The organism is Flavobacterium sp. CG_9.1 (assembly GCF_015751645.1).
In the GTDB taxonomy this organism is placed as follows: Bacteria; Bacteroidota; Bacteroidia; order Flavobacteriales; family Flavobacteriaceae; genus Flavobacterium; species Flavobacterium xanthum.
Map to the genome: position 1 here is coordinate 1 of NZ_JADOVC010000007.1, position 115343 is coordinate 115343.

Consider the following 115343-nt stretch of genomic DNA (forward strand, 5'->3'; position numbering starts at 1 on the left):
CCCATCTCTTTGCGAACCGCCGAATACGTGACCCGTACGTTCGGTGGTGTGAGAGGCGCACTCCGTCAGTTACTGGCGGAGCCGTCTACTCGATTGTAGGAAGCCCCTTTACGTAAATATTTGTTTTGAATTTATCAACTATTCCGCTACAATTAAAATTTCGGAAGATTTTTTATTACTTAATACATATTTCATTTCATTACTTTCGTGAATAGTTATTTTTTTACCATTAAGTATTAAAATATCCTTTATCCTTTCAATTGAAGGAATTCCATCGGAACGATATGATATAACAATTATACTTTCTTTGAATTGTTCGATTAAAGACTCAAATGCAAATTCAATTTTATCTTTCTTATTCCAATCAGATTTTTTTAATTGTAATCTTTTATGTTTTGATTTTGGGTCTATCATTTCTTCCCAATCGTCATAATTCATTATTCCTTCTAGAAAATGATAAAAATCTAAATAGTCTAAGCCAATACCATTTTCTGAAATATATGGACTGTCAATGTAAACAAGGTCGAAATTATTTTTTATTGATGAAATATCTTTATTAATGGAAATGTTCTCTTTAAAATTTGAAAAAACAGCATTATTAGCTTCTTGTATGAAGTTTTTGAAATGTGCATCAAAAGGCGTATCCCACGTTACTTTATTCCCAAAGCTTCTTTTGACTTCTTGAAAACGTATGTATAGATTTTTTCTATGGAATAAGTTATAAGGTCTTTTTATGATACAAGATTGGAATAATGCAAAAAAAGCTATAGCTTTTTTATATTCATTTGGAAGCAGTCTTATATTAGTTATAACCATATCTAACCATTTGTTTTCATCGTCGGTGTAATAAACATCATTAAATGTTATTTCGATGAAATTTGGATAATCTATATCTTCGTGTTTTGTTAAAATAAAATCCAAATCTTCATTATCGATTTTTTCATTATCGTTTTCAATCAGTGCTTTACCTATGATATGATTAAAAAATAAAATATCATTATAAGTAACAATTTTTTCATTTTTTTTCATTTTATATGCTACTACGGAAGTACCGCCAAAAGCATCCAATACTGTATCGAATTTTAAATCTTTAATGCAATTCCATATCCAGTCAACATATTTCAATTTACTTCCTTGGTATCTAGTTGTAGGAAATTTTGAAACTGTTGGCACAGAAAATAGTTCTGTTTGTAATATATTTATACTATTATTCAATGTCTTCATCCTCTTCTTCTACATTAGGTTCTTCCTCATTGAGCTCATTTATTTCATCTTGATGTTCTTTAAGAACATCAATTCCTCTTTGTTTATATTCTAAATAAGTTTTTAAGTTAATATAAGGTCTTTCAATTTCTAATGCTTTAGCCATATCTTTAGTTAGATAATACATCCAGAAATCATTGTAAATTTCCTCTCCAAGTTCTGAAAATATTCCTTTTCCATTTATTAAATAGTCTAAATTTATTGTTGCACCAATATTTTTTGTGTTACCACTTCCCGGACTTGCAGATGCTATTTTATATTTTGGTTGAACAAAAAATTGAAAATCTTTTATAACAGATTCAATGTTTTCAATTTCATCTAATTTATAAATAATTTTTTCATTTTGACTTACTTTGTTTTGTTTGTAAACAACACCTAAAACTAGATGTGCTTCATAAGAACTATAAGGATAAGAAATGTTTTTTGTACTAGTTCTGTTTCTAAAATAACCAGTGAAAGCACCAAGTGTCATACTTTTGATTTTATTCGCAGAATCAATAAAAGTGCTTTTTATATCCACGGCGAATTTAGCTCCAGTTTCTTTACAAATAAATGTTAAATCTGGATAAAAGTTTTGTTGTGCAGGAAGTTCTAATTCTAAGTTATGCTTGACTGCAAAGTTTTCGAAGGCTGGTATTAATAATAGTTCAATGACTTTTGAAACGACTTTGGTATCTATTGAAATGGTATAGATGTTTTTGTAAATATCAATAAATCCTTTGACAATCCAATCTCCTTTATCTGTTGCAATTATTTCATTGAATCCTTTGACTTCTTCTTGAAGTTCTTGTAAAATTTGTTCTTTGTTCATACACAAAAGTAATAATTCAGTTGGTTTTTAGATGTAGATTTTAAAAAACTTTAAGTTCAGCTTTGTAGTTGTTGTTTACCGTAATGTTGACGTGGGGTTTCCTACAACTTGTATATAGGCGATACAAACCTTCGCCAATCTACCCAAAACTGGGTGTATATGCGAAGGTTTGTATCGCATTATTCATTTCTCAAATGTATTAAAATATTCTTACAAATCTGTATCTATTTTAAAACGAAGTTATAAAAAAAAAACACGCTACCGTAGCCCCGATAGCAGCAAAAATCCTTTGCTGTGGCGCCAGGCAAAAACAAAGATTGCAGCGCATAGCGGGACAAAACGCCTTATGAAAACCAATCGTACTGCTCCATAAAAAAAGCCCGCCAGTTTTCACTAGCAGGCTTGATATGTTTGCGGGTAAACGGTTAAACAAGGAACCGATTAACCATATAAACTGAACTATTTAATCAACTCAAAACTTCTTTTGACAAAAGCAGTCAACGCTTCGCCTTTTAATAGGTTTTGAGATAATTTAGCCAAGTCAAGTGCTTGTTTTACTAAACTTTCCTGAGCGTCTTTGTCTTTGTTGTTCAAGATGCTGGTTGCCAATTCAGAGTTCGTATTTACCACTAAATTGTACATTTCCGGCATATTGCCCATTCCGAACATTCCGCCGCCGCCGGACTGACTCATTTCTTTCATTCTACGCATAAATTCTGGTTGCGTGATGATAAATGGAGACGCATTACTGTCTAAAGCTTCCAGTTGAACTGAATACGTTTGTTTAGGAACGATCGCTTCTAGAACAGTTTTCAGGTTGGTTTGTTCTTCTTCGGATAATTTAGAAATTGTCGTTTCCTCTTTCTTGATTAAATTATCAATATGATCAGAATCGACACGTACAAAAGTCATGTTGCTGTTATCGCCTTCAATTTTTTGAATCAAGTGCGAGATAATAGGTGAGTCTAGCAATAAAACTTCGTATCCTTTGTCTTTTGCAATTTCGATATACGAGTGTTGCGCTTCTTTGTTTCCTGCGTAAAGCACCACTAATTTTCCGTCTTTGTCGGTTTGATTTGCAGCCAGTTTTTCTTTTAATTCTTCCAGTGTGTGGAATTTTCCATCAACCGTTGGATATAAAACAAAAGCGCCTGCTTTTTCATAGAACTTATCTTCGGATAACATTCCGTATTCTAAAACGATTTTGATATCGTTCCATTTTTGCTCAAAATCTTCACGGTTCTCCGTGAACAATGATTTTAATTTGTCAGCTACTTTACGGGTGATGTAGTTCGAGATTTTCTTCACTGCAGCATCCGCTTGCAATCCAGAACGAGAAACGTTCAATGGAATGTCAGGAGAATCCACCACACCTTTTAACATCATCAAGAATTCAGGAACAATTCCTTCTACATTATCCGTTACGTACACTTGATTTTGGTACAATTGGATTTTGTCTTTCTGAATTTGTAAGTCGGAACCTAGTTTTGGGAAATACAAAATACCAGTTAAGTTGAACGGGTAATCAACATTTAAATGAATGTGGAATAACGGTTCTTCAAACTGCATTGGGTACAATTCATGGTAGAATGTTTTGTAATCCTCCGCTGATAATTCTGTTGGTTGTTTCGTCCAAGCCGGATTTGGGTTGTTGATGATGTTGTCAACTTCAACTTCTGTAAACGTTTTGTCTACATCTTCGGCAGCTACTTCCTCGCCCTTTTTTTGTTCTATTTTCTCTGTTTTGGTTCCAAATTTAATTGGAATCGGCATAAACTTATTGTACTTGTTTAATAGCCCGGTGATTTTAGATTCTTCTAAAAATTCCAACGAATCTTCGGCAATATGCAAGATAATTTCAGTTCCACGTGTAGTTTTGTCAGCTGGTTCTAAGGTAAATTCTGGGCTTCCATCACAAGTCCAGTGTGCTGCTGGTTCATCTTTGAAAGATTTAGTGATGATTTCCACTTTTTCGGCAACCATAAAAGCAGAATAAAATCCAAGACCAAAATGTCCAATAATTCCGGAATCTTTAGCCGAATCTTTGTATTTGTCTAGAAATTCTTCGGCGCCAGAAAAGGCCACTTGGTTGATGTATTTTTCTACCTCGTCAGCCGTCATTCCAAGACCTTGGTCAATGATGTGCAATTTCTTTCCTTCTTTATCAATTTTAATTTCGATAATAGGATTGCCATATTCTACTTTGGCTTCGCCAATGCTGGTTAAATGCTTTAATTTAAGTGTTGCATCTGTTCCGTTGGAAATCAATTCACGCAAGAAAATTTCGTGATCGCTGTATAAGAATTTCTTGATTAAGGGAAAGATGTTCTCTACCGAAACATTAATTTTACCTGTTGTCATATTATGAATTTTTTAGTTTATTTTGATGGTTACAATTCTTTCAAATGTAATACCAATTATAATGGAAGTGACAAATTGTCGCAAGCGTTAATTATGATATAAAATAATTTAATTCTGAAACAAACGTGATTGATTGCTTTGTATATTTGTGTAAGTATTAATTCATTAAATTTAAGAAAATGAAAAAAGTTATTTTATTATGCACATTAGCCGTTTTGATGTTTGCATGTAAGTCAACATCAGCTACAAGTACAAACACCGATAGAAAATCTCAGGTAGCAATGAAAGGAAATTGGGTAATTAGTTCTGTAACTTATCCAGGTTCACAATATGTAAAAGTGAATACTTTTCAAATTGCGGATTCAGAATGTTTCGTAGGAAGTAATTGGAAATTTGTTTCGAATAATAATAAAGGAACTATGGCTTTGACAAAAGCGAATTGTATGGCATTCAGCTCACCAATTACATGGTTTGTCAATAATGATGGGCAGTTTGTCCTTAAAGTTCTTAATGCTGGAGAAAAAGCTAGAAAAGTAAAAGAAGGGTATATTTTATACGTAGCCAATCAAACAGAATCCTCTTTTCAATTGGTTGATAAAATTGATGTAGCAGGAAAAATGACTGATGTAGTGTATCAGTTTCAAAAAGTTAATTAATTAAAAGAAAATAGATATGAAAAAGATTTCGATAGTTGCAATAGCAACAATAATGGTTATGGGTTCAATGTTTACCAGTTGTGAAGCTATAAAAAACACTAACAAAACACAAAGAGGTGCCGGAATTGGTGCTGTTGCAGGAGCTGTATTAGGTGGTGTTCTAGGAAATAACCTTGGTAAAGGCGGTAATGGTGCAATGGGAGCTGTTTTAGGTGGGGTTGTAGGTGGCGTTGCCGGAGGTGTAATTGGTAACAAAATGGATAAACAAGCAAGAGAAATTGATGCTGTTCTTCCAGGTGCTGAAGTAGTGCGTATTGGAGAAGGAATTAAATTAGTTTTGAATGAAAATGCAGTGCGTTTTGATACAAACAAATCTTCTTTGACTGCTGGTGCAAAAGCAAATTTAGATAAATTAGTTCCCGTTTTCGCAGAATATCCAGATACTGATATTACAATTTATGGTTACACAGATAGTACTGGTCCAGCAGATTATAACTTAAAACTTTCAGGAGAAAGAGCAGCAGCGGTTAAAAATTATTTAGCAAGCAAAGGTGTTTCTTCTAGTAGATTTCAAGTTACTGGTTTAGGAATTGCTGATCCAATTGCTTCAAATGAAACAGTGGATGGTAGAAGCCAAAACCGTCGTGTTGAATTTGCTATTACTGCAAATGAAAAAATGATTAAAGATGCAGAAGCTGAAGTGAAAAACTAAGCCAAAAACACTTTAAAAACAAGGGCTGTTTCGTCAAGAAGCAGCCCTTTTTTGTGCCTAAATTTGAATTAAACATCGTAAATTTGCAACTTTAAATAAAGAGGATGCTAGAGATAAAAGACATATCGTTTACTTACAGCGACAAGCCAGTCATTGAAAATATTAGTTTCACCATTGCCAAAGGGGAAAATACCGCTATTATTGGTGAAAGCGGCTGCGGTAAAAGCACGTTGCTAAAACTGATTTATGGGTTGTATGATTTAGACAGCGGTGCAATAACCTATAATGAAAAACCCATTTTAGGTCCCAAATACAATCTGGTTCCGGGAGAAGATTACATTAAATATTTAGCGCAGGATTTCGATTTGATGCCGTACATAACTGTCGAAGAAAATGTGGGGAAGTTCTTGTCGAATATGTATCCTGAGGAAAAAAAAGCCCGTGTTCAAGAATTATTGGATATGGTCGAAATGACCGCTTTCGCAAAAGTAAAAGCGAAGTTCCTAAGTGGCGGACAGCAACAACGAGTGGCTTTGGCCAGAGTTTTGGCTTTGGAACCCGAAATTATTTTGCTCGATGAGCCTTTCAGTCAAATTGATTCTTTTAGAAAGAATTCCTTACGTCGCAATCTATTTAAATACTTAAAGGACAAAGGCGTTACTTGTATTATTGCCACGCATGATAGTACCGATGCGTTGTCTTTCTCTGATGAAACCATTGTGATTCAAAACGGTAAAATAGTGGCAAAAGGAGATTCTAGATCCTTGTATGAAAACCCAGCCAACAAATACATTGCATCTCTTTTTGGAGAAGTCAATGAGTTGCAATTGTCTCAAATAATAGACATTGAAGACGATGAGGATGTAGCGCTTTTATTGTATCCGCATCAATTGAAAGTAGTAGATAATGCCATTATGAGCGCCGTTGTGAAGCAATGTTATTTCAAAGGAAGTCATTATTTAGTCAAAGCCGCTTTTGAAAGAAGAGTGATTTTCTTCGACCATGATTCGGAATTAGAACACAATCAAGAAGTATTTTTGATGTTATCCTGAGAATAAGTGTTCAGTGTTCAGTGAATAGTATTCAGTGGTTTTTAGTTCAAATTGCGACATAAACCTGAAGTTGTTTTTTAACTTTGATACGAGTTTTTTTAGTAAAAAAACAAAACCCCAAAATCAATATGATTTTGGGGTTTTGTTTTATGTTCATTTTTCATGTTTTACTTTCTGATCACTTAGAAACTGATCACTGAACACTCTTAAGCGTTAATTCTTCAAATATTTTTCTAAGAATTGATCTTGTTCCCAAAGCAAGTGCAAAATATTCTCTTTGGTTACATATCCGTGTGCTTCTTTTGGAAGGATTACCATTCTTGCTGGAGCTCCTAAACCTTTCAAAGCCTGAAAATAACGTTCCGTTTGCAACGTGAAGGTTCCCGGATTGTTATCGGCTTCACCATGTACTAAAAGCATTGGCGTTTTCATTTTATCCGCATTCATAAATGGCGACATTGTATTGTACACTTCAGGAGTTTCCCAATAATTGCGTTGTTCACTTTGGAAACCAAACGGAGTCAATGTTCTATTGTAAGCTCCACTTCTAGCAATTCCGCACGCAAAAAGATTGGAATGTGTCAATAAATTTGCTGTCATAAAAGCACCATACGAGTGACCACCAACGGCTACTTTTTTTCGGTTAATGTATCCTAAAGCATCTACGGCATTAATTGCAGCTTCTGCATTGTCGACTAATTGTGTGATGAAATTATCATTTGGTTCTGTTGTTCCTTCGCCAATAATTGGGAAAGCAGCGTCATCAAGAACGACATAGCCTTTGGTTACCCAATATACGAACGAACCATAACTTGGAAACGTGAATTCATTTTGGTTTTGTGTACTTTGTCCTGCTGAATTTTTGTCTTTGTATTCAGCTGGATAGGCCCAAATCAATAATGGCATTTTCTCTTTTTTGACTTTGTCATAACCAACAGGTAGATATAACGTTCCTGATAATTCAACGCCATCTTTACGTTTGTATTTAATCACTTCTTTGCTCACATTTTTGATACTTTCAAAAGGATTTTTGAAGGTTGTAATTGGAGTCAGTTTATTTTTTTGAAAAATGTTTCTCAAGTAATAATTCGGATATTCATTTTTAGATTGAATTTGGACTAAAACCGTTCCTTTTTTGAAGTCTTCAATTTCCAAAATATCTTCTTTTTTATCGGTGTAATTTGAAGTGTACAAACGTTTTGCTTGTGCTGTTTTCAAATTAAATTCACTAATAAATGGAAATTGCCCGTTTTTAGTAAATCCGTCCCCAATAAGATACGCATTGTCATTTTCGATGGCCAAAACATATCTGTTGTATTGGTTTTTTCTAGTTTCAAAATTTCCCGGATCAGAATACACATCCTGAGAATTTCTGTCGAAAATCACTTTTGGAGCCTGACTTGGATTCGATGGATTGATAATATAGGTTTTGGTATTACGCGTATCATACCATTCGTCTGAAACTATGGCAACGTTATCATTACCCCAAATCATTCGGTCGTAGCGCTGTGGAGTTTTTACTAATGAAGTTGCTGCGGCATTAAATGGTGCGTTCCAAAGAAAAACTTCATCTCTAAAATCTACTTTATTGGCAGGATTTCCGCCGTCTAAAGCTTCTGCATACACTAATGTTGCTGGTTTGTCCGCTCTCCAGCTCATGTTTCTTTTTCCTTTTCGAACGGCCATAAAACCTTTAGGGATAATTTCGGTTAGTGGCACTTCATTTACTACTTTGACTTCGTTTCCGGCTTTGTCGTAAACCACAGATTTTGATGGAAAACGACTTAATGGGACGATGTAGGAAAAGGGTTTCTGGATGGTAGTCAGCATTAAATAATTTCCATCTGGCGAAAAACTTTCTCCCGCATACATCGCTGCATTTTTGAATAAAGTTGCTGTTCCATTCAGGTTTACTTTGTATAATTCAGAAGTCATGATGTTCTCAAAATTGATTTCATCATTCTTGTTTTTCAACATGTCTGGATAGGTTCTGTTTTGCGATTTTACTCCGTCAGCGTTCGAAATTATCGGACCAGTTGGCAAATCTTTTTTTGCATCCAAAAGTGCCGCTCTGTTTTTCGGTAACATTTTTACCAAAATAGTTTCGTTGTCATTCATCCAGCTGAACGGACTTCCAATATTCGCATTCACGGTCGCCTCCGTTAATCTGGTGGCTTTCGCCGAAGCCACATCAATAAACCAAAGTTCTACTCCGGTAGCTGTAGTGTGTGAAAATGATATTTTTGTATCATTTGGAGACCAAGCGATGTTACTGATGCGAGGATTTGTTGGTAATCCTATTACCTGTACTTCATTCTTGTCTTTTATTTTACGTAATTTCAGGTTGTTCACGTAAGTTACAGAACTGGAAATATTTGTAATTGGATTAATTCGCAATCCGCCCAGACGCAATTCTTCCTGATTTAAATCGTCTAATGATTTATAAGTATTTCGATAGGTCAAAAGCATGTATTCTTTTTTGGTATCCATGGATACCGAAGGGGCTCTTTCGTAATCCGCTAATTCTAAAATGGATTGGGAGGGTTTCTGGTAATTTAGGTTTTCTTGTGCAAAGGTGGTTAAGCTTAGCCCAAGAAAGAAAAATAATGGAATTTTTAATTTCATAATTTGAATGATTTTAAATTAGAGTTCGTAGTACATAATATGAGTCTAAAATAATCCAATGTTGTTACATTTGAAAACAAATATCACTTTTTAACTTTTGCATTGACTCTTGCTTGATGAGTACTAATTTTATTTCACATCTATTTAGTATAATGGAAGCTATACAATATGGATGAATGTATAAAACTTGTAAATTGCTAAAAAAGTGGTAATTTGGTCCTCTTATTTTGAGGAAGTTTTAAATTTGCAGTCTGATTTTAATAAAATAATAATACTATGTATCATTCAAAAATAGCAGGATTGGGTTATTATGTACCCGAAAACGTGGTCACTAATGACGATTTATCAAAAATTATTGATACCAATGACGAATGGATTCAGGAGCGAACAGGAATTCAAGAGCGAAGACACATTATAAAAGGAGAAGATACCACGACTTCTATGGGCGTGAAAGCGGCCAAAATAGCAATTGAGCGTTCTGGTGTTGCAAAGGAAGATATTGATTTTGTGGTTTTTGCCACGTTAAGTCCAGATTTTTATTTCCCTGGCCCAGGAGTTTTAGTACAACGTGATTTGGGACTAAGAACCGTAGGCGCATTAGATGTAAGAAATCAATGTTCTGGTTTTATTTATGCTTTATCTGTGGCAGACCAGTATATTAAGACTGGAATGTACAAGAATATATTAGTGATTGGATCTGAGGTCCATTCCACCGGATTGGATATGACCTCACGCGGTCGTGGCGTTTCGGTAATTTTTGGAGATGGAGCAGGAGCTGCTGTTTTGAGTAGAGAAGAAGATTTGACCAAAGGAATTCTATCTACACATTTGCATTCTGAAGGACAACATGCAGAGGAATTAATTGTGAAAGCTCCAGGAATGGGAGGCCGTTGGATTACGGATATTTTGGCTGACAACGATCCGGATGATGAAAGTTATTTTCCATATATGAACGGGCAGTTTGTATTTAAAAATGCAGTAGTTCGTTTCAGTGAAGTAATTAATGAAGGATTGCAAGCGAATAATTTACAGGTTTCCGATATTGATATGTTGATTCCGCATCAGGCAAATTTGAGAATTTCTCAGTTTATCCAAAAGAAATTCAATTTAACAGACGATCAGGTATATAATAATATTCAAAAATACGGAAATACTACCGCAGCTTCTATTCCAATTGCTTTAACTGAAGCTTGGGAACAAGGCAGAATAAAATCTGGAGATACGGTTGTTTTGGCCGCATTTGGAAGTGGTTTTACTTGGGGAAGTGCTATTATTAAATGGTAAAAGTAGTTTAAGGAATCGGATGCCGATTCCAGTTGTTACTCGATAAAAGGCTAAGCCTGCGCAAATTATTGCGTAGGTTTTTTTATTTAAAGTGGAACCTATATATTTATAGTTCAAAAATGATGCGTCCAATACTAATCCAATCAACATGACAAACCGTAGAAATTTTATAAGAACAGCAGCAATTGCCTCTGCAGCTGTGGCGCTAAACGCATTCAAAGGGAAACCGGAAGAAGAAAATGATTTCAACTCTAAAAAAGGAACTAAGCCCATTGTACTTTCTACATGGAATTTTGGATTACAAGCGAATGCCGCTGCTTGGGAAATTTTAAAAAATAATGGAAGAGCCTTAGATGCCGTTGAAGCCGGAGTAAAAGTTCCTGAGGGAGATCCAAACGAACGTAGTGTAGGCTATGGCGGAAGACCGGATCGAGATGGGCGCGTTACACTTGATGCTTGTATTATGGATGAAAACGCAAATATTGGATCTGTAGCCTGTTTAGAATTTATAAAACATCCAATTACTGTGGCTCGTGCTGTGATGGAAAAAACGCCGCATGTCATGTTGGTTGGTGATGGCGCTTTACAGTTTGCCTTATCTCAAGGTTTTGTAAAAGAAAATTTGTTATTGGAAGAATCTGAAAAAGAATGGAAAGAATGGTTGAAAACGAGTCAATACAAGCCTATTGCTAATATAGAGAATCACGACACTATTGGAATGATTGCTTTGGATGCTGATGGAAATCTTTCCGGTGCGTGTACGACAAGCGGTATGGCTTTCAAAATGCACGGGCGTTTGGGCGATTCGCCTATAATTGGCGCCGGTTTGTATGTTGATAACGAAATTGGCGCCGCCACAGCCACAGGTCATGGGGAAGAAGTGATTCGGATTTCAGGTTGTCATTTGGTTGTCGAATTAATGCGCCAAGGCAAATCGCCGCAAAAAGCTTGTGAGGAAGCAGTAGCCCGAATCGTCAATTTGACTCGAAAAAGAAATAAAAATCTAAAAGATATCCAAGTTGGTTTCATCGCACTGAATAAAAAAGGGGAATTCGGATCCTATTGCATTCAAGGAGGGTTTAATTATGCGGTTCATGATGCAACGGGAAACCGATTAATTGATGCTGAATATTTTTTGCACTAGATGAAAAAATCGAAGTTAGAAATAGCGTGCTTTAATTTGGAGTCTGCTATCGTGGCACAAGCCAATGGTGCTGACCGAATTGAATTTTGTGCCAATATAAACGAAGGCGGAACAACGCCGGATTTTGAACTTGCTAAAACTGTTCGTGATACAGTCACCGTCGATTTGAATGTTATGATTCGGCCTCGTAGTGGGAATTTTGTTTACTCAGATGTAGAGTTCGAGCAAATGAAATCGGAAATAGTAGCATTCAAAAAACTAAAAGTAGATGGATTTGTTTTTGGAATTTTGAAAGAGGACTCTAACATCAATGAACTACAGAATGCTGCATTAGTAGCTTTGGCAAATCCATTGCCTTGTACTTTTCATCGAGCTTTTGATGGAATAAAAAATAAATTGGAAGCGCTTGAATCTCTAATTGAATGTGGTTTTAAAACTATTTTGACGTCTGGAACAGTAACAAATGTAGTTCACGGTATCAATGTATTGTCTGACTTGATTGAAAAAGCAAATGATCGAATTGTAATCATGCCGGGCGGCGGTTTGCGTTCAACGAATATTGGATGGTTAAAAGATAAAACAAAAGCTATTTTTTATCATTCTTCTGCCATTATTGATTCTGGTGAAATAGCTAATCCAGAGGAAATTAAAGCTCTAAAAGCCCATTTATAACATATATAAAAGTTTCTAAATCAAAAAACTCGGAGTTGGCATACTCCGAGTTTTTCTTTTGGTAACTAACTATTAAAACTAATTTTTATTAAAAACTTTTGAATTCAGAACTTTTTTCGCATCTACGATTGAAACCTAAATAAATAATACTCTTCATCTATTAAATTAACCTTTTACTTGCGCCGATTTTCTATGGCAAAATCAAATTTTCCCTAAAAGATCTGTAGCGATATTTCTTTCTCTATAAAGAGGAGATTGGATTACATTTAAATCACCCACTTGGATTGATGTAAAAGTAAATACCTAACGCAATCCAAACTATTTTAATTAACTATAAATGGTATTTATTTGAATCTACTTAGTAGACTGCTAAAGCCTTATTTTGTTACAGCTATTTTATTTTTAATTTTTTTATTTAACAAAAAAAGGCTTTCGATTAGGAAAGCCTTCTTGTTTTTTGTCTTCCGATTTATCGTTTCAGAGAAAAATGTGATTTGTATTCTTTAGCAATGTTGTCTTCAGTATAGGTAATGGTAAACCAATAATCATCTGCTGGAAGTGGATATCCGTTAAAGGTTCCATCCCATCCCGAGCCGTTAGGAAACAATTGCTTTAATAGTTTTCCATAGCGATCAAAGACATATAATTTTAAATTTTCACTATTTGGAATTCCTGTTATGTTCCAAGTATCGTTAAAACCATCTCCATTGGGAGTGAAGAATTTGGGACTGCTTATAAGTTTGATTGTAACAGGAATAGTAAACGTCCCACAATTAGCATCGCTTACTGTAATTTCGTGGAGTCCAGGGCTGACATTACTAAACACGTTACTTATTTGAAATGAACCTCCGTCTATTGAATAAAGGAAATTGCTTCCATCACCTATAAACGGTACGGCGTTTACAGTTATAGTTTGGTTATCCGTAAACCATCCGCGGGTAGTATACGTTACCGAAGCTGGTTTTGAAGACTCAATAATTGTAAAAGGTACAATGTCAGAGGTACATCCAAATATTGCTAAATTGGTGACCGTAAGCGTATAATTTCCGGGCTCGTTTGTTGAGAAATTCTCGGCTGTACTTACTAAAGGTCCGTCCTCACTTTTCCATTCAAAGGCATATTGTGGTGCTGTAAACCCACTTTCAATAAAAGCATTTGTTGTGATTCCGGTATCAATATCAATACAAATGGTAGGAACTGTAAGGTCTGGTTTTGGTTTCTGAGTAATAGTAATAACCATTGGTTTTTCTGAAGGACAAATAACCGTTGATGTAGTACCAGCCTCAGCATAAGCGTAGATAGTACTTGATACAGTGATTTGATCTCCTGGGAATTTTTCGATGTTGCTGCTTCCTGGGCCACCTGGGTTTGTAAAGTATCGGGTTACAGGAGCTGTAAAAGTGGGTAATTCGTATGACTCACATCGCGTTACGGGAGCAATTGGTGTAATCGTTGGAGTAGTATAAATGGTGATGACAAAAGGATCTTCATCGATACAAACAACTCTATTGTTGTTATCCACATAAACATAAAGCGTAGTTGTCGTAGTTATAGGAGCATAGGGAGGCAGTACTAGTACACCCGTTCCATTTGGACCATTTGGAGCAGTATAGTAACTTCCCATTCCTATAATAGCAGATAAGTTAAAACTGTCGCATGCATTTTGATCCTCGATGTCATTTACAAACGTAACTAGTACCTCTATACTATATTCAGAAACGCAGGTGTTAGGTGCAGGAGCTGCGGCATACACATATATTGTTTTTGAGGTTGTTAAAACGGTTCCCGGCCGTAAAACAGGATTTGTAGGTGAGGGTCCTCCCGCAAATTCGTAATATTCCCCGTTTCTTAAATCATCTAATATATAACTTTGACCACATCGAATAACTTCTACCGGTTTTGCATCAATCACAGGAGATCTATTAATGGTAATCACAAATTCTTTTTCTACATAACATGTTCCAGTTGGAGCTTTATCATAGAAGTACATTAGTTGTGTGGTAGTTACTGGATATCCAACAGGACGAAGATTTCCAGTTCCTAAGGGTCCTGTGAAATAATTTCCTGCATGTGCAACAGGAGGTAAATAATATACGTCACATTGTGGCTCAGTATCTAGAATCTCTGGTAAAGGAGCAATGTTGACAGTAATAGTAAAGTCTAAATTGTCAGTACAACTTTCTCCTGTTACATAAAACCAAAGCGTTGTAGTTGCATTGATAAATGTCCCAGCTGCAACAACACTTCCTCCTCCTGCTGCTGCGGTTCTATATTCTCCAACCGTCAAGGTAGGTAGGCGATAAGCGGAGCAGGAATTAACATCTGTAGGAGGGGTAATGCTTGCAAGGCCAATAAAAACTTTAAATGTTTTTTCTGACGAACAGTTCAGTGGAGCCGTATTGGTTTCTTTAAAAACATATATTTGAGTAGTCGTGGTTAGCACTGTTCCAGGGAGTAAAAGAGAACCGCTTTTATTTGTGCCGGTGTAATAAACGCCACCGTTAAGCTCGACAGGAAGTGTGTAAGAAACACACCCAAATTGATTTGGATAGTTCGGTAATGCAGTAAACGGAATTATTGTAATGTCAAATGGCTTTTCTTTTGTGCATGAGGGTGTAACGGTGGTATCTTCAAACCAAACATAAATTCTGTTTATTCCGGGAGTGCTTATTACAGATCCAGCTGCTAGCTGAACGTTTCCAGTAGTGGTAGCACCTCCGCTTTGTGTAAAATATTTAGCATAAGGTAAGGCGGGAAGGATGTATCGTGTGCAGTAAGTCTCAGAAGCAGGCGAAATGCTGTCCAAATCGGCTATAGTTACATCAAAAGAATCTTGATTGGTGCAAATTCCAGATTGATTGAAAACATATAAACCGATTGTTGTGGTAGTGATAACGTCTCCTGCAAAAAGTTGTGTACCCGTTCCATTGTTTCCAGTCCAATACTGAGCGCCGGCTTTTGTTAAAACAGGTAGGGTATACGAGGTACAAACAAATACATCTTGTAAAATATCTACTGCGGGTAGTGGGTTAACAATTAATTGAAAGCTAGTGACCACATAACAGTTACTATTTGAGGTGTTTTGTAATCTGACCCATAAGGTTGTAGATGGCGATAGTATTTGGTTGCTCGAATTTAGGGAGACCGTATTGGTGTTGTTATTTGCTCCAGCGGAAGACGTATGAAAGGATAAAATATTGTAAGAAGCGTCTTGAGTCCCTAGTATAGAAGCGATTTGCGGACTTAAGTCGAAATTTGCTTTTAAAGGATTTTCTGATAGATTTCTAGAGCATAATGTGACGTCAGCAGGTGTATTTACTATTTGTGGTGGTGGAACAACGAATAATTGGAAAGATCTTATTTCATAGCATAATGTAGTAGGGTTTTGAATTCTAACAAATATTTGTTTTCCACTTTCAGCGGTTGAAATGGTTTGGAGAATTGATATTGCGCCCGTATTTCCCATAGCATCTGCATTCGTTACATGATAGGAGATGATAGTGTCCGCAGGTAGATCGTCTAAAATACCAGCTGCATTTGTAGATTGATTGACTCCAGCTCGAATGATGGTACTATTTTTACTTAAGTCAAAATCGTAGTTCGAAGCGCCAGTTTCACAGGCGTAAATATTTGGAATGGTCGCTAGTACTGCAATCTTAGGGTAAATTTCGATGGTGATTTCATCCGTGACAGCAATGCATCCTGGTTCTGTGTAGGTGACGCTATAGGTGTGAATCCCGGAGCCTACTAGTGGAATGATGTTGTTTAGGTTTAATGTTTCTCCCGTTTGTGCTGGCAAAAATGCTATTCCGTTTTTCTTCCATACAAATGCAGTCCCAGCACTTAAACCTGCGGCAGATAATACTGGCAATGTAGTCCCAGGGCAAATTGCGGCATTATTTGCTGAGGTATAATCTAGACCCAATACATCCTGTCCGATGTTAAAACTATTTGCTTCTAAAAAAATAGCAGAATCATACCCTGTATTATTTCCTCCGTCAGCAATAACTAATTTGATGCGGTACACATGAGTGATATCTAAACCGGTTGCCGAAGCTAGCATTGAAACTGTTTGTCCGTTGAAATTTATGGCAGGACCAAATCCATTTCCGTTAAAAGCGCCAAAATAGCTCGGATTAGCAGACGGACAATCTGAATTATAAGCTCCATCTCTAATAGTTTCAACAGAAACCGGGATGGTAGTACTTGGAATGACCGCTAAATTCACATTTGGACCTCCAGCGGTTACATCTTTTAAAAGAAAAGCAAAAGCATCGGAAAAGTTACATTGGGAAGTTCCGTACTCTTCAGAAGCAAAAAGAAAAGAAAAGTCAAAATTGGGTGTTTTTGGTTGGAAGTCAAATTCTATGAAACTTGCATTGATGGAATTAATTGTTATCCCAGATTGCGAAAGTAAATTAGCTTCTAGATCTGAATCTCCTAGCCATGCAGGAGATCCATCACTAAGAATGTTAGTGTTGGGTCCAGGTGTTTTCAATACATCTCCCGTGCTTAAGACTACACCATTTAAATACGGAAAACTAGAATTTGTATTTTCGAAATAGCCAATTCCGTTTGAAGATCCAAATGCTGTTCCTGTCCTTGAAGTAACATTGGTACCTTGAACACATGGCGAATTTACCAATACTTGATTTACCAATTCGTCAACCGTATATTTTGTTGTGCTTATTGTAACTGACTGGGAGTGACCAGTATATATAACTATCAACAATATAAAAATAAGTGTCTTTTTCATTTTTTAGGTTGTTAATTCACTTATCAAAAATAGTAAAAATTGAAATACGATTTTTAAAAAATGCTAAATTTATGTTAACTCAATCTTAAAGATAGTTGTAGAACGGTTATTTTCCTTTATTAGTGTTTTTAAGACGTAATAGAAAAACTTTTATAAGCATATTAAGGAATTAGAATTATCTTTGCATTTTTAAATTTACACCATGACATTACAACAGATTCTTACGCCCGCTATTGAACAAGCTGTAAAAGCTTTATTTGACGTTACAAGTGATAAAGTTGAATTTCAAACTACACGGAAGGAATTTGAAGGAGATATTACCATGGTGATTTTTCCCTTATTGAAAGTAGTTAAAAGTAATCCAGTCGAATTGGGGAATAAGATAGGAAACTATTTAGTTGAAAATTTGGCTGAAGTGAGCCGTTTTAATGTGGTTTCCGGATTTTTAAATATTGTTATTTCTGATGCATATTATTTGGATTTCTTTGGAGCAATAAAAGATGATGTTAAATTTGGTTTCGTTACTCCAAATACAGAAGACAAAGCGGTAATGGTTGAGTATTCCTCACCAAATACCAACAAACCCTTGCACTTAGGTCACGTACGTAACAATCTTTTGGGATATTCAGTAGCTGAAATTATCAAGGCTTCCGGCAAAAAAGTATATAAAACTCAAATCATTAATGATAGAGGAATCCATATTTGCAAATCAATGTTGGCTTGGCAAAAATTTGGAAACGGACAAACACCAGAATCAACCGGTTTAAAAGGAGATAAATTAGTTGGTAATTACTATGTTGCTTTTGATAAAGCGTACAAAGAAGAAATAGCCCAATTAGTAAGCGCAGGCAAAACGGAAGAGGAAGCCAAAAAACAAGCGCCAATCATTCTGGAAGCGCAAGAAATGTTGCTGAAATGGGAAGCTGGAGATGATGCCGTAATCACACTTTGGAAAACCATGAATCAATGGGTGTATGATGGTTTTGCTACCACATATAAAAATTTAGGTGTCGATTTTGATGCGTTTTATTATGAAAGCAACACCTATTTGTTAGGAAAAGATGTGGTTCAAATTGGTTTAGACAGAGGAGTTTTCGAAAAAGATCCTGACGGTTCCGTTTGGATTGATTTGACAGATGAAGGTTTAGACCGTAAAATTGTATTGCGTTCCGACGGTACTGCAGTATACATGACACAAGATATTGGTACCGCCATACAACGTGTGAAAGATTATCCAGATGTTGGTGGAATGGTTTATACCGTTGGTAACGAGCAGGATTATCACTTTAAAGTACTGTTTCTGATCTTGAAAAAACTAGGTTTTGATTGGTCTAAAAATTTATATCACTTGTCCTATGGAATGGTAGATTTGCCTACGGGAAAAATGAAAAGCCGCGAAGGAACGGTTGTTGACGCCGATGATTTGATGCAAGAAATGACGGATACAGCGCAAAAAATTGCGGAAGACTTAGGGAAACTAGAGGCCTATTCTGCTGAAGAAAAAGAAAAGTTATACCGTACAATTGGTTTAGGTGCTTTGAAATATTACATTTTAAAAGTAGATCCAAAAAAACGAATCCTTTTTAATCCAGAGGAATCCGTTGATTTTGCTGGAAATACAGGGCCGTTTATTCAATACACTTACGCGAGAATTCAATCGATTATTCGTAAAGCTAATTTTGATTTTTCAAATAAATCAAAAATAGAAACACTTCATGAAAAAGAAAAAGAATTGGTAAAACAACTAGAATTGTTTCCAGAAGTGATTCAAAATGCAGCACAGCATCACAGTCCAGCCCTTTTGGCTAACTATACCTATGATTTAGTTCGTGAGTATAATTCATTCTATCAGGCTGTTCCTATTTTAGGAGAGCAGGATGTAGAGAATAAAATTTTCAGAGTGCAATTATCAAAGAAAGTAGCTGATGTGATTGCAACCTCTTTTAAATTATTAGGAATCAATGTTCCCGAAAGAATGTAAAATTTTGTTCATTTTTTTGTGAAATCAATACAATATTTAGTAATTTTAAAACTAATTACTGATATATTATGAAAAAAATATTGTTTTTCCCAGTCCTGTTTTTTATATTTTTATTGAATATTGCCGGAACTTGTTGTGCAGATGAGGTCGTTGTTACAAGTACAGTTGATAAAATTCCCGACGCAATACGCAGTACTTTGAATCAAGGAACTTGGAAAATCACTTATTTTTTCGATAGCAAAACCAATAAATTAAATTCTTTTTCTGGATATAATTTTACTTTTGGGCTAAATGATGTCTTAACCGCTCAATCTACAAGTTTAGATTACAGTGGAAAATGGTCTGTTATCAAATCTAATAAAATGGATGATAATCCGCATAACGATATTGAATTTACAATTGCTTTTTTGAATCCAAATGGAGCTGGGATATCAGAGGATTGGAGTGTTTTTGAAATAACTCCCACGCAGCTCCGATTGAGAACCACAGAGAGTAGCGCTGGAGAAACTAAATATTTAACTTTTGAAAAAAGTTAGAATAATTTGTGCTTTATCGCCAAATACAACTACAAAACAGTCTGAAAAAAGACTGTTTTTTTTATAATATTATGAATACAACTTCAAAATCAAATGCTTAAATTTGCATTTCAAAATAAATCATTACTATGTTCGATAATTTAAGCGATAAACTAGACAAAGCCTTTCACATACTTAAAGGTCACGGAAAAATCACCGAAGTAAATGTAGCCGAAACGCTGAAAGAAGTCCGTAGAGCCTTACTTGACGCCGATGTCAACTTCAAAATTGCGAAAGATTTTACTACCAAAGTAAAAGAAAAAGCAATTGGGCAGGATGTATTGACAACCCTACAACCGGGACAATTGTTAGTGAAGTTAGTCAAAGACGAGCTTACGGAATTAATGGGGGGTGATGTTGCTGGAATCAATCTTTCTGGAAATCCAACGGTTATTTTGATGGCAGGTTTGCAAGGATCAGGTAAAACTACTTTCTCTGGAAAATTGGCAAATTATCTTCTTACAAAAAAGAATAAAAAACCATTATTGGTGGCTTGTGATATCTACAGACCAGCAGCAATTCAACAATTGTATGTAGTTGGGGATTCGATAGGAGTTGAGGTATATTCTGAACCAGAAAATAAAAATCCTGTTGAAATTGCTCAAAATGCGATCAAACATGCGAAAGCAAATGGGTTTAATGTTGTAATTGTCGATACAGCCGGTCGTTTAGCAGTTGATGCGGAAATGATGGATGAAATTGAACGCGTTCACAAAGCCATACAGCCGCAAGAAACATTATTTGTTGTGGATGCAATGACAGGTCAAGATGCTGTAAATACAGCAAAAACCTTTAACGAAAGATTAAATTTTGACGGGGTTATCTTAACCAAATTAGATGGTGATACACGTGGTGGAGCTGCGATTTCGATTAAATCTGTTGTTAATAAACCAATTAAATTTGTAGGTACAGGAGAAAAGATGGACGCGATTGATGTGTTCTATCCCATTCGTATGGCCGAAAGAATTTTGGGAATGGGAGACGTTGTGTCTTTGGTTGAAAGAGCGCAAGAGCAATTTGACGAAGAAGAAGCTAGAAAAATCCAAAAGAAAATTGCCAAGAACGAATTCGGCTTTGATGATTTTCTTTCTCAAATCCAGCAAGTAAAAAAGATGGGAAATATGAAAGACTTGGTTGGAATGATACCAGGTGCTTCCAAAGCCATGAAAGATGTGGAGATCGAAGACGATGCATTCAAACATATTGAAGCAATCATTCATTCGATGACGCCAATTGAAAGAAGCAAGCCGGCTTTAATTGATGTCAAAAGAAAAGCCAGAATAGCTAAAGGTTCGGGGACCAAAATCGAGCAGGTCAACCAATTGATGAAGCAGTTTGACCAAATGAGCAAGATGATGAAAATGATGCAAGGGCCAGGAGGAAAAAACCTAATGAAAATGATGGGCGGCATGAAAGGCGGAATGCCAGGAATGAGATAAAATGAGTCAAAAGTAGAAAGTCTTAAAGTCGTAATGATTTTGAGACTTTTTGCTTTAATATATTAAACCAAATAACAATGCAACTACTAGACGGAAAAAAAACAGCGGAAGATATTAAAAGTGAAATTGCTGTAGAAGTACAAAAAATGAAAGACAATGGGGAGAAAGTACCTCATTTAGCAGCTCTGATTGTTGGAAATGATGGAGCAAGTTTAACCTATGTAGGAAGTAAAGTAAAAGCCTGTGAAAGAGTGGGTTTTGAATCTACTTTAGTAAAAATGCCAAGTACCACTACTGAAGTTGAATTACTAAAGAAGATTAAGGAACTAAATGAGAATGATGAAATTGATGGATTTATCGTTCAATTGCCGCTTCCAGAACAAATTGATGAGCAGAAAGTGTTGATGGCGGTTGATCCAAGTAAAGATGTCGATGGATTTCATCCTGAGAATTTTGGAAAAATGGCATTAGACATGACTACTTTTATTCCAGCGACACCTTTTGGAATTTTAGAATTGTTAGAAAGATACGGTGTAGAAACCAAAGGGAAACATACCGTTGTGATTGGTCGTAGCCATATCGTGGGAAGACCAATGAGTATTTTGATGGGTAGAAAGGGTTTTCCTGGAAATTCAACAGTTACTTTAACACACAGTTACACTAAAAATATTGAAGAAATTACCATTCAAGCGGATATCATTATTACGGCTTTGGGTGTTCCAAATTACCTGAAAGCAAATATGGTGAAGGAGGGTGTTGTCGTGATTGATGTAGGTATTACTCGTGTTCCAGATGAAACAAACGAAAAAGGATATGTTATTACTGGTGATGTTGATTTTGAGAATGTAAGTAAAAAATCATCGTTTATTACTCCGGTTCCGGGTGGAGTAGGACCTATGACTATTGCAATGTTATTGAAAAATACGCTTTTAGCTAGAGAAATGAAAAGAAATAAATAAAGAGAAACATAGTGTTAATTAAAAGCCTTAAATGTACGTTTAAGGCTTTTTTTATCTTAAAATACGCATAAAATTCTGATAATTGATGCTGAAACGGAATTTAAAGAATACTTTTGAACCACTTAAAAAAAAGACCTTTAAAATGGACGATTATTATTCGGAAATGTTGAACTAATGTAGCACTTGAACTATTTTCAAGAGGCTATAAATAAACCTATGGAATTTTGAAATGAGAGCTTTTTACAAAAACAATAACGGATTAACTGCCATTACGGAATGGACGCCAAACTGCTGGATCAATATAGAATGTCCTACCGCAGCAGAAAAGAAATATTTACTCGACGAATTACAAATTCCAGAAGCATTTTATAATGACATCGAAGATATTGATGAAAGACCACGGATAGAAATTGAAAATGGTTGGACTTTGATCATCATGCGAATTCCTGTAAAAAGTAATATTATTAAACTACCTTTTCATACTATACCCGTTGGAATTGTATTTAAAGGAGCGATTTGCATCACTATCACTTTTCATCAAACGAAAATGCTTACTGACTTTGTAACCTATACGAAACGCAAAAATATCAACATTAAAGACAATTTTGATTTAGTGTTGAAACTGCTATTATCCTCCAGCGTTTGGTTTTTGAAATACTTAAAACAAGTCAACCAAAAAATAAAATTAGCCGAGGATAATCTCGAAAAGTCAATTAAAAATGAAGAGTTACAAGCGTTGCTTCAAATAGAAAAATGTTTGGTATTCTTCATGACTTCTTTGAAGGGGAATGATATTTTATTACACCGAATCAAGAATATAAAGTCACAAAAAGAGCATTTTGATCTGGATTTATTAGAAGATGTTGAAATTGAATTGCGTCAGGCACAAGAAACTACTAATATTTATAGTGACATCTTAACGGGAACTATGGATGCGTATGCTTCAGTGATTTCTAATAATATGAATACGATCATGAAACAGATGACTTCGATTTCGATTATTCTGATGATTCCAACCTTGATTGCCAGTTTGTACGGAATGAATGTGCCTAATGATTTACAAGATAATCGCTATGGAATATGGATTGTCATTTCTGTATCTGTTTTATTATCTGCTTTTGGTGTGTTTTTATTCAAAAGAAAGAGATGGTTTTGATTTATAATTATAATCTTACTTTTTTGGATTTTTGATTTAATTAATTTATGTATTTAAACAAAAAATTAAATATTATAAAAATGAAAATTTCAAACAGAGACATATAAATATTTTTCTTAGGATTTGCTACACTTTTTATCATACAAACAATTTACGACTGGGATTCTACGATTGGTGAGATTCAAAGAGGTTGGGAAGCAGGTTCTAAATAGAATCTAAGAAAACGAATCTTTTACACTATTCTTTTCCTTTAAATAGAAGAGATTTTCATTTTATAAAATTTATCAAAATTAAATCCGTTTCTATTTTGAAATCTAAAAATAATAAGTAACTTTGTAATTCAAAGTACTTTATTTATGAGTCAAAAACTTCAAGAAGATTTATCGCATATTCGTTCCATGATGGAACGCTCTTCCAGATTTATTTCATTAAGTGGTCTTTCTGGAGTATTTGCAGGATTATTTGCATTAGCTGGGTCCATTTATGCGTATCAATTATTTAAAAATAATGGTTTTGAATATTTTGATGGTAACCAAAAGATGTATAGCTATGATTTGATAATTGAATTAGTTTTCGTTGCTTGCGGAATCTTGATTTTAGCTTTCGGATCCGGTATATTTTTTACGCTGAGAAAAAGTAAAAAGTTTGATTTACCGGTTTGGACTAATACTACTAAAAAAATGTTACTGAATCTAGCAATTCCTTTACTGGTTGGAGGCGTATTTTGTTTGGCACTTTTATACCATCAGCTATTTGCTTTGATTGCTCCTGTTACTTTATTGTTTTATGGTTTAGCACTTATTAATGCTGGGAAATATACTTTTTCGGATATTAGATATTTGGGTGCATGTGAGATTATTTTAGGTTGTATTTCCCTTTTTTATCTTGGGTTCGGACTTGTTTTTTGGGCAATTGGATTTGGAATTTTGCACATCCTGTACGGAATAATTGTGTTTAAAAAATACAAATAGAAATGGGAATCATTGACAAATTAAATAAAGATTTTGAAAGTCGGGTCAGATTAGGCATTATGTCTGTTCTGATGGTTAACGATTGGATTGATTTTACGGAAATGAAATCTTTATTGAATATAACTGATGGTAACTTAGCAAGTCATTCTTCGGCATTAGATAAATCTGGATACATTGAAGTTAAAAAGGAGTTTGTCGGTAAAAAACCAAAAACTTCGTATCGCGTTACCAATATGGGTAGAGCTGCTTTTGTTTCCCACTTAAATAGTCTTGAAAAATTAATAAAATCTAAATAAAACCTTTTTTTTAACTTTTTACTTTGAAATGCAAAGTACTTTTAAATTTTTAATTATGAAAAAACTACATTTTATTTTAGCCAGCAGTTTGGTTTTTATGCTGCTTTTTTACAACGAAGATTTGGGTCTCAATTGGGCCATTTTCGGTATGATGCAAACCGCCTTAATAAGTTATTTCTTCCAAGAGAAATTTACCAGTAGGTTGCATTTGATTTTAGTGGTTACATCGGTTCTGTCTTGCTTTGCGTTTGCTTGGTACGGAGATTTTCCATCTTTTTTTGCCATGGCTTTGTCGATTATCTTTTTACAATTCAAAATCCAGGAACCAAAACTTAAAGTGTTACAAGCTCTTCCTTTGGTCTTTATCAACGGAATCGCTTCGTTAGGTCGCATATTGATGTTCAGTCAATATCTTCCTAAGCGAAAAGTCAATAACGGTTTTGCAAAAAAACTGATTGCTTATTTTCTTATTCCAGTCCTATTTCTGGGGTTATTTTTAATCGTATATTCTTTTGGGAGCGATCATTTTTCGTCTTTGTTTACCGATTATTATTTAGATATTGATGTGTGGCAAGCATTTGTACTTACCGCTTTAGGATTTTTCATATCGTTCACTTTTTGGAATTATTGGATTCCTGAGGTTTGTTACGAAAAGAATGATGTATTGGACAGTGATTTTAAGGAAGAAGCCAAAACTCAAAATCAAAATTCATTTTCGTTTTTGGATATTGATTTTGAAAGAAGAAGCGGCGAGATTACGTTGTTTCTTTTAAATATTCTTCTTTTGGTTTTCATTGCGACTTATAATTACGAACAGTTTTTTGAAGTGGTCAAAAAATCTAACTTAAGTTCCGATACACACGAAAGAGTAACTGCCGTTATTTTTTCAATCATAATGGCAGTTGGTGTTATTTTATTCTATTTTAAAGGAGGGTTTAATTTTGATGAAAAAGCTAAAAAGCTTAAAAAATTAGCTAAGATTTGGATTCTTTTAAATGGAGTTTTAATCCTTAGTACAATTATTAAAAACGCAGAATACGTTTCTTATTTTGGATTGACTTATAAAAGATTAGGTGTATTTGCTTTCTTGATATTAGCCATTATTGGATTGGTTATTTCTTTTACAAAAATCACTAAACAAAAAACAAATGCTTTTCTTTTCAATCAAATGATTTGGTATTTTTATGGAACGATTCTTTTGTGCAGTTTTGTGAATTGGGGAAACCTAATTACGAATTACAACATATCGGTAAACAAAGGAGTAGAGCCTATATTTTTATCCAGACTAAACTTTAATGATGAATTGCGCCGAGACTATTTTTCAAAAAATAAATTAGAGGGTCAATACAGTGAAATTTCAAGAGAGAAGGAGATTAGTCGAATGCAATCAAGGTCTTTTTTATCAAAAGCTTTGTATTATGAATTTTTAACTAGTAAATAAAAACACAAATCCCATTCGTTTCTGAATGGGATTTGTGTTTTTTAATAATCTCCTTTTCTCTTAAACCTTGGATCATCTCTTTTGATGAATTCAGTTCTTTTTTTGGGAGCTTCTGTTCTTTCTGGTTTAGGTAAACTCGCTTCTTCGGTTTTGCTGGAAGGTTCTATCAATTCGTTTAATTCTTTGATTTCTGCATCAGTCAAATCTCGGAATCTTCCAACAGGAATATCAAGTGATATATTGATAATTCGGATGCGTTTCAAGGCAATAACATCATAACCCAAATACTCACACATTCTACGAATTTGACGGTTTAAACCTTGTGTCAAGATGATTTTAAATGTCGTAGAACTTATTTTTTCTACCTTACATTTTCGGGTAACCGTGTCTAAAATTGGAACACCATTACTCATTTTTTCGATAAAACGATCGGTGATTAATTTGTTGACCGTTACCGTATATTCTTTTTCGTGGTTGTTTCTCGCACGAAGAATTTTGTTGACAATATCGCCGTCATTAGTCATAAAAATCAACCCCTCAGATGCTTTGTCTAAACGGCCAATAGGGAAAATGCGTGTTGGATAATTAATATAATCTACAATATTGCCGCGAACTTCTAAATTGGTTGTACATTCAATTCCAACAGGTTTATTAAAAGCTAAATAAATAGATTTCTCTCTTTTCTCTCGAATTAATTTTCCATCAATACGCACTTCGTCATTCGGTGAAACTTTTGTGCCTAATTCCGGAATAACTCCATTGATGGTCACGCGACCTTCTTCAATGATTTTATCAGCTTCACGGCGGGAGCAATACCCAGTTTCTCCTATGAATTTATTGAGGCGTTTTAGATTTTCTTCCATACTGCAAAAGTAATGAATTTGATAATTAGATACTATTTAAAATTGATTTGAAAAGTATTGTTACACAAAGATGATCAAAGTTTTTTTTTTGAAAAAATTATAAAATTCTTCGTGAAGCTTCGTGTTTCCTTTGTGAATCTTTGCGAAATAGTTTTTTTAAAATTAGTCAAATAAGAAACGGGAGACTTTTTTGTATAATTCCGCCCCATGCATGCTGTGTCCTAAACCTTTGGTCTCTATAAAAACAGCATTTTTCCAAGTACTCGCTATTTTTTTTCCTTCCTCAAATAAAACGACCGTGTCATCAATATCGTGCGCAATTAATCCTCTGATGTTTAGTTTTGACGCAAATATTTTACCAGAAAATTGTTCTAAATTAAGTTGAAAAGTAGTCAGGTAATGCGCTTCTAAAGATTTTAAAATTTTAGAATTCAAACTTAACAAGCGGATGTAATTGTTTAAGATGATATTGAAATCGCTTGGAGATCCCAAAATCACCATTTTTTGTAACGTGTCATTTTGATACACGGATTGGTAATACAGACAAGTCTTTCCACCAATAGAGTGACCGATGAGATATTTTGGTTTGAATTTTTCAACAGCGATATGGATAAAAGCCGCGTATTGGGGTATATTAAATTCTTTTCCACTAGATAATCCATGAGCTGGACCGTCTATTGCAATAATGGTACTGCCTGATTTTTTTAGATACGGGAGTAGTTTTTTCCATCGAGAAGCATTGCTTTCCCATCCATGAACCAAAAGAATAACAGTGTCATTTCCTTTCCAAGTATAGGTATGAAAAGAATCTTTTTCCACTTGGAACGTTTCAGATTGTGCTTCTAAAAGGATTTTAGGAAGTTTCTTTTTAGATAATTTACCTTCTCTAGGTTGGCTAAAAAAGGAATACGCCAGTTTTGATGCTTTCTTTGGAAGAATAAAGCTCAAGACGTTTATGTACAATCCAATGGACTTAGTGAATATAAAAAATACTATTTTTTTCATAAAAAAAAGTCCCGATGTGTATCGGGACTTAAATGTAATTAGAATTTAGAAAACAATTGTTCCATTTTCTCTTTTTCTTCATCAGCTAAGGTGCTGTCAACTAATATTCTTCCGGAATGTTCATCAGTAATGATTTTCTTTCTAGAAGCTATTTCTACTTGTGTTTGTGGTGGAATAGTGAAAAATGATCCTGCTGACGCTCCTCTTTCAATAGAAACTACTGCTAAACCATTGCGAACACTTGTTCTAATTCTAGTGTAAGCTTTCAACAATCTTTCTTCAATTAAAGCTTGGAATTCAGCTGATTTCTCAGACAAGAATGCTTCTTCTTTGGCAGTTTCAGCCATGATAGCGTCCAACTCAGATTTTTTGTGCTTTAAGTGATTTGATTTTGCTTCTAATCTTTCTTTAGAGCTCGAAATTACTTCTTTCTTGTGTTCGATAGAAGCTTTCATTTCTTTAATTTGCTTTTCAGACAACTGAATTTCTAATTCTTGAAATTCAATCTCCTTTGTCAACGAATTAAATTCTCTGTTGTTACGAACAGTTTCTTGTTGCTTAGTATATTTTTTGATAGCTTCTTTGTGCTCATCAATTGCATTCTTTTTAGATTTGATAAGATCCTCGATAACTTCAAGTTCCCCTTTCAATTTTTCTGAACGTGTGCTTAAACCAGCCACTTCATCTTCTAAATCCTCTACTTCTAAAGGAAGTTCACCTCTTACGTTTCTGATTTCGTCAATTCTAGAGTCAATTAGTTGTAAATCGTAAATTGCTCTTAACTTGTCCTCAACACTTAATTCTTTCGTATTCGCCATATTCTATAAGTACTTAACTGGATTTGAATTTTCTTCTGATAAAATAACTGCAAAATTAAGGATTTTTTTTCGAAGATACTCTACAATATAATTTTTTGTATAGCGTTCGCTCTCAAAATGTCCAATATCGGCCAATAAAAGTTTATTTTCGGCTTCATAAAACTGATGGTATTTCAAATCGGCAGTCAAATAAGCATCAGCTCCAGCCTGAATCGCATTTTTTATAGCAAAACTTCCAGCTCCACCAAGAACGGCTACTTTTTTAATTTCCTTTCCAATAAAGTTGGAATGTCGAATTCCGCCACATTGCATTTTTTCTTTAGCAAAAAGAAGGAACTCTTTTTCACTCATGGGATTTTTCAATTCGCCAATCATGCCCAAACCAATATTCTGATGCTGATTTTGCAACTCATAAATCTCATACGCTACTTCCTCATACGCGTGGCTTTTGAATAATGCTTTCAGGATTTTGTTTTCCAAATGTTTTTCGAAAGTGACTTCGATTTTTATTTCGTCTCCTTGCACAAACTCAAATCGCTCGCCAATTTGCGGATTGCTGTGTTCATTTCCCATGTAGGTTCCAATTCCTTTTGAATTAAAACTGCAGTTTTCATAGTTGCCAATATTTCCTGCACCAGCATCAAATAGTGCATTTCGCACTTCTTCGGCATTTTCAGGAATGGTAAAAGTTACTAATTTCCGAATAAAGTTTTGCTTCGGAATAAGGATTTTAGTATTTATCAATCCCAATGCATCGCTGAATATTTTATTGACGCCTTCTTGATGATTGTCTAAAGCGGTGTGAACGGCGTAAATGGCAACATCGTTTTTTATAGCTTTGATTATGGCACGTTCCACGTAGTTTTTCCCCGTAATTTTTTTCAAACCAGAAAATAATATCGGATGAAAACAAACCACCAGATTGCAGTTTTTTGTAATCGCTTCGTCAATTATATTTTCTAATGCATCATGACAAACCAATATTCCGGTAGCTTCCACATCTTGATCTCCAACCAGTAAACCCACATTGTCAAAATCTTCGGCATAGGCGAGTGGTGCCATTTCTTCGAGCACGGAAATAATTTCTTTTATTTTCATAAACATCAGATTTTTGTTGCTTAATTTTGGTTTTTTGAATAAACAAATTAACGAATAAACAAATCAACTTTAAAATAAAACATCATCCTTTCTTAAAAATGAATTTACCTTCAAAAATACAGTTTCTAACGAGCTAGTTTTTAAGTAAATTAAAATAGAACGATTTTTGTATATTTGTAATTCAATATCAATAGCTATGACTACTATAACTTTAAAAATCAACGAGCGTACCAAAGCAGGAAAAGCATTTCTGGAAATGACAAATGTTTTGGTTAAGGATTCAAAAGGAATTGAAATAATAGCAACTGGACCAAACAAGACTTCTGAAAAAAAATCGGAAATTTACAATCCTGAATTTGTTGCAATGATAAAAAAGGCACAAAAAAGTAAAAAAAGAACAGTGGTAGATCCAAATGATATATGGGGAAGTTTAGGGTTGAAATAACCGAGCTTGCAAAAACGCAAATCGCGAAACATTTTAAGTCTGGAAATCAGGCCAGTATTAAAAAAATTGGAATAATATTACAAGAACTTTCAGAAACGCCATATACGGGCGTTGGCAAACCAGAAGCATTAAAGGAAAATTTAACCGGTTTTTGGTCAAGACAAATTAACCCAAAGGATCGGTTAATTTATACAGTAAATGATGATTTGGTTGTTGTTGATGTCATCTCAGCAATGGGTCATTATTCTGATAAATAATTATGAATTTACTCCGAAAAATACTCTTTCCGTTTGCCATTTTATATGGTCTCATAACGAGTATTCGAAATTTTCTTTTCGATAAAGGTATTTTAAAATCATACTCTTTTAATTTGCCAATAATTGCTGTTGGCAATCTCAGCGTTGGTGGAACTGGAAAAACACCCCAAATCGAATATTTGATTCGGTTGCTTTCGGATACATATAAAATTGCCACTTTAAGCAGAGGTTATAAAAGACAATCTGAAGGTTTTATTTTGGCGCAAGCCGGTACAAATGCAAAAATTCTTGGTGACGAACCTTTTCAATTTTTTCAAAAATTCCCATCGATACAAGTTGCAGTTGATGCCCACAGAAAAAACGGAATTGAACAATTACTAACACTCCCTGAAAAACCAGAAATTATTTTGCTTGATGATGCTTTTCAACACAGAAAAGTAAAAGCGGGATTTTACATTTTACTCACTTCGTACGGTGATTTGTATTCGGATGATTTTATGTTACCAACGGGAAATTTACGCGAAAGTAGGGATGGAGCTAAAAGAGCAAATATTATTATTGTCACCAAATGTCCTTTCAATCTTTCGCTTGACGAACAGCATAAAATTAAAAAGAGGTTAAAAGTTGGTGTAAATCAGGAATTGTACTTTACTTTTATAGCTTACGATGATTATATTTATGGAGAAAACCGAAAAATAAATGTAAATGAAATTCATTCAGCTGCTAAGGTATTGGTAGCAGGAATTGCAAAACCAGAACCGTTTTTTTCCTATTTACAAAACTCAAATGATGTCTGTTTGTCTTTTCCAGATCATCATCATTTTACCGATAAAGACCTATTAGAAATTAAAAATTTAGCGCAAAACAACATTATTATCACTACCGAAAAAGATTATGTACGTTTAAAAGGAAGTTTGCCAAGCGAACAACTTTTTTATTTACCAATACAAAGTTCTTTCCTTTCGGGAAGTGAAAATTTTAATAAAACAATTTTAGATTATGTGGGAACAAGTACAAGAAACAGTTAGTTATATTAACGAAAAAATCAATTTTACGCCAGAATATGGCGTGATTTTAGGTTCAGGATTAGGAAGTTTTACGGATGAAATGAAAGTAGAATATACGTTACCGTATAATGAAATCCCAAATTTTCCAGTGTCAACAGTGCAAGGTCATAAAGGCGCATTGGTTTTTGGAACAATAGGAGACAAGAAAGTGGTTGCCATGCAAGGCCGTTTTCATTTCTACGAAGGCTATTCGATGACCGAAGTTACATTTCCAGTGCGAGTAATGAAGTTTTTAGGGGTTACTAAATTAGTAGTGTCAAATGCTTCAGGGGGAGTGAATCCAAGTTATAAAGTGGGTTCTATTGTTATGATTACGGATCATATCAATATGACGCCAGAACATCCTTTACGAGGGAAAAATGACGAACGTTTTGGACCTCGATTTGTAAATATGAGCGAACCATATTCGAGAAAAATGATTGCGAAAGCCACTGAATTGGCAAAGGAATTAGAAATAGAAGTTCATGAGGGAATTTATTTAGGCTTACAAGGACCCACTTTTGAAACTTTGGCGGAGTATAAAATGGTGAAAATTTTGGGTGCAGATTGCGTTGGAATGTCAACAGTTCCAGAAGTTATTGTGGCGCGTCACATGGATTTGGAAACTTTTGGTATTTCAGTAATTACTGATATGGGTAACGAAGAAAGTATTGGGACGATTTCCCATGAAGAGGTATTAGAAGCCGCAAAAGCAGCAGAGCCAAAAGTGAGAAGTCTTATTAAAGAATTAATCTTACAGTATTAATCTCTAAATGTATTCCGCAATTGTTGTGTAAAATTCTTCTGGTATGAACGGTTTAGTGATAACATCGTTCATACCAAATGATAATAGCATGTCGCGGTTTTCATGAAGCGAGATCGCGGTAAGCGCGATAATAGGTGTAGCAGCATCAAAAGCCCTGATTAATTCTGTAGCGATTGTTCCGTTAATCCCGGGTAAGTGAACGTCCATCAGTACCAAATCAAATTTATTTTTACGTACTAAGTCTATTGCATCTTCACCATTATCAATTACTTCACAAATGATTTGCTTATTATGAAGCATTTTTTTTGTGATCATTTGATTGATTTTATTATCCTCAACCAATAATATTTTTTTGTTTACTAATTTAGAATCGTAATCAATTTTTTTGGTTGTTGTAAATTCTACAGGAAGTTCACTTATTTTAAAGGCTAATTTAAAAGAAAAGGAGGAACCTTGCCCAACGATGCTTTTTAATTCAATTCGTCCACCTAGGATTTTAATTAATTTCTTTACAATGGTCAGTCCTAAGCCTGTTCCGCCGTATTTTCGATTGACTTCAATCGAACCTTGTGAGAAACTATCAAACACGCTGGTCAGTTTGTCTTCAGGAATCCCAATTCCAGTATCTGTTATTTCAAAATATAATGTTGCCGCTGTGTCCTCTAAAACATGGAGATTTGCGGTTACTGTAACGTCACCATTTTTAGTAAATTTCAGGGCGTTATTAATTAAATTTAATATAATTTGTGACAATTTTGTTGGATCACCTATCAAATAGTCAGGAATCGCAGCATCGACATTTAAAGTGAAATTGTTGTTATTTACTAAAGCTAATTCTTTTAAGGAGTTTTGAATTCCAACTAAAAGTTGTTTTAGGTTGAAGTTAGTGTGTTCAATTTCAATACTGTGGGATTCAATTTTATTGATTTCTAAAATCTCATTTATAAATTTGGTCAAGTAATCGCCTGAAAATTTTAGCGAAAACAAATAGTCCATTTGTGTTTTCTTGGGATTTTCTTCTAATAGTAAATGCGTAATTCCATTGATAGCATTCAAGGGGGTACGAAGTTCGTGACTTACGGTCGATAGAAATTCAGATCTTGCTTTTGACGCCTTTTCGGCTTTGTCTTTTGCAATTTCTAATTCTTTATTTTTCTCCTTTAACAGCAAATTGGACTGATTTCGGATGATGTTATTTTTGTACAATGACAAACTTAATAAGGATAAAATAGAGATCAACGCAATAGCAAGAATACTAATGAGTTTAGAGAACTTACTAGCTCTTTCCTGTTCTTTAGTTTCATTATTGGTTTGAACAATTTCTTTTAACCGTTCTGATTCCTTGAATTTTGTATAATCGTCTATTCCCAGTCTTTTGTTATTGATGATGGCAAGGCGCTCTTTTAGATTGAGATGTTGTTTTAAATAAGAGTAGGCATTGTTTTTATCTAATATTTTTTCGTGAACATTACTTAAGGCAAGCAATATGTTAGATTTCTGTTCAAGATTCTCCGATTTAGCATTTAATTCAAGCGCTTTATCAAGATAGTTTAAAGCTAAATTATTTCTGTTTTTTAGTGCTTCAATACTACCGGTTTGGTACAAGGCTTCTGTTTTGGTATCTGATAAAGCAGGAGTAGTAGGGATTGCAATTATCGTCTTGAAAACCGTTAAAGCGAGATCTAATTTGTTTTTACCTTTGTAAATTAATCCTTTTTGAAGTTGAAACAATTCAGCAACATCGGGGATATTTAGTGCCGTATATATAGATTTAGATTTCTGAAAGTACATGGCAGCTCTGTCGAAATTTTCTTTTGCCATGTAGCAAAAGCCAAGATTGTAATAGAGGTCCGCTTGGATAACTGCAGGTTCTTGCATCGCGATAAGCGAACTACTTTTTAGAAAATATTCAATTGCATCGTTATATTTTCTTAAGTCGTAATACAATTTTCCTAGGTTGTAGTTCTCAACTGCCTGATCTTTAATGTTGTTGTTTTTTTTAGCATATTGTATTGCTTTTTGGGTATTTGACAATGCCTCTTTGTAGTTGTTGTTTTGAACATGAGAATGACTCAAACTATTATAATAAGAGGTACTATCTGCATCCTCACTAGGTTGAGAATACAGCAGTGCATTTAAAAAGAGTACATAAACGAAAAGCAATTTCATTTGTTACCGATTTTTTTATTGGTTATTTTTCATGCTTGTCAATAGTATTAAATCAATTATTCGAGAGGAATACCCAATCTCATTATCATACCATCCAACTACTTTAACCATTTTGTCGATAACTGAAGTTAGCTGAGCATCAAATATACATGAATTTTTATTGCCAATTACATCTACAGACACAATAGGATCTTCGGTGTAATCTAAAATGCCTTTTAAAGTAGTTTTGGCGGCTATTTTAAAGGCCGCATTTATTTCTTCAATAGTCACAGCGCGTTTCACGTTAAACGTGATGTCGGTTAAAGAACCATCTGGAACCGGTACTCTAATACCGCAGCCACCAATCTTACCTTCAAACTCAGGAAATATTTTTGTCAATGCTTTCGCTGCTCCAGTTGTGGTAGGAACAATAGATTGACTGGCACCTCTAGCGCGACGTAAATCTTTATGAGGCTGGTCATGCAAGCTTTGGTCTGTTGTGTAGGAGTGTATTGTGGTAATATACGCTTGTTCTATGCCACAAAGTTCATTGATAACCTTAATCATGGGTGCTGCATTATTGGTCGTGCAACTGGCATTGGAGATAATTGTTTCAGAACCGTCAAGAATGGAATCATTTACACCTAAAACTACTGTTTTTATAGTATCCACTTCTGAAGGTGCGGAGAGTATTACTTTTTTAGCGCCAGCTATAATATGGGAATTCAGTTCTTCAAAAGTTTTGTATTTCCCCGTAGATTCAATTACATAATCAATGTTTAAGCTTTTCCAATCGAGGTTAGAAATCCTTTTTTCGTGAAAAAACAAATAATGTTGTCCGTCTAGCAAAATCCCTTTTTCATCAGCACTAACAGCAAATGGTAAAACACCGTGTATGCTGTCGTATTTTACTAGATGTGCCATTGTTTTTTTATCAGCAATATCATTGATGGCAACTACTTCTATGAATGGATGGTTTAAAAGCAAGCGGAATAAATTTCTTCCAATTCTTCCAAAACCATTTATGGCAATTCTTATTTTCAAGTTCTTTATTTTGTAGGCAAAGCTTATTTGATTAACCGATTAAACAAATAAACCAAGAGGTTATTTATAAAATATGTTTTTGAGCTTTGTAAGAAGAACGAACTAAAGGTCCGCTTTCGACATGTCGGAAACCTAATTCCAAACCAAATTGTTCGTATTTTGCAAATTGCTCTGGAGTTATGAATTCTTTTACCGGCAAGTGTTTTTTACTGGGTTGCAAATATTGTCCTATTGTAACGATATCAACGTGTACTGCACGTAAATCTCTCATGGTTTGATACACTTCCTCTTCTTGTTCTCCAAGTCCCAGCATAATACCAGATTTGGTTCTTTTGATCCCTTTTTCTTTCAAGTAGCGCAGTACTTCCAGACTTCGGTCATATTTTGCTTGAATACGGACTTCGCGAGTCAGTCTGCGAACCGTTTCTACATTGTGTGAAACTACCTCTGGATTTGCTTCTACAATGCGGTCAATGTTTCTTTCGATACCCTGAAAATCCGGAATTAAGGTTTCTAAAGTTGTGTTTGGGTTCATTCTGCGGATGGCTTTCACGGTTTCAATCCAAATAATAGAACCACCATCTTTCAAATCATCTCTGTCAACGCTCGTAACCACAGCGTGTTTAATATTCATAATTTTTATAGAACGCGCCACTTTTTCTGGTTCATCCCAGTCTACGGTTTCGGGTCTTCCGGTTTTTACTCCGCAAAAGCCACAAGAGCGGGTACACACATTTCCTAAAATCATAAATGTAGCCGTTCCTTCACCCCAGCATTCACCCATATTTGGGCAACTTCCTGAAGTGCAAATCGTGTTCAAACTATATTTATCAACCAAGCTGCGAAGCTCGGTGTATTTTTGGCCTATTGGGAGTTTTACCTTTAACCACTTTGGTTTGCCTATAGGTAAAGTATTTTCTAAAACAGTTTCCATATATCATATTTTGAAGCTGCAAAGATAAGGAATGTAGTTTATTTTAGTATTGGTTTAGCCGTTTATTTGAAGGAATCACAGCAGAAGTCTTAGGAGCAGAATATTTAGGAATCTTAAGAAATAAGTTGTCCTGCTTTCGCCTTTATCTCTGCGCGCTGCTTCGAGGATACCAGCTCAATCAGGGCTATGTGAGAACTTTTTGTAGGTGTAAGGAAATGTTTTTAAAGATAAAAAAAATAGGTGAAAAAAGCTCCAATTTAAATTGGAGCTTTTTCTGTTTTTAATTCATCTGCACTGTAATGGGAAGGTTGTAGGCGGTTCGCACGGCTTTACCGTCAATCATACCAGGCGACCACTTTGTTCGCAATGATTTCAATACACGAACTGCTTCTTTCCCTAGTCCATAACCAGGATCTCTTTTGACTTGAATGTCACTCATGCTGCCATCTCTTTCGATTACAAAAGAAACATAAACCCGAATCGATCCACTGCCTTCTATTTCTTTTTTTTCAAAATTATTACCTACATACGTATAAAACTTATTAATTCCGCCAGGGAATTCAGGAAGTTTATCTAGAGAAACGCTGTTGATGATCGCATTCCCTGTATCTATCGTGGTTGTTGTTTCGACTCCAGAAGGAGAAGCGGGATTGATGCCAATAGTACCTGTTCCTTCTGAAGTTGTATTTGTTATGGTAGTATTGTCGGTGTTTTTTGCAATGTCTTGATTGGCTTGTGAAGCTTGAACGATTACCGGATTAACCAGTTGGGCGCTTTTAATTGGCACCGCAACATTTTTAGTTTTTATCTCTAGCAAGGGCTTTTTTGGTTCAAGCTGGTTTGGAATTATGTCAGTAAGTTGCACTATAGTGTTGGTAAAATCAGGAATGTCAATTGGGGGTGTTCGATTGGGATTAAAATAAGTAATAATTATGGGAATGCTTAAAGCACTAAATAAAAATAGAACACCCATAAAAAGGGAGGTCAATGCCGTTTTTGTACTTTCTTGACGCAACTGATACGCTCCGTATTCTTTGTTTCTGTCTTGGAAAACAAGATTAATCCAGCCGGTTTCGTAAATGCTTAATTTTGACATAATGTTTGGATTTAGTGGTTAGGTACAATTAAATCATAAGCAAAAAGTTTTTTTAATGATAACGTGCAAAATAGGAATTGTAGGATATAAACTTAGTGTTTATTTTTTATTAAATTGAATTTATGTTTATTTATTTAACATAAAGAGTAAATAATTAATATACATGTTGTTTTTAGATAGTATTATTCATAAAAAAAGCGCATCCATACTAATGAATGCGCTTTGCAATTGTGTAAGTGGTTTATAATTTCAGTTTAAAAAGCATATTTGAATCCAATTTGTATTTGAAATGGATTTCCAGAGAGCGAAGGAAGTCCTGCATTGTTTACTCTGTAATTAAATTGTTGTCTGGTGCTGTCAAATCCCGGAACCGCAGCTGTTGATCCTGATGCAGGCGTGCCTAAAGCATATAGTGATTGACTTCCCAACGATTTATTTACACCCCATTCTTTATTTAGTAAATTGGCAACATTAAAGATATCTGCTGTAAATTCTAAAAATTGTTTTTTGTATAAAGTGACTTTTTTGGTGATTCTTATATCAACAAGACCATAAAACTCATTTATTCCTCCGTTTCTTTCGGCTAGTTTGCCGGAGTATTTGTTGATATAGTTTTTTAAACTTTGGCTTGCAGCCGGATTATCAAGTATAGTTTGCAATCCTGTTTTTATATTTTGGGGAACTGCCGGATTATTTATATCAAATATATACGCTAAATCATTGGATGAAGTGACAAAATCAGCATTTGTATTTCCTCCTGATAATAAACTGTAGCGTGTTCCGCCAATGCCAGAATATCGTACACCAACGTTGAAACCATAAAAAGTAGGTAGTGTTCCGTAAAATACTACTTTGTGACGGAAATGATTATCTGAATAACTCATTTTGCTCAAGTCTCTTGGATCATCTTCTACTGGTAATACTAAAGTTGCTGTGTTGGCTACGTTTCCGTTAAATGAAGTATTGTCTTTGGTATCATTCAAGGTATAACTGGCAGATATTTCACCGTCTTTAAAATAGCGATAGGTAGCATCAACAACCAGTGCAAATTGATTAACTTTTCCTTCGCTGTTCAGTTCTAAAACACGTCCTAATTTATTGCTGATTCGACCTTGCATCCAGTCTCCGGCTCCATTTGCAGGGATTGAGCTTGCTGGAACATAAACGCCACGATCGCCTTCATTGGCTAAGGTAAAAAATGGATTCGCCACCATATTGCGGTCTACATAAACATAGTTGTTGCGTCCTAAAGTTGCATATCCTGCTATTCCTGCTTTCAATCTATCAGTAAAAAAATGGGAGTAAGATGCATTTGCTTTATAAACAACAGGAACTTTAGCATCTGTTCCTGTGAAATTTATTGTCGGTAGCTGAAACGCATCCAAAGTTGGAATACTAGCATAATTATTTCGATAATCATTGAAATTTGGCAAAGGAACATTTGGAGCTCTCACATCTACAGTTGCAGTGTGATTTCCATCAAAATATAAGTTGTTGATTATCGCATAATTATTTAAATCAGAAGCAAAAATTCCCCCTCCAAAGCGAATGTAATCTTTGTGATTTTCATTTACATCCCAAGACAATTGCACTCTTGGTTGAAGAATAGCTGACTGAAGTTTATTATCCGTACGAATACCTAATTCATCAAAAACCAACTGATTGAATGTTGCAGTCGGATACTTAGCATAATCAAAACGCAACCCTAAAGTCAAGTCTAATCCCACGCCAATTTTAGTCTGCAACTGACCATAAATTCCAGCATTTAATATGTTCGAAATCACGGTAGGATCAGCCACCAAAGGAACTTCTCTGAAATAGCGATAGGGAGTTTGATTGTCAAAGTTAGCCACACTATTGAAATGGAAACGACCGTTTACTTCGCTGCCATATAAAGATTTTGAATGTGTTTGCATCAAATCAAAACCAAAAGTATATTTCACTTTATCCGTATTGTAATAAATGTTGTCTACAATTTGGAAAACATTATTAGTAAATTTTTCCTGCGCAAATCGATGACCTCCAATTTGAATATTCGTAGTTCTTATTGCGCCGTTGATTGTTGAAGCCACATTTTCCACAATAGCACGAGGAATGTTGTAATCAGGCAATTGATCACCTGGATTACTATCCTGAAAAGTATACAAATGCTGTATTTTTAATTCATTTGTGACTCTTGCATTTACTTTGGTTCGCAAAGAAGCCAAAATACTATTGTCAATATTTAAGTCATCTCCAAAAGATTCATATAAATTTATGGCAGTGTTATCTTGCAGCCCTAATTTATTATTGTCATAGGTGAAGTTATTGCGTACTGTCAATAAATTATTGCTGTTAATTTGCCAGTCAAGTCGAGCGAAAGCAGCATCAGAATTCCTTTTTTTATCAAAAGTTCCGTATTGTGGAGAACTGGAAACACCATATTCATTGCGGGCAATAGTAACAAAATTGTCTAAGGTAGCTCTCGTAACATTAAAACGCAGTTCGTCGTCTGCAGATTGAACATCAGCGATGATTAAAGGCCTTAAATCTTGTTGATGATCCCAGGCTACAAAAAAATGTAATTTATCTTTAATAATTGGTCCTCCTAAAGTAAAACCGTATTGCGTAGTCGAAAAATCATTTTGACGTCTGTTTCCTCTAATGTCATACGGGCTTGACAGCCAGTCAGCGCGGTTGTAGGCAAACATACTTCCTGTTAAATCATTTGTTCCTGATTTAGTTACAGCACTTACTGTTCCACCACCACTTCGACCATAACTTACGTCATATTGATTGGTAACCACCTTAAATTCTCTCACGGCTTCTATGGAAATCGAATACGGAGCGCCACTTCGACTGGTTGTAGATCCTGCTGAAGTTGGGTTTTTAGCATTCATTCCATCTAATGTGTAATTTGTCGAGGAAGCTAGTTGGCCTGAAATATTTCCGCCTCTGGTCAAAGGCGATAAATCCATTAAGCTGGTGAAATTTCTTCCATTAACCGGCAACGCATTGATTAGTTTTGCTGTTACAGCTGTTGCTGCTCCTAAATTCCCTGTCTTGTTTTTTAAACCACGACCAACCACTTCAACCACTTCCAGATTTTGAATGTTGTCTTGCATCAGAATTTTGATATTTATTAAATCCCCTTGATTTAATGTGTAACCGGAACGTTGTTGTTCTCCAAAACCTAAAGCTGTAACAATAATGGTGTAAGGTCCGCCTAAAGGAAGTTCTTTGAAGGTAAAAACGCCTTTAAAATTAGACAATGAATTGGTTTTAAATCCGGTTGATTCATTTCGGATTTGAACGGTCGCATCTTTCAGCGGTTCTGCATTATTTCCTAAAACGATACCTGAAATAGAGGCTTGAGTTGTTTGGGCAAAATTTGTTGCGCCAACAAAAACTGTTAGCACCATCGTAAATAAAAATAAGTGAAGTTGTTTCATGAATACTATTTTTTTGTTTTTTAGTGCTGACAAAGGAATTGACTAATTGAAAAAAGGCTGTTACTTTAACAATAACTGTAGAATACTTTTGTGTTAATGAAACCTTAAAAAAAGGACTGCTAAACCTTCTTTTTTTAAGATAGTGTTACCCAAATTAGACTACTAAAGATCGAATCACTTGAGGTAAAATAGTCTTAATTTAATCCCTACTTAATGTTTGGGTCTGCCAGATAATCTATTTTTACCACAAAACTTAAATGAAAATTATGAAATTCACTACACTATTAATGGCTTCATCAATGGCCTTGTTATTATCAAATTGTACTTCAAACAAATTTGTGGTTTGTGGGCACAGAGGCGCTATGGGACACGAAACCGAAAACACATTGGCATCCATAAAAAAAGGAATGGAATTAAAAGCCGATATGTTAGAAATTGATGTTTTCAAAATTAAAACGGGAGAAATGGTTGTGTTTCATGATGATGATTTAGACCGAATCACAAATGCAAAAGGAAAAATTGAAGCATATACTTTTGAAGATTTGCGAAAAGTTTTGGTTGCTGGAAAACATCAAATCCCAACTTTGCAGGAAGTGATTGAGACCATCGATAAAAAAGTGGTGCTTAATATTGAGTTGAAAGGAACGAACACCGCAGCGGATACCTATAGAATTATAGAAGAGTATAAGAAAAAAGGGTGGAGAAATAAAGATTTCTTTATATCCAGTTTCCGAATAGGGGAGTTGCAAAAAATGAGATCTTTGAGTCCCGAAATTGCGATTGGTTTACTAACCTACAAAGATCCTATTGAGGATATTATTAAAACAGGAAAAGAACTGAAAGCTCAGGCAATAAATCCCTATTTTAAAACTTTAACGGCTGAAAATGTTGCGATAATGAAAGCGAATAATTTTAAAATATATCCTTGGACTGTCAATGAACCTGCGGATATCAATAATTTACAACAACTTAAAGTAAATGGTATTATAACGGATTATCCAGAAAGAATTTTAAGGTAATTGTATAAAAAATACTTTGATGTAACTAAGTGGTCTAAAATTTATTTAGATCACTTTTTCTTTATAGATACTAAAGAATTGGTTTGGATTTTAAACAAAAAAGCTACCTTTTATTCTGAATGATTTCTGCCAGAAGTTTCTTGGCGCGAAGCAATTTAATCTTCACATTGCTCAAAGGTTCGTTGATTTTATTAGCAATTTCCTGATAACTCATTTCTTGGAAATAACGCAACTGAATGACTTCTTGATAATGGGGTTTCAATTCTTTGATGAATTGCAGTAATTGGGAAAGATTTTGTTCTGTTATTAATTCATCTTCTGCGGAGGGAGTGGTATCTGCAATATTGTAGGCTTGATGGTCTTCTTCTTCGGTAATTTCGACAAAAAGGCTTGATTTCTTTTTTCTTAATAGGTCGATGTGGACATTTTTTGCAATAGCAATCAGCCAGGTGTTAAACTGGAATTCAGCGTTGTACGAAGCTATTTTGTCAAATGCTTTTGAGAACGTTTCGATAGTGATATCTTCTGCATTGGTTTCATTTTCGGTGCGTTTAAGCATGAAACCATATACTTCATTCCAATAATAATTCAATAGAAAAGTGAAGGCAACTTGATCGCCTTGTTTTGCTTTTTCTATTTGTTTGTTTATTTCCAATGTACTGGTTTTGAGAATGTATTAGTGATGAAGATATTAATTTGGGCGAATATTAATACTAATTCAATAATTGGATACCAATATACGACATCTTTTTCTTTTAATTTGCCTGCCGAAAATCCAATGATAATCCAAGACACAAGGTAGCGTAGCCCAATTAAACACAACACTACAATCCATTGAAATTGAAAAGCCAGCAAGACGATAGGGAGGATAAGAAACAATAATTGGGAACTGTAGAAAAGGCCCAATTGAAATTTGTCAAAAGACTTGTAATAATTGGCCGTTGCAACATGTCTTCTTTTTTGAATTAGCCAGTCCTTGTAAGTTGTTTTAGGCTTAGAAAGCGTTACGCTTTCTGGTGTGTAAGCGATTGTCGTGTTTTTGGCTTTTGCAGCTTGGTTTATAAATAAATCATCGTCTCCAGAGCGAATTTGCATGTGTTCTATGAATCCATTCACGTTGAAAAACTCTTCCTTTTTATAGGCTAAATTTCTTCCAACGCCCATGTAAGGATGTCCAACTTTTGCCCAAGAAAAATATTGAATAGCGGTCAATAAAGTTTCAAAACGTATTATTTTATTCAAGAAAGAGTTTGCGATTTTTTCATATTTACCATAACCCAAAACAATAGTTTTTCGCATCGTAAATTGAGAGCTCATGGCTGTAATCCATTCTTTTGAAGTGGGGTAACAATCTGCATCCGTGAATAATAAATATTCCTTTTTGGCGGCTTTTATTCCTAACGTTAAGGCGTATTTTTTATTTCCCCAAAAGGCCTCGTTGTTCTCCACTTTTACCAAGCGAACGTTTTCATATTGCTTTTCAAAACCTTCAAATATAGCCAAAGTATTGTCGCTTGAAGCATCATCAATCAAGACAATTTCAAAATCTGGATAGTTTTGTTCAGCCAGCAAGGGAATGAAATTAGTCACATTTTCTTCTTCGTTTTTAGCACACACTATAACTGAAATTGGGATTCTTTTGGGCGTTATCTTTTGCGCTTTGGCGAAAGCAAATTTCCCAAAAACACCTAGATAATACAAAATTTGAACCGCAACAATAAAAATAAAAAAGTAAAGAATTAGTATAAGCATTTTGAGTTTAATGAGTTTTTAATACCCGACTTTTCGGTAGAATGCAAAGGTATGAATAGAATTGTGAAATGTTAAATACAATCTGTGAATTTCGAAAGAATTTATATTGGGCATTTCTTCATCTCTTTTGCGGTAGCGATGGACTGATCTGTATTTATTTTTTCTAACTCGGTAATAATATTTTGATAATTCGTGTCATCTCGATTTTGTGACATTTTTCTCGTAGCTTGGATTTCAGTTATTTCAATTTCAAAAGCGACAATACCCCGACTTTGTAGCATGGTTTTCTGAGATAAATCTTCTATTCGAATCGGTTTTTTAGAGTTTTGTTCGTATTTATCAACTAGTTTCTTCAAGGATTCGACTACGCCTTCTCCTTCAATAATTTTTATTTTTCCATATACATGAACAGCAATATAATTCCATGTTGGCACATTTTCATGATTGTACCAAGAGGAAGAAATATAACTATGAGGTCCTGAAAATACGGCTAAGACTTGGTCGTTATCAGTAAATCCTTTCCATTGTGGATTTTCTTTAGAAATGTGTCCATACAAAATATCTTCACCTTCTTTATTAATCTCCAATTCTAAAGGAATGTGTATGGCGCACAATTTTCCGTTGCTTTGATTGATTAAAATACCAAAGCTATTTTCTTGAAGAAATTTTTTGATTTCTTCTTGATTCTCATTTTTGTAGATTTCTGGAGTGTACATTGTGATTTTAGATTAACGAATTTAAATTTTTCATTTGTTGTACTCGAATTTGCCACTTCTAAGTTTAAACTCTAAATCACATTTACTTCGGCCTCGATGTGGATACCAAATATGTTAAAAACGGTTTCCTGAATATCCTTTGAAACATTCAAAATTTCCTGTCCTGTCGCATTGCCATAATTTACTAAAACCAAAGCCTGATTTTTGTGGATTCCGGCGTCGCCAAAACGTTTTCCTTTAAAACCCGCTTGCTCAATCAGCCATCCCGCAGGAACTTTTACTTCGGTTTCAGAAATATCAAAATATTTCATTTCAGGGAATTGCTGATGAATTTTTTCGAAATCAGATTTCAACAGAATCGGATTTTTAAAGAAACTACCGCTGTTTCCCAATTCTTTTGGGTCTGGTAATTTACTTTGTCGGATAGCAATTACAGCATTGCTGACCTCCTTTAAAGTAGGGTTAGTAATGTTGTTTTTAGCTAACTCAGCCGTAATATCTCCATAAGAGGTATTGATTTTATGATTTGTTTTTGTCAGTTTAAAAATAACTGAGGTGATGATGTATTGGTTTTTTACTTCGTTTTTGAAAACACTTTCTCGGTATCCAAAATGACATTCGTCCTTTGTGAACGTTTTCATTTTCTGATTTTCTATTGTCATTGCTTCACAAGAAATAAAAGTATCTTTGATTTCAGTTCCATAAGCACCAATGTTTTGTACCGGTGTAGTTCCCACATTTCCGGGGATAAGTGACATGTTTTCTAAACCACCAAAATTTTGATCGATGGTCCAAAGCACAAATTCATGCCAGCTTTCGCCAGCCTGACTTTCGACCCAGACAAAATCTTCACTTTCTTCTATAATTTTTTTACCTTTTAAATCGATATGAATCACTAATGCTTCAATATCTTGGGTCAAAAGCATGTTGCTGCCTCCACCCAAAATAAATTTTTTCTGTGATTTATTTTCAATTAAAATAGTTTCTAAATCTTGCACAGAATGCACGGCAACGAACTGTTTGGCCTTGGCTTCAATGCCAAAAGTATTGAGTTTTCTTAGAGAGAAATTAGCTTGTATTTCCATAAACGAAAGGGCGTATTTGAATTATATATTCTTTATCAAAAGTAAGAATTAAAATTTAGCTGCATAGGATTTCATCCAGATATGCATCATAAATAACGGCATAATGTACGGTGTCATTAGGTTATCTCCTTTTTGTAAATTCAGTACAAGTTTTTGGATGTTGATGTGTTCAAAATATGGCATTTGAAAAAGTTCACTTTTCGAAAATGATTCTAATTCTTCTTTAAAAGCGTTACTTTTTGTAATATAATCTCCCCAAGGCGCACTTAAGCCAACTTTTTTAAATTTCAGAATTTCATTTGGCAGACGCTCTTGCATTGCCTTTTTGAGGATGAATTTCCATTTTTTTCCAGCAAATAACCATTTGTCATCTAAAGAGCCCAAGCCAACAACTAGTCTTGTGTCTAAAAAGGGTTCTCTGCATTCAATAGAAGCGCCCATTGTGCAGCGGTCATTTCGATCTAATAGTGAGCACAAGTAAGTGTGTTGATCAAAATAAAGCGCCTGTCTTCGTAAATTGTCTGGGTACAATGATTTTGCTTCTTTATAAATTTGTTTCCTATATTCATTTTTTGGAATTGCATTAATTCCATAAACTTCCGCGATATCTTTTGGATAGATATTGGAACCATTAAAAATGACCAATTCCGATTTTTTACTAATTTGCGCATAACGCGTTAGCTTATCATAACGAGGTTGTTTGTTAAAAAGATCCAAAGCACCAATTGTTGCAATTGAATTTAATAAGGAGGGATATTTCAAAGCTTTGTAGCGCACGTATCCACCCATTAATTCATCAGCACCTTCGCCAGAAAGCAAAACTTTTACTGATGGTTTTGCCATTTTCGACAGCGCTAAAAGATGTGGTTCACTTAAATGCATAATAGGTTCATCCTGAAAATAAGTGGCACTTAACAATTGATCATAAAGATTTTGATCTTCTAATTGCATGGTGTGAAAGCCATAATCAAATTTCTCAGCCATCATTTTGGCTAAGTGCGATTCGTTATGTTCCTTTTCTTTAAAACCGATATTAAAGGTTTGAATGTCTTTGTAATTTTGGTGGTGTAGGGAAGCTAAAACAGAGGAGGAGTCCAGTCCGCCACTTAGCAAAACACCGACAGGGACGTCACTTACCATTCTCATTTTTATAGAATCATCAAATGTTTCTCGAAACCATTCTACAGGATTTTTAATTTTAGGCTGGTTCTGTATTTCCTTTTTCAAATCCCACCATTTTTCGGTTGTAACTTTTCCGCCTTCGTGTAGGGTCATTATATGTCCGGGCAATACTTTTTTTACGTTTTGGTAAAGTGTGTTTTCACCGGCTACAAATCGATTAAATATATATTCTTCTAGCCCTTCATGTGCCATTTTTAGCGGAACTCCTGCGGTAAACACTGCTTTTTGCTCCGATGCAAAATAAAAAGTTTCGTTATAAAAAGAATAGTACAAGGGTTTTACACCCATTCGATCTCGGGCAACAAGTAGCTTTTTTTCTAATTTATCCCAAATCGCAAAGGCAAACATTCCATTGAGGCGGTGCAGCATTTTTAAGCCGTGCAACTCAAACAATTTCATTAGAACTTCCGTATCTGAAGTGGTTTCAATGTCAAATCCATTGCTCTTCAACTCTGGATAAAATTCTTTATAGTTATAGATTTCGCCATTATAGGTCATCACATATCTTCCATCATTCGAAAGATAGGGCTGATGGCCGGCGCTGGAAACATCTAATATTGACAATCGTCTGTGTCCAAAACCAATGTTGTTGTCAATAAATAAACCTTTGTCATCAGGGCCGCGATGTTCTAGCGAATCGCGCATCCTGATGAGTAGGCGTTCGTCTACTTTTTTCTGGGATTGTAAATGCAAGATTCCGTTAATTCCACACATATTTAGTTGGGAAGATTATAGTTGATTAATTCGTGGTATTTATGAGCAATAATCTTCATGTTGATCTCGAAATTGGCATTTTCTTCCACAAATGCTCTGTTTTTACTAACGGCTTGCTCGCGATGCGCTTTGTTTTCAAAAGACCAAATTAATTCATTGGCTAGTATTGTATGATCGTCAATGGCAACGAGTCCTCCGTTTTCTCGATGGGTAATCCAACTTTGATTTCCCGGTATGTCTGTTACAACAGGATAACAATAGCAGGCCATAGCTTCAAATAAAGAGGCGGATACGCCTTCCGTTATTGGCATGCTGATGTAAATATTTGATTTTTGTAATAACGTGGGCAACTCCGTGTTTGGAATTCTTCCCATAAAATTCACTTTCTTATCGATCTTTAGTTTTTTAGCTAAACTTTTTAAAGTCGGAAGTTGAGTTCCATCACCTATAACGGTCAGTTCGAAATCTATTCCTTTTTGGTTTAAAATCTCAAAAGCTTTTAGAATAGTGGTATGGCGGTATTCTGGCAGCAAAGAGCGTGTTACAATAGCGCAAATTTTTTCGGGTGTTGCCTTGTTCGTGTTTCCAAACTTTGTCAAATCAATTCCTTTTGGCAACACTAAAACTTTAGTCATGTCTACCTTTGCCTTGATCATAGAAAGGGTCATAATAGGTCCCCAAGCATGTATTAAATCCGCTTTTTGAAAAGCATAATGTTGAATAATTTTTTTTAATGGTAACGAGAGAGATGTTTCTGGCCATAAATCAGTTCTACCTTGCTGTGCTATTGCAACCGGTTTTACTCCTGATAATGCTGCAAGGAAGCCATAGCTGGTTGTGCGTTCTGCAATGACCATGTCAGGCTTCTGTAATTTGATTAGTTCTCTAATTTTAAAAATAGCGAATTGAAATTCGAAAATCCTTAAAATGCGATTATGGAGGCAATTGCTGGGTGTTTTTAATTCCCAAGTAATAATTTCGAAATCGCCAAATTCCTTGAGTCCGTTCATCCAAGTGATCGCATCGGCTCTATAGGATTCGCCAAGAAAAAGTATTTTCTTTTTTTTCATTGTAATTATTCCGACGTTAAAGCGCGATTTATAAAGTCATTCAATGGTTTTAGTGCAATTAATTTATGACTCATGACCGCAACAAAATCTTTTTTAGAAACGCTGGAGAACTCAATTTTTTGCGAAGACTCAAAGCTTTTTAATTTTAACAATTCAATTGCTGGGTGTTCTTTTTCATAACCTCTAGGTGGATTTTTTAGCATGTTCTTTTCATTTCTATCAAAATCCTTAAACTCTTTTTTAAAATTTCTCTCGTCAAGAATGGCTTCTAAATCATCATAGAAAAAGGCAATTTCTTTCCGCATTTTTTTTAGGTCATCTGCTTCAGGACAGTACAATCCACCAGCAATAAAACTAGCTCCTTTTTCTAAGTGGATATAATAACCGGAACGATTCAGCCCTTTGGCACCGGAGGAAAGCCAGACTCCTAAATGAGTTTTATAGGGCGTCTTGTCTTTGGAAAACCGAATGTCACGATTGATTCGAAAAGTACAATTTTTGACCTCCAACATTTCTAGTGAAGGATCAAGCGGTTTCATGGCGTCTAGGAAATCAGCAACTAATTGTTGGTAATCGTTTTTGAAAGATTCGTATCGTTTTTTGTTTTCCAAAAACCAATCTCGATGGTTGTTGGCTTTTAAATCATCTAGAAATTGTAGGGTTTCTTTTGAAAGCATTTTGAGCTATTGTATTTGTTTTCTTAATTCTTCTTCACTTACAAAACCAGATTGTCTCCATTTTACTGTCGCATTATCGTACAATAGTAGCGTGGGAATCTCACTTATTTTCATTTCGGTCATCAAGGTTTTGTTCTTATCGGCATCCAAGCGAATGATGGTTACTTTATCTGCCAATTCTTTTTCCATTTTTAAAAGGAAGGGTTTCATTTTTTTGCAAGGCGCACACCACTCGGCGTAAAAATCAATCAATACTTTTTTATCAGAGCGTACTAAGTTATTGTATTCCTGCACCGTCATTCCGCTAATTTTGTCAGTTGGCTTAGAAAATCCCGCAGCATCCCATTTTAGGATTCCTCCTTGTAATTGGTATAGGTTTGTAAAGCCTAGTTTTTCTAATTTTTGAATCGCGCTTTGACTTCTTGCTCCGCTTTTGCAATACACAAAAAGAGGCTTTGTTTTGTCTAGTTTTTTACTGTCCACAACAAAACTGTCTCCTAGCCAATTTATATTTATAGCCTTGTCGATATGATCTGAGGCAAATTCCTCTGGAGTTCTTACGTCGAGAATTTGTGGATTTGGTGTTGCTGCTATTTTTTCAGAAAAAGCTTTCGCGTCGATCGATTTACTGTACTTTGAGGATTGACCGTTACACGATAGCATTACAAAAGAGAGGAGTAGCACTAGTATTGGATTGTATTTCATTGCTGTTTTTTTTAAATGTAATAAGCTAAATTAGGTAATTTTTAAATTTTCGAACTCAATAAAGTGCTAAATAAAAGTTATAAGTTAAAAATTCGATACGTCTGATGTGTCGATTTTAGAATCGCTTCGGTTCGTTCTGGATGCGTGTCGGAAATAAAGAGTTGTCCAAAAGTAGCGCTGTGGACCATTTCGATAATTTTAGCAACCCGACTTTCATCTAGCTTATCAAAGATGTCATCAAAAAGAAGGATCGGTTTTACGCCACTTTGCTTCTTTAAAAATTCAAATTGGGCTAATTTTAAAGCGATTAGATATGATTTTTGTTGTCCTTGTGATCCAAATTTCTTTATCGGATGGTGATCAATTTCAAAGGCTAAATCATCTTTATGTATTCCTACACTAGTGTATTGTAAAGCCCTGTCTTTATTGCTGTTTTCTTGCAAAAGTGTCAACAAATCCTTTTCAAATAAGTGACTTTCGTAAACCAATTGTACGGTTTCTTGAGAACCCGTTATGGCTTGATGATGCCTGTTAAAAATAGGTATGAAATCTTCGATAAATTCTTTTCTTTTTTCGAAAATAGATTGGGCAAAACCATGGAGTTGCTCATTATATATAGATAGCGTATCGGTGTCAAAAACATGATTCAACGCAAAGTATTTTAGCAAGGCATTGCGCTGGCTCATGACCTTCTGGTATTGAATGAGTTGTTGCAAATAAGCCGAATCCAATTGCGAAATGACGCTGTCCATGAATTTCCGCCTAGTTTCGCTGCCTTCTACAATTAAATCCCTGTCCGCAGGAGAGATAATAACCAAAGGAATAAAGCCAATATGATCTGAAAATTTATCGTACGCTTTTCCATTGCGCTTTAATATTTTTTTTTGGCCTTTTTTTAAGCTGCAAACGATTTGTTCCGTTCTGTCTTTTTTTTCAAATTCAGCATCAATTACAAAAAATTCCTCGCCATGTTTAATATTTTGGACAGCTAATGGATTAAAATAGCTTTTTCCGTACGCCAAATGGTAGATTGCATCCAGTACATTTGTTTTTCCAATACCGTTTTTACCCACAAAACAGTTTATTTTGCTGTCAAAATCGAAATTTGCTTCTGAAAAGTTCTTATAATTGAATAATGAAATCTTTTTTAAATACATGTTAAGGCTTGCTGGTATTGAGAACTTTGCTGTTTTTGAACAGCTGTTATAAAGAGGGTGCAAATTATCGAAAAATATCGATATAAAGGACTTTTCTCTTTTTTCTATGGTATTTATTTCGCCTTTGGAACGAAAGAATTGGGTAGGATATTTTTTTTAAATATAAAAGCATATTTTTTGTGTGGGATTGAATAAAAATTTTATTTTTGCGATTCACTAAATTAAAAATAAATGGCTACTTACAATAAAAGAGGATATAAAGCACCAAAAGAAAAAGAAGTAAAAGGAGAAGGAGTTGAAGCTGTGGTTATTGATGAAAAAGACAGCACAACTGCTGAAGTTTTTTCAAAATTAGATGAAACTGCTACAATAACGGAGGATTGGGTTGCTAAAAATCAAAAAATTATTATTGGATTAGTTGCCGCTGCTGCCCTTTTTACTATTGGTTATTTAGGGTATCAAAGGTTTATTGCTGCACCACAACAAGAGGAAGCGGCTAATGAAATGTTTGTTGCACAACAAAATTTTCAAATAGCAACCGATGGAGTAGCTAGTGATTCTTTGTATAAATTGTCGTTGAATGGATCCGAAGGTAAATTTGGATTTTTGAAAATTGCAGATGAATATTCTGGAACCGATGCGGGAAATTTAGCCAATTATTATGCGGGTATTGCGTATTTGAATACGGGAAAATATACTGAAGCGATTGATTATCTTACTAAATTTAAATCAGACGATATTGTTTTAGGAGCTTTGGCAAAAGGAGCAATAGGAGATGCTTATTCTCAAAAAAATCAACCGAAAGAAGCTTTAGAAAATTACGTAAAAGCTGCTGAATCAAATAAAAATGATTTTACAACACCTCGTTTCTTATTGAAAGCTGGTAAAACAGCTTTGGCATTAGGGAATAAAGCAGATGCATTAAAATATTTTACAGATATTAAAGACAACTATGAAGCTGCTCCAGAAGCGGCATCAGTTGATGTTTTAATGGGATTAGCACAATAGTAAAAGTGAATTAAGATTGATGATTCAAGATGGTCGATTTTTGATTTCAAAATTCTATCTTTATAATCTGAAATTAAAAATCTAGAATCATAAAACTACAATCAAATGGCTACCGTAAATAAAAATTTATCGGATTACGATAAAAATTCAGTTCCAAATGCGAAAGATTTTCGTTTTGGAATTGTTGTTGCAGAATGGAATGATACTATAACGGAAGGACTTTTTAAAGGAGCAATTGACGCCCTTTTAGAAAACCAAGTTCCAGCCCAGCACATTATTCGCTGGAATGTTCCTGGTAGTTTCGAACTTATTTATGGATCAAAGAAAATGTTGCAAACGCAAAATGTTGATGCTGTAATTGCAATTGGATGTGTCATTCAAGGGCAGACCAAGCATTTTGATTTTGTATGCGAAGGGGTAACGCAAGGAATTAAAGATTTGAATGTTCAAACGGATATTCCAGTTATCTTTTGTGTTTTAACGGATAATACCATGCAACAATCCATTGATAGGAGTGGAGGAATTCACGGGAATAAAGGTACTGAAGCGGCTATTGCGGCTATAAAAATGGCCTATATTCGCCAACAAGCTTCATTATCACATCAAATAGACAATCAACATTTATTGTCTTCAGGAGCCATTCAAATTGAAGAAGGGAAACCTTTTGAACTGAAGGAATAATCTACAAAAAACTTAATTATTTAACCTATACTGTCTCCTAAATAGTATAGGTTTTTTGTTTTTTTTATGATTAAATATGCCCGTATTCCCAGTAGAAATTCATTAAATTTGTGCTTCTTGGTTTTTTAGTAAACTATAGTCACCCTGAGCGCAGTCGAAGGGTTAAACTTTTAACCTAATTTTTTTAATGTCGAGTATAATTCAATTACTTCCTGATCATGTTGCCAATCAAATTGCTGCTGGAGAAGTGGTTCAAAGACCCGCTTCGGTGGTTAAAGAACTGCTTGAAAATGCAGTGGATGCTAAGGCAACGGATATCAAATTAATTATTAAAGATGCAGGAAAAGCACTGGTGCAAGTAATCGATAATGGTTTAGGAATGAGCGTTACTGATGCACGGTTGTGTTTTGAACGGCATGCCACGTCAAAGATTCGTCATGCCGAAGATCTATTTTCGTTGCACACTAAAGGGTTTCGCGGAGAAGCATTGGCTTCTATCGCAGCGATTGCTCATGTTGAAATGAAAACCAAGCAAGAGCAAGAAGAATTAGGAGTGCATATCATTATTGAAGGTAGTAAGTTTGTGTCGCAAGAGGCGGCAGTTTTGCCAAAAGGAACATCGTTCGCTGTTAAAAATTTGTTTTTTAATATTCCAGCAAGGCGCAATTTCCTAAAATCCGATACGGTGGAATACCGTCATGTTGTTGATGAATTTCAGCGTGTTGCTTTGGCACACCCAAAAATACATTTTACGTTGTATCACAACGGGAGTGAAATGTTCAATTTGCCACCCTCGACTTTGCGTCAACGAATCGTTACTATTTTTTCGGGTAAAACCAATGAGAAATTAATACCAGTTCAGGAAGAAACAGAAATCGTAGCGATTCAAGGATTTGTCAGTAAACCTGAATTTGCCAAAAAAAATAGAGGAGAACAGTTTTTCTTTGTCAATGATCGTTTTATAAAAAGTGGTTATTTGCATCATGCGGTGATGGCGGCTTATGACGGAATTTTGAAAGACGGTGCACAGCCTAGTTATTTTTTAAATTTATCAGTGCCTCCAAACACGATTGATATCAACATTCATCCTACTAAAACGGAAATTAAGTTTGATGATGAGCAGGCTTTGTATGCTATTTTGAGAGCTTCTATAAAACATGGTTTAGGGCAGTTTAATGTTGCTCCAGTTTTAGATTTTGATCGCGATTCTAATTTGGATACCCCTTATCATTATAAAGATTTAGAAGGTGCTACACCAACGATTCAGGTGGATGGTAATTTTAATCCGTTTTCGGAGGCTAAACCCAGCAAGCAATTTTCAAGTTATAGAAAACCAGAACCAACAGCGAACTGGGAAAGTTTATACGTAGGATTAAAACAAGATACAGACGATATAGCCCACATTACCTTTGAAAATGAAGAGATGACTTCGTCTTTATTCAATGATGAAGACATAGAACATTCAATTCATAAAACGTATCAAATTCATAAAAAATACATCGTTTCATCGATAAAGTCAGGAATGGTAATTGTAGATCAGCAACGGGCACATCAACGTGTTCTGTATGAGCAATTTCTGGTAAATATGACAGTGCATCAGGCATCAAGTCAGCAGTTGTTGTTTCCCCTTAATTTGTTCTTCTCTAGTAGTGAAATGGAACTTATTCAGGATTTGCAAGTGTCATTAAAAAATACTGGATTCGTATTTGAAGGGAATACTACCGATCATATTGTCATTTCAGGAATACCTGTAAATGTTACAGAAAGCGAAGTATCCCTTGTTTTAGAGCAATTATTAGGAGATTTACAGGATGGAATTCCAGAAAGTAGTTTCAGTCAAAGTGATACAATTGCTAAATCCATGGCCAAAAGTTTAGCCGTAAAAACAGGAACACACCTTACAGAAAAAGAACAGGAAAACTTGGTTAATGGACTTTTTGCCTGTAAAGACCCCAATGTTTCCCCATTTCATAAACCCACTTTCATCACGATGCGTGTGGAAGATCTAGATAAAAAATTTGCATTATGAGAAACGTAACGGAGACCGTAAAACAATTAATTATTATTAACGTATTGTTTTTTGTAGGTACACTAATTATAAAAGAGCCAGCATATAAGATATTGGCATTGTACTTTCCTGAAAACCCTAGTTTTCAATTATGGCAACCGATATCACACATGTTTATGCACGGTGGATTTATGCATATTTTCTTCAATATGTTTGCGCTGTATTCCTTTGGATCGGCTTTAGAGCAGGTATGGGGAAGTAAAAAATTCTTGTTTTTCTACATTTCCTGTGGTTTAGGTGCGGCCTTAATGCATACGGGAGTGAATTATTACTTTTTTCAGGATAATTTGAATACACTGATTGCCAATGGTTTTCAAAAACAGGAGATCTTGCAGATTTTGAATGAAGGTAAAATTAACACAAGATGGCAGGAGATTTTGTCGGTATCTGATTTTCAAAATTTTACTAGTGCCTATTTGGGAACAGCTGTTGGTGCATCGGGAGCTATTTATGGAACGATCGTAGCATTTGCTTTTATGTTTCCGAATGCTGAATTGGCACTGATGTTCATTCCTGTTCCAATAAAAGCGAAGTATTTTGTTCCAGGTATCGTCTTAGTCGATTTGTACTTAGGAATTTCTGGAAAATCTATATTTGGAGGTGGAGGAATTGCCCATTTTGCTCACGTCGGTGGTGCTTTGTTCGGTTTTCTAATTATGTGGTATTGGAAGAAAAATCAATTTAATAAAAATCGTTGGAATTAGAAGTTCAAAATTTTTTAAATTAGACGACGCAACTATCAGATCTTAATTCCCACTTAGCTTATGAATATTATTGACGACCTGAAATTACAATACAATATAGGAGGAATAGTAACCAAGTTAATCCTTTGGAACGTAGCTTTATTTGTTTTTCCATGGTTGTTCTTCGCTCTTCTATCGCTGTTGGGTTTTCCTATTGATTATCTTCAATTTGTGAGTTTGTCTTCTAATCCGGCTCATTTGCTTTGGAAACCTTGGTCGTTGCTTTCGTATGCCTTTTTTCATAGTGGAATCATGCATATTGTTTTTAATATGATTGTTTTGAATTTTTCTGGGCGATTATTTATGACCTATTTTACGGCTAAACAATTACTTGGATTGTATGTGTTGAGTGCTATTTTTGCTGGAATATGCTACATGCTTGTGTTCTATGTTTTGAATATCAATGCGCCAATTGTAGGAGCTTCTGCCGCTATAATGGCTATTTTGGTGGCAACTACGACGTATCATCCTTTGATGGATCTTCGCTTGTTAATAATTGGAAATGTCAAGCTATGGCATGTTACGGCGGTCATTATCTTCATCGATTTAGTGCAACTGCGTTCTGAAAATATGGGCGGACATATTTCTCATCTTTCAGGAGCCTTATTTGGGTTTATTTTTATTAAATTGCTTCAAAATGGAACCGATTTAAGTAGGGGTGTTTCTCGTTTTTTTGGTTTTTTTGCAAATTTGTTCCAAAAAAACAAAACAACTCCATTTAAAAAGGTGCATAAAAATTATACCAAGCCAGTAGAGAAAAGTATTCCCAAAATAATTACTAAAGATAAATCGCAACAGCAAATTGATGAAATTTTGGATAAAATCAGTCAGTCCGGTTATGATAGTTTAACGAAAGAGGAAAAAGAATTTTTATTCAAGGTAGGAAAGTAATTTATAAATGCTTGTGAATAGAATCCGACTTTCATCTCGTCCGATAGTGTTATATTAAAAGAAAAAGAATGACAAAAATGAAATTCTTTTACGCGCTGCCGAAGTAGATTGTTTAAATTTTTTTACTTGCTTGAAATCCACTTTTGCTGTTTGTAAAAATAAAAAAGATAGAAAATGAAAAATCTTTCATGGTTTAATAAAGGAATGTTTCTTCTAAATAGTTTGCTAGTATTGGTGACCTTTGTAGCGTATGTTTTGCCTTTTTTAGCGCCAAAATCTTTTCCCCTGTTGTCTGTTTTGACACTTTTCATGCCTCTTTTCTTTATTTTTAATGCGTTGTTTTTTATCTATTGGGCGATTCAATTTAAAAAGCAATTGATTGTCTCAGGCTTAGTTTTACTGTTAGGAATCACATTTATAAATAAATTTTATAAATTTTCGGAGCCAAAATTTTCCAAAGAAGAAAAAGATTTTACTGTAATGAGTTACAATGTTCGCCTGTTGAATGTATTTAAATGGATTGAACGAGATGATGTACCTGAGGATATAGTAGCGTTTATTAATGATAAGAACCCGGATATCTTGTGTATACAAGAATATTCACCGTCAGCAAATATTGATTTGAAAGTGTATCCGCATCGCTATATTTTTACAGATGGGGATCAAATTAAAACTGGTCAAGCTATCTTTTCTAAATTTCCTATTCTGAATCAGGGAAATATTATTTTTCCTAATTCCAGTAATAATGTTGTTTTTGCCGACATTAAAAAAGGGAAAGATATTATTAGAGTGTATAACATGCATTTGCAATCGATAAAAATATCTCCTGACGTGAATGAAATTGATGAAAATATCGATGTTATCAATCAGCAAAAATCGCAAAAGCTTTTTATTAGAATAAGTAAAGCTTTCAAGCAACAGCAGCAGCAAGCAGAGCTGTTCAAGGAACATAAAATGAAATGTATTTATCCAGTTATCATTTGTGGTGATATGAATAACAGTGCCTTTTCATACGTGTACAGAAGCATCAAGGGCAAGATGAAGGACGGCTTCGAAGAGGCAGGAACGGGTTTTGGGGAGACTTATAAATTCAGGTATTACCCTGCTCGAATTGATTATATTTTTGCTGACGAAAAGATGACCGTTAAAAAATTTGAAAGTTTTTCTAATTTTATTAACTCAGATCATTTTCCTATTATGGCTAGATTATCGTATGAGTAATTTTAATAGTATATGCTATTGAACAATCAGTTTTTGTTCTCTTAGATAATCCATCGCGTATTTTCCTTCATTAAAAAGCAAGTCTAAAACACTTAGGTTATTGATAAAGCCGTGTTTGTCATCAAAAACTTGAGTATACTTGTCAAAAACCGAGAGGTCTTTTTTTCCATTAACCAAAGGTCTAAAATCAGAAATTATAAGAGTATCGGCGTCATGAAAATATTCTGCCGTCGTGTGGTACTCTATTTTCATACGCAAGCATTTAAAAACAATAGTTAATGCTTCAAAATTTAAATCTAACAAGAATTCTTGTTTTTTTTCAAAAATTGGTCGGATGTCATCTTCGAAAAATTCAAAAAAAGGAGAACTTCGGTACGCCGCTTCAAGGGATTTGAAATGTTGTTTTTGCCAGTCAAAATCATTTTCAATTCTAACATCTTTAGTTTTTTGATGGCTTTCTTTCGAATGTTTTATTGGGATATTTAGCAATTGAATCCCGTTTGGACTGTAAATATACGTGCGATTTCGGTTTGTTTGTTTCTGGAAATTATCCTCTATTTCAAAGGTAACCGTGTCTGCTTGTACCATTGCTGCAAAATGGCTTACGGATGGGAAATAGGTGGGATGTAGTAAAATGTTCATTTGTTTATGTGTTTAGGGTTCAAAGTGTAAGGTTGTTGTATCACTTTAAACCCTAAACTTTAACTATTTTTATTTACCCTTTGTTCGCTTTTCTTTTTTTCCAAAAATATTCTCCTACAAAGAAGAGTACTAAACCAAGTAGAAACAATTTAAAGTACGATTGTGGTTGACCTTCACCACTAACAGTTGTGAAAACTCTGTCCCAACGTATTTTATTTAGTCCTTTTCCATTTGGGTCAATGCTTAGCCAGATAAAAACAGGTTTCCCTACAATGTGATTTTCAGGAACAAATCCCCAATACCTGCTGTCTTCAGAGTTATGACGGTTGTCTCCCATCATCCAGTAATAATTTTGTCCAAAAGTATAACTAGTGGCAATTTGACCATTTATTCGAATCTCTGAACCGTTAACTTTCAAATCATTGTTCTCATAATCACTTATAATTGCCTTGTAAAACGGTAATGTTTCTGTTGTTAACGGAACTGTCTTTCCTTTTTCTGGAATATAGATTGGACCATAATTATCCCTATTCCACTTGTTGATGTGGGGAAAAATACCATTGTCTACGTCGTTAGAAATTTGTCTAACAACAGCAGTTATACCAGGTGTGTTTTTTAGTCGCTGAGCTCCAGCTTCGGTTAAAGCTCTCAAAAACAAGGTGTCTCTTTTTGTGTCGTCAGTGAAAAAAGCAGGATCTGTGATGTCTAAATCTTTAAATAAATATTCAAGATTGACTGCTGTTTTTCCATCAAAAGCTACTTTATAAGAAAACTGCGGTTTGGCTCTTTCTGGTAACTGCAATAGTTTCCCATCGATATAAATGACACCGTCTTTTATGGATAAGTTGTCACCTGGAATTCCAATGCATCTTTTTACATAATTCGATTTTTTATCAACCGGTTTGTAAGCGCGTCTTTTTGAAGTATCAAAAAATTTAAATACGGTATCTACAGGCCAGTTGAAAACAACGATGTCGGAGCGATCAATATTCTGAATACCCGGCAATCTCATATAAGGCAACTGTGGATAGGTCAGGTAGGATTTATTTTTTGTCAAAGGAATGGAGTCATGCACCATGGGTAAAGCAATCGTGGTCATAGGGACTCTGGCGCCATAATTCATCTTGCTTACAAATAGAAAGTCTCCTACTAATAATGATTTTTCTAATGACGAGGTTGGAATGGTGAAGGGTTGAATTAAATAGGTATGTACTATTGTGGCAACCACCACCGCAAAAAGTAGCGAGCTAATTGTGTCTGCAGTTTTATTTCGAGGGGTCAAACTTCTATCTGCTACGTACTCTAATTTTTGAGTATAATTTACATAATAGATGTAAAATCCAAGTGTAACAATTCCTAAAAAAGTGTCTACTCCAGATCGTTTTCCAAAACTACGCAACGTTTCCACCCAGATTACTGGGAAAATAATTAGGTTGATAATGGGTAGGAATAATAAAACGGTCCACCAAGTAGGGCGCCCAATTATTTTCATTAAAACAATGGCATTATAAACCGGAATAGCGGCTTCCCATCGTTTTCTTCCTGCGCTCTCGTATAATTTCCATGTTCCTAAAAAGTGTACTACTTGTAGAATAAGGAAAAATATAAACCATTGATATGCTGACATAGTTTTTTGTTTAAAGTTTAAAGTTTAAGGTTGTCTCGTTAAAAATTTGCTTAAACAGCCGAATAATTTTATTTTAATTCTAAAACATCTTTCATTGTAAAAACGCCTTGTTTGCCCACAATCCATTCTGCGGCAATAATTGCTCCAAGCGCAAAGCCTTCGCGATTGTGTGCAGTATGTTTTATTTCGATCGCGTCTACCGCTGAATCGTAAGTCACCGTGTGTGTTCCTGGTACCGTTCCAATGCGCTTGGTTGCGATGTGAATTTGCGTAGTATCTGGCGTTTCTAAAGTCCAGTGGGTATAGGAACTATTTTCAATTACTCCTTTGGCTAATGATATTGCTGTACCGCTAGGTGCATCTAGTTTTTGGGTATGATGAATTTCTTCCATTGAGACTTTATAACTATCGAATTTTGACATGATTTTAGCCAAATATTCGTTGATTTCAAAGAAGATATTTACACCTAAACTAAAGTTCGAACTAGAAATAAATCCGCCATTTGTAGCGGCACATAGTTTGGTCATTTCGTCATACTGTTCCAGCCAGCCTGTTGTACCGGAAATAACAGGTACGTTCGCATGAAAACAAGCAGAAATATTGGTCACCGCAGCTGTTGGAACGCTAAAGTCAATAGCTACATCTGCTGTAAAAAGTCCCTCAAAAGTGTTGTTTTCTTCTTTTTTCAAAACAATTTCATGGCCTCTTTCCAGTGCAATTCGCTCAATTACCTGACCCATTTTTCCGTATCCTAAAAGCGCAATTTTCATTTGTTTATTTTTTAAATTTTGAATACTGCAGCAGTCCTGCAAACAGCAGTCCTAGCAGAATTCCAGCGATGAACCCAGAAAAGAAATTATTCATTCGAATAGGTTCCAAGGCTTGAATTTCTGAATAATTTATTAAAGTAATTAACAGTAAAACTGTGGTAATGATAAAAAAATATTTCTTACCTATTTTAGTGAGTAATGACATACTGATCGTTTGTTTGATAGCTTTCTTGTTTTCGAATTTGGACTAGAAAGTATAATTAAATGTTAGTCCTACATTTGTCTTTAATGTTACATCATTTGGGTAAAGAACGGGTCTTACAGATAAGTTTTCATCTACATTAAACTGTATTAAAGCCGCATCTACATTGGCATCAAGAATATTTAAGGCATAAAATGCCAAAGTAACTAAAGCTGATAAATCGCGGTTGCGTTGGTAGAATTTTTGTCCGGCAATTAATCGATTGTTGTCTAGGAAAGCTAAGTCATCTGTGACTAATCCCTCCAATCTGCTTTTGTAGGCGTCTCTATATTGATTGTATTTTTTATTGTTATCAATATAAAAATAAATACTGGTTCCTAGCGCCCCGTATACAAGGGGTATTTTCCAATATTTTTTGTTATACGCTTGGCCTAGTCCCGGTAAAATAGCCGAATAGAATGCTGCCTTTGCAGGAGTCAACGGGTCGATATCATTTGATTTCAAAGTATCGCTAGCGACCAACACCGCTTCTGTTTCCGTTTGTGCAAAAACGGCAGTGTTTCCTAACGAAAAAAGGAATAGAGCGATGAAAATGATTTTATTCACTATTCGTTTATTAGTTTGATAATTCTGTTGAAATCTTCTTCTGAGTGAAAAGGAATGGTTATTTTTCCTTTACCATTACCAGCGACTTTAACATCTACTTTGGTTCCAAAATAATTGGTAAAAGTGCTTTTTTGAGCATCTGCGATTTCAAATGACGCTGCTTTTGGCTTAGATGCTGTTTTTGGTTTTAAGCTTTCCTGATAATTTTTCACCAAAGCTTCCGTGTCACGTACCGAAAGATTTTGGCTTACAATTTTCTGATAAATATCCGTTTGAATATCTTGATCTTCAATATTGATTATAGCTCTTCCATGTCCCATGCTGATAAAACCATCACGAATGCCTGTTTGGATGATTGGGTCCAACTTTAAAAGTCTCAAGTAATTAGCAATTGTAGAGCGTTTTTTACCAACGCGTTCACTCATTTGTTCCTGTGTCAATTGAATTTCATCAATCAAACGTTGGTACGAAAGGGCAATTTCTATTGGATCTAAATCATGGCGCTGGATGTTTTCCACCAAGGCCATAACCAATGATTCATTGTCATTTGCGATTCGGATATAAGCGGGCACGGTTGTTAATCCAACTAAAGTAGAAGCACGAAGACGGCGCTCTCCAGATATTAATTGGTATTTATTAAAATCTAATTTCCTAACGGTAATGGGCTGAATAACACCAAGTTCTTTAATAGATGTGGCCAATTCTCTAAGGGATTCCTCATTGAAATTACTTCGGGGCTGAAAAGGATTAATCTCAATTGCTTCAATTTCAAGTTCAATGATGTTTCCTACAACTTTATCTGCATTTTTATCTGCAACAGATTTGATATCGTTCTCAGGGTCTTTTAATAACGCGGATAATCCTCTGCCTAAGGCTTGTTTTTTTATTGCTTTTGCCATAAAACTATTTACTGTTTTTCTTTATAACTTCTTGAGCTAGGTGCAAATAATTAGTTGCTCCTTTGCTTGTTGCGTCATAATTTATGATGCTTTCGCCAAAACTTGGTGCTTCACTCAATTTCACATTTCGCTGAATGATGGTCTCAAAAACCATATCATTAAAATGTTTCTGCACCTCTTCTACCACTTGATTGGACAAACGCAAACGGGAGTCAAACATTGTCAATAACAATCCTTCAATGTCTAAATCTGGATTGTGAATTTTTTGGATACTTTTGATGGTGTTCAGCAATTTTCCCAAACCTTCTAATGCAAAATATTCGCACTGAATTGGGATAATTACAGAATCCGCCGCTGTCAAAGCATTTAATGTAAGTAATCCTAACGATGGTGCGCAATCTATGATGATAAAATCATAGTCGTCCTTGACACTTTCTAGTGCCTTTTTAAGCATATATTCCCGATTTTCTTTATCTACCAATTCAATTTCAATGGCTACAAGATCAATATGCGAGGGAATCACGTCTACATTTATTGCAGTACATTTTATGATGGCCTCTTTTGGTTTGTGACTGTGTTCTAGAATTTGATACGTTCCTATTTCAACAGATTCGACATCAATTCCTAATCCTGATGAGGCATTTGCCTGTGGATCAGCATCAATAAGTAATACTTTTTTTTCTAAAACTCCCAATGAAGCCGCAAGATTAACTGATGTTGTAGTCTTTCCAACGCCTCCTTTTTGATTAGCAATCGCGATGATTTTGCCCATTTATTTTTCTAAATTTTGAACCGTAAAAATACAATTATTTATGGTTTCTAAAAATCTATTTTGTTAACATTTGTTAAAGCTTGATTCCTCGCTATTTGACACATTCCCGTTTTTAGAAAGGATCTGATTTTCTGGAGCTATTTCGGCTGTGCGCTACAATCCCAATACTTCGGGACTTGAACTACTCCCTTTTTTCTAAAGCCCTAAAAGGAGCTTCCTTTGGTCGCTCTTTTATGGCAAGAAAATAAGGGAGTAATTCTGCGAAGCTTTTCGCTTCCATCCGGGCTAGGTAAATTGACATTTAAAACAAGATCTGAAGTTGTATTTTGATGCCGATCTCTGCGGCAAATAAATTTATTTCTTATTTCAGAAATAGTTTTGCGTAAGCCAAAAATAGTGCTATATTTGCCACCGCTTTCGGGGTGTAGCGTAGCTCGGTTATCGCGCCTGCTTTGGGAGCAGGAGGCCGCAGGTTCGAATCCTGCCACCCCGACAAAAGCCGAACAATATGTTCGGCTTTTTTTATTTTACAGCTATGTACATTGTCTACATAATTCAGAGTGAAACTTCTTTTAAATACTACACGGGTCAAACGCATGACCTTGCCGATAGATTGTACCGACATAATTCTGGCTTTAGTTTGTCTACAAAATCTGGAATGCCATGGATTTTGATTTATCAAGTTGAACATTCAACACGTTCAGAGGCTATGATTTTAGAAAATAAAATAAAAAAAAGAGGCGCGAAAAGATATTTAGAAGATCTTGGTTTTTTTAAATAAATGTTTGGTAGCTCGGATGTAGCGTCCCGCATAGGCGGGAAGGCCGCAGGTTCGAATCCTGCCACCCCGACAAAAGCCGAACAATATGTTCGGCTTTTTTTATTTTACAGCTATGTACATTGTCTACATAATTCAGAGTGAAACTTCTTTTAAATACTACACGGGTCAAACGCACGACCTTGCCGATAGATTATACCGACATAATTCTGGCTTTAGTTTGTCTACAAAATCTGGAATGCCATGGATTTTGATTTATCAAGTTGAACATTCAACACGTTCAGAGGCTATGATTTTAGAAAATAAAATAAAAAAAAGAGGCGCGAAAAGATTTTTAGAAGATCTTGGTTTTTTTAAATAAATGTTTGGTAACTCGGATGTAGCGTCCCGCATAGGCGGGAAGGCCGCAGGTTCGAATCCTGCCACCCCGACAAAAGCCGAACAATATGTTCGGCTTTTTTTATTTTACAGCTATGTACATTGTCTACATAATTCAGAGTGAAACTTCTTTTAAATACTACACGGGTCAAACGCATGACCTTGTCGATAGATTATACCGACATAATTCTGGCTTTAGTTTGTCTACAAAATCTGGAATGCCATGGATTTTGATTTATCAAGTTGAACATTCAACACGTTCAGAGGCTATGATTTTAGAAAATAAAATAAAAAAAAGAGGCGCGAAAAGATATTTAGAAGATCTTGGTTTTTTTAAATAAATGTTTGGTAGCTCGGATGTAGCGTCCCGCATAGGCGGGAAGGCCGCAGGTTCGAATCCTGCCACCCCGACAAAAAATCCTTTCTGTAGTAGTACAGAAGGGATTTTTTTATTACCAAATAATTAAAACTGATACTTCAACGTCTTTTCTACCGTAATTATATCCTATTTTTGCACGGTAAAAATTATAATTCACACTACTATGTCTGATACAATCGAAAAAATCAAATGTCTTATTATAGGTTCTGGTCCTGCAGGTTATACTGCTGCTATTTATGCAGCCAGAGCTAATATGTTTCCGGTTTTATACCAAGGAATGCAGCCTGGAGGCCAACTAACAACAACTAATGAAGTAGAAAACTGGCCAGGGAATCCTGAAGGAATAACGGGGCCTGAAATGATGGTTGGGTTACAAGCCCAAGCGCAGCGTTTTGGGACTGATGTTCGCGATGGTTGGGCTACAAAAGTTGACTTTTCCGGAGATGTTTTCAAAGTTTGGATCAATGATGTAAAAGAATTGCACTGCGAAACAGTAATTATTTCTACTGGAGCTTCGGCTAAATATTTAGGGTTGCCTTCTGAGCAACACTATTTAAAAATGGGTGGTGGAGTGTCGGCTTGTGCGGTATGTGACGGTTTTTTCTATAGAAATCAAGAGGTAGTAATCGTTGGAGCTGGAGATTCAGCTTGTGAAGAGGCACACTATTTATCTAAATTGTGTAAAAAAGTAACGATGCTAGTGCGTAGTGAAAAATTCAGAGCTTCTAAAATTATGGAAGAGCGCGTTCGCAAAACAGAGAATATTACTATTTTGATGAATCATGACACGATCGAAGTTTTAGGAGATGAACAAGTTGTTACTGGTGTAAAAGCACTTAATAAAACGACAAATGAAACTTTTGAAATTGAAGCCACTGGTTTCTTTGTAGCGATTGGCCATAAACCAAATACAGATATTTTTAAAGAGTTCATCTCATTAGATGAAACAGGATATATTGTTAATACTCCAGGAAGTTCTAAAACAAATGTGGAAGGTGTTTTCGTAGCCGGTGATGCTGCAGATCATGTGTATCGTCAGGCAATAACTGCTGCAGGTACAGGCTGTATGGCAGCACTAGACGCTGAAAGATATCTAGCTTCTAAAGAATAATTATAGTTAGATAAGTTACATTGAAAAAGTCCCATTTGCCATAGCAAGTGGGACTTTTTGTTGGTTATGATATATAGTATCAATCCTGTTTTTCTCCCGCTCCTTTGGAGAGGGTCGGGGAGAGGATTATTTCAATTTCTTAATCAATTTTGCTTCATCAGCAAATTTTCGTATTTCAATTTTTGGAGAACCAAGTAATTGGATTTCTGATTTATTAGCAGCATCAATAATCACGGTAGTTTCCACAAATAAACTACAGTTGGTATAACTTTCGGAGGTAATATCTGCATTTTTTGTTGTGAACTTATTTCCGGTAAATGAGGCATTATTGTCCAATCGCAGTATCGCATTTACAGCGGTACCTTCAAGTGTAGCATCTGATTTTTGGTACAAATCTATTTTCAAATCAGTAGTGTTAACTAAGGCTTTCAACGATGAATTTTTGCTTAATTCGAGGATTGTATTTTCTGATTTTAAATTCAATTCTGTTTTTGATTTATCGTCTGCCTGAAGTAAGAAATCCTTGGTATTGACATTCAAAAATAATTTGGACTCATCATGTGCTTTTAGTGTAATGGTATTCAGTAAAAGTTCTTGTATCGCATTAACGGTCGCTTCATCTTTTGCCGTAATGAGATTCAAATCTTTGGTATAGGTCACTCTCACTATTATTTTTTTGTAATTTGTAGCTTGCTTTGTGGTATAAATGCGCAATGTGTTATCACTTAAATCCAATGAAATAATATCCTGCAGGTTGTCATCGGCCTCGATTTTTAGTTCCGTTTTTTCTCCCCTTTCTAGATGTACCTCCAGGTTGTCCTCGACGAGTAATGCTTCAAAATTGCCAAGGGCTCTCTGCTCAACCGTTACTGTTTTTGATCCTTTTATTTTTTCTTTTTTCTGCGCGAATAGTAAGGTAGTAAATAAGACGAATAGGAGTATAGCGGTATGTTTTTTCATGATAAGTTGAATTAGAGTCCGTACAAATATAAAAAAATCATCCACTTGTGATGGATGATTTATTAATTTAATATGGGGTTGTCTTATTGTTGATTGATGCTGCCACCAGAACTTATATTTTTCTGCATTGTTTTTGGTTGGACGTTATAGATAATAGTACCTCCGCTAGACGCTTCGGCATCCAAGCTAACAATAGGGTGAACAGTGGTATTGGCTCCGCTTGAAACATCGGAAATAATTGTATTAGCTAATAAATCATCGGCATTGATTGCACTTCCGCTTGATGCGGTAGTTCTCATTTGTAGCGCTTTTCCATTGATTGTGATACTGCTGCCGCTGCTAGCATCACAGTTGATATCATCGGATTCGATATTCAGGTCGATCGTCCCTCCACTAGAAGTGTTGAGTCGGATATTTTCTCCTTTTAATGTATTCCTACTGGTAATGGTAGCGCTGCTTGTGGCTTCTAGCTCATCTATCAAAGGCATTTTAACCGTCACTTTTTTGGAACCGGTATTGATAAAATAATTTTTGTCACAAGAAATAATCAGGGTTCCATTTTTAACTTTCGTAGTGATGTGTTTTTGTAAATTATCATCTGCCTCCACAACTATTTCTGTTTTATCAGCTTGTACAATAACTACATCAATGCCATTGTTAACCTCTATGCTCTTGAAATCATCTTCAACATTTCTTTTCTCGGTTGTGACATTTCCGCTTCCTTCTATAGAATTCAAATTAATGGAGTGATTGCACGAAGCGAATAACAAAGCTGTTAACGCTATTACAATAAACTTGGTGATTAAGGTGATGATTTTTAACATGACTAATTCGTTTTAATGATTATCCCGTCTTTATTTATTTTTAATTCTTTACGATTCTTTTTTGAATTAATTAAAGTATCATTCGTTACAGAAACTCCGTTTTCATTGATAGTAACTGACGTTTCAATGCTATCATTTTCAGTAGTAGCACCCACGTCATTATACTCGTTTTCATCTGCGGGACAATTTAAACATTTTATTTGAGAATTTTCTACTTTATAAATGTAATTATCTGAACTGTAGTGTAAATTGAAATATTCATCATTTGATCTATCGTAATTTTGTACACTAGAATCCACTTTCAGTAGCAATCCTTCTGGTACAAATAATGTTATTTCAATCTCTTGGTCTCTGTATTTGTTTTTTAATTCAGTTAGTAAATAATTATCTAAAATCAATTGGTTGCCAATAATTTTGTAACTGTATTTAATTTGTTCGGCTCTTTGTTTTGCATCAGATAAGGATTTTCCTCTAGCCTCTTTTTCAATTTGGATATAAGGTGCTTTCTCCTCTGTTTTTTCAATTTTAAAACTAACTTCATTTGAATAAATGATATCGTTTCCGGTTGAATCTTGGGTTACCATGAAATCATTACGGTCTTCTACATTTTTAGCAAAATAATCATTGTGTTTGAAGGCAATGAAAAGCGTGTCATTAGGCATCAAATTAATGGTTTCTTTTTTGACTACTCTACCATCAATCGCAAAAGCAGAGGCTTGTTTTATTCCAATCGAAATTAAGAGCGCTATTGCAATGATCCATAGGGCTAACAACGTGTATTTTGCTATATTTCCAATGGATTTTATGTTAGGTGATACTAATTTAAATCCTAAAAGTATTAAGAAAAAGTTTGGAATTCCCACCGCAGTAACTACTAATACTCCAAAAAACCAAATGGGATAATCAGTGAAGTTTCCAGATTCAATAAATTGATGAAAAGGAAAGCTACTGAAGTTGGCAGAACCCAAAGTCAATGCACCAATTAGGAAAACGATTATCATCGCTAAACCGGATAGGATTAAAATGATACCTAAAAATTTCGCAAAAACCTTAAAAACAGTAATAATAAAATCACCGAAAGAGCTTCCTATTTTGCCAGCACCTGTTTTTATTTGATTGCCGTATTTATCGTAGTCCGCATTTTTAATTTTGTCGGAAACATTCTCAAATTCTTCCCGAACTTTTTTTTCGATATTTGAAATCGTCACGGGTTCTCCCGTCATTTCTAGTTTTTCTGAGGTAGTCACCGCTTCTGGAGTTACAATCCAAAGAATGATGTAAGCCAGGATTCCAGTTCCAAATCCAGCAAAAACTAATAAGATAAGTACGATTCTGATCCACACAGCATCTACGCCAAAGTAATGTCCTAATCCAGCCGAAACTCCACCAATCATCCCTTTTTCTCTGTCACGGTATAGTTTTTTTGTTCTTCGGCTAACAGTGCTGTACGCAGTATTTGCTTCTTTAAAATCATCTTCAATGATATAGTCTTCTGGTTGTCCCATTACGGCAATCACTTCATCTACATCTTTCAACCCAATAACATACTTATCGGTTTTTTGCTTGTCATGCAATAATTCCGAAACGCGCATTTCAATATCTTTTATGATTTCATCATGACCAGATGAGTTGGATAAAGAACGTTTTATGGCGTCAAAATAGCGGGTCAATTTTTGGTATGCGTCTTCATCTATGTGAAAAAACATGCCGCCTAGATTTATATTTACTGTTTTGTTCATGACTATTATTTTTGGTTGGTTATTAGGTTTACGGCATCTGATAATTCAGTCCAGGTGCTATTTAGTTCATTTAAAAAAGTTTGTCCAATTTCGGTCAGGCCGTAATATTTTCTCGGTGGTCCTGAGGTCGATTCTTCCCAACGGTAGTTGAGTAATCCATCATTTTTCAATCGGGTTAAGAGAGGATAAATCGTTCCTTCCACGACTAATAATTTTGCGTTTTTCAAAGTGTCTAATATTTCCGATGTGTAGGCATCTTTTTCTTTCAATACAGATAAGATGCAAAACTCGAGAACACCTTTGCGCATCTGGGCTTTTGTGTTTTCAATGTTCATAATTCCTTTTTTTTGATTTTGTGTTGATTAAACAGTTCATTTTTTGATTGATTTATTTTATTTGGAGCTTATTCCTGCTTTCCACTTTATCTTTACTTGCTTAAAGAAAGCAAGTAAAGGATGCCGTTGCAATCAGGGCTAGTTCGTTCGCTTTGTGTATTACGTTTATTCTCTTTTAATCTCTTTAGCTTTAATTCCTCGAAGCGCTGTTTGGTTTTTTTAGCCACAGATTCACAGATTTTCAATACTCTTTTTTAATTTGTGAATCTGTGGCTGTTATTTTGCTAATACCTATGGGACTCTACCTCGAGATAATTTGTTCGGATTAGGTCTTATTTAATGAACGGAATCGTTATTGGATATTTGTATTTTTCTCCATTTAATGTTTTGATTGAAGCATAAATGATTAAAAAGAATTCAGCCACTTTCAAAAGTCCAAAAATTAAAACACAAATTATTCCCAAGGTTAGTGCTCCAATATTATTCTCAAAGTTGAAATTTGAATAAGTAAATTCATGGTCGTGCATCAACGTGTTAAGGGGCATATCCTTAAATACAGAAATAAGAAATGAAGGAATTGCAATCATAATTAGCAATAATGAGTACAATAGTAAACTCAATTGAAAATTCAGGACTTGCTTTCCGTGGTGATCCACAAATTCAGATTCCTCTTTTTTAGTACTCCAAAGCACTATTGGAAAAATATAATTTCCAAAAGGAATGAAGTATTGCGTTAACGAACTCAAATGTGTAAAAGTGGCGATGTTTTTTTCAGTAGTGGTTTCCATTTTTTTTGATTTTGATGATGATTGAAACGGCTTAACTATAAAAGCATTTAGGCTACATAGTAATTTCTTATACAAATATATATCTAAAAGACAGTATCTTGTTTCGCATAGTACCAAATATTAACATAAAATTAACAAATTAATTTAATAGGCACGCCTAGTATTTTTTTGTATTTTAGCAAAAAATCGAGCAATAATGAATCTTACAGCATCAAAACTAAATAAATTTCTCTTATTCAAATTGCCTTCGGCATTTATTTGTGGTGTTCGTGTCGCAGCCATTGATGAAAATAAATGTATTGTATCGGTAAAACACCGATGGATCAATCAAAATCCGTTTAATTCCATGTATTTTGCCGTACAAGCCATGGCTGCGGAACTTTCTACGGGAGCTTTGGTTATGTTCCAAATTCAAAAAAGTGGTCGGAAAATCTCCATGCTGGTCGCCAACAACAAAGGTAATTTTACCAAAAAAGCTACGGGAAGAATCACTTTTACCTGCAAGGACGGGCATTTAATAGAAAAAGCGATTCAAGAAACTATTGCCACTGGAGAAGGGCAAACCTTTTGGATGAAATCCATAGGAACGGATGAAAAGGGAATACAAGTTTCCGAAATGGATTTTGAATGGAGTGTAAGGGTAAAATAAAAACAGTTTCCAAAAGAATATATAACTAGAAAACGCCTCTTACTGATGTAAAGAGGCGTTTTCGTTTGTATCAAATTCAAATGCAATAAATCAACTTTTAGTTAGCAAGCCGTTTTGCACGTTTTACCTTCCGCCTTGCAATTAGCTTTACACTTAGCCACTTCTGCAGCAGTCATAGTTTTAGCTTTCGTGTCTTTATTGGCACAACAAGATTCTTTTTTTGCTTTTTCTTTTGCGACAGCTTTTACTTCCTGAGCATTAACGCTTAGGGTAAGGAATGCGATTGCTACAAATGTTACAATTTTTTTCATTTTATACTGTTTAATTGGTTTTCTTTCTTTTGATATTATCTCAAATTTCTGACCAAATATAAATAATAATTCAAATTAATCTTTAATATTTGGATTAATATTTACTTAAGTGCCTTGATTTTGCTCCTAAATAAACCTGTTATTTAATGATTATTTTTCTGCTTAAAACTCCTGTCGATGTTTTAAGTTTTGCAATATAAACGCCAGTGCTCATTTTTTTGACAGGAAGCTGAATATTTTCCTGACCTTGGTTTTCAATTTCCCAATTGGCAACTGCTTGTCCCAATATATTGAATAAGGTAACTTCTTGAACTGTTGTATCTAGCAGTTTATTATGGATTACAAGTGAATTTCTATTTTGTGAATAGAGGAATGTAAGGTCATTTTCATTTTTAATTTGTTCAGTTGTTCCTAGCGTTTTATCTTTGAAACGCAATGAAAAACGGCTGTGGAATTCCCCTTTTAGCAAATTGATTTCAAAAACTTCATTCCTAATATTGTGGTATATTTTAGTTTGGTCATCGTAGATAAATATCGGTTGGTCAGTTTCAAAATTCTCGAGTTCATCAATCAAGAACTTTACAGGTCCCTCGATAGCCGTTTTTACGCCGATAGGGTAGGAGGACTCGCGATCAAAGAAGCCTTCGCCTTGAATGACCAATTGCTCTGCACCGTTTAGAAAATACATGTCAGTAGGAAAATCGTCTAGAATATAGCCGTCATAACCATAATCAATTGCACTCGTTGCTTTTTCCTGCATGAAGGCCAGCAATACTTGGCGGTGAAAATTAGATGCCGAATTGAAACCCAAGCGGATTCTTTTTAGGGTATCTTTTATTACGGGATCATTAGCATTCGTATTCCATGAATTTTCTTCTTTTGTTTTAGCTTTATTTTTGAAAAGGGTGTTGGATGCAGCGTCCGTTTCTCTTTGGAATGTTCGTTGACTATTATTAAAAATTACAGCACCGCCACCCCCAGTTTTTCCATAGACAAAGAATCCTTGTCCTACAGGAATGTGCTGCTTTGGAATTTTAGTACTCAAACCTACACCGCTAATCAATTCTGGAACTACGGGAGGCAAGCCTCCTGATAAATTGAGCATGGCATATCCGCCTAAATACTCTTTAAGAACATGGGAATTGTTACTAGAGGAATGTTCCCAGAAATAAATGGTCCCGTCTAAACCCGTGTCTTGCGGTCGGTCTACAGACGTCAGATTGTCATTTATAAATGCATACGCATCAATAGCGGATGGATATGGGTTTCCAGTAAGCAATAATTGCTCCGCGCTAACGGTATTGGTTAGAATAGTTCCATTATTAGGTTTTCCTACAAAGGTATAATTTTGAGTTCCAGAGACTGCTCCGTCGCCTTTTAAGGTAAATCCTTGACCTACTCGCAACGGACTTGTTTCATTTATTTGTACCCAATTTGCGTAAGCGCTTGCATAGTTATCAAATTTATAAAGCCAGTAGCGGGCCAGACTAATTGGACTTGTAGGAGCACCGTTATATCCACTTATCCACGAAATATTTGCTGGTGCTGCAGGGTTAGTTCCGTCTTTAAAAACGCTATTTACACTATAGTCTGTATTGTTAGTAACAGTATTTATTGGGCTTACTGGTGAACTCCAATAGTTGTAATTGTACAAGTTAGATTGTCCTTGCTGATCTCGTTCTATTGATCCAGCACTGGCTACGTCTAAATCGCTCTCCGTTGTTTGGATGAATTGTGACATACCTGCAAGATCAATAGAACCATCTAATTTCAGATACCAGTCATTCTGTATTTTGGTATCGTTATTCATCACAATTTTCTTTCCAGAATCTACCATCATTCCTAAATCAATGTTGTTGGCCGTTTCGGTAATGTCATGCTGCACTTTTACAATGGACCAGTCCTGCTCCATAATGTCATTTCCTATGATTTCTTTGGAAGGGCTATTTACTGCTTCGGCAAACCTACCTGTTCGTTCCGTTAAAAAAGGCATGGGTGCTTGTTGCTGATAAATGTTTTTGTGATTGTAAATTTTAGTGCCGCTGACATCAATTGCAGGTGTTGATAAGTCATCAATAATGTCATCTTTATAATAATCCATTCTGTAATAGCGGAGCAGATTGGCAAAAGGCAGTGTAGCAGGAGTGGAGGCAATATTTTTAGGAATACTACTGCCTCTAATTTCTGAACCAAAGTTCTCGATTTCTTGATAAACCATTCTTTGTAAATGTGAAGCCGTCAGCGCCACATTAAAAACGCGTATCTCGTCTATTTTTCCTTTAAAATAACTGCTGTTTGCTAGGGGATCTTTACCTAAAGTCAGCAGTGATGCGTCCGCTGCGATGCTTCCCGTTTTGGCTTGGGTTGACACCAAAGCGCCATTCAAATAGAGTTTTATTGTACTGCTATCATAAACGGCGGCGACATGGTACCACCGAGAACTGTTTAGTGTTGTAGCATAAGTTGCTAAAGTGCCATTCACGACGGCCTCTAGTTTTTTCGCAGCAGAAACTCTAATTTGGAACTTATCCTGACCCACAACTACCCCAGCAGTTGAAAAAGTTGAATTTAAATTAATCCATCCCATCAGCGTGGCACTACCCAAACCGCCAAGAATCGAGGTGCTTTGCCCGTAATCGTTTCGACCGTCAAAGTCAAGAAATAATTTGGTTCGCAAATCCCTTGGCGAACCAAAAACAGCGGTATTAGTGTCAAAGTTGTCTAGAATACCATCTTTATCAACATCAGCAGTTCCATCAATTATACCGTTATTATCAGCGTCCAAGGTTTTATAAGTATAGAGTAGCAAGGTGTTGGCAATATCAAAGGTCAGTCCGTTGGATTTTATATCAATATAGTTCGGAATTCCATCGCCATCGGTATCGAGAAGATAATTCAGAAAAGGAGCCACTGTACTTCCTTGTCCTAAATTGCCATATTGATTGAGGCCTGTACCATAATCATAAATATCCAGTATTCCATCACCAAAAAGTTCACTGATTCCATTGCCATCCGTGTCTTTGCTTCTAAAAGTTTCCGTATCTAATCCGTCTCCAGTACCATCGCCATTAATGTCTCCATCCCCGTTGATGAATCCTGCAACCGCATTTGAATTCCCTGCACCCGATTCGTCTACATCAAAAAGACTATCGTTGTCACTGTCTAAATCCAAATAATTAGGAATACCGTCTCCATCAGAATCTAGTGCTGGTAGCATGGCGATAGCCTCCGCATTGTCGTGCAGTCCATTGCCGTTTGCGTCTGCCCATGCGGTAGCTATTTTTCCTTGACCACCGCTCAAGTGGGCTAAACCAACTTCGATAACATCTTCAATTCCATCATTATCGGAGTCTAAATCAAATAAGTCAGCAACGCCATCGCGGTCTAAATCACACAACGTTTGTGAAATTAAAATATCATCTAAAGCCAAATCATTACCGCCACCTCCAGGGGCATTATTTTTGAAACGGATGGTAAAGGCATTGATATTTCCTAAGTTGACGCTGGTGGTAAATTGTTTCCAAACTCCTTGAGCGCAACTGTTATCTGTGGTGCTTCCAGAACATCTCCCAATGTCTCCTGTGTTGAATGACGTTAGAAAATTATTTGACAAATCATAAAATTCAACAGTAATGTTGGGTAAAATAGAATTAGGAAACGTATTTTTTGCCATGATATTTAAGGCCCAAAAACTGTAGGTTATTGGTAAATTAGACAAAACACCGGTAATGGTTGTTTCATAAAAAATACCTGGAGTAAAACTGGCATTAAAAACGGCCATTCTACCATTAACGTCCCCTGGGGTATGATCTTCTCCATTGTACCAAGCTAAATCGCCGTGAATATTTTCAGGATCGCTGGCTGTTGTTCCGGTTATTTTAGAGACTACGGTGTATTCACCGTCATCCAATATTTTACTGGATTGAAAAGGACATTGGGTTGTATTCGGCCCAGCAATTCCATCCTCGTAGCAATAGGTTGTTGTGGCATTATAGGCGGCCGTAAAGCTGGCAGTTCTTCCTCCTGTGCCAAAGGTTTCATTTAAGAATTTGTAGGCTACTTTAGTACCATTTGCATTGTTGCAATTTAGTTCTTCGGTAGCATCTAGTATACCATCATTGTCATCATCTATATCAAAATTATCATAAATACCATCGCCATCACTATCAAAAAAAGTTTGGATTCCTGTTCCTTGGATCGAATAATTATACGGATTTTCATCAATGTCATTATTTACTATCGAAAGGGCAGCCGTTTTTAAACCGAGGGTGTCTGGGTCAAAACGAACCGAAAAGCTACTGCTTCCTCCAGCGGGAATTATAGCATTTGGACTCGTAGCAAGTGTGAAATTAGCCACATTAGCTCCTGAAATTGTGATAGCTCCTATGGATAAATCAGCCGTACCCGTATTTTGAATGGTGTAGGTTTTAATGATGGCTCCCGTGCTGGTTTCCATAGATCCGAAATCGGTCCAATCCGTACTCGTTGGAGTAGTGTCCCCGTCGACTATAGTCGCCGCATTACCCAAAATAGTGATCTCGGGATCAGCATAAGTCTTTAATATGGGGCTTGGAACTAAAAGTAGTTCGTTTTTATTGTCTGTTGCGGATTGGTGTGAATTACGGGCTCCTTCCGGTGCAACAACTAGAGCAACAGTACTTAGCTCTGATTTTTTTTTAGTTTTCCAATGATCTGCTGCAGTAGGAGCGATAGTGTTGTTCGTATTCTCAATTGCAATGCCATTTGCATTTGGCTTAAAGCACGAACCACCACCGAATGTTTCGATCGAACGGGTACTGATTCTTTTTGGGACAACAAAAGATTCTGATAAAATAAATGTTTGTAGTTGCGTAAATGCTAGAAGCGGAAAGAGGATACATACCAATGTTACATAAAGCTTTAGAGTAGTTTTTTTCATAATGTACTCACTGTATTTAATTAATAATGGGTCAAGTAACGAGGTGGAGTAAAAATAAATCCTCAAAAAAGATCTTTTTACAGCTCGAAATTAAACTTATAAATTAAATAAATCAGATGAAGTAGCTATAAAATCGATTAAAAGCATAAAAAACTAAAAAATGTAAGTTTATAATTATTTTTAAAATAAAAATTTAAAATGATTTTTGGAGCACAATTTCATAAATTCTCCGTTCAGTTGGTTTTGTAGGATCAAAAAAAAACTTCCCGATGAAGAGAAGTTTTTGTGATGGTAAAATGGCAATTTAAATTACTTAATAATAATTTTCTTGCTGCTATTTCCTTTGGTAGTTTTGAGTTTTACGATATATACACCTGACGTTTCGTTTTGAACTTGAATTTTAATATTCGTTTGCTCTTTATCAGTAATCTCCCAGTTTGAAATTGATTTTCCTTGAATGTCGTAAAGAGATACGGATTCGATCGTATTGTCTCCCGTTTTATTGGCGATATTCAAAATTTTATTGGATTGCGTGTAATGTATAATAATTGTATTTTCGTTGGTAAGGTCATTAATTGCAAGACTTTTATCAGTAAAGCGGAGCACAAAACGTTCATCAAAATCACCAATTTCTGTTTGAAAAACATACGGTGTATCTTTTAAATCATGGATAATCCCTAATTCCTTATCTTCTAAAAGAATATTTTGATTGACAAAGAGCCCGTCTAAATGGTCAATTCTTACAGATAGTTTTCCTGAAATTTCAGAATAGTAGCCTAGTAAAACCTGATCGTTTTCATCAAATGGCAATGCACGCCCTTGAATGGTTAATTGTGCTTCAGGTATAATGGAATGGAAGCCAACATTATTTCCGCCGAAGGATTCTCCATCAAAACTCCTGTCCAAACCTTGCGTGGCACCCTCAATATACCCTACAAGTATTTGACTGAAAGCGCCCGAGTTATTAGTTAAGTTCAACCAGATACGGTGTCTCTCTATATCTGAAACATTTTTTGGAATTGCTTCGTTTTTTTGGTTTTTATTCATTTTGAAGAAATCACCATTCTTTCCTTCTACACCTACTCGCATACTATTATTGAAAGTTGCGGCAGTTGTACCTGGAGTCATTGTATTGGCTGCTCTCACAAAAAAAGATTGTCCAGAAGCTATATATCCTGATGGAGGCGAACCTCCCGTCGTTGCAGAAGATCTTGTCGATACTCCGCCCGTTCTGTTGAATGAAGCGTAGTCATTTTCAGTATAGTTTAATGCATAATCTCCATAAAAAGGATCAGGTTCTGCTGCGCTTGGTGCTGTATTATGGGTCCAAACATATATTGTTCCATTGATGGAATTTATATTAGCAGGAAGTTCTAAGAATAATCCAGCATCAATTGCTGATGGATAGGGATTTCCTATAAGATTCCACTCATCATTTTCAGCATCTACATCAACGACTCCTGTCAAAGTTCCTTTTATAATGGGCGAAGTTACGGTGCCATTGTTAGGTGTTCCTACGAATGTGGCTGTGTAAGGCGTTTTGATTGATGAGCTAAAGGTATTAGGAGCACGTACTATGTACCCTTTGCGAGGGTCCATGATTGTAGCGTTATTTTCATTTTGCCAGCTACCACCAGTTCCTGCAGAAACTGTTGGTATCCAAGAAAACATCAAAGGACTATTTGGAGATAATGAACCTAATGTAAAATTAGAAGCTAAAGTTACAGGTGAATTCCAGTAGGTGTAGTCGATATTATACATTGGCTGTGAAATTCTTTCAATATTTACAGTCCCGGTATTTGGAGTATTATTGATTTGAATCAAGTTGGCTTTATCTCTTATGTTGAAAATCCCATTTGTATGTACATTTACAAAGTCAGTAACGGTAAGGTTACTTGTAGAAGAGAGGGTCAAGTCGCCTATTGATTTAACCGTTAGGTTTTTTGCGAAAGCATTATAATTACTATCTGGAATGACAGTTGTGGCTGGGATTATAACACAGTTAGAGGAAGTGGGTACTCCAGATGGCAACCAGTTTGTTAAAGAATTCCAGTCAGTTGAAGTTCCTTGCCAAATCTTAGTGGTGTTAGTTACCGTAATTGGTGTCCCAGCAGAACAACCATTCGATAAAAGGGAAGTTGCTGTAAATGTAAATGTGCCTTGTTCTAGTTGCGATAATGTTGGTTTTATGTAAACGGATGCAGTAGGTGTTCCCGCTTTGTATGTAATTAGACATGCTGAATCGCTGTAGGCATCTACAGGGGTGGCACTAGTCCAATTAAAACTACTGCTTAATGGTTTTGTTCCAAATAGCTTAACGTCGTCAATTGCAGCTCCATCACACCACGATTCACTATAATATCTAATTCTAATTCTTAAATTAGCTTGGTTGACATAAGATTTTAAATCATAGTCCATGTCTGAGAATCGGGTTCCAATTCCCTTATCAGTAATTATGTTGCCGTTAATTGTTACCCAAGTAGTACCATCTGTAGAAACTTGTACCTGCATATATTCTATTCCGTTGTATGCTGAATTTCCATCAGGGAAATACCTTGAATAATACATTCTAAAAGTTAATCTTAAATCCGTATACGAATTTGAATTAATAATTGGAAAAACTAATGCATTGTCAACTTTGTAAAAACAAGAAGGGCCACACGATCCTATATCAGAAGTAGTCATTACGAATTTATTGGAACCGAAATTTGAAGAAATTGCAGGATACCATGTCAGACCATCTGGTATAAATGTGCTGGTGCGATTTTTCCACATTGTTTTGCTGTCAACTGCGGGATTACTCAAAATATTTGAGTTTGAAAATACGCCTAAGCCCCCACCTTCAAAATTTTCGTCTATTAAAAAAACCTGTTCAGTATCTCCAGAGGCTGTTAGCGTTATTATATCATTTTCACCGCAAACTTGTGGACTAATTGGTGTAAATGTTAAAATTGGAAGTGGACTTACTTTAGCAATTATAGGTGTTCTTACTTTAGATTCGCAAGTACCATTATCAGCAGTAACATAATAAGTTGTATTACTAGATAATGTTGGAGTTATCCACGTTGCTGTATTAACATCTGGTATTTCAGTACCTCCTGTTAAAGAGTTGTACCAATGATAGCTAGTTGTGCCAACAGAACCAGTTACAGATAAGGTGACTGGGCCAGCACCACAAACAGCCCCATTTGAAACAGTTTTAATTATTGCATTACAACTAGAAACTACTGTAAATAAATAATCTTCTGCTTCTCCGTATTCTGAAGCAGTACTTCCATTTACATTTCTTGAATCAAATAGATCACATGGAGCAAAATTGTAAGCGAAAGATTCATTAATAGTTGGATTGCCGGGAGGACCAGTTGGATACAAGCTATTGTAAATTCTAATTCTAATCCTATAATCTCCTGGAGCGGTACTAGGAGGTACTATGAATCCAAAAGTAGTTGTGAGAATTGCTGCTGAAGAATCATATACTTGTTCGGTTGCAACATCAAATATGCCGTTTTTATTCCAGTCTACCCATGCTTTCCATCTTCCTCTTGCATTAGCTTCTACTGATATATTAATTCCTTCACCTTGGGCTTGAATTGCTTTACTGGTATTGCTTGTGAAGTTTTGATATCCATTGTTAGGAGTTGAAGAGTAGCCTGTTGTTAAATTGGATATGTCGTTTAATGTCCCAATAAAATTTACATTATTTATATATCTGGTAGCAACTTGTGAATTTTTTGTTAAAGGAGCACAATAAGCAGACGGTAAAACAGTGGCAGTTGTAATTGTTTCGTTAAGAGGAGATACAATATTGTATAATGGTCCTCCTGAACAAAGACCATTAAAAGAAAAGATATAGGTATAATATTGAGTTCCCGGTGACAATCCGGTTGCGGTAAAAGAAGTGTTATTATCAGTATCTACAAGCAGATATCCGCCAGTTTCAACTGTTCCTCCAACGGTGTAGGTTGTGCCATTTACTGGAGTTGGTGGTGCAGAAGAGGTGCTAATTACCACTAAATAACTATTTGGAGCTGGCGCAGCAGCGGTGAAAGTACCGGTGATTGTAGTTCCTCCTGCCGGGGATACTAAGTTTAAGGCAGTTGGTTGTGTCGATGGTGTTGTACAAGGTATAAGATCTATAATATTTAGCGTGTATCCTTCAACTTCTCCAGTAAAACCTGTATCGCATGAAGTTGTGGTGTATGAACCATTTTTTGATTGCACGCGCATTCTTACAGAACCAGTTGTTGCACCTGCTGGAACGGTAATAGATAATGGGCATAAGCTTGACAGCCCATTTGTATTGCTGGTTACGGTTCCTAGTGAATATTCTTCTCCAGCATCCGTAAAGACTCCGTTACCATTCCAATCTATCCATACTTTTTGGTAGTAAATGGAACTATTTAATGTGTTTACAAAAACACTTATGTTGTAAGGTTGTGTTTTAATTACCGTGGTAGAGATTGAAGTGTAATCAGTATAAGCAGCATTTACTGCTGTTCCGGTATTATTAATTGTATTAAAAATAACTCCCGTTATTCCTGCCGCGGTTGTATTTCCTGAAGAAGTACAATACGTAACCACTGATAAAACTGCCACACTTGAAGAAGATGAATTTCCACAGGCATTGATGGCAGTTACTCTATATTGATAACTGTTCATTGAAAGAGGGGCTGCCGTAATTTTTAGGGACGCAGTTGTGGCATTAGAATATACACCAGTATTTGTAACTGTTGACCAAGCGCCGCCACTATTGGTGCTTAGCTCCCATAAATAACTTGTTGGGATATTTGTTGCTACTGTTGTGAAAGAAGCGTTTGCTCCTGGAGCAATTGTTACATTAACTGGATTTGATGAAATCACGGTTGGAGCCGTTACTGAGAGTGTTACGGCATTCGAAGTTACTGCGCATCCCGCTTCATTGGATACAATTACTCTAAAATTGTCAGCATTTAGAGCTATGGTAGGATTTGTTATTATTAATGTGGCAGTACTAGTCCCGCTAAAAGGTGCGGTATTGGAAATGTTTACACCGTTTTTTTGCCATTGATAAGTTGTTGCCCCGGTTGCTGTTACAGATATTGTTGTTGTATTAGCTCCTGCACATGCAACAGCTGGTGTAGCAGGTTGTCCAGTTAGTAAAGGCAGAGGATTTACTGTAAAAGTAGCGGAACTTGTTCCCGTCACCCCTCCATAAGTAGTGACTGTTACGGGGCCTGTAGTACCAGCTCCGATAACAGCAATAATTTGTGTTCCAGAATTTGATATTATAGATGAAACGGCTGTACCTCCTATTTTAATATTTGCAGCGGTAGCTCCTGTAAAATTTGTACCGTTAATCGTAATTGAAGTACCGATACATCCGCTCGTAGATCCTAAGCTAGTAATAGTTGGATTTGGTGTAATAGTAATATTTACGATATAGTCCTCAGTTTCACCATAAGTACTAGTTGTTGCCCCGCAAGCCTGACTAGTCATAAGCGCAGAATCATTTCCACCACGAACTCTCATTCTCGTATTTCCTAAGATAGCACCTGCCGGTACGGGAATATTGATAACCGTTGTTCCATTTGCACCAGCGTTAACAGCAGAAACTGTTCCTTCAGTAGCTTCAAAAATTCCATTTTGATTGAAGTCAATCCAAACTCCAGCATATTGATTAGCATCAGTACCAAAAGTTACTGCTATTGAAGCGGTTGAAGATTGTAATAAATTAGGTTTGGTAACAGTATTGTAAAGAGTATAGAAAGGGGATACAGAAGCGCCACTAGTATTATTTAAAGTACCTAAAGTAACATTAGTGATTTGATCCCCAGTACCAGAACCGACAGAGTATGTTGGTGTACAATAGGTTAAACACCCAGGTCCAGCAGTTGTTGTAATTGTTACATCAGAAGAGGTAGTACCACAATCACCGTTTGAGATGGCCCAACGTAAGGTTGCTGTTGATCCTATAATTAATCCTGTCACCCCAGAAGTTGGTGACGATGGCGTAGTTATTGTAGCTGTTCCAGATACTACCGACCATCTTCCTGTTGTTCCTGCAGGAATTGCACTGCCAGATAAAGTTGTTGTTGTTGCACAAGTTGTTAAAGTTTGATTTGATCCTGCGTTAACTACGTATGTTGGGCAAGTGAAAGTGATTCTAATTTCACCTCGACCACCCAGTCCTCCATAACTTAAACTTCCGCTACCACCACCTACAGTTGATCCACCACCACCACCACCTGGGGAGTTTCCAAAATTACCATCTCTATAATTGTTGTTGCTGGAACCTCCAACAGCGGCTCCGCCTGCTCCGCCTGAATTTCCCCCTGCGCCTCCCGTAGAGCCATTTGCTCCTGTAGCTGCCGCAGTTGATCCGCCGGCAGTAATACTAGTTCCAGTTCCAGTTCCTAAACTACTTGTTGTAATTGCAGTAACTGCAAGTCCATTTGAAGTTCCGCCTTTACCACCTATACCTCCATTTGCATTTAAAATAGTAGCGGTGTTGAACCAAGAATTGGCTCCATTTAAACCTGCCGCTCCTAAAGTCCCTGGATTTGTTGTAGGAGCGACGTAAAGATTGTATGTTGTTCCAGCAGTGATACTCGAAAAAGTGGTTTTTACATTAGTTCCACCACTACCCCCAGAACCTCCTATATTAACACCATTAACACCTCCTCCAGATCCACCAGCTCCCCATGCTTCAACAGTAAATGAACCTGTAACACCGGCAGGTACTTTCCAAGTTCCAGCACCAATTGTTGAAATAGTTACAGTAGTGGTTTGCCCATTCATTTTAATTCCTAAAAATATCATTAAGAAAATACTTAAAAAGACAAGGAAAGGTTGCTTTTTATTTTTTACCAAAACAGAAGAGATTCCATTAGGTTTAGCTGTAAAATTTTGAGAATCATTATTTTTTATAAAGTAGTTTTCTTCCATTATTGTTCATGCTATTTTGGCACCAAAAGTAATTTTTTTTAAATATAAAAACAAAATTCATTTTTAATAATCGTTAATTATTTTGCTGTTTATCTTTTATTTATGTACTTAGTCGACTATTTGTTGCTAAAATAGTTATTTAATTGTTTATTTGTTTTATGAGCTAGATGGTTAAAATTTATACTTAAACGGTGGAGACTTTTAGTTTGGTAAACCAGAATGTAGCGCTGTAGATCCTTCTTATATTAATTTCTAAATAGCAGTATTTTAAAATTTGACGCCTCTTATTATTGATTTATGGCTAATCCAGAAAGAAATATAGCATAAACATTGCTTTCAACTTACGAAATGTATTAGTGTCGATCATGGTGCTCTTTTGTGAGAAAAAATTCTGCAGATAATCCATAGAATTATTCAATTTTATACACTATTTAAATTACTAAAAAATGTTCAAGCATCCGTTGCTTTCAACAGCTTACAAATGCACTCGTTTAAGTTTTTTTTGTTAAAGATCAATACTGTTTTGCATCTTGTAACTTTGGAGTGTTCGGGGTTTAATAAGTCTTTCAATCTTTTTATTCAAATGACTTCATAAGAAATAGCAAGCATGGTTATGTATTAAATAACCTTCAGAAAGTAGCTTTTAATCATGACAGAATTATTAAATTATTTAATCGGTAGATTTTTTTGATAGCTATCAAAAGAAGAGCACTCTTTCAAATATATCTAAATTTATTCTGCCGTATCTATGTTCAGTACCAATCAATTTTCAGGTATGGACTTATTGAAAGTAGGCTGGAAATTGATATGACAGACATTTTTTTTACAAATATTAAAAACGAAAACATCCGATTATCATGAAAAATGTGGTGTCGATTTGTAAAAACAGATTAGATTATCTAAAGAATTTTCGATAATAGTTAGATGCTATAAAACTTTAATTTTACTTTCGATTTTTTAAGAAGGAATTTAGTTAATAGCGAAATCATTTATCTATTCTTCTTAAATTTATATTTTCCTTTATCAAGGTATCAAAATATTACACATCTATTGCAGCGCTATCAATAAAGCTCTAAATTGTATATGATATTGTCATTTAATAGTTTTTTTAACCTATATGCTTTTGTTGTATTAATTTTTTAACCATAAAATGGTGTCTTTACGGTAAACCATAAAAAGGTCAAGAACGAATACGTTATATTTGGTCAAAATTATCTTTTTTCTTACAGTGAAAACAGATGTATTCTAGGTTTACTTTTTTAAAATACAGTTATGAAACACCTTTACAGGATTCTATTTTTCTTTGTTTTACTATTTTCAGTTCATCAATTAAGCGCTAAAGTCACTAGTAGCTTTTTAATTAAGGAGAAAAAGATCCTAAATAAGGGAGACACTAATTTAGCTCCACCTACAGCAACCATAACTACCAGTACCTCTTCTGTTTGTAAAGACGGATCCCTGCCAGTAATCACCTTTACAGGAGCGGGAGGAACGGCACCTTATACGTTTACCTATAGTATTGATGGAGTACAACAACCTACTTTAACCACTACCTCAGGCAATGCTGCAACAATCAACGTGCCAACAGCTACGATAGGAAGTTTTCTGTACACCTTAATAAGTGTTCGAGATGCATCGATGCCAATCGTAGAAATTCTGCAAAATGGAAGTGTTACCGTAACTGTTACTGCCCCTCCAGTTGTTGATTTTGCCTTTACTGATAACCAATGTTCTGGAACTGCAGTTCAATTTACTTCGGTTGTAGTAGGTTCAGGACCTTATACGTATTTGTGGGATTTTGGCGGTAGTGGTACTAGTTCAACAAGTCCGAATCCTTCTCATATCTTTAACAACGTAATTGGAGGCTCATCGCAGTCATTTAACGTAACTCTAAAAGTTACTGACACTTTTGGATGTGTGAAAACTATCTCTAAAGTTGTTACTGTCAAAAATCCAGATGCTTCCTTAAATTCTAGTGCTGAAGCTGCAATTTATAATGGTTTTCCAATTTTTAAAGTCTGTACAAATGACGTGTCGCTTATTGATTTTATAAATATTTCTACAACTAATTCAACAAATACAAAATACGTTATTAACTGGGGAGATTCTTCGCCCGATTTTGTTTCTTCCACCTTTTCTGCCGCAACCTCACATACTTATTCTGTAGGATTGTGGACGTTAACTTATGTTGTTACAGGTCAAAATGGATGTGCAATTACTAAAATATACAAGGTGTTTGTAGGGAATAATCCAGCGGTAGGAATTGGTAATCCTGGTAATACTAACATTTGTATCTCAACCGCACTTACTTTTCCAATTACTGGAACCGAAAACAACCCACCAGGAACTATTTACACCGTTACTTTTAATGATGACTCAGCACCAACAATTTTCAATCATCCACCACCAGCTTCCATCACTCACTTATTTTTAAAATCATCTTGTGGCGTTACAAGTGCAAATCAACAAAATTCATTTTCGGCAACTATTGAAGCGTCTAATCCTTGCGACGTATCATTTGGCATAGTCGTTCCAATTCGTGTTTCTACTCCTCCCATTGCAAATTTTAATATGCCTAAATCTGAATTATGTACTAATTCTCAAATATGTTTTACAAATGAATCAATTAGAGGTTCAACTGCCACAAGTGCATCTTGTATTGCGTCAAAGGTAGTTTGGATAATTTCTCCTTCAACAGGCTTTTCATTGAACAGTGGTCAATTAGGAAGTGATAGTAACGGATCTACAAACACAAATACGTGGCAAGCTGGAACAAATTCAATATGTCCAGTTTTTAATGTGTCGGGAACCTATACAATTACGATGAAAATTGGCAATGGCTGTGATATTGATGAAATGGTAAAAACTATTTGCATCGAATCCCCTTTCATTCCTCAATTTACTTTAAATACTACTGAAGGGTGTTCTCCCTTAAATGTGGTAACTACAAATGCAACGAGTATAATAAATCCCTGTACTCCGCCACTTTACGCTTGGGAAGTTGCTTATGCAAGTGGATTTTGTGGTGCTGCACCAGCCGTTTGGAATTATGTAACGGGAAGTGAAACATCAGCAAGTCCCACGTTCAATTTTGTTACTCCGGGGACATATTCGATAAAACTTACAATGACGAATTCCTGCGGACCTGTTACAACTTTAGCTAAAACGGTAATCGTTAAGCAACCGCCTACTGTCAGCATCAATTCGATTGCCAATCGTTGCCAATCGGTACCTAATACAGTAATAAATCCAATAGCTATAGTAGGAAATTGCGGGATACAAACCGCTACTTATGCTTGGGAATTTACAGGAGGAATACCAGCGACGTCAACAAGTGCAACGCCTTCCATTTCATATAGTTCACCGGGAAACTATGAGATCAAATTAGCAGTAACGAATGAATGTGGGACAACAACAGCTACAAAAGTTAGCTTTACCATCAACCCCACGCCAACAGTGGATGTAATTCCAAGTCAATCAAAATGTAAAGGGCAACAATCTGATGCCATATCATTTGCGGGAAGTATCCCCAATACCGTTTACAACTGGACAAACAATAATTCAGCCATTGGGTTGCCTACCAATGGAACAGGGAATATCAACCCGTTTGCGTTGATTAATGTCGGAACGACTGTTTTAACAGCTACGATAACGGTGACGCCAACCCTAAATGGATGCACAGGAACAGCAAAAACATTCACGATAGCAGTATTCCCTGATCCAACAGTAAATGATATTGCCTCTATCACTTTATGCAACAATGCCAATCAAAACAGTATTGCTTTTAGTTCCATTGCACTTGGAACCTCCTTTTCGTGGACAAATAGTAGTACTGCTATAGGTCTTGCCGCTTCTGGAACCGGACCAATTCCGGCCTTTACAGCGTCTAATACTGGTCAAACTACAATTTCATCGACACTTACTGTCACTCCACAAAATGCCTCTGGTTGCACCGGAACACCAAAAACATTTACGATAACGGTACATCCAACTCCAAATTTACAACCGGTTCTAGATAAAGAATATTGCAAAGGAGTTGCAACAGCAGTGCAGACTTTCAGTGGTGCAGTTCTTGGGACCACTTATGCCTGGAGTAATTCTAATGCTTTAATAGGATTGGCAGCTAGTGGCACTGCATCTATTCCTTCTTTTGTACCTGCAAATTCAGGAACAACACCAATTACAGCTGTAATAACGGTGACACCTTCGGCAAATGGTTGTCCAGGAACACCTCAAACTTTTAAAATTACGGTTAATCCATCACCAGTGGTAACTTTCTCTCCAAGTATACAAACTATTTGTTCGGGGAATGGAAGTGCGGTAGTTACCCTTAGTAGCACTACACCTTCAGTAATTTTTAATTGGACTGCAACTGTTCCGGCAGGGATTACAGGAATGACAACAAGCGGAACGGACACCATTCCGGTGCAGGTATTGTCAAATAGTACTGCTACTCCTATACTAATTACCTATGTAGCAACTGCATCACTTTCGGGTGGGGCATCCTGTTTTGGAGCGGTATTTAATTATACCATTAAGGTAAATCCAAAGCCATCGATAACAGCCACGATAAATTCCACCAGTTGCAGCGGTGAACTATTTACAACAACACCATCTAATACAAGCCCAAATATAATTCCAAGTGGTACGACCTATACTTGGAACATCCCAACTGTTACAGGCGGTTTATCTGGTGGCGTCTCAGGAACGAATGCTTCTACTATAAGCGGTACTTTGACAAACTTAACCGCAATACCCCAGACAGCAACTTATTCGGTAACACCAATGGCAAGTGGATGTCCCGGACTTCCCTTTGATGTTGTTGTCACTGTAAATCCAAAGCCAACGGTTCATGTTTTAAACAATATAATTCTTTGTGCTGGTCAAGCCAGTACTCAAATCGTTTTTTCAGGAGACGTTTCAGGTACTACTTACAATTGGTCTAGCACTAGTTTAGCCGTAGGATTGAGCACTTTATCTGGTTCAAATGATATTCCTGTTTTTACGGGAACAAATTCAGGTACGATTCCAATAACAGCAACAATTACGGTAACGCCTTCAGTAAATGGTTGTGTGGGAATGTCAAAAATATTTACAATTACGGTTAATCCTTTGTCAATAGTCAATACAATAGCCAACAAGGCTGCATGTAACAACCAGTCCAGTGCAGCCATTAGCTTTAATGGCGCCGTGGCTGGAACTACCTTTGCCTGGACCAACGATACGCCTTCGATAGGGTTAGCGGCCTCTGGAACTGGAAATATTGGAAGTTTTACCGCTTTGAATACAGGTACAACTCCACTTATTGCGACTGTAATTGTTACGCCTACGGCAAATGGTTGCCCTGGAATATCAAAATCATTTACAATTACCGTAAATCCGACTCCAACTGTCGAACAGCCCCTTAATCAGGAAGTGTGTAATGGTTTGTCAACAGTGGCTATTCCTTTGACAGGAAATATTCCTAGCACAACATACAGTTGGACAAATTCAAATTCATCTGTAGGTTTAGCCACTAGCGGATCAGGAACTATTCCTTCCTTTATAGGAAGTAATCCCACATCCTCTCCAAAAATTGCTACCATAACTGTAATACCATCAATAAATGGATGCCCAGGAACAATTAAAACTTTTACAATTACTGTAAATCCATCACCAGTGATAACTTTTACTCCTGCGCCACAAACGATTTGTTCGGGAGAAAATGCTGCAGCAGTAACATTAAATAGTAGTACTGTGGGAGTCACTTTTAGCTGGACAACAAACCAGCCTGCAGGAATAACTGAAACAATACAAACCTCAGGAACAAGCAGTATTCCAACACAAACCTTGACCAACACCACAAATACAGATATTACTATTGAATATAATGCCACAGCAACCGTAGCAGGAGTAACGGCTTGTTTGGGAGCTTCTTATAAGTATACCATACTAGTAAAACCAAAACCAAGCATAACATCTCCATTGGCACAAACCATTTGTAGTACTACTGCATTTTCAATTACACCAGTTGATGGCTCAGGAAATAAAATTCCAACCGGAACCATTTATACTTGGAGTGCGGCTGTAATTAGTCCGGTAGGAGCCATTTCGGGAGCAAATGCACAAAATACACCTCAATCTTCTATTAGCCAAACGCTAGTTAATGTTACCGATCAAAAGGCTATCGCGACTTATATGGTAACTCCAAAATCAGGAACTTGTGCAGGAACAGCTTTTCCTGTAGTAATAACGGTTAATCCATCTCCCAAAGTGGTGTTCTCAAGTGTGAATCAGAAAATCTGTTCGGGAAGTGATGCTTCCGCAATAAATTTATCAAGCCCAACTACTGGAAGTGTAACTTTTAATTGGTATGCTTCAATTCCTCCGGGAATTACTGGGGCAACAACATCAGGAACAACGGCGGTAATTCCTGTTCAGACTTTAACGAATACCACAACAAATCCACTTACAGTTATTTATACAGCAACAGCAACCCTAAATGACGGAGTGGTTAGCCAAGGTCAACCTAATACGTATAGCATAACCGTAAATCCAGCAATTGGAACTTCCAGTGTTTTGTCCAATTATAACGGTTTTAACCTTAGTGCTGTTGGTGCAAATGATGGGTCTATTGCTGTCGCGGTAACAGGTGGCTCAGGATCTTATACCTACTCGTGGTCAGGACCAGGTGGTTTTTTGGCTTCAAGCCAAGATATTTCTAATCTTATTGCAGGAGATTATACGCTCACCATAAATGATGGACTATGCAATCCCGTAATTTTATCTTTTACTTTAACCGCACCTCAGTCCTTAGTCATTCAGGAAGATACAGCGGCACATGCTAACATTTATTGTAATGGCTATTCAACGGGTAGCATAAAAGTGGTTATTACCCAGCAATCCATCGGACCTTACAAATATGAATTAATATTACAGGGTGGAGGCATCGTTCAGAATAGTCTAAATAATTCTTCTTTGGATTATACTTTCGTTGGATTAGTTGCAGGTACTTATGACATCAAAGTTACCGATAGCAACGGAAGTATGAAAACAATTGTAGGAGTTATTATTTCCCAACCTTCAGGTATAACTGCTTCGATAAGTGCACAAACAAATATTCTTTGTTTCGGAGACAGTACGGGAAGCGCGACCGTAACTGCTATTGGAGGTAGTGGAGCTTTGACTTACTCTTGGAATACAATTCCCATTCAGACTACGCCAACGGCAAGCGGATTAACAGCAGGAACCTATGTGGTAACCATCACGGATACTAATTCATGTTCAACTACCCATCAAGCTGTAATTACGGAACCAAATCGTTTGGTTACATCAATAAGTGCGCAAACAAATATTTTATGCTTTGGAAACAGCACTGGAACGGCCACTATTGCTGTTAGTGGAGGGGAAGTACCGTATGCTTTTTCTTGGAACACTTTGACAAATAATACTGCAGCGACAGCATCCGGACTTTCAGCGGGTACGTATACTGTTACGGTAACAGATGCCAATAATTGTACAAAAGTGCAACAAGTTACTATCACACAACCCACAGCCGTGCTGGAATCATCTATAAGCAGTTTTAATAACGTAAGCTGCTTTGGTGGAAGTGATGGTAAGGCGACTGTTGCTGTTACAAATGGATCAGCGCCGTACACGTATTCTTGGAATACAGTACCCGTTCAAACAGTGGCAACAGCGACTGGATTAACGGAAGGAAATTATACCGTTAGGGTTACTGATTTTAACGGATGTGAAACAACTTCCGCGGTTACAATTGAACAACCAGCAGCAATTTCTACTTCTATCTCAGCACAAACTAATGTTGCCTGTTCGGGAAGTAATACGGGATCAGCAACGATTGTGCCAAATGGAGGCACCGCTCCTTATACTTTTTCATGGAATACGACACCAATGCAAACAACTGCAACAGGGATCAATCTGGCTAAAGGAACCTATTTTGTAACGGTTGTCGATGGCAATAATTGTTCGGCAATTCAACAAGTAGTAATAACCGAACCAAATGGATTAGTGACTTCTATTGCGTCTCAAATCAATGTCGATTGCTTCGGAAAAAGTACAGGTTCAGCCACGGTATCTGTTTCTGGAGGGACAGCACCACTAACCTATTCTTGGGATACCGTCACTGCGAACACAACTTTAAGCGCCACAGGATTAGTGGCAGGAATCTATCATTTAACCGTTTCTGATGCTAACGGCTGTCAAAAAATACAGGAAGTCAACATTACAGAGCCAGCTGATCTTGCTATCACTACTAACTTGGAAAAAGACGTCACTTGCTTTGGCGATTCAGATGGAGCAATAAAAATAACGGTGAGTGGAGGTACTTCAGTTTACAGTTATTCGTGGACCAAAGATGGAACCGCTTTCGCCAACACCGAAGATTTATCCAATTTAAGTCCAGGAATCTATCAGATGACGGTTTCGGATGCCAACAATTGTGGACCAAAAACAGCCACTTTTACTATTACAGAACCGCCAGTTTTAGATGTAACATTTGGTAGTAAAACTGATATTAAGTGCTTTGGCACTGCAACGGGAGCCATAAATGTTACTGTAATAGGCGGGACTCCTTCAACTTCTGGTTATAATTTTGCTTGGACGGGTCCAAATGGTTTTGCTAGTGCCAGCCAGAATTTAATAGCTGTTTTTGCTGGAACCTATAATTTGATCGTAACCGATAATTCAGGATGTACCGATAGGCTAACGGTGATTTTAACACAGCCATCCCTAGTAACAGTTTCAGCTACTACCACTCCCATTGTTTGTTATGGCGATAATGATGCCTCCATTCGTCTGACTGTTTCTGGAGGAGTTGCGCCATATACAGTTTTATGGAGTAATTTGGCTGTTGGACTAGTTCAGGACAATCTTTCGGCGGGAGATTATGTGGCTACGATTACGGATGCTAATAACTGTATAAAAACGACAACAGTAAATATACCCGAGGCTCCACTATTTAAAATGGACCCTACTGTTACTCAAATTTCTTGCTTTGGCGCTCGTGACGGAAGTATTAAATTAAACTTAGTGGGAGGAATACCTAGTGTGAAGTTAGTTTGGAGTGACAATAGTTTGGCCGGAACAACTAGAAATAATCTTGGACCAGGTACTTATACCGCTACAATAATTGATGGAACCCCTTGTTCAATTACTAAAACCTTTGTGATAATTGAACCGCAGGCATTAGTTTTGGCTGTAAATACAACCAATGCATTAAATTGTGATGATGCCAATAGTGGTGCAATTAATTTATTAGTTTCAGGAGGAACACCGCCTTTCTCTTACACGTGGTCAAATGGTGCTGTAACAGAGGATTTGAATGCGATTCCTGCTGGTAATTATTTAGTTACCGTAACGGATGCCAGGAAATGTAGTGCATCCGGAAGCTACTCAGTTATCCGACCGGCAGCCATAGCTGTAAAAGTAGAGACGGTTACTGATTTTAACTGTGAAACTAAAGTTGTCAAGCAGTCTTTTATGGCCAAAACTTCAGGAGGAGTTCCACCTTATCAGTTTGTATGGTCAAGCGGAAGTGTGAGTGGTCCTAACAATGAAATAATGAGTACATCGCAAAACGGATTAGTGGTACTCAATGCAATCGACTCTAGAAATTGCAGTACAACGTACACATTTGACGTCGCTATTCCGCAATTAGGTACGCCATCCTTTACCACTGCCTCAATAGGATATAGTACTTATGGCATTTACTCTATTGAAGATCCAATTCAATTTACCAATACTGCAAGCGGAGATTACATTGCAATAACTTGGGATTTTGGTGACGCTACTTTTTCAACCGAAGAAAATCCGACTCATATTTACAAAAAGGAAGGAACTTATATCGTCAATCAAACAGTTACTTATCCTTTTGGATGTGTATATGTGCGCCAAATCACTCTGGAGGTAGAGAAAGGATATCGCTTAATTCCTCCAACAGGATTCACGCCCAATAATGATGGTATCAACGATTATTTTGCGCCTGTTCTTTTAGGATTAAACGACATCCATTTTGATGTTTACGATACTTGGGGCAGTTTAATTTATTCTGAATCTGGAGAAAATATTAGAGGCTGGGATGGAAAAATCAATACTAAAGAAGGCGAAAATGGAAATTATTATTTCACTATTACCGCTACAACATTTTACGGAAAAATAATTAAGGATAAAGGAGCATTAGTGCTTATAAATTAAAAAAAAATGAAATTAAAAATATTATTCCCCTTATTATTCTGCTGCTTTTTTAATCAAGTAAAAGCGCAAGATCCAATATTTACTCAATATTTCCTCATTCCCGAAACGCTAAATCCAGGTTTTTCTGGTTTTTTGGAAACAACTTATGCTGGGATTATCCATCGATCGCAGTGGCCAGATTTGGATTTGAAAATTGATACCGATTATGCTTTTATTAATACATGGAGCGAAAATAGCAATAGCGGTATTGGTTTTAGTATTTTGAATCATAGAGAGAACAAAACGCAGTACAGTTTTACTCAATTCAATGTCAATTATGCTTACAGAGTTAGGCTCAATGATAATTGGTATTTTAGACCTGCTATTGAGGTTGGTTTTGGAACCAAATCGTTTGGTTTTGGCAATCTAGTATTAGAAGATCAAATTAATATAGGTTCTGGCACTATCAATCCTACCAGTGGAGATCCTTTAGTACTGAATGATAGATTTAAGTTTTTTGATTTTACCGCAGGGATGGTTTTTAATAATGAGAATGCGTGGTTTGGACTTTCTTTAAAACACATCAACAAACCCAATATTTCTTTTGTTGCTGATAAAAACATCCCTTTGAATATGTTTTTTTCTGCCAGTGGGGGATATGAATTTTTAGTTGTTGATTATTTAGATGTGGCTTTGTTTCCCTATGAAACAAAGTTTTTACTGACAGCGAATTACATGAACCAAGGCGAATACAATCGTTTGGATCTTGGATCTTCCGTTATGTTTAAAACGGTATTTTTTGGTTTGTCTGCTGCTACAAATCCCGGAACCAAGTCAGACAACAGTCATTTAGTGACGTCGTTAAATGTTTTTGGCGGATTACAATATGAGCACTTAAAATTTGGGTTATCACACGATTTTAGTACCTCAAAAATAGGGAAAACAGGAGGGATCTATGAATTGTCCTTGACGTATCAGTTTGATCTTGATGTAAAGTGTTTTGGCTGCCCCAATTATGCAAAAAATTATTGATTTACTCCAGCAACAGGGTCGTAAAAAAATCAAATAAGTGGGCGTTTATTACACAGTGATAGCCTAACGGTATGAAAATAAGAACTAAACCTTTAGATTTACTAATTAAGTAATAAGAATAAAACAATGACGTATTTTTTTTACCATATAAGTCATTGAAGTTTCATTTGTGTAAGACTGATAACTTAAGCAATAATAAGGTCATTTAAGGTTTATTGCTTACATGACTTTTTATGTTAAATAGTATTTCACTCATTTTATAGTACGGCAATGAATAAGTCCAACTACTTATATGAAAATAAAGGCACTTTAATTAGCTTAAAAAAAGAGATTACATAATAATTTAGGCAGCTAGTCAATTTGTCTTTTTGTATTGTAATAAAGGATTGATTTCAAATAAACGTAATAGTGCAATTATTTTCACTGTTACTATAAACACGATTGTAAAGAATTGTCATAGCAGTCTTAATTAAGAAAAGAGACTCTAAAGAACAAAACGTCACTCCTTAACGTCACTCTTAATAAAAAAATTGGTTTTTTAGAAAGTGTTATGCATAAAAAAACCCCTAAACAATTACTGTTTAGGGGTTTGTAAGTAGCGAGACCGAGATTTGAACTCGGGACCTCAGGGTTATGAATCCTGCGCTCTAACCGACTGAGCTATCTCGCCAAATGTTCTAAGGAATACTGCCCTTGAACGCGGGTGCAAATATAAAAATAATATTAGAGCTTGCAAGTATATTTTTAATAAAAAAAAATATTTTTCAAAACACTTTTTTTTTGTAGTTATATTCTATATATTTCGGAAAAATAAAACGCAGCTCATGGATCAAAAAGTACGTTACGAAATCGAGTTCCCCATAAATTCCTCGCCTCAATTATTGTATCAATATATATCGACTCCATCAGGTCTGTCTGAATGGTTTGCCGATAATGTAAATTCTCGTGGTGAATTTTTTACTTTTATTTGGAATGACTCCGAGGAAAAAGCAAGATTAGCCTCCAAGAAAACAGGTGAAAAGGTGAAATTCAAATGGGTTGATGAAAATAGTAAGGATACCGAGTACTTTTTTGAATTGCATATCTTAGTCGACGAACTTACCAAAGACGTTTCTTTAATGGTTGTTGATTTTGCTGATAAAGATGAGGTAGATGAAGCTACACTATTATGGGAAAATCAAATTTCGGATCTGAAACATCTCATTGGTTCTGTATAGTAAAATCATATTTTATGACTTATATTTGCCCTGAATAAAATTTAGGGCTTTTTTTATGATTAATTTTAATGGAACTATCGTGTCGCAAGACGACAATATATTGACCCAAAACCGTGCTTTTTTATACGGTGATGGTGTTTTTGAAACAGTTAAAATAATAAACAATAAAATTCTTTTTTTGGAAGATCATTACTTTAGATTGATGTCTTCCATGCGGGTGGTTCGAATGGAAATCCCCATGAATTTTACTATGGAATATTTGGAAGAGCAAATTCTTTCGGTGGTAGCTGCAAATGGTTGCTCGGCTTCTGCTCGTGCTCGTATTACGGTATATAGAAATGATGGTGGCTATTATTTACCACAAAATAATACAATATCGTTTCTGATTCACAGTCAACCACTTGAAAATACTTTATATGAAATTGAAAAAAAGAATTATGAAGTAGATTTATACAAGGACTTCTATATTACAAAACAATTACTTTCGTCAATAAAAACGACCAATAAAATAATAAATATAACAGGAAGTATTTTTGCAGATGAAAATGGTTTAGACAATTGCTTGTTGCTAAACGATAGTAAAAATGTGGTTGAAGCATTGCAAGGAAATCTCTTTATGTTAGTAGGAAATAAATTAATTACGCCGCCGGTTTCTGAGGGATGCTTAAATGGTGTGATGAGGAGACAAATTCTAAATTTGGCTAAAAAAATAGAAAATTTAGAGGTGGAAGAGACAGTAATCTCTCCGTTTGATCTTCAAAAAGCAGATGAATTATTTGTTACCAACGTTATAAAAGGAATTCAACCGATAACCCAATACCGTAAAAAGAATTTTGAAACGAATACAGCGCTGCAACTGTTAGAAAAACTCAATGAAATGATTAGTAGTACCTAATTTAGGTATGGATTTTCAGGTGCATTGGACCAAATTACATATTCTCCACCTAATTCCATGATTTGTTCTTTCCAGAAATGCGTTGCCGATTTTCCTATGATTTTGTTTTCGTAGCTATTAGCGGTGATGATCCATGAATTGCTCTCCATTTCGCTTTCTAATTGATTTTCGTGCCAGCCGGTATATCCTAAAAAGAATCGGATGTTATCGTTGCTAATTGCTCCTTTATTGATCAGCTCTTTTGTAGATTCAAAATCTCCTCCCCAATAAATTCCATTCGATATCTCAATACTGTTGGGAATCAGTTCTGGAATGTTATGGATAAAATAAAGATTGTCTTGTTCCACGGGACCACCATTGTAAATCTTAAAGCGTGCCTCAATATCTGGTATCAAATCGTGTATCGTGTACTTTAAAGGTTTATTAATAATAAAACCAACGGACCCCTCTTCGTTATAGTCAGCTAATAAAATTACCGATCTATTGAACGACAAATCCCCTATTATCGTAGGCTCTGCTATAAGCAAATAACCTTTTTTTAATTTATCTGTGATCATCGGAGTAGATTTTTTATTAAATTTAAGTTTTTTATTATTATTATGCCAAATAAAATCGTTGAAACGTATAAAAAAACCTTCCAGATGGAAGGTTTTGCTTATATAGGGGCAACTAAAACTAGTTTACCGCACCTTCTAATTCTGCACCTGCTTTAAATTTCACTACATTTTTAGCAGCGATTTGGATAGTTTTTCCTGTTTGAGGATTTCTACCGTCTCTTGCAGCTCTAGCAGAAACAGACCATGATCCGAAACCTACTAAAGATACTCTTCCACCGTTTTTCAAAGTACCTCCTACGTTTCCTAAAAATGACTCTAAAGCTAATTTTGCTGCAGCTTTTGTTATTCCTGCATCAGCAGCGATAGCATCGATTAATTCTGATTTGTTCATAATAATAGTTATTAATTGTTGGTTATAAAAAATTGTTAATACACAAATTTAATAGGAAATACGTTCCTTGCAAGTGTTTTGTGTTAATTTAGTTTATTTTGTTGATAACTTAATTTTTTTGTTCATAAATCAACGATTATTTCTGGTTAAAGTCAAAAAAACCCCGTTTTTGTTGACTTTAATAGGCTTTTGCATCAACTGAAAAAGCAAGCCCATTTAGTAATTCCGGAGTACTCATTTTCTTTTTGCCTGGAAACTGTAGATGAAGTATTTGGATAAATCCGTTTTTTACCGCAACCTTCATTTCTTTTTTGGTACAAATTAAACTCCCAATGGCGTAATTGTGTTCCTCAGTACTTATTGTAGCCTCGTATATTTTAACATTCCATTCTTCATTTTTATCTCCAAAGAAACACCAAGCGGCTGGATAGGGACTCAAACCCCGAATCAGATTGTTTATTTCCAAAGCTGATTTTGTCCAATCGATTTTGCAATTTTCTTTGTTGAGTTTGTAAGCTGTTTTGATTTCGGCGGTGTCTTTTTGGATTTCTCTCGACACATTTCCTTTTTCAATCATTTCCAAAGTGTCAATAACGGTCTTGCTTCCCAATTCCATTAATCGATCATGCAAATGTCCTGCATTTTCGGTTTCATTAATTGGAATTTCTGAACTTAAAATCATTGCCCCAGTATCAATTTTATCATCGATAAAAAAAGTGGTGACCCCCGTTTTAGTTTCTCCATTGATGATTGCCCAATTAATCGGTGCGGCTCCGCGATAATTCGGCAGGAGTGAAGCATGAAGATTAAAAGTGCCTAAAGATGGCATTTCCCATACCACTTTTGGTAACATTCTAAAGGCAACTACAATTTGTAAATTCGCATTCAACGCTTTCAATTCCGATAAAAAAATCTCATCTTTTAGACTGATAGGCTGCAGTAGAGTAAGGTTGTTCGCCAATGCATATTCCTTTACTGCAGAATACTTTAATTTTTGTCCGCGGCCTGCTGGTTTATCTGCAGCAGTGATGACACCTACAACCTCATAGTTGTTTTTGATTATTGTGTCTAATATTCCCACGGCAAATTCGGGTGTACCCATAAAAATAATTCGTAATTTTTCCATTATGATCGTAAAGTATATTTGTTATTTGGTTTAACCAAAATTGTGTTGTTTTCTAATAATTCCTGCAGTACGCCAATAACTTCGTCCGGACTATTTTTAGTTTTGTTTTGAATGTCTCTTGAGTTTAAATCTTCGGCTCGTAATAAAGCAATTATTGCTGTAGAAAGCAGCGATACATCCTTTTTCTTTATTTTCTTGGTAATGCAAAACGAACAAATACCGCAATCTACGGTTGTTTTTTCACCGAAATAATTTAGAATCAACTTGTTTTTGCATACTTTTTTCTCACTGATGTAGTGGATTACAGATTGAAGCTGCTCTTTCTTTAATTGATTTTGATTCTCTAAATGTTTTGAAACCCGATTGATGGTTCTGTCATCTTCGCGAACTTCATTGAAAATTAATGTGGCGTCATTATTTTTCGAATGGTAATCTATAATTTCTTTTTCTTTTAATTTATGTAAAACAGCCTGGATTTCAGTTTCCTTGTGATTTGATTTTTTGGCAATCAGTTGCAGGTTGAAAGCGGTTTGCATTTCGTAAATTCCTGGATACGTGCGCAAAATGGCTAAAATAATTTCCTCGTCGTTTGGATTTAAACTCATATACCGAATCACTTCTTTCGATGAAATCAAGAATTGCAAGGTGATTTTTTCTGAAAATTCCTGGGACAAGCTAATGATTCCTTGTCTATCCAAGAATTGCATGGCATTGTACGTTTTCAAGGTTGGGAATTCATATTTTAAACAAAAATGATGCAAATTGAAGTTGAACTGTTCGTTGATTCCTTCTCCGTAAGCGATTTGAAAATAGTTGCAGAGCTTGACATACATGAGATTCAAAAACTTTTTATCGGGAAGAATATTAATGAATTGGCTTTGAGCCTGAATACTATCAGATGGACTGGTCAATAAAACCGCAAAGGCTCGTTCTCCATTTCTTCCTGCACGTCCGGCTTCCTGATAATAATTTTCCATGTTTTCTGGAAGCTGAATGTGGATGACCGTTTTAACATTGGCTTTGTCAATTCCCATTCCAAAGGCATTGGTAGCCAAAATAACTTGTACTTCTTCGTTCATCCAAGACTGCATGTTTTTGTCTTTTTCTTTGGACGAAAGTCCGCCGTGATAATACGTAGCTTTAAATCCTAGCGAATTCAGTTGGGAAGAAATATCCAGACACGATTTTCTGTTTCGCACATATATTATAGAAGGTTGTGGATTTTTCTTCAGAATTTGTTCTATTCTAAAAAGTTTATCCTCAACCTCAAAAATCATATAAGCAATATTTTCTCTAGCAAATGATTTTTCGAAAACTTGTGGTTTGTGTAATCCCAACTCATTGATAATATCTTCTTTGACTCTTGGAGTCGCAGTGGCGGTCAAGGCTAAAAATGGTACTGTTGGAAAATGCTTTTTTAATTCTGAAATTTTTAAATAAGCAGGTCGGAAATCATGTCCCCATTGGGAAACGCAATGCGCTTCATCGATGGTGATTAAATTGACAGGAAGATTTTTTATTCGTTCCAAAATCCAATCGGACTGAAGACGCTCTGGTGATAAATAAAGGAATTTGTAATTTCCGAATTGGCAATTGTCCAATAAATCAATCATTTCCTCAGATCGAATTCCGCCTGTCAATGCGATGGCTTTGATATTTCGCTTTTGCAAATTGGCTACTTGATCTTTCATCAGCGCTACCAAAGGCGAGACGACGAGGCAAATGCCTTTGTTCATCATTGCCGGAATCTGAAAACAAACTGATTTTCCGCCGCCGGTTGGCATCAGTGCAAAGGTGTCATGACCGCTTAAAACGGAATCGATGATTTCCTTTTGCAGCGACCTGAATTTGTCGTGCTTCCAATATTTTTGAAGAATAGCTACTGCTTCTTGCATAAAGTATAGATTTCATTTCATTGAAAAACAGTCCAAAGCTTAAATCCTAAGCCTGCAGCCTATTTAGAAATTTCATCTAAGATAAAAAGAATTCTGTTATCCATCGTGTCTTTTGGAACTTCTATGAGCTCATAACCGTAATTCTGATAGGTTTCCGTAAGATGATTGTAGATGAGTTTCGCTTGTTCGAAGTTTTCGTAACGTTCGTGATCACTGATATAAATTTCCTCCCAAGGCGGAAGAATGAATATTTTTGAGTAGGTATGTTCGCGGCAAGCGGCATCAAAAGTAGCAGGATAACTATCGCCAATGTAATGCATGTAAGCCAAAACATCGGGAATTCCACGATCGATAAACACAACTTCATGAGGCTCTTTTGTAGCATTTTGAAATTGTTTCTTTCTTCCTTCAAGAAGTAATTCGCTAAATAACAAAGGTTTTTCAAGGAACAATTGCTCGATGCCTTGTTTTTTTGCTTCCAAAGTCACTTCCCGGGAAATTTCGGGATAACAACAATGTCCTTTAGCGACCAATCCGTCGATAATAGTGGTTTTACCTGTTCCTGGACCGCCAATGATAACTATGATTTCTTTTTGCACTTTAAAAAAATAAGGGGCAAATTTACTTAAACTTATCGGGATTTGAAAAAATCATTGCGGTTAAAATGCGATTAGACAAAAAATCATAATTCAAAATTCATAATTTACGTTTGAAACCGTATATTTGCCTTTATTTTTAAATAGAAAATGGATAAAAAGACTGAAGAATTTTATGATAGATTAAAAGTGGAGTTGGATATGAGCAATACATGGCCAGCAGAATACTTATTTAAATTTATTGTACCAACAGAAAGTGACAATGTAGAACGAGTAGAGTTGGCTTTTGATTGTATGGGCGCGGTTATCAAAACCAGAAAATCCAAGACAGGAAAGTTTACCAGCATATCTGTTGATGTCACTGTGAAAGATTCACAAGAAATAGTAGATAAATACCTAGAAGTTTCTACAATAAAAGGTATTATTTCCCTTTAAATACAACACAACATTTTGATGTGCTAATTTCGAATGGTATTACGATTCGAAAAAAAGTCATTAGGAATCAAAACAGATACTTTCGAATATGAATTCAAAATACATTAAAGAAAACTCGAATGATGTTGTGCATCATTTGGAATACAATGCCGAGAGATCGCATTTGATTATTCCAGAGTACGGCCGTCATTTGCAGAAATTGATTGATCAAGCAACTCAAGTTGAAGATGATGTAGAACGCAACAAAGCGGCAAAATACATTATTCAGGTGATGGGTAGTTTGAATCCACATTTGCGTGATGTTCCTGATTTTCAACATAAATTGTGGGATCAGCTGTTTATTATGTCTGATTTTAAATTAGTCGCTGATTCTCCATATCCAATTCCTTCGCGTGAAGTGTTACAGCTGAAACCGGATGTTTTAAAATACCCACAGAATTTTCCAAAATACAGGTACTATGGCAACAACATCAAATATATGATTGATGTGGCTAATAAATGGGAAGATGGCGAGATGAAAAGTGCGTTGGTGAAAGTGATTGCCAATCACATGAAAAAATCATACTTGAGTTGGAATAAAGACACGGTGAAAGATGATGTGATTTTCGAACATTTATATGAACTGTCCGATGGTAAATTGAATTTGATTCAAAGTACCGAAGAATTATTAAACACCACAGATTTATTGCGAACCAATAAACGGGTTTCGAATAAAATCTTACCGGTTGGTCAACCAAAAATTCTTAGCAATAAGAATATAAAAACGGGAAAACCAAATCCAGTTCACAAAAACCAAAATAGAAAACCTTTGTAAGGAAGTTATCAATTAGGGGTTTTTAGTTATGAATTTTTTATAACTTCTAGCGCTCAATTTTTAACTTATATCTAATAATTTATAACTCATAACTGTAAAAAATGGGAATTTTCAAAATAGAAGGAGGCATTAGTCTAAAAGGAGAAATCACGCCACAAGGAGCTAAAAATGAAGCGTTACAAATTTTATGTGCCGTTCTTTTGACTCCTGAAAAAGTAACTATCAATAATATCCCGGATATTATCGATATCAATAAACTAATTACGCTTTTAGGAAATTTGGGAGTTAAAATCCAAAAAAACGGATCTGGTTCGTATACTTTTCAAGCAGATGAGGTGAACATACAATATCTGGAAACTGAGGCATTCAAAAAAGAAGGCGGTTCTCTAAGAGGTTCTATTATGATTGTTGGACCACTTTTGGCCCGATTTGGAAAAGGATATATTCCAAAACCAGGTGGTGATAAAATTGGACGCCGAAGATTGGATACGCATTTTGAAGGATTCATTAATCTGGGCGCTAAATTCCGTTACAACAGAGAAGATCATTTTTATGGTGTAGAAGCACCAAAAGGATTGAAAGGTGCCGATATGTTATTAGATGAAGCATCCGTAACCGGAACTGCAAATATTGTTATGGCTGCCGTTTTGGCCAAAGGAAAAACAACCGTTTATAACGCTGCTTGTGAGCCTTACTTGCAACAATTGTGTAAGATGTTGAATTCCATGGGAGCTAAAATAACAGGAGTTGGGTCTAATTTATTGACTATTGAAGGAGTAGAAAGTTTAGGCGGTTGCGAACATAGAATTCTTCCGGATATGATTGAAATCGGAAGTTGGATTGGTCTTGCTGCCATGACAAAATCAGAAATAACTATAAAGGATGTGAGCTGGGACAACCTTGGATTAATCCCAAATACATTTAGAAAATTAGGAATCACATTGGAACGCAGAGGCGATGATATTTACATTCCTGCTCACGTAGATGGGTATGAAGTAAAAACGGATATTGACGGTTCTATTTTGACAATTGCTGATGCGCCTTGGCCTGGATTTACTCCGGATTTATTAAGCATTGTTTTAGTGGTAGCCACTCAAGCAAAAGGCGATGTTTTGATTCACCAAAAAATGTTTGAAAGCAGATTGTTTTTCGTCGACAAATTAATTGACATGGGAGCAAAAATCATGTTATGTGATCCACACCGTGCTGTTGTTATGGGACATGATTTTAAATCACAACTGAAAGCAACCACAATGTCCTCACCAGATATTCGTGCGGGAATCTCCTTATTGATAGCTGCGCTTTCTGCAAAAGGAACGAGTACAATTCAAAATATTGAACAAATTGACAGAGGATACGAGCGTATTGACGAACGATTGAGAGCTATTGGAGCGAATATTGTACGCGCGTAAATAACATAAATCATAAAAAAATATCGTTTAAGTAAACCAGAAAGGATTTTAATATAAAATTCAATTCGGTTTACTTAAACGATTTTAGTTTTACTTCACCTATAAATAAAATACATGTCAAGCGAACAAACGGCAATCAAGGCGACTTATTTTAGTATCATAGGAAACACTTGCCTGGCAATTATAAAAGGTTTAGCCGGTTTTTTTGGAAATTCGTATGCCCTAATTGCAGACGCTATTGAATCAACGACTGATATTTTTGCTTCTTTTTTGGTGTTGTTTGGAATCAAATATTCCAATAGACCCGCGGATAAAAACCATCCTTACGGACACGGTAGGGCAGAACCTTTGATTACTTTTTTAGTGGTAGGTTTTTTAATTACTTCGGCTACGATTATTGCCTATGAAAGTATCATCAATATTGGAACGCCGCATCAATTGCCAAAACCGTGGACATTAATCGTTCTGGCTGCAATCATCATTTGGAAAGAATATTCTTTTCGAATCGTGATGAAAAGAAGCATTCAAACTAATAGTTCCTCACTAAGAGCCGATGCTTGGCACCATCGCAGCGATGCAATAACCTCTGTGGCGGCATTTCTTGGGATTTCCGTTGCATTAATTTTAGGGAATGGTTACGAATCTGCTGATGATTGGGCAGCACTTTTTGCTTCGGGATTCATACTTTATAACAGTTACCTTATTTTCAGACCCGCTTTGGGCGAAATAATGGACGAGCATTTATACGATGATTTGATCGAGCAAATCCGAATGATTTCTATTCAGGTGGATGGAATTATTGATACCGAGAAATGTTTCATTCGAAAAGCCGGTATGCAATATCACGTGGATTTACATGCAACGGTTGATTCAAATATTACGGTGAAAGAAGGGCACGATCTCGCTCATAAACTAAAAGATACTTTGAGGGAAAAAATCCCGGAATTGGGACATGTGTTAATTCATGTGGAACCAAATGATTAGATTGGTATCCAATAAAATAAAAAAAGGCACCGAAATTATTTTCGAGTGCCTTTTTTAATTTACTTATATTTTGTCACATCGAGCGCAGTCGAGATGCACTAAGTGTTCTCATCTAAACTCGAACTGATAAATAGAATCTTTGTTTACTCCAATATATTCAAAAACTTTAGCCCAAAAACAACTCCGTCACCTTGAAAACCATTTTGGTAGGAACGTACATAATCAACACGAAGCATTTTAAATTTACCAAAACCTAAATTGTCTAGCCCAACTGTGACTTCAGTATAAGGTTTGTTATTAGGAGTAGACAATGCATGAGCACCTATTATCAAAGTTGATTTTAGTTTGTTCAACAATGGTATTTTATTTATGATATAGCCTTTATCATTGTATTCCGTATGCGCTTCAAAATAGCTGTCATTCGTACTGTTAGAATAGTACGGAAGCAAATTAAAAACATTCAAATAGCGTGCTGATTGTCCTATGTGGGTTTGATTTCCATTAAAATGCTTGTAATCTATAAAAGCAATATTATCTGCATTCAGAAATTTTCCTGCTTTTAGATTCAATCCTAAAACGCCTTTATTCCCCAGTGTCAAATCATACGTTATTCGGGTATTGAAATGGTCAAACTCATACTTCTTTTCGTTTGCCGCAACTGCTTTTTCGTAACCTAAATACAGCGTTGGATATTTTTCATTTCGGATGTTGAATTTTCCATCGGGACGGGAGGAATATTTATTTCCAAAATTGATTCTTGCAAGCAAATTAATTTTCGTCAAATGATGCTTTTCAAAAGCAGGACTAGCGAAATCATTCGGAGCCAACGGATTATTCGACGTGTATAAATCGGCTTTGCTAAACAAAGAAAAATCAGTATTGTTAAATAATGGTTTGCGTTGCTGGTAGTCTATTTTTCCATTTAGATTTACACCATTTGCAATATCTTGGCTGTAGCCAATTGCAACCGATTCCAGATTATACAGCTTCATGAAATTGTTCTTGAAAGCCAAAGAACTTATTGTATTTATCACTTTGCTAATCGGCTCATTTGGATTAAATTGCTTTACGGAACTACCACCAGTCATATATAAAGTGGCATAATTCTGATTATTGAAACGGTGGATAAATTGTCCAGTGACGCGCAAACGATCTTCAGCAAAACCATAATTGAGTTTGGTACTGATCGAAGTATATATTCCTTTACTTTCCTGATTTTTCCAGTTGGTGTATCGGAACCCCGAATCAAAATTATATCCTTGAACGGTATTGAAACTGAGCGAACCAAGATTTAATAATCCTTCGTAACTAAAACTGTGTTTTTTGGTGCTATTTTTATAGGTGTAGCCGGTCAGCAGCTTTAATGGTTTGAATTTATTTCCTTTGGAATCAATTGCATCTAAGTATTTTTCTGAATTTCGAACTTTGTAAATGCTGTCTTTTCTAACATAATCCGTACTTTCTTCTATTGTTAACGGAATGGGTCTGTTCGCATTCCAAAATAAGCTGTCTTTTTTATTGGCATTTATTTCGATGCGCGTAATTTCATTTGTAAATGTTTTGGGAGCAAATGCATTTATGAACTCGTAATTACTATACACGTAATTGTATTTTCCAGTAAATTTGATACCAAAAGCACCAGCTGTAATTTCGAGACTTTGGGTGTTTTTGGCCCAGATTTTATTGCTTTTGTTGTAGCTAAAGTTCTGTTTTAAGGTCATCACATCCAGAAACTCTTCTTTTATTCGGTAGCCTTTTATATCTAAATCAACAGCGTAAATTGCCCAGGAATCTTCTACAATGTAAATATATCCTTCAAAAACGGGTTCGCTATCGCGCTTTGCAATTACTTTTATTTTGTTAATCATGTTGGCATTCTCGTCAATAAATGTGCTTTCTAACTTGTAATTATAGTAGTTAAAAGCATTATTCGCTATAGGAGAAATCATTTGAATGCCAAAATCGATAGTGTTGTCATAGAAATCATAGAACGAAGATCTGGCCGTATTGTAGCTGTAGCCATTGTTGCTGCCACTTACTTTTGAGGCTGTAACGACTTCTTTTAAATTGTTGGGTTTTTCAAAAGCTATTTTAGAAAAGGTCTCAGACAATGAAATAATTCCGGTTCCGGTAGAATCCAAAGCACCATCCAAGTCGCCAATTTTTTGCCCTAATATTTTTTTAGGTGCATTTTTTAGTTTAAAAATACCTCTGGAATAAAAGTCGGCGTTGAATCGATTGGTTTTTTCGGTGTTTTGTTTCCTGCGGGCAATCGCACTTTTTATAATTGCCAAAGCCGGATTGTTTTTTTTATTGATGATTACTTCGTTTAATGAGAAACTCTCTTCGATCATTTTGATGTTCAACGAATAAGGTAATTTATCAATTTGGATGGCTACTTTTTGGGTTTTAAAACCTAAAAACTGAAAAACAACGGATTGTTTTCCTTTTTTATTTAAGTTGAACTCGTAATTTCCCTGTTCGTTAGAAGTAGTTCCATTATAGGTGTCTTCCTGGAAAATAGTGACAAAAGGCAAGGGATTTCCTTTTTCGTCTGAAACAGTTCCTTTTATTTGTGCATGGCTGCCAAATGAAGCTAAGAAGAGCAGAAGTAAGTAGTATTTTTTCATGAAAGTTTTTTCTCTCACAAAAATAGAAGAAGTTTAAAAAGAGCCTATTAATTATTTGTTAAAGATTTCTTTGGAAGGTAATTATAATGTAGAACTACAAAAAAGATTGTATCGCGAGTTCGTAACTCTTTAAACCAAAACCCAGAATAACTCCTTTGGCATTTCCTGAAATATAGGATTGATGTCTAAAGCTTTCACGTGAAAAAGTATTCGAAATATGGACTTCAACAACTGGAGCTGTAATGGCTTTTACGGCGTCGCCAATTCCTATAGAAGTATGCGTGTACGCTCCAGCATTTAAGATAATTCCATCGAATGAAAAACCGTATTCTTGAATTTTATCGATTAATTCACCTTCAATATTACTTTGAAAATAAGTAAATTCAATCGTTGGAAATTGGATTTGCAAAGTGGTAAAATATTCTTCAAAAGTTTGACTTCCATAAATTTCTGGTTCGCGTTTACCAAGAAGGTTGAGGTTTGGTCCGTTGATGATACTAATTTTCATAATACTTGTTTTGGTAAAAATAAAAAAACCGTTCCAATTTATAGAACGGTTTAGTAAATTTAATTTTATAGTAGTGCTAGAATTTAAATCCAGCTGAAATTTGAAGCACGGAATTCTTAACTTCTGCTTCTTTTGAAGCTTCAGTTAATCCTAATACATAACGTCCTTGAATAAAAAAGTTTTTAGTGACATTCAAACTCAATCCGCCTGCTACTCCAAACTCAAAAGTCTCTGCATTTTTGACATCAAATTCGTTTCTTTCACTTAATAAAAAAGACGCTTGTGGACCAAGATCCAAACTCACAGTTTTGTTTAGGTTAAATTTGGCCAAAACCGGAATCGATAAATAACCCAATTCATTTTTGAATTCTTCAACCGCATTTTTGTAAGTTGCTCCCTGAGTTGAATACAGTAATTCAGGTTGTATCGAGAAACCATCTGTTAATTTAAGTTCAGCTACTAAACCCGCATGATAGCTGGTTATCGCATCAGTATTGTAATTGTCACTGTTTACCGTGATTTGACTACCATTTTGGTTTGCGTAATTTAAACCACCTTTAAATCCAAATCGTACTAACTGTGCTTGCATATCTACTGATGCGGCAAGAAGCACTACTGCTACTAGAATTATTTTTTTCATAATTTTTTTTTATTGATTATTATTAATTGAAATGGGACTCTTACTTAAAACTGTTTTCTTTATTAATTATTGTGAACCATTTCAATTATGCAAAAAGCAAAAATTGGTCCAAAAATTTCACAAATTGTTCCTCGTTGCCTTTTTCTAGTGCATTTTTATGGGTGTACAAGCTTTTTTTTAATCTAATTGTTTAAATAATAGCGTGTTATATTTCGTGCAATTATTCTGTATTTAATTTTTTTATTTAGTATTAATTTTTAAATGATCACTTAAGAAGGTACTATTTATATTTTATGTGGCATTGGATGATTTAATTTTTATCCAGTAAAAAATGTTAACAACTTGTAATGGTAAGAAGTGTATTACTTTAAAATTAGTATAATTTTATAGTCCTATTAATAAAAAATTTAAAAAATGAAAAAAGTTATTTTATCAGTATGTATTGGTTTGTTTTGTCTCAGCGGAAACGCACAAAATGAAGGTGGTTTTAGAGTGGGCTTAGATTTAGGTGCTGTTCCAACAAACGGTGGTGGAGGAATCTTGCTGTCATTAGAACCAAAATACAATATTAAAGATAATATGAATGTTGGTTTACGTATAGGAGTAGCTGCGATTGTTCGCGATATAAATGATTCGGGTGCCACTACTAGTGCAAAAGTGGCTGCTAATGGTTCGTATGTTGCTACTTATGATTATTATTTCAACGGCGCGGGGAAATCTTTTGTTCCTTATATAGGCGCTGGTGCGGGTTATTATAGTATTGCAAATGTAGAGGTGGATGATACGGATAATAACAATGATTTTACTGTAGATGCAACCGGTAAAATGGGAGGATTAGTTCGTGGTGGTTTTGAGTGGGGAAAATTCAGAGTGGGATTAGAATATAATTTAGTGCCTGAATCAACTTTACAAGATATCAATGGAAATAATCAAGGTACTGTAGCAAATTCCTATGTTGGGATTCATCTAGGATTTTATGTAGGTGGCGGTAAATGGGGAAAATAGTTTTTCAAGTTTAAATTGTTTAAAAACCACTCTTAGCAGTGGTTTTTTTTAGCTCAAAAAGAGTTACTTTGTAGCCATGAATTGGGACAGTTATATAAAGAGTTATCAATCGTATCTAAAAATTGAACGCGGTTTGTCAAAGAATACAATAGAAAACTATTCTTTTGATATTGAACGTTTGTATCTTTTTTTAGATCAAAATAATAGTATGGTTTCGCCAATAACTATTGGCGAGGAAATGGTGCAACAATTTATTTATAACATTTCAAAGGAAGTTAATCCACGCTCACAAGCTAGAATTATTTCAGGATTAAAAAGTTTTTTTGGCTATTTAATTTTTGAAGAGTATCGAAAGGACAACCCCTTAGAAAGTATTGAAACGCCTAAAACAGGTCGGAAGTTACCTGATGTTTTAGCTGTAGATGAAATCGACAGACTTATAGAAGCCATTGACTTTACTACAAATGAAGGGGAACGTAACCGAGCCATACTGGAAACTCTCTATGGTTGTGGTCTAAGAGTATCTGAACTAGTTGCATTAAAAATATCCGATTTATTTTTTGAAGAAGGTTTTATTAAAATCACAGGAAAGGGAAACAAACAACGTTTTGTTCCTATTAGTGAAATCACTCAAAAGTACATTCAGTTATACCGCAAAACTATTAGAAATAATGTAAATATCCAAAAAGGATTTGAAGATACTTTGTTTTTAAATCGACGCGGGAGGCAGTTAACTAGAGCTATGATTTTTACCATTATTAAAAATTTAGCGGTAAAAATAGATTTACATAAAACAATTAGTCCGCATACTTTGCGGCATTCTTTTGCCACACATCTTTTAGAAAATGGTGCTGATTTACGTTCCATTCAGTTAATGCTAGGCCACGAATCGATAACAACAACAGAAATTTATGTGCATCTTGATCGAAAGTTTTTGACGGAAGTGCTGCATTCATTTCATCCACGAAAGAATTTTTGATTGCCTTTAGTAAACTCAAAAAAAGCCACCGTCTATAGTAATGATAAGACACAAAAAAGACCTGATGAATTTTTTCATTAGGTCTTTTTTTATTTCTCCTTTGGATAGGCTGAAGGATGTTACTTGGCAATATTCACCGCTCTTGTCTCGCGAATAACAGTTACTTTAACTTGTCCAGGATAAGTCATCTCTGTTTGGATTTTTTGTGAGATATCAAAGGATAAACTAGCAGCGTTTTCATCTGAAACTTTTTCACTTTCCACAATGACACGAAGCTCTCTACCAGCTTGAATAGCGTACGCATTTTTCACACCGCTAAATCCGTAAGCTACTTCTTCAAGATCTTTCAAACGTTGAATGTAAGAATCCAATACTTGTCTTCTTGCTCCTGGTCTTGCTCCTGAAATGGCATCACAAACCTGAATGATTGGCGATAATAATGATTTCATTTCAATTTCATCGTGGTGCGCTCCAATGGCGTTACACACTTCTTCTTTTTCACCATATTTCTCCGCCCACTGCATTCCTAACAAGGCATGTGGTAAATCACTTTCAGCATCGGGTACTTTACCAATATCGTGCAATAAACCAGCACGTTTCGCTAGTTTTACATTTAAACCTAGTTCAGCTGCCATAATTCCGCAAAGTTTAGAAACTTCACGAGAGTGCTGCAATAAATTCTGACCATAAGAAGATCGGTATTTCATACGTCCTACTACTTTAATTAATTCAGGGTGTAAACCGTGAATTCCTAAATCGATTACGGTACGTTTACCCACTTCAATAATTTCATCATCAATTTGTTTCGCAGTTTTAGCAACTACTTCTTCAATACGTGCGGGATGAATTCTTCCGTCAGTCACTAATTTGTGCAAAGCCAAACGTGCAATTTCTCGACGTACAGGATCAAAACAAGAAAGGATAATAGCTTCTGGTGTGTCATCTACAATGATTTCTACGCCAGTTGCGGCCTCTAGTGCACGGATATTTCTACCTTCACGACCAATGATTCTACCTTTTACATCATCTGATTCTATGTTGAACACAGAAACGCAGTTTTCTACCGCTTCTTCTGTACCAACTCTCTGTATTGTATTGATGATTATTTTTTTAGCCTCTTGTTGCGCTGTCAATTTAGCTTCTTCAATCGTGTCTTGTATGTGAGACATCGCTTTGCTTTTAGCTTCCGCTTTCAAACCTTCTACTAATTGGTTCTTCGCTTCTTCAGCAGATAAACCAGAGATTACCTCTAATTGTTGCAATTGACTTTTATGCAATTTTTCAACTTCAGCTTGTTTTTTGTCTAGATTCTCAATTTTAGAAGTGTATTCTGTAGTTTTAGATTCAAAATCATCATTAACTTTTTTAGCTTTTGATAATTCATTTGAAATTTGAGATTCTTTGTCACGAACTCTTTTTTCTATTTCAGCAACCTTTTTATCCCGGGATAAAATAACTTGTTCATGTTCTGATTTTAATTCAATAAATTTCTCTTTAGCTTGTAGAATTTTATCTTTCTTTATGTTTTCGGCTTCAAGATTTGCATCTTTCAAAATGGAAGCCGCTTCTTTTTTTGAATTTTTTATTAAGTTAGATATGTTGCTTTTTTCTATCAATTTGGCGATACCAAAACCCGCTGCAATCCCTATAATTCCTGAAATAATAATCGTTAATATGTTGTCCATGTTTGTTAAAATTTATATATAAAAAAGCCTACATTAGAGTGATTGAATAAACTCGAAAAGACAAGTTTTGAGCTAACTCACTGTTCAAGTTTCCTCGCCGGAGCGTGGCATGCTTTAGTAGTGATGATTTGCTCATTCTAAATTGTTAGTGTTGAGTTTACCAAATAAGAACTAATGTAGGCAGTATCTTAGTTTTTGTAAAGAACGTTTATTTGTCGAGATATTGATCTAAAACCGCGTTGATTTTTTTAATTCTTTCAATGGTCGCTTCTCCATCAATGGTGTTGTCAATTTGTTTTTGTTCTGTCTGTGAGGCAAACTGCAGGGCACACATAGCCAATACATCTTGTTTATCTCGCACCGCATAATTTTCTTCAAATTGCTTTATCATCTTATCAATTTTTTTAGAAGCACTTCTTAGCCCTTCTTCCTGAGAGAGATCTACCGTTAAAGGGTAAACCCGGTCTGCTATTGATATTTTAATTTTAAGCTTTTCGTCCATATCTTTTATTAATCGGATAGCTGTGCTATACAGTAATCAATTTCGCGAATTAATGAATTTATTTTAAGCTTCGTATCTCTTTTATCTTCGTCACTGCCTAGTAATGTATTTGCTATTTTGAGTGCTTCATACTGCGTTTTTAGCGCTTCAATCTCTTTTGATTGAGTTTGTATTATGGAGGCAGTTTTTGTTAATTCGTCTTTCAAATCTTGATTGTTTTTCTCTAAACCTTTCATTTTCATAAAAAGTTTTTCGACTTTATTTTCAAGAGTATCAATAATTTTTGCAATTGCACTCATTATATATCCTATTCATTACATAATCATACAAAGTTAGTATTCCTTTTTAATTTTGCAATATTTTATTATTTTTTTTGCATTAAATTAATTAAATCCCAGCGTCACAAATGGTTATGAAGTTATTTTCTATGGAAGTTTTAAATACTTTTTTTTACCTTAGCAAAAATGTAAACCATGAGATTTTCGATATTCTTTTTATTTTTCAGTACTACTATTTTGGCACAAGTTGACTATCCAAAAGATTATTTCAGAACTCCATTGGATATTCCAATGCAGTTGTCCGGTAATTTTGGAGAATTGAGACCCAATCATTTTCATGCAGGATTTGATTTAAGAACACAGCAAAAAGAAGGCTTGAAAGTATATGCAGTTGCGGATGGTTATGTGTCAAGAATTAAGATTTCTACTTTTGGTAATGGAAAAACGATTTATATCAACCACCCCAATGGATATACTTCCGTTTATGGACACCTAAAAATGGCCAATGGTGAAATAGAAAGGTTTATTAAGGAAACCCATTATAAAGAGGAATCATTTGAAATTGAAATGTTTTTTAAGCCAGATGAAATGGTGGTAAAAAAAGGTGATATAATTGCCTTTTCTGGAAACACTGGCGCTTCAGAAGGGCCTCATTTGCATTTTGAATTTCGAGATTCTAAAACGGAGTTTATCATCAATCCAATGCTTTTTGGATTCAATACATTTTTAAAAGACACCAAGAAACCAATCGTATCAGGAGTTTACGTATATCCCTTAGATGCTAAAACTACGGTTAATAATTCTAAACGTCCTTTGTTACTGAATGTTTCTTTACAAAAAGATGGGACTTATCTATCGGATAAAGTGGTTGCAAATGGCGCAATCGGTTTTGGGATTTCGGCTTATGACTCTGATGATGTTTCTTTTAATAACAATGGAGTGTATAAAGTGCAGTCCTTTTATAATGGGAAACCAAATTTTGGTTATGAATTCAATACCTATTCCTTTGATGACATGCGTTACATTAATGCTTTAATTGATTATTCAAGATACAAGAAAATGCAACAACGCGTTCAGAAGCTTTTCATGAAAACTCCCTATAATTTGAGTTTTATTCAAGCCGATGAAAATAAAGGGGTTTTGCAAGTAACACCTAATTTAGCCTCGCTGTATCGCATTGAAGTTTCGGATTTTTTTGGAAATAAAAAAACGATCGCAATTCCGATCAAATATGATATCTTGACTACTATAATCAATAAGGAACCTGCGCAATCCAATTATTTTGTTCGAGCAAATAAAGACAGCAATTTTGCTTTAGAAAACATGTCGGTTTTCTTTCCTGCGGGAACTTTTTACGAAGATTTTGATTTGAATTTTGATGTAAAAAATGATACGTTGTTTTTGCATGACGATACGGTTCCTGCACACTCTAATTTTACAATTTCCATTGAAGACACAAAATCTTCGGAAGGGCAGAGAGAGAAAATGTTTATTGGCAGAATCGAAGGCAAGAAAATAAATTATAATCCAACGTATCGAAAAGACGGTCTTTTTACATCAAAAGTTAAAATCTTGGGAAAATATGCTTTGATTGCTGATACGGCAGCGCCAAAAATAAGTATTGCAACACCAATTGAAGGAAAATGGATCAGTGATCAAAAAATAATTCAGCTCGTGATTAATGATGAAGGATCGGGTATAAAATCTTATAATGGCTATTTAAATGGTAAGTGGGTATTATTTGAATATGATAATAAAACCAAGAAGTTAACGCATTTTTTTAGCGATGGAATAACGTCTGACGGTGGTAATGATTTAAAAGTGGTTGTGGTTGATAATGTAGGAAATTCAACTACCTTTGAAACTCGTTTTTTTAGAAGTCAAAAATAATAAAAATCAAACCCTTTGAACGCGAATCAATTAGTTTCTGTATTCTTTTTTTACTTATGTAGCCTCAGTCTTTATGCCCAAACGGCTCGGATTAAAGGGGTTATTTTAGACAAAAACAATCAGCCCGTAGAAAACGTAAATGTTTCCTATTCCAATATTGGTACACAGTCCAATAAAAACGGATTTTACAATCTAAAAGTCCCTGCGAACCAAAATGTAAAGGTCGTTTTTACGCATGTCTCTTTAAAGAAAATCACGATTACCTTTTATTTGGATTCTAATGAGGAGAAAGA

Annotated in this window: 91 protein-coding genes and 2 tRNA genes (1 of these 93 running past the window's edge); 43 read left to right on the top strand and 50 right to left on the bottom strand. The window is 35.5% G+C overall.

The window, feature by feature from the left end; genetic code table 11:
* Window positions 1-138: 138 nt before the first annotated feature.
* From IWX83_RS05345 to htpG, 3 genes are all read right to left on the bottom strand, one after another.
* Entirely contained in the window at window positions 139-1215 is a 1077-nt protein-coding gene (locus IWX83_RS05345) for a DNA adenine methylase (RefSeq protein ID WP_196828169.1), read from the bottom strand.
* Entirely contained in the window at window positions 1208-2074 is an 867-nt protein-coding gene (locus IWX83_RS05350; RefSeq protein ID WP_073355781.1) for a type II restriction endonuclease, read from the bottom strand. The genes IWX83_RS05345 and IWX83_RS05350 overlap by 8 nt, the downstream gene beginning before the upstream one ends.
* A 459-nt stretch (window positions 2075-2533) precedes the next feature.
* A complete protein-coding gene (gene htpG, locus IWX83_RS05355; protein WP_196828171.1) occupies window positions 2534-4435 on the bottom strand; it encodes a molecular chaperone HtpG in 1902 nt (633 codons plus the stop codon).
* A gap of 179 nt (window positions 4436-4614) precedes the next feature.
* Here htpG and IWX83_RS05360 point away from each other — a divergent pair, with 179 nt between their 5' ends.
* The 3 genes from IWX83_RS05360 to IWX83_RS05370 all read left to right on the top strand — a co-directional run bounded on the left by IWX83_RS05360 (window position 4615) and on the right by IWX83_RS05370 (window position 6855).
* Window positions 4615-5091, top strand: a complete 477-nt coding sequence (locus tag IWX83_RS05360; RefSeq protein WP_196828173.1) for a lipocalin family protein — start codon at window positions 4615-4617, stop codon at window positions 5089-5091.
* Window positions 5092-5107: 16 nt separating this feature from the next.
* A complete protein-coding gene (locus tag IWX83_RS05365) occupies window positions 5108-5803 on the top strand; it encodes an OmpA family protein (RefSeq protein ID WP_073350633.1) in 696 nt (231 codons plus the stop codon).
* Between the two features lie 104 nt (window positions 5804-5907).
* Window positions 5908-6855: an ABC transporter ATP-binding protein gene (locus IWX83_RS05370; RefSeq protein ID WP_196828175.1), complete on the top strand. Its 948-nt coding sequence runs from the start codon at window positions 5908-5910 to the stop codon at window positions 6853-6855.
* Between the two features lie 213 nt (window positions 6856-7068).
* Here the strand turns inward: IWX83_RS05370 and IWX83_RS05375 are convergent, their stop codons facing one another.
* A complete protein-coding gene (locus IWX83_RS05375; RefSeq protein ID WP_196828177.1) occupies window positions 7069-9480 on the bottom strand; it encodes a S9 family peptidase in 2412 nt (803 codons plus the stop codon).
* Between the two features lie 276 nt (window positions 9481-9756).
* Between IWX83_RS05375 and IWX83_RS05380 the strand changes: the two genes are divergently transcribed.
* The 3 genes from IWX83_RS05380 to IWX83_RS05390 all read left to right on the top strand — a co-directional run bounded on the left by IWX83_RS05380 (window position 9757) and on the right by IWX83_RS05390 (window position 12580).
* Complete coding sequence (locus IWX83_RS05380; RefSeq protein WP_196828179.1) at window positions 9757-10764, top strand: 3-oxoacyl-ACP synthase III family protein; 1008 nt, start codon at window positions 9757-9759, stop codon at window positions 10762-10764.
* Window positions 10765-10912: 148 nt separating this feature from the next.
* Complete coding sequence (locus IWX83_RS05385) at window positions 10913-11908, top strand: isoaspartyl peptidase/L-asparaginase family protein (protein WP_073350639.1); 996 nt, start codon at window positions 10913-10915, stop codon at window positions 11906-11908.
* A complete protein-coding gene (locus IWX83_RS05390) occupies window positions 11909-12580 on the top strand; it encodes a copper homeostasis protein CutC (protein WP_073350640.1) in 672 nt (223 codons plus the stop codon).
* Window positions 12581-13049: 469 nt separating this feature from the next.
* On the opposite strand, the gene IWX83_RS05395 is transcribed toward IWX83_RS05390, so the two are convergent.
* A complete protein-coding gene (locus tag IWX83_RS05395) occupies window positions 13050-17336 on the bottom strand; it encodes a T9SS type B sorting domain-containing protein (protein WP_196828181.1) in 4287 nt (1428 codons plus the stop codon).
* A gap of 202 nt (window positions 17337-17538) precedes the next feature.
* Between IWX83_RS05395 and argS the strand changes: the two genes are divergently transcribed.
* The 8 genes from argS to IWX83_RS05435 all read left to right on the top strand — a co-directional run bounded on the left by argS (window position 17539) and on the right by IWX83_RS05435 (window position 26154).
* Window positions 17539-19317: an arginine--tRNA ligase gene (gene argS, locus IWX83_RS05400; protein ID WP_196828182.1), complete on the top strand. Its 1779-nt coding sequence runs from the start codon at window positions 17539-17541 to the stop codon at window positions 19315-19317.
* Between the two features lie 68 nt (window positions 19318-19385).
* Entirely contained in the window at window positions 19386-19853 is a 468-nt protein-coding gene (locus IWX83_RS05405) for a hypothetical protein (RefSeq protein WP_196828184.1), read from the top strand.
* A gap of 128 nt (window positions 19854-19981) precedes the next feature.
* Window positions 19982-21331, top strand: a complete 1350-nt coding sequence (gene ffh / locus IWX83_RS05410) for a signal recognition particle protein (RefSeq protein WP_066082116.1) — start codon at window positions 19982-19984, stop codon at window positions 21329-21331.
* Between the two features lie 77 nt (window positions 21332-21408).
* Complete coding sequence (locus IWX83_RS05415; protein ID WP_196828186.1) at window positions 21409-22290, top strand: bifunctional 5,10-methylenetetrahydrofolate dehydrogenase/5,10-methenyltetrahydrofolate cyclohydrolase; 882 nt, start codon at window positions 21409-21411, stop codon at window positions 22288-22290.
* Window positions 22291-22519: 229 nt separating this feature from the next.
* Window positions 22520-23446: a magnesium transporter CorA family protein gene (locus tag IWX83_RS05420; RefSeq protein ID WP_196828188.1), complete on the top strand. Its 927-nt coding sequence runs from the start codon at window positions 22520-22522 to the stop codon at window positions 23444-23446.
* A gap of 356 nt (window positions 23447-23802) precedes the next feature.
* Window positions 23803-24417, top strand: a complete 615-nt coding sequence (locus IWX83_RS05425; RefSeq protein WP_196828190.1) for a hypothetical protein — start codon at window positions 23803-23805, stop codon at window positions 24415-24417.
* A gap of 2 nt (window positions 24418-24419) precedes the next feature.
* Window positions 24420-24713: a transcriptional regulator gene (locus tag IWX83_RS05430; protein WP_196828192.1), complete on the top strand. Its 294-nt coding sequence runs from the start codon at window positions 24420-24422 to the stop codon at window positions 24711-24713.
* A 55-nt stretch (window positions 24714-24768) separates the two neighbouring features.
* Window positions 24769-26154, top strand: coding sequence for a DUF4153 domain-containing protein (locus IWX83_RS05435; protein ID WP_196828194.1), 1386 nt, complete (start codon window positions 24769-24771; stop codon window positions 26152-26154).
* Between the two features lie 41 nt (window positions 26155-26195).
* Here the strand turns inward: IWX83_RS05435 and rluF are convergent, their stop codons facing one another.
* The 4 genes from rluF to IWX83_RS05455 form a co-directional block, all read right to left on the bottom strand.
* On the bottom strand, window positions 26196-27017 hold the full coding sequence (gene rluF, locus IWX83_RS05440) for a 23S rRNA pseudouridine(2604) synthase RluF (protein WP_196828196.1): 822 nt from the start codon (window positions 27015-27017) through the stop codon (window positions 26196-26198).
* Between the two features lie 162 nt (window positions 27018-27179).
* The gene (locus tag IWX83_RS05445; RefSeq protein WP_073350649.1) at window positions 27180-28022 is read right to left on the bottom strand and encodes an alpha/beta fold hydrolase; all 843 of its coding nucleotides are present in this window, start codon (window positions 28020-28022) and stop codon (window positions 27180-27182) included.
* A 38-nt stretch (window positions 28023-28060) separates the two neighbouring features.
* Window positions 28061-28840 (bottom strand): zinc ribbon domain-containing protein, encoded by a 780-nt coding sequence (locus IWX83_RS05450; protein ID WP_196828198.1) that lies wholly within the window; start codon window positions 28838-28840, stop codon window positions 28061-28063.
* A gap of 3 nt (window positions 28841-28843) precedes the next feature.
* Window positions 28844-29938: a Nif3-like dinuclear metal center hexameric protein gene (locus IWX83_RS05455; protein WP_073351035.1), complete on the bottom strand. Its 1095-nt coding sequence runs from the start codon at window positions 29936-29938 to the stop codon at window positions 28844-28846.
* A 196-nt stretch (window positions 29939-30134) separates the two neighbouring features.
* Between IWX83_RS05455 and IWX83_RS05460 the strand changes: the two genes are divergently transcribed.
* The 4 genes from IWX83_RS05460 to IWX83_RS05475 are packed head-to-tail and all read left to right on the top strand — an operon-like array spanning window position 30135 to window position 32452.
* A complete protein-coding gene (locus tag IWX83_RS05460) occupies window positions 30135-30383 on the top strand; it encodes a DUF2683 family protein (RefSeq protein ID WP_196828200.1) in 249 nt (82 codons plus the stop codon).
* Window positions 30359-30640, top strand: a complete 282-nt coding sequence (locus IWX83_RS05465; RefSeq protein ID WP_196828202.1) for a Txe/YoeB family addiction module toxin — start codon at window positions 30359-30361, stop codon at window positions 30638-30640. The genes IWX83_RS05460 and IWX83_RS05465 overlap by 25 nt, the downstream gene beginning before the upstream one ends.
* A 2-nt stretch (window positions 30641-30642) precedes the next feature.
* Entirely contained in the window at window positions 30643-31668 is a 1026-nt protein-coding gene (gene lpxK / locus IWX83_RS05470; RefSeq protein ID WP_196828203.1) for a tetraacyldisaccharide 4'-kinase, read from the top strand.
* On the top strand, window positions 31640-32452 hold the full coding sequence (locus IWX83_RS05475) for a purine-nucleoside phosphorylase (RefSeq protein WP_073350660.1): 813 nt from the start codon (window positions 31640-31642) through the stop codon (window positions 32450-32452). Before lpxK ends, IWX83_RS05475 begins: the two co-directional genes overlap by 29 nt.
* Window positions 32453-32455: 3 nt before the next feature.
* On the opposite strand, the gene IWX83_RS05480 is transcribed toward IWX83_RS05475, so the two are convergent.
* The 5 genes from IWX83_RS05480 to IWX83_RS05500 all read right to left on the bottom strand — a co-directional run bounded on the left by IWX83_RS05480 (window position 32456) and on the right by IWX83_RS05500 (window position 41105).
* Entirely contained in the window at window positions 32456-34621 is a 2166-nt protein-coding gene (locus tag IWX83_RS05480) for an ATP-binding protein (RefSeq protein ID WP_196828205.1), read from the bottom strand.
* Between the two features lie 15 nt (window positions 34622-34636).
* Window positions 34637-35644 carry a type I glyceraldehyde-3-phosphate dehydrogenase gene (gene gap / locus IWX83_RS05485; protein ID WP_196828207.1) on the bottom strand — a complete coding sequence of 336 codons (1008 nt, stop codon included), beginning with the start codon at window positions 35642-35644 and terminating at the stop codon, window positions 34637-34639.
* Between the two features lie 64 nt (window positions 35645-35708).
* Window positions 35709-36578 (bottom strand): lipoyl synthase, encoded by an 870-nt coding sequence (gene lipA / locus IWX83_RS05490; protein ID WP_073350668.1) that lies wholly within the window; start codon window positions 36576-36578, stop codon window positions 35709-35711.
* 280 nt (window positions 36579-36858) lie between these two features.
* Window positions 36859-37674: an energy transducer TonB gene (locus tag IWX83_RS05495; RefSeq protein WP_196828209.1), complete on the bottom strand. Its 816-nt coding sequence runs from the start codon at window positions 37672-37674 to the stop codon at window positions 36859-36861.
* A 254-nt stretch (window positions 37675-37928) separates the two neighbouring features.
* Window positions 37929-41105 (bottom strand): TonB-dependent receptor, encoded by a 3177-nt coding sequence (locus tag IWX83_RS05500; RefSeq protein ID WP_196828211.1) that lies wholly within the window; start codon window positions 41103-41105, stop codon window positions 37929-37931.
* A 266-nt stretch (window positions 41106-41371) separates the two neighbouring features.
* Here IWX83_RS05500 and IWX83_RS05505 point away from each other — a divergent pair, with 266 nt between their 5' ends.
* The gene (locus IWX83_RS05505; protein WP_231379833.1) at window positions 41372-42124 is read left to right on the top strand and encodes a glycerophosphodiester phosphodiesterase family protein; all 753 of its coding nucleotides are present in this window, start codon (window positions 41372-41374) and stop codon (window positions 42122-42124) included.
* 103 nt (window positions 42125-42227) lie between these two features.
* On the opposite strand, the gene IWX83_RS05510 is transcribed toward IWX83_RS05505, so the two are convergent.
* From IWX83_RS05510 to IWX83_RS05550, 9 genes are all read right to left on the bottom strand, one after another.
* On the bottom strand, window positions 42228-42779 hold the full coding sequence (locus IWX83_RS05510) for an RNA polymerase sigma factor (protein WP_073350674.1): 552 nt from the start codon (window positions 42777-42779) through the stop codon (window positions 42228-42230).
* Window positions 42770-43876 carry a glycosyltransferase gene (locus IWX83_RS05515; RefSeq protein WP_073350676.1) on the bottom strand — a complete coding sequence of 369 codons (1107 nt, stop codon included), beginning with the start codon at window positions 43874-43876 and terminating at the stop codon, window positions 42770-42772. The genes IWX83_RS05510 and IWX83_RS05515 overlap by 10 nt, the downstream gene beginning before the upstream one ends.
* 101 nt (window positions 43877-43977) lie before the next feature.
* Window positions 43978-44592, bottom strand: coding sequence for an FMN-binding negative transcriptional regulator (locus IWX83_RS05520; RefSeq protein ID WP_196828215.1), 615 nt, complete (start codon window positions 44590-44592; stop codon window positions 43978-43980).
* 71 nt (window positions 44593-44663) lie between these two features.
* Window positions 44664-45677, bottom strand: coding sequence for a UDP-N-acetylmuramate dehydrogenase (gene murB, locus IWX83_RS05525; protein WP_196828217.1), 1014 nt, complete (start codon window positions 45675-45677; stop codon window positions 44664-44666).
* A gap of 48 nt (window positions 45678-45725) precedes the next feature.
* Window positions 45726-47573 (bottom strand): asparagine synthase (glutamine-hydrolyzing), encoded by a 1848-nt coding sequence (asnB, locus tag IWX83_RS05530; RefSeq protein ID WP_196828219.1) that lies wholly within the window; start codon window positions 47571-47573, stop codon window positions 45726-45728.
* Window positions 47574-47575: 2 nt separating this feature from the next.
* Window positions 47576-48643 carry a glycosyltransferase gene (locus IWX83_RS05535; RefSeq protein ID WP_196828221.1) on the bottom strand — a complete coding sequence of 356 codons (1068 nt, stop codon included), beginning with the start codon at window positions 48641-48643 and terminating at the stop codon, window positions 47576-47578.
* A 5-nt stretch (window positions 48644-48648) separates the two neighbouring features.
* Window positions 48649-49320 (bottom strand): DUF2461 domain-containing protein, encoded by a 672-nt coding sequence (locus tag IWX83_RS05540; RefSeq protein WP_073350686.1) that lies wholly within the window; start codon window positions 49318-49320, stop codon window positions 48649-48651.
* Between the two features lie 6 nt (window positions 49321-49326).
* Window positions 49327-50025: a thioredoxin domain-containing protein gene (locus tag IWX83_RS05545; RefSeq protein ID WP_196828223.1), complete on the bottom strand. Its 699-nt coding sequence runs from the start codon at window positions 50023-50025 to the stop codon at window positions 49327-49329.
* Between the two features lie 77 nt (window positions 50026-50102).
* Window positions 50103-51182: a DNA replication/repair protein RecF gene (locus tag IWX83_RS05550; RefSeq protein ID WP_073350689.1), complete on the bottom strand. Its 1080-nt coding sequence runs from the start codon at window positions 51180-51182 to the stop codon at window positions 50103-50105.
* 231 nt (window positions 51183-51413) lie between these two features.
* On the opposite strand from IWX83_RS05550, the gene IWX83_RS05555 reads away from it, so the two are divergent.
* The 6 genes from IWX83_RS05555 (at window position 51414) to IWX83_RS05580 (ending at window position 57794) form a co-directional block, all read left to right on the top strand.
* Window positions 51414-52190 carry a tol-pal system YbgF family protein gene (locus tag IWX83_RS05555; protein ID WP_196828225.1) on the top strand — a complete coding sequence of 259 codons (777 nt, stop codon included), beginning with the start codon at window positions 51414-51416 and terminating at the stop codon, window positions 52188-52190.
* Window positions 52191-52295: 105 nt separating this feature from the next.
* Window positions 52296-52871 (top strand): 6,7-dimethyl-8-ribityllumazine synthase, encoded by a 576-nt coding sequence (gene ribH, locus IWX83_RS05560; protein WP_196828227.1) that lies wholly within the window; start codon window positions 52296-52298, stop codon window positions 52869-52871.
* Between the two features lie 187 nt (window positions 52872-53058).
* Window positions 53059-54900, top strand: coding sequence for a DNA mismatch repair endonuclease MutL (gene mutL / locus IWX83_RS05565; protein ID WP_196828229.1), 1842 nt, complete (start codon window positions 53059-53061; stop codon window positions 54898-54900).
* Window positions 54897-55643 carry a rhomboid family intramembrane serine protease gene (locus IWX83_RS05570; protein WP_073350697.1) on the top strand — a complete coding sequence of 249 codons (747 nt, stop codon included), beginning with the start codon at window positions 54897-54899 and terminating at the stop codon, window positions 55641-55643. Before mutL ends, IWX83_RS05570 begins: the two co-directional genes overlap by 4 nt.
* 60 nt (window positions 55644-55703) lie before the next feature.
* On the top strand, window positions 55704-56573 hold the full coding sequence (locus tag IWX83_RS05575; protein ID WP_073350699.1) for a rhomboid family intramembrane serine protease: 870 nt from the start codon (window positions 55704-55706) through the stop codon (window positions 56571-56573).
* Between the two features lie 174 nt (window positions 56574-56747).
* A complete protein-coding gene (locus IWX83_RS05580) occupies window positions 56748-57794 on the top strand; it encodes an endonuclease/exonuclease/phosphatase family protein (protein ID WP_073350702.1) in 1047 nt (348 codons plus the stop codon).
* A 15-nt stretch (window positions 57795-57809) separates the two neighbouring features.
* On the opposite strand, the gene IWX83_RS05585 is transcribed toward IWX83_RS05580, so the two are convergent.
* The 7 genes from IWX83_RS05585 to IWX83_RS05615 all read right to left on the bottom strand — a co-directional run bounded on the left by IWX83_RS05585 (window position 57810) and on the right by IWX83_RS05615 (window position 63312).
* The gene (locus IWX83_RS05585) at window positions 57810-58436 is read right to left on the bottom strand and encodes a WbqC family protein (protein WP_196828231.1); all 627 of its coding nucleotides are present in this window, start codon (window positions 58434-58436) and stop codon (window positions 57810-57812) included.
* 73 nt (window positions 58437-58509) lie between these two features.
* Complete coding sequence (gene lepB / locus IWX83_RS05590) at window positions 58510-60063, bottom strand: signal peptidase I (RefSeq protein WP_196828233.1); 1554 nt, start codon at window positions 60061-60063, stop codon at window positions 58510-58512.
* A gap of 68 nt (window positions 60064-60131) precedes the next feature.
* Window positions 60132-60833, bottom strand: a complete 702-nt coding sequence (dapB, locus tag IWX83_RS05595) for a 4-hydroxy-tetrahydrodipicolinate reductase (RefSeq protein ID WP_196828235.1) — start codon at window positions 60831-60833, stop codon at window positions 60132-60134.
* Window positions 60834-60837: 4 nt separating this feature from the next.
* Window positions 60838-61038: a hypothetical protein gene (locus tag IWX83_RS05600; protein ID WP_066082053.1), complete on the bottom strand. Its 201-nt coding sequence runs from the start codon at window positions 61036-61038 to the stop codon at window positions 60838-60840.
* 42 nt (window positions 61039-61080) lie between these two features.
* Entirely contained in the window at window positions 61081-61641 is a 561-nt protein-coding gene (locus IWX83_RS05605) for a DUF5683 domain-containing protein (protein WP_196828237.1), read from the bottom strand.
* Window positions 61641-62540 carry a ParB/RepB/Spo0J family partition protein gene (locus tag IWX83_RS05610; protein WP_073350714.1) on the bottom strand — a complete coding sequence of 300 codons (900 nt, stop codon included), beginning with the start codon at window positions 62538-62540 and terminating at the stop codon, window positions 61641-61643. Before IWX83_RS05610 ends, IWX83_RS05605 begins: the two co-directional genes overlap by 1 nt.
* Window positions 62541-62544: 4 nt before the next feature.
* On the bottom strand, window positions 62545-63312 hold the full coding sequence (locus tag IWX83_RS05615; RefSeq protein ID WP_196828239.1) for a ParA family protein: 768 nt from the start codon (window positions 63310-63312) through the stop codon (window positions 62545-62547).
* A 418-nt stretch (window positions 63313-63730) separates the two neighbouring features.
* On the opposite strand from IWX83_RS05615, the gene IWX83_RS05620 reads away from it, so the two are divergent.
* The 5 genes from IWX83_RS05620 (at window position 63731) to trxB (ending at window position 65958) form a co-directional block, all read left to right on the top strand.
* Window positions 63731-63805 (top strand) — tRNA-Pro (locus IWX83_RS05620).
* 42 nt (window positions 63806-63847) lie between these two features.
* Window positions 63848-64093 carry a GIY-YIG nuclease family protein gene (locus IWX83_RS05625; protein ID WP_066082664.1) on the top strand — a complete coding sequence of 82 codons (246 nt, stop codon included), beginning with the start codon at window positions 63848-63850 and terminating at the stop codon, window positions 64091-64093.
* A gap of 112 nt (window positions 64094-64205) precedes the next feature.
* On the top strand, window positions 64206-64451 hold the full coding sequence (locus IWX83_RS05630; protein ID WP_196828241.1) for a GIY-YIG nuclease family protein: 246 nt from the start codon (window positions 64206-64208) through the stop codon (window positions 64449-64451).
* 112 nt (window positions 64452-64563) lie between these two features.
* Window positions 64564-64809, top strand: coding sequence for a GIY-YIG nuclease family protein (locus tag IWX83_RS05635; protein WP_073351039.1), 246 nt, complete (start codon window positions 64564-64566; stop codon window positions 64807-64809).
* Window positions 64810-65010: 201 nt separating this feature from the next.
* Entirely contained in the window at window positions 65011-65958 is a 948-nt protein-coding gene (gene trxB / locus IWX83_RS05640) for a thioredoxin-disulfide reductase (RefSeq protein ID WP_196828243.1), read from the top strand.
* A 126-nt stretch (window positions 65959-66084) separates the two neighbouring features.
* On the opposite strand, the gene IWX83_RS05645 is transcribed toward trxB, so the two are convergent.
* From IWX83_RS05645 to IWX83_RS05665, 5 genes are all read right to left on the bottom strand, one after another.
* Window positions 66085-66918 (bottom strand): GIN domain-containing protein, encoded by an 834-nt coding sequence (locus tag IWX83_RS05645; RefSeq protein WP_196828245.1) that lies wholly within the window; start codon window positions 66916-66918, stop codon window positions 66085-66087.
* Window positions 66919-67001: 83 nt separating this feature from the next.
* A complete protein-coding gene (locus IWX83_RS05650; protein WP_196828247.1) occupies window positions 67002-67742 on the bottom strand; it encodes a head GIN domain-containing protein in 741 nt (246 codons plus the stop codon).
* A 2-nt stretch (window positions 67743-67744) separates the two neighbouring features.
* Window positions 67745-69481: a PspC domain-containing protein gene (locus tag IWX83_RS05655; RefSeq protein ID WP_196828249.1), complete on the bottom strand. Its 1737-nt coding sequence runs from the start codon at window positions 69479-69481 to the stop codon at window positions 67745-67747.
* 5 nt (window positions 69482-69486) lie between these two features.
* Window positions 69487-69816 carry a PadR family transcriptional regulator gene (locus tag IWX83_RS05660; RefSeq protein ID WP_066081941.1) on the bottom strand — a complete coding sequence of 110 codons (330 nt, stop codon included), beginning with the start codon at window positions 69814-69816 and terminating at the stop codon, window positions 69487-69489.
* A 332-nt stretch (window positions 69817-70148) separates the two neighbouring features.
* Window positions 70149-70604: a DUF4870 domain-containing protein gene (locus IWX83_RS05665; RefSeq protein ID WP_196828251.1), complete on the bottom strand. Its 456-nt coding sequence runs from the start codon at window positions 70602-70604 to the stop codon at window positions 70149-70151.
* Between the two features lie 196 nt (window positions 70605-70800).
* On the opposite strand from IWX83_RS05665, the gene IWX83_RS05670 reads away from it, so the two are divergent.
* A complete protein-coding gene (locus IWX83_RS05670) occupies window positions 70801-71253 on the top strand; it encodes a DUF4442 domain-containing protein (protein ID WP_196828253.1) in 453 nt (150 codons plus the stop codon).
* Between the two features lie 101 nt (window positions 71254-71354).
* On the opposite strand, the gene IWX83_RS05675 is transcribed toward IWX83_RS05670, so the two are convergent.
* The 3 genes from IWX83_RS05675 to IWX83_RS05685 form a co-directional block, all read right to left on the bottom strand.
* Window positions 71355-71564, bottom strand: a complete 210-nt coding sequence (locus IWX83_RS05675; protein ID WP_196828255.1) for a hypothetical protein — start codon at window positions 71562-71564, stop codon at window positions 71355-71357.
* Between the two features lie 139 nt (window positions 71565-71703).
* Window positions 71704-76482 carry a LamG-like jellyroll fold domain-containing protein gene (locus tag IWX83_RS05680; RefSeq protein ID WP_196828257.1) on the bottom strand — a complete coding sequence of 1593 codons (4779 nt, stop codon included), beginning with the start codon at window positions 76480-76482 and terminating at the stop codon, window positions 71704-71706.
* Between the two features lie 309 nt (window positions 76483-76791).
* Window positions 76792-83406, bottom strand: coding sequence for a GEVED domain-containing protein (locus tag IWX83_RS05685; protein WP_196828259.1), 6615 nt, complete (start codon window positions 83404-83406; stop codon window positions 76792-76794).
* Window positions 83407-84678: 1272 nt separating this feature from the next.
* On the opposite strand from IWX83_RS05685, the gene IWX83_RS05690 reads away from it, so the two are divergent.
* Together IWX83_RS05690 and IWX83_RS05695 are read left to right on the top strand one after the other, a co-directional pair.
* Window positions 84679-93600 carry a PKD-like domain-containing protein gene (locus IWX83_RS05690; RefSeq protein WP_196828261.1) on the top strand — a complete coding sequence of 2974 codons (8922 nt, stop codon included), beginning with the start codon at window positions 84679-84681 and terminating at the stop codon, window positions 93598-93600.
* Between the two features lie 6 nt (window positions 93601-93606).
* Window positions 93607-94611, top strand: a complete 1005-nt coding sequence (locus IWX83_RS05695) for a PorP/SprF family type IX secretion system membrane protein (protein WP_196828263.1) — start codon at window positions 93607-93609, stop codon at window positions 94609-94611.
* A gap of 596 nt (window positions 94612-95207) precedes the next feature.
* On the opposite strand, the gene IWX83_RS05700 is transcribed toward IWX83_RS05695, so the two are convergent.
* A tRNA-Met gene (locus IWX83_RS05700) sits at window positions 95208-95281 on the bottom strand.
* Window positions 95282-95435: 154 nt separating this feature from the next.
* On the opposite strand from IWX83_RS05700, the gene IWX83_RS05705 reads away from it, so the two are divergent.
* Window positions 95436-95828 carry an START-like domain-containing protein gene (locus IWX83_RS05705; protein ID WP_066077711.1) on the top strand — a complete coding sequence of 131 codons (393 nt, stop codon included), beginning with the start codon at window positions 95436-95438 and terminating at the stop codon, window positions 95826-95828.
* Between the two features lie 55 nt (window positions 95829-95883).
* Window positions 95884-96723, top strand: a complete 840-nt coding sequence (locus IWX83_RS05710; RefSeq protein ID WP_196828265.1) for an aminotransferase class IV — start codon at window positions 95884-95886, stop codon at window positions 96721-96723.
* On the opposite strand, the gene IWX83_RS05715 is transcribed toward IWX83_RS05710, so the two are convergent.
* The 5 genes from IWX83_RS05715 to IWX83_RS05735 all read right to left on the bottom strand — a co-directional run bounded on the left by IWX83_RS05715 (window position 96720) and on the right by IWX83_RS05735 (window position 101291).
* Entirely contained in the window at window positions 96720-97280 is a 561-nt protein-coding gene (locus IWX83_RS05715) for a YqgE/AlgH family protein (protein ID WP_073350747.1), read from the bottom strand. The genes IWX83_RS05710 and IWX83_RS05715 overlap by 4 nt on opposite strands.
* Before the next feature lie 118 nt (window positions 97281-97398).
* Entirely contained in the window at window positions 97399-97671 is a 273-nt protein-coding gene (locus tag IWX83_RS05720; protein ID WP_066077716.1) for an HU family DNA-binding protein, read from the bottom strand.
* A 178-nt stretch (window positions 97672-97849) separates the two neighbouring features.
* Complete coding sequence (fmt, locus tag IWX83_RS05725; RefSeq protein WP_196828267.1) at window positions 97850-98797, bottom strand: methionyl-tRNA formyltransferase; 948 nt, start codon at window positions 98795-98797, stop codon at window positions 97850-97852.
* Window positions 98797-100692: an ATP-dependent DNA helicase RecQ gene (locus tag IWX83_RS05730; protein WP_196828269.1), complete on the bottom strand. Its 1896-nt coding sequence runs from the start codon at window positions 100690-100692 to the stop codon at window positions 98797-98799. Before IWX83_RS05730 ends, fmt begins: the two co-directional genes overlap by 1 nt.
* A gap of 59 nt (window positions 100693-100751) precedes the next feature.
* Window positions 100752-101291 (bottom strand): ATP-binding protein, encoded by a 540-nt coding sequence (locus IWX83_RS05735; RefSeq protein ID WP_196828271.1) that lies wholly within the window; start codon window positions 101289-101291, stop codon window positions 100752-100754.
* Window positions 101292-101438: 147 nt separating this feature from the next.
* On the opposite strand from IWX83_RS05735, the gene IWX83_RS05740 reads away from it, so the two are divergent.
* From IWX83_RS05740 to IWX83_RS05755, 4 genes are all read left to right on the top strand, one after another.
* The gene (locus IWX83_RS05740; RefSeq protein ID WP_196828273.1) at window positions 101439-101723 is read left to right on the top strand and encodes a DUF493 family protein; all 285 of its coding nucleotides are present in this window, start codon (window positions 101439-101441) and stop codon (window positions 101721-101723) included.
* An 88-nt stretch (window positions 101724-101811) separates the two neighbouring features.
* Window positions 101812-102537: a DUF4290 domain-containing protein gene (locus IWX83_RS05745; protein WP_196828275.1), complete on the top strand. Its 726-nt coding sequence runs from the start codon at window positions 101812-101814 to the stop codon at window positions 102535-102537.
* Window positions 102538-102638: 101 nt separating this feature from the next.
* Window positions 102639-103949: a UDP-N-acetylglucosamine 1-carboxyvinyltransferase gene (gene murA, locus IWX83_RS05750; protein ID WP_196828277.1), complete on the top strand. Its 1311-nt coding sequence runs from the start codon at window positions 102639-102641 to the stop codon at window positions 103947-103949.
* Between the two features lie 114 nt (window positions 103950-104063).
* The gene (locus tag IWX83_RS05755) at window positions 104064-104933 is read left to right on the top strand and encodes a cation diffusion facilitator family transporter (RefSeq protein WP_073350768.1); all 870 of its coding nucleotides are present in this window, start codon (window positions 104064-104066) and stop codon (window positions 104931-104933) included.
* A gap of 143 nt (window positions 104934-105076) precedes the next feature.
* On the opposite strand, the gene IWX83_RS05760 is transcribed toward IWX83_RS05755, so the two are convergent.
* The 3 genes from IWX83_RS05760 to IWX83_RS05770 form a co-directional block, all read right to left on the bottom strand.
* Window positions 105077-107563 (bottom strand): DUF5686 and carboxypeptidase regulatory-like domain-containing protein, encoded by a 2487-nt coding sequence (locus IWX83_RS05760; protein WP_196828279.1) that lies wholly within the window; start codon window positions 107561-107563, stop codon window positions 105077-105079.
* 94 nt (window positions 107564-107657) lie between these two features.
* Window positions 107658-108071, bottom strand: coding sequence for a type II 3-dehydroquinate dehydratase (gene aroQ, locus IWX83_RS05765; protein ID WP_196828281.1), 414 nt, complete (start codon window positions 108069-108071; stop codon window positions 107658-107660).
* Between the two features lie 76 nt (window positions 108072-108147).
* Window positions 108148-108711 carry a porin family protein gene (locus IWX83_RS05770; protein WP_196828283.1) on the bottom strand — a complete coding sequence of 188 codons (564 nt, stop codon included), beginning with the start codon at window positions 108709-108711 and terminating at the stop codon, window positions 108148-108150.
* Window positions 108712-109125: 414 nt separating this feature from the next.
* Here IWX83_RS05770 and IWX83_RS05775 point away from each other — a divergent pair, with 414 nt between their 5' ends.
* Both IWX83_RS05775 and xerD read left to right on the top strand, forming a co-directional pair.
* Entirely contained in the window at window positions 109126-109716 is a 591-nt protein-coding gene (locus tag IWX83_RS05775) for a hypothetical protein (protein WP_196828285.1), read from the top strand.
* A gap of 76 nt (window positions 109717-109792) precedes the next feature.
* Window positions 109793-110695, top strand: coding sequence for a site-specific tyrosine recombinase XerD (xerD, locus tag IWX83_RS05780; RefSeq protein ID WP_196828287.1), 903 nt, complete (start codon window positions 109793-109795; stop codon window positions 110693-110695).
* A 119-nt stretch (window positions 110696-110814) separates the two neighbouring features.
* Here xerD and rny read toward each other — a convergent pair whose 3' ends face one another.
* The 3 genes from rny to IWX83_RS05795 all read right to left on the bottom strand — a co-directional run bounded on the left by rny (window position 110815) and on the right by IWX83_RS05795 (window position 113181).
* Window positions 110815-112380 carry a ribonuclease Y gene (gene rny / locus IWX83_RS05785; RefSeq protein ID WP_196828289.1) on the bottom strand — a complete coding sequence of 522 codons (1566 nt, stop codon included), beginning with the start codon at window positions 112378-112380 and terminating at the stop codon, window positions 110815-110817.
* Between the two features lie 208 nt (window positions 112381-112588).
* On the bottom strand, window positions 112589-112882 hold the full coding sequence (locus IWX83_RS05790; RefSeq protein WP_066077743.1) for a cell division protein ZapA: 294 nt from the start codon (window positions 112880-112882) through the stop codon (window positions 112589-112591).
* 8 nt (window positions 112883-112890) lie between these two features.
* Window positions 112891-113181: a hypothetical protein gene (locus IWX83_RS05795; protein WP_196828291.1), complete on the bottom strand. Its 291-nt coding sequence runs from the start codon at window positions 113179-113181 to the stop codon at window positions 112891-112893.
* Window positions 113182-113355: 174 nt separating this feature from the next.
* Here IWX83_RS05795 and IWX83_RS05800 point away from each other — a divergent pair, with 174 nt between their 5' ends.
* Entirely contained in the window at window positions 113356-115050 is a 1695-nt protein-coding gene (locus tag IWX83_RS05800; RefSeq protein WP_196828293.1) for a M23 family metallopeptidase, read from the top strand.
* 15 nt (window positions 115051-115065) lie between these two features.
* Window positions 115066-115343: the start of a TonB-dependent receptor gene (locus IWX83_RS05805; protein WP_196828295.1), read on the top strand. 2194 nt of this gene lie beyond the right edge of the window; 278 of the gene's 2472 nt are visible here — the first part of the coding sequence; its start codon is at window positions 115066-115068; the stop codon falls past the right edge of the window.

What these genes read in the sequence shown, in the direction of transcription:
- IWX83_RS05350 (WP_073355781.1), bottom strand. Translation starts at nt 2,074, where the DNA reads ATGAACAAAGAACAAATTTTACAAGAACTTCAAGAAGAAGTCAAAGGA.
- htpG (WP_196828171.1), bottom strand. Translation starts at nt 4,435, where the DNA reads ATGACAACAGGTAAAATTAATGTTTCGGTAGAGAACATCTTTCCCTTA.
- IWX83_RS05360 (WP_196828173.1), top strand. Translation starts at nt 4,615, where the DNA reads ATGAAAAAAGTTATTTTATTATGCACATTAGCCGTTTTGATGTTTGCA.
- IWX83_RS05365 (WP_073350633.1), top strand. Translation starts at nt 5,108, where the DNA reads ATGAAAAAGATTTCGATAGTTGCAATAGCAACAATAATGGTTATGGGT.
- IWX83_RS05370 (WP_196828175.1), top strand. Translation starts at nt 5,908, where the DNA reads ATGCTAGAGATAAAAGACATATCGTTTACTTACAGCGACAAGCCAGTC.
- IWX83_RS05375 (WP_196828177.1), bottom strand. Translation starts at nt 9,480, where the DNA reads ATGAAATTAAAAATTCCATTATTTTTCTTTCTTGGGCTAAGCTTAACC.
- IWX83_RS05380 (WP_196828179.1), top strand. Translation starts at nt 9,757, where the DNA reads ATGTATCATTCAAAAATAGCAGGATTGGGTTATTATGTACCCGAAAAC.
- IWX83_RS05385 (WP_073350639.1), top strand. Translation starts at nt 10,913, where the DNA reads ATGACAAACCGTAGAAATTTTATAAGAACAGCAGCAATTGCCTCTGCA.
- IWX83_RS05390 (WP_073350640.1), top strand. Translation starts at nt 11,909, where the DNA reads ATGAAAAAATCGAAGTTAGAAATAGCGTGCTTTAATTTGGAGTCTGCT.
- IWX83_RS05395 (WP_196828181.1), bottom strand. Translation starts at nt 17,336, where the DNA reads ATGAAAAAGACACTTATTTTTATATTGTTGATAGTTATATATACTGGT.
- argS (WP_196828182.1), top strand. Translation starts at nt 17,539, where the DNA reads ATGACATTACAACAGATTCTTACGCCCGCTATTGAACAAGCTGTAAAA.
- IWX83_RS05405 (WP_196828184.1), top strand. Translation starts at nt 19,386, where the DNA reads ATGAAAAAAATATTGTTTTTCCCAGTCCTGTTTTTTATATTTTTATTG.
- ffh (WP_066082116.1), top strand. Translation starts at nt 19,982, where the DNA reads ATGTTCGATAATTTAAGCGATAAACTAGACAAAGCCTTTCACATACTT.
- IWX83_RS05415 (WP_196828186.1), top strand. Translation starts at nt 21,409, where the DNA reads ATGCAACTACTAGACGGAAAAAAAACAGCGGAAGATATTAAAAGTGAA.
- IWX83_RS05420 (WP_196828188.1), top strand. Translation starts at nt 22,520, where the DNA reads ATGAGAGCTTTTTACAAAAACAATAACGGATTAACTGCCATTACGGAA.
- IWX83_RS05425 (WP_196828190.1), top strand. Translation starts at nt 23,803, where the DNA reads ATGAGTCAAAAACTTCAAGAAGATTTATCGCATATTCGTTCCATGATG.
- IWX83_RS05430 (WP_196828192.1), top strand. Translation starts at nt 24,420, where the DNA reads ATGGGAATCATTGACAAATTAAATAAAGATTTTGAAAGTCGGGTCAGA.
- IWX83_RS05435 (WP_196828194.1), top strand. Translation starts at nt 24,769, where the DNA reads ATGAAAAAACTACATTTTATTTTAGCCAGCAGTTTGGTTTTTATGCTG.
- rluF (WP_196828196.1), bottom strand. Translation starts at nt 27,017, where the DNA reads ATGGAAGAAAATCTAAAACGCCTCAATAAATTCATAGGAGAAACTGGG.
- IWX83_RS05445 (WP_073350649.1), bottom strand. Translation starts at nt 28,022, where the DNA reads ATGAAAAAAATAGTATTTTTTATATTCACTAAGTCCATTGGATTGTAC.
- IWX83_RS05450 (WP_196828198.1), bottom strand. Translation starts at nt 28,840, where the DNA reads ATGGCGAATACGAAAGAATTAAGTGTTGAGGACAAGTTAAGAGCAATT.
- IWX83_RS05455 (WP_073351035.1), bottom strand. Translation starts at nt 29,938, where the DNA reads ATGAAAATAAAAGAAATTATTTCCGTGCTCGAAGAAATGGCACCACTC.
- IWX83_RS05460 (WP_196828200.1), top strand. Translation starts at nt 30,135, where the DNA reads ATGACTACTATAACTTTAAAAATCAACGAGCGTACCAAAGCAGGAAAA.
- IWX83_RS05465 (WP_196828202.1), top strand. Translation starts at nt 30,359, where the DNA reads ATGGGGAAGTTTAGGGTTGAAATAACCGAGCTTGCAAAAACGCAAATC.
- lpxK (WP_196828203.1), top strand. Translation starts at nt 30,643, where the DNA reads ATGAATTTACTCCGAAAAATACTCTTTCCGTTTGCCATTTTATATGGT.
- IWX83_RS05475 (WP_073350660.1), top strand. Translation starts at nt 31,640, where the DNA reads ATGTGGGAACAAGTACAAGAAACAGTTAGTTATATTAACGAAAAAATC.
- IWX83_RS05480 (WP_196828205.1), bottom strand. Translation starts at nt 34,621, where the DNA reads ATGAAATTGCTTTTCGTTTATGTACTCTTTTTAAATGCACTGCTGTAT.
- lipA (WP_073350668.1), bottom strand. Translation starts at nt 36,578, where the DNA reads ATGGAAACTGTTTTAGAAAATACTTTACCTATAGGCAAACCAAAGTGG.
- IWX83_RS05495 (WP_196828209.1), bottom strand. Translation starts at nt 37,674, where the DNA reads ATGTCAAAATTAAGCATTTACGAAACCGGCTGGATTAATCTTGTTTTC.
- IWX83_RS05500 (WP_196828211.1), bottom strand. Translation starts at nt 41,105, where the DNA reads ATGAAACAACTTCACTTATTTTTATTTACGATGGTGCTAACAGTTTTT.
- IWX83_RS05505 (WP_231379833.1), top strand. Translation starts at nt 41,372, where the DNA reads ATGAAATTCACTACACTATTAATGGCTTCATCAATGGCCTTGTTATTA.
- IWX83_RS05515 (WP_073350676.1), bottom strand. Translation starts at nt 43,876, where the DNA reads ATGCTTATACTAATTCTTTACTTTTTTATTTTTATTGTTGCGGTTCAA.
- IWX83_RS05520 (WP_196828215.1), bottom strand. Translation starts at nt 44,592, where the DNA reads ATGTACACTCCAGAAATCTACAAAAATGAGAATCAAGAAGAAATCAAA.
- murB (WP_196828217.1), bottom strand. Translation starts at nt 45,677, where the DNA reads ATGGAAATACAAGCTAATTTCTCTCTAAGAAAACTCAATACTTTTGGC.
- asnB (WP_196828219.1), bottom strand. Translation starts at nt 47,573, where the DNA reads ATGTGTGGAATTAACGGAATCTTGCATTTACAATCCCAGAAAAAAGTA.
- IWX83_RS05535 (WP_196828221.1), bottom strand. Translation starts at nt 48,643, where the DNA reads ATGAAAAAAAAGAAAATACTTTTTCTTGGCGAATCCTATAGAGCCGAT.
- IWX83_RS05540 (WP_073350686.1), bottom strand. Translation starts at nt 49,320, where the DNA reads ATGCTTTCAAAAGAAACCCTACAATTTCTAGATGATTTAAAAGCCAAC.
- IWX83_RS05545 (WP_196828223.1), bottom strand. Translation starts at nt 50,025, where the DNA reads ATGAAATACAATCCAATACTAGTGCTACTCCTCTCTTTTGTAATGCTA.
- IWX83_RS05550 (WP_073350689.1), bottom strand. Translation starts at nt 51,182, where the DNA reads ATGTATTTAAAAAAGATTTCATTATTCAATTATAAGAACTTTTCAGAA.
- IWX83_RS05555 (WP_196828225.1), top strand. Translation starts at nt 51,414, where the DNA reads ATGGCTACTTACAATAAAAGAGGATATAAAGCACCAAAAGAAAAAGAA.
- ribH (WP_196828227.1), top strand. Translation starts at nt 52,296, where the DNA reads ATGGCTACCGTAAATAAAAATTTATCGGATTACGATAAAAATTCAGTT.
- mutL (WP_196828229.1), top strand. Translation starts at nt 53,059, where the DNA reads ATGTCGAGTATAATTCAATTACTTCCTGATCATGTTGCCAATCAAATT.
- IWX83_RS05570 (WP_073350697.1), top strand. Translation starts at nt 54,897, where the DNA reads ATGAGAAACGTAACGGAGACCGTAAAACAATTAATTATTATTAACGTA.
- IWX83_RS05575 (WP_073350699.1), top strand. Translation starts at nt 55,704, where the DNA reads ATGAATATTATTGACGACCTGAAATTACAATACAATATAGGAGGAATA.
- IWX83_RS05580 (WP_073350702.1), top strand. Translation starts at nt 56,748, where the DNA reads ATGAAAAATCTTTCATGGTTTAATAAAGGAATGTTTCTTCTAAATAGT.
- IWX83_RS05585 (WP_196828231.1), bottom strand. Translation starts at nt 58,436, where the DNA reads ATGAACATTTTACTACATCCCACCTATTTCCCATCCGTAAGCCATTTT.
- lepB (WP_196828233.1), bottom strand. Translation starts at nt 60,063, where the DNA reads ATGTCAGCATATCAATGGTTTATATTTTTCCTTATTCTACAAGTAGTA.
- dapB (WP_196828235.1), bottom strand. Translation starts at nt 60,833, where the DNA reads ATGAAAATTGCGCTTTTAGGATACGGAAAAATGGGTCAGGTAATTGAG.
- IWX83_RS05600 (WP_066082053.1), bottom strand. Translation starts at nt 61,038, where the DNA reads ATGTCATTACTCACTAAAATAGGTAAGAAATATTTTTTTATCATTACC.
- IWX83_RS05610 (WP_073350714.1), bottom strand. Translation starts at nt 62,540, where the DNA reads ATGGCAAAAGCAATAAAAAAACAAGCCTTAGGCAGAGGATTATCCGCG.
- IWX83_RS05615 (WP_196828239.1), bottom strand. Translation starts at nt 63,312, where the DNA reads ATGGGCAAAATCATCGCGATTGCTAATCAAAAAGGAGGCGTTGGAAAG.
- IWX83_RS05625 (WP_066082664.1), top strand. Translation starts at nt 63,848, where the DNA reads ATGTACATTGTCTACATAATTCAGAGTGAAACTTCTTTTAAATACTAC.
- IWX83_RS05630 (WP_196828241.1), top strand. Translation starts at nt 64,206, where the DNA reads ATGTACATTGTCTACATAATTCAGAGTGAAACTTCTTTTAAATACTAC.
- IWX83_RS05635 (WP_073351039.1), top strand. Translation starts at nt 64,564, where the DNA reads ATGTACATTGTCTACATAATTCAGAGTGAAACTTCTTTTAAATACTAC.
- trxB (WP_196828243.1), top strand. Translation starts at nt 65,011, where the DNA reads ATGTCTGATACAATCGAAAAAATCAAATGTCTTATTATAGGTTCTGGT.
- IWX83_RS05645 (WP_196828245.1), bottom strand. Translation starts at nt 66,918, where the DNA reads ATGAAAAAACATACCGCTATACTCCTATTCGTCTTATTTACTACCTTA.
- IWX83_RS05650 (WP_196828247.1), bottom strand. Translation starts at nt 67,742, where the DNA reads ATGTTAAAAATCATCACCTTAATCACCAAGTTTATTGTAATAGCGTTA.
- IWX83_RS05655 (WP_196828249.1), bottom strand. Translation starts at nt 69,481, where the DNA reads ATGAACAAAACAGTAAATATAAATCTAGGCGGCATGTTTTTTCACATA.
- IWX83_RS05660 (WP_066081941.1), bottom strand. Translation starts at nt 69,816, where the DNA reads ATGAACATTGAAAACACAAAAGCCCAGATGCGCAAAGGTGTTCTCGAG.
- IWX83_RS05665 (WP_196828251.1), bottom strand. Translation starts at nt 70,604, where the DNA reads ATGGAAACCACTACTGAAAAAAACATCGCCACTTTTACACATTTGAGT.
- IWX83_RS05670 (WP_196828253.1), top strand. Translation starts at nt 70,801, where the DNA reads ATGAATCTTACAGCATCAAAACTAAATAAATTTCTCTTATTCAAATTG.
- IWX83_RS05675 (WP_196828255.1), bottom strand. Translation starts at nt 71,564, where the DNA reads ATGAAAAAAATTGTAACATTTGTAGCAATCGCATTCCTTACCCTAAGC.
- IWX83_RS05680 (WP_196828257.1), bottom strand. Translation starts at nt 76,482, where the DNA reads ATGAAAAAAACTACTCTAAAGCTTTATGTAACATTGGTATGTATCCTC.
- IWX83_RS05685 (WP_196828259.1), bottom strand. Translation starts at nt 83,406, where the DNA reads ATGGAAGAAAACTACTTTATAAAAAATAATGATTCTCAAAATTTTACA.
- IWX83_RS05690 (WP_196828261.1), top strand. Translation starts at nt 84,679, where the DNA reads ATGAAACACCTTTACAGGATTCTATTTTTCTTTGTTTTACTATTTTCA.
- IWX83_RS05695 (WP_196828263.1), top strand. Translation starts at nt 93,607, where the DNA reads ATGAAATTAAAAATATTATTCCCCTTATTATTCTGCTGCTTTTTTAAT.
- IWX83_RS05705 (WP_066077711.1), top strand. Translation starts at nt 95,436, where the DNA reads ATGGATCAAAAAGTACGTTACGAAATCGAGTTCCCCATAAATTCCTCG.
- IWX83_RS05710 (WP_196828265.1), top strand. Translation starts at nt 95,884, where the DNA reads ATGATTAATTTTAATGGAACTATCGTGTCGCAAGACGACAATATATTG.
- IWX83_RS05715 (WP_073350747.1), bottom strand. Translation starts at nt 97,280, where the DNA reads ATGATCACAGATAAATTAAAAAAAGGTTATTTGCTTATAGCAGAGCCT.
- IWX83_RS05720 (WP_066077716.1), bottom strand. Translation starts at nt 97,671, where the DNA reads ATGAACAAATCAGAATTAATCGATGCTATCGCTGCTGATGCAGGAATA.
- fmt (WP_196828267.1), bottom strand. Translation starts at nt 98,797, where the DNA reads ATGGAAAAATTACGAATTATTTTTATGGGTACACCCGAATTTGCCGTG.
- IWX83_RS05730 (WP_196828269.1), bottom strand. Translation starts at nt 100,692, where the DNA reads ATGCAAGAAGCAGTAGCTATTCTTCAAAAATATTGGAAGCACGACAAA.
- IWX83_RS05740 (WP_196828273.1), top strand. Translation starts at nt 101,439, where the DNA reads ATGGATAAAAAGACTGAAGAATTTTATGATAGATTAAAAGTGGAGTTG.
- IWX83_RS05745 (WP_196828275.1), top strand. Translation starts at nt 101,812, where the DNA reads ATGAATTCAAAATACATTAAAGAAAACTCGAATGATGTTGTGCATCAT.
- murA (WP_196828277.1), top strand. Translation starts at nt 102,639, where the DNA reads ATGGGAATTTTCAAAATAGAAGGAGGCATTAGTCTAAAAGGAGAAATC.
- IWX83_RS05755 (WP_073350768.1), top strand. Translation starts at nt 104,064, where the DNA reads ATGTCAAGCGAACAAACGGCAATCAAGGCGACTTATTTTAGTATCATA.
- IWX83_RS05760 (WP_196828279.1), bottom strand. Translation starts at nt 107,563, where the DNA reads ATGAAAAAATACTACTTACTTCTGCTCTTCTTAGCTTCATTTGGCAGC.
- aroQ (WP_196828281.1), bottom strand. Translation starts at nt 108,071, where the DNA reads ATGAAAATTAGTATCATCAACGGACCAAACCTCAACCTTCTTGGTAAA.
- IWX83_RS05770 (WP_196828283.1), bottom strand. Translation starts at nt 108,711, where the DNA reads ATGAAAAAAATAATTCTAGTAGCAGTAGTGCTTCTTGCCGCATCAGTA.
- IWX83_RS05775 (WP_196828285.1), top strand. Translation starts at nt 109,126, where the DNA reads ATGAAAAAAGTTATTTTATCAGTATGTATTGGTTTGTTTTGTCTCAGC.
- xerD (WP_196828287.1), top strand. Translation starts at nt 109,793, where the DNA reads ATGAATTGGGACAGTTATATAAAGAGTTATCAATCGTATCTAAAAATT.
- rny (WP_196828289.1), bottom strand. Translation starts at nt 112,380, where the DNA reads ATGGACAACATATTAACGATTATTATTTCAGGAATTATAGGGATTGCA.
- IWX83_RS05790 (WP_066077743.1), bottom strand. Translation starts at nt 112,882, where the DNA reads ATGGACGAAAAGCTTAAAATTAAAATATCAATAGCAGACCGGGTTTAC.
- IWX83_RS05795 (WP_196828291.1), bottom strand. Translation starts at nt 113,181, where the DNA reads ATGAGTGCAATTGCAAAAATTATTGATACTCTTGAAAATAAAGTCGAA.
- IWX83_RS05800 (WP_196828293.1), top strand. Translation starts at nt 113,356, where the DNA reads ATGAGATTTTCGATATTCTTTTTATTTTTCAGTACTACTATTTTGGCA.